Source organism: Rheinheimera tangshanensis (assembly GCF_014645135.1).
Taxonomy (GTDB): domain Bacteria; phylum Pseudomonadota; class Gammaproteobacteria; order Enterobacterales; family Alteromonadaceae; genus Pararheinheimera; species Pararheinheimera tangshanensis.
The window spans coordinates 57,672-173,014 of sequence record NZ_BMLH01000006.1 but is presented as its reverse complement, the minus strand read 5'-3'; the positions used below and the strand labels follow the sequence as shown (position 1 = coordinate 173,014).

Here is a 115,343-nt window from a genome sequence, read left to right as displayed (position 1 = left end):
CAATTGTTACCTACTATTTTAAGCCGCTGTCAAAGCTGGGCTTTAGCTCCCGTCTATGGTGAGCAGATAGAACATTGGTTGCAGGAACACAGCAGCAGACCTGTGCCTGATTTTTTACTGCAGTATGTCGGTGGCGCGCCTTTATTAGCATTGAAGTTATTAGAAAACGACGAAGCGGCAGCAATTTCTGCACAATTGGTTATGCTGAAGAAGTTCGTGTCCGCTCAGCTAGATATGTATGAGCTGTTAGCCCATTTACCTGACACGGAGCAATTGCCTTCAACCTTATTCTGGTTTGTACGGCAGGAGTTGTGGCAGAAAGGCGCGGATATGCAGTTAAAACATCATCAATTATTGCTGTCTTTGCAGCAATGGGGCCGTGACCGTCAGCTGATTTCAGGGCAAAATGCCGCGCTGAATTTATCCGCCTTGCTCGTGCAACTGCGTTCGGCCTTGTTGTAACAGGAGCTACTTGTGGACGAAATCCAACTGGATTTTACTGAGCTAAAAGAGCTGTATCGCTGCTATATGCCATTTCTGAAAAATGGCGGTTTGTTTGTGCGTACTGCGCGGCCCTACCGTATGGGGCATTCGTTATCTTTAGTCGTCACTTTGCCTGACGCGCTTGAACCTCTGCGAGTGACAGGCAAAGTGGCCTGGCTGACACCACAAGGTGCACAAAGCTCGACGCCCGCAGGCATTGGTGTGGCTTTTATCGACGATAAGTTTCAGTTGCAGGATAAAATTGAGAAATTATTAGGAGGTATGCTCGATTCGACCGAGCCTACCTACAGCCTTTAAAGATATAAAGCCACCTTCTGGCTGTTTTTAGTGAATGTTTTGGAGAAGTCTTTTGTTTGTTGATTCACATTGCCACCTCGACCGTCTGGAATGGGACAAATTAGCTCTGACCCTGCCTGAAGTATTACAGCAAGCTGCTACAGCCAAAGTTGAGCATATGTTGTGTGTCTCAGTCAGCCTGAAAGAATTTCCTGCAATGAAACAGCTGGTAGCTGCGTATCCGCAGGTCTCAGTGTCTTGTGGTGAACATCCGCTGCATCAGGAAGATCAAATAGATATCGAACTACTGCGTCGTTATTGCGCTGATCCAGCAGTAGTGGCCGTAGGTGAAACCGGTCTGGACTATTTTTATAGTCCGGACAGCAAAGCCATACAGCAAGAGGCTTTTGCCGCTCATATTGCTGTTGGCCGTGAACTTAAAAAACCTTTGATCGTACATACCCGCGATGCCAGAGCGGACACACTGGATTTATTGCGCTCTGGTGGTGCAGCTGACTGCGGTGGTGTATTGCACTGCTTTACCGAAGACTGGGATACTGCAAAAGCTGCTCTGGATTTAGGTTTTTATATTTCATTATCCGGCATTGTGACCTTTCGTAACGCCGATGAGCTGCGTTCTGTAGCGCGGCACATTCCGGCTGACCGCTTACTCATTGAAACTGACTCGCCTTATTTAGCCCCTGTGCCTTACCGTGGCAAAACTAACCAACCGGCTTATGTCAGCGCAGTGGCTGCTTGTATTGCAGAGCAACGTAATGTCAGTATCGAATTGTTGGCAGAACAAACCTCAGCAAACTTTTATCAGCTATTTCAATCAGTTAAGAAAGCTTAATTGAAGAGAAAAGTAGCCCAGAATCAAGGGATCTATTCTGGGCTTAGGGGAATGGCTCATCTAAATGAGCCGTGCGCTATACGGAACCAAAGAGGACAAACAGATTTACTTACTGGTTTTGAGTGTAGACAAAGCTGTAAAAATTTCCTGCACTGAACTTAGTCTATTAAGTGCTTCAATCCGAAACAGAAGCCCAAACTTATCCTGATCTTATACCGCAGTTATCCCCAAGTTATCCACTCCACCTCAGGCTAAATAAGCTTTTGCAGCAAACTGAAGAGCTTTGTCGTACTATTGCTATAGAAGCTAAAGTTTTAACATATCATTAATGTTAGAAAAAATTAATCTAATAAAAACTGCAAAGTCAGTGTTGGTTTGAAGTTGAGTGGGTTTAGTTCGCTGTAAAAGTAGCTGAAGTTTTTTGGCTAGACTTTTGTCCTGTCGATTGAGGTCAATTTATATGTTATAAACCATCTGGATTTGCGTTTTGCTCCGATGAAGCTGGACTATGTCTAATTTATTTATGTGCAGCTTTGCAGTAGGGTTGGCAGTATCAAGGACGATGTTTACCTATGGATATTTTGACGATCAGCTCAGTGAATCTACTGCTGGGTTTGAGTTTCTTTTTAAGTCTCTTTTTGTATAGCAAAAACAGTACTGAGCTAAAGCATTTTAGGATCTTTAGTCTGGCAGGATTATGCTTAGCCCTCAACTCACTGATTGGTATAGTAAATAATATTGTTACTTTGCCCATTTATTTAATGCCAGCACTGGCAAATGCGGCGACTGTCGGTTTGCATTGTATTGTTTTGCTGGGAGTTCTGACACTCTGTAAGCTGCATTTCAGAGTGATTTGGTTTGCAATACCTGTGCTGCTTTCTTTTAGCCTGAGTTTTTTCGAACCTTTTAAAACAGAGATGGCTATGCGCCTGATCGCAAATTATTTGCTGATCATGATGTTGAATGTGCTAAGTTTCAAAGCGCTCCAGTCTGTGAACAAATCGACGATAGCCTTCACTGTTTTTAAAGCGGTGTTGATATTCAACGTACTGCAACTGTTCAGCAGAGGGCTGCTTTATGTACTGTTTGAATTAGAAATATCGCAGTTGGCTGAGCATCTCATCGTTCATCAGTTTGGCTGGTTTGCTTTTACAATCTATTGTTCTGGCTTATTAGCCAGCTGTTTACTGCTTTTAGTTGAGTCACAACAAAAAGAGCTTGAACGTAAAGCAAACACAGACCCTCTGACTGGTTTATTAAATAGAAATGACCTCAACTCTATTTTAAATAAAGAGATAGGCCGTTGTATTCGTCAGGGTGAAGCGATAACTGTGATGATGTTGGATGTGGATTTCTTTAAGCGCATTAACGATACTTACGGTCACTCAACCGGAGATGTTGCACTACAGCACATTGCAGAGCTACTTCGACAGCATTTTAGAAATTATGATTTGTTGTTCCGTATTGGTGGTGAAGAGTTTCTGGCATGTCTGCCCAATGTCGATGCACCACAAGCCAGGTGCAAACTTGAGCAACTCAGACAAACCTTTCTTCAACAGCCTGTGAAAGCTCAGGAAGAAATCCCAATCACTGTGAGCATGGGTTGGGTATCGACACGACAGAAATTAGACGGAGCCTTGTTGCTAAAAAGAGCGGATGAAGCTTTGTATCAGGCAAAGAAGCTGGGTCGTAATAAAGTACTTGAAGCAGAAGCGTTGTAACGCATGCCTTGTCCACTTTAGCTTAAAGTTGTGCTCTAGCCTTACCCCATCAAACCAATCATTCAGCTTTGAGTGAGGTTCCAGATGAATTCAACCTTTAAAGAGATGCCACAGCTTTACGTGCGTCTTGGGGGATTATTTTATCTGGCTATTATTGCATTAGGGCTTTTTGGTGAGTTGATGGTCAGAGGATCTTTAGTGGTACCGGCCGACGCCACTGCTACAGCGCAGAATATTACCGCTGCACCTACCTTATGGGCTCTTGGCATAGTAGGGGATTTAACTATGCAGCTGTTGGATATTCCCGTTATCGTATTGTTCTATTTGCTGTTTAAGCGAGTCAATGCCGGGTTAAATCTGGCGGCTACTTTTTTTAACCTGATCCAAACAGCGATGTTAGTTGCCAATAAGTTGTTGTTGGTGATCCCTTTGCTGTTGTTGGGTGGAACGGCTGCTGCTTCAGTGTTCTCTTCAGAGCAATTAGCGGCCTGGTCTGCTCTGGCTATTCAGCTGCACGCTTACGGTTTTGGCATAGGGCTGATTTTTTTTGCTTTGGCCTGTCTGCTGCGCGGTTATCTGATCGTCAAGTCTGGCTTTTTCCCTGTTTTTATTGGCGTGATGTTAGCAATAGCGGGTTTATGTTATTTGATTAACAGTCTGGCGTTATTGCTGGCTCCAGAGATGGCTGCACAACTATTCCCCTGGATTATGCTGCCGGTATTAGCAGGTGAACTCACTCTTAGCCTGTGGATGATTATAAAAGGTGTAAACAGGCAGAAGTGGCAGCAAAGCATATAAAGCCCGTCCATAAATCCATACAACTTCCTCTAGTACTTTAGTCTTTATGTCGACATAACATCTCGTTTTAGCTTGACCAAAGCCGATTCTAGGCGTAAAACGTAACCACCTTCCAGTTATTGTCGACAATCTGATGCTTGCTACTGAATTTAAAGAAGCTATTACTGCCGCCGACCGGGTGTTAGTGCAAATTCGCACCGCCATAGTGGAAGGTGACATTCCTGCTGGTACCAAGATCAGTGAGCCAGAACTGGCACGACGCTATGACTTAAGCCGTGCACCGCTGCGTGAGGCCTTAGCGCGTTTAGAGCGGTGTCATTTAATAGAACGTACACCCAATGCTGGTGCCCGTGTGGTCAAACTGTCGATTGAAGGTTTACGTTCTTTGTATCAGCTGCGTGAAGAGCTGGAAGGTTTAGCTTGTCGTTTGGCCGCAGAGCATATGACAGAGCAGGAAATTGCCGAAGTCAGAGCGCTACTTGATCAGCATTTGTCGACACAACGCGTGCGCGAAGGAGAAAGTTACTACCAGGAAGCCGGCGATGTCGACTTTCATTACCGGGTGATTTTGGGCAGTAAAAATCCTTATCTGATTAATATCTTAAGTGACGAGCTGTATTTTCTGGTGCGGATGTACAGAGTGCAGCTTGGCATGAATGGCCCTCGGGTATCGCGGGCTTTTGACGAACATAAAGCTATTATTAACGCCATTGCTAACCGTGATGGCGAACTTGCCGACTTACTGATGCGCCGTCATATCGCCGCATCCAAACGTAATATTGAACAACAGTTACTTCAACAGGGGACTTCACATGGCTAATGTAAAAAGCGCTGGCGCTCTGCTTCGTCAGGCAATTAAAGACAATCATCCGTTACAGCTGGTGGGCACTATTAACGCCTACACCGCCATGATGGCTGAACGTGTGGGTCATAAAGCCTTGTATTTATCAGGTGCTGGTGTGGCCAATGCCTCTTTTGGTTTGCCGGATTTAGGCATGACCTCGCTCAACGATGTCTGTGAAGATATCCGTCGTATTACCGGTGCTACTGAACTGCCTTTGCTGGTGGATGCCGATACAGGCTGGGGCGGCGCTTTTAATATTGCTCGCACTGTGAAAGAAATGACCAAAGCTGGTGCTGCAGGTTTTCATATTGAAGATCAGGTGGCGCAAAAACGTTGTGGTCACAGACCGAACAAAGAAATCGTCTCTTTGGACGAAATGGTTGATCGCGTCAAGGCCTCTGTCGATGCCAGAACAGACGAGAACTTTTTTATTATGGCGCGCACTGATGCCTTGCAACAACAAGGTTTAGACGCCGCCATCGAGCGTGCTTTAGCCTGTGAAGCTGCAGGTGCCGATGCCATTTTTGCTGAAGCTGTGTATACGCTGGAGCAATACCAGGCCTTTACTAAGGTGCTGAAAGTACCAGTGCTTGCCAATATCACCGAGTTTGGCCAAACGCCGCTGTTTAATAAAGCTGAGCTGGCTGGCGTGGGTGTGGATATGGTGCTCTATCCATTAAGTGCCTTTCGTGCAATGAACAAAGCTGCACTGAATGTGTACGAGTCTATTCTGGCCAACGGCGATCAGAAAGCAGTAGTGGACAGCATGCAAACCCGTGCTGAACTTTACGACTTCCTGAACTATCACAGTTATGAGCAAAAGCTAGACTCCTTATTTGCGGCTAAAAAATAAAAACAATAACTACAGCATTCAATAAATCAACAGAACAAATTAAAAACGGAGAGACAAGATGGCGAACGCAAAAGAATTATCAGGCGCAGGCTTACGTGGCCAAATCGCAGGTAAAACCGCTTTATCCACAGTAGGCAAAACAGGTTCAGGCTTGACCTATCGTGGTTACGACGTCAAAGACTTAGCCGCTCACTGTGAATTTGAAGAAGTAGCGCACCTGATTTTAAAAGGCGAGTTACCGAACGAAGCTGAACTGGCTGCGTACAAAAAACGTTTAAAAGCTATGCGTAACCTGCCACAGGCACTCAAAGAAGTGCTGGAACGAATTCCTGCTTCTGCCCATCCTATGGATGTAATGCGCACGGGTTGCTCTATGTTAGGCAACTTAGAAACTGAACAGAGTTTTGCTCAGCAACAGGATGCGACCGACCGGTTACTGGCGATTTTCCCTGGCTTAATTAACTACTGGTATAACTTCAGCCATAAAGGCCAGCGCATTGAGGTGGAAACAGCGGCCGATTCTATTGCCGAGCAGTTCCTCTGGACTTTACATGGTGAAAAACCAACTCAGCTGCATACAGATGTAATGAACTCGTCGCTGATTTTATACGCAGAGCATGAGTTTAATGCGTCTACCTTCACTGCCCGTGTTTGTGCATCGACCTTAAGTGATATGCACTCGTGTATCACTGGCGCTATTGGTTCATTACGTGGCCCTCTGCATGGTGGCGCCAACGAAGCGGCGATGGAACTGATTGAAAAGATGGATAATCCGGATGATGCCGAAACCAAGTTAATGGGCATGCTGGAACGGAAAGAAAAAATCATGGGGTTTGGCCATGCCATTTATGCCGAGTCTGACCCACGTAATGCTGTGATCAAAGAATGGTCAGAAAAGCTGGGTAAAGCTAACGGCAATACCTCCTTGTACGATATTTCTGTGCGCTGTGAAGCGGTAATGTGGCGTGAGAAAAAACTGTTCTGTAACGCCGATTTCTTCCACGCTTCGGCTTACAACTACATGGGTATTCCAACCAAGCTGTTTACGCCTATTTTTGTCTGTTCACGTTTAACAGGCTGGGCTGCGCATGTAATGGAACAACGTGCGGACAACCGTATTATTCGCCCAAGTGCTGAATATACAGGTGTGGAACCACGTAGTGTAACGCCACTATCAAGCCGTTAAGCACAAAAAGCACCCAAACTACAAAAGCCCTTAGTGGGCTTTTGTAGGATCTAAAGTAAACAATTTAACTGAGTGGCCACGCCATGAATTCTAATTACCGTAAACACTTACCAGGCACTAACCTGGATTATTTTGATGCAGAAGCTGCATGCAACGCTATTGAACCTGGCTCTTATGCCAAATTGCCTTATACCTCCCGTGTTCATGCCGAAAACTTAGTGCGCCGCTGCGATCCAGCGACTTTAACTGATTCGTTAAAACAGCTGATTTACCGCAAGCAGGATCTGGATTTTCCATGGTTTCCGGCCCGTGTGGTGTGCCACGACATTTTAGGTCAAACCGCTTTAGTGGATTTAGCTGGCCTGCGTGATGCGATAGCCTTGCAAGGCGGCGATCCGGCCAAAGTAAACCCCGTAGTGCCCACTCAGCTGATTGTCGATCACTCGTTGGCTGTCGAGCATGGTGGTTTTGAAAAAGATGCTTTTGAGAAAAACCGCGCTATTGAAGACAGACGCAACGACGACAGATTCCACTTTATTAACTGGACCAAAAAAGCCTTCAAAAATGTCGATGTAATACCCCCGGGTAACGGCATTATGCACCAGATCAATTTAGAGCGGATGTCGCCAGTTATTCACGCTATAGATGGTGTGGCTTTCCCTGATACCTTAGTCGGTACCGACAGCCATACGCCTCATGTCGATGCGCTGGGTGTTATTGCTATTGGGGTAGGCGGCTTAGAAGCGGAAAGCGTGATGTTAGGCCGTGCCTCCTGGATGCGTCTGCCAGATATTATTGGCGTGGAGCTGACCGGCAAAGCACAGCCCGGCATTATGGCAACCGACATTGTGCTGGCTTTGACTGAGTTTTTACGCAAAGAAAAAGTGGTGTCTGCTTATCTGGAGTTTTTTGGTGAAGGCGCAAGCAGCCTAAGTTTAGGCGACCGCGCTACGATCTCCAATATGACGCCGGAATATGGCGCTACTGCCGCTATGTTCTCTATCGATCAGCAAACTCTGGATTATCTAACCCTGACAGGCCGTGAACCAGCGCAAGTCAAATTGGTGGAAACCTACGCCAAAACTGCAGGTTTATGGTCCGACAGTTTAAAAACAGCAGAATACGAGCGTGTGATTCGTTTTGATTTATCCAGTGTCGGCCGCACTATTGCTGGTCCTTCCAATCCTCATGCCCGAGTATCAACCAGCGATTTAGCCGCTAAAGGCATTAGTGGTGTGGTAGAAAACGAGCCTGGCTTAATGCCGGATGGCGCTGTGATTATTGCTGCTATTACCAGCTGCACCAACACCAGTAACCCACGTAACGTCATAGCGGCTGGCTTATTGGCGCGCAACGCCAAGGCCAAAGGTTTAAGCCGTAAACCCTGGGTGAAAAGCTCCTTAGCGCCTGGTTCGAAAACTGTTGAGCTGTATTTAAAAGAAGCCAATTTATTAGGCGACTTAGAGAGCTTAGGTTTTGGCATAGTGGCTTTTGCCTGTACCACTTGTAACGGGATGAGTGGTGCTTTGGATCCAGTCATCCAAAAAGAGCTGATCGAGCGTGATTTATACGCCACAGCTGTATTGTCTGGCAACCGCAACTTTGATGGCCGTATTCATCCTTATGCCAAGCAGGCGTTCTTAGCTTCTCCTGCGCTTGTGGTGGCTTATGCTATAGCCGGTACTATCCGTTTTGATATTGAAAAAGATGTGCTGGGGCTTGATAAAGATGGTAAGGAAATTCGCTTAAAAGACATTTGGCCAAGCGATGCTGAAATTGATGCTGTGGTTGCAAGCAGCGTCAAACCTGAACAGTTCCGCAAAGTTTATGAGCCTATGTTTGCATTGTCGGTTGATTACGGCGAAAAAATCAGCCCGCTGTACGACTGGCGTGCGCAAAGCACTTATATCCGTCGCCCACCGTATTGGGAAGGCGCACTGGCTGGTGAGCGCACTATGAAGGGCATGAAGGCGCTGGCCGTGCTTGGCGATAACATCACCACAGACCATTTATCACCATCCAATGCCATTATGATGGACAGCGCGGCCGGTGAATACCTGCATAAAATGGGGCTGCCGGAAGAAGATTTTAACTCTTATGCTACTCACCGCGGCGATCACTTAACAGCGCAGCGAGCTACTTTTGCCAACCCTAAGCTGATTAACGAAATGGCAGTGGTGGATGGCAAAGTCAAACAAGGATCGTTAACCCGTATTGAGCCTGAAGGTAAAGTCACCCGGATGTGGGAAGCCATTGAAACTTATATGCAGCGTAAGCAACCTTTGATCATTATTGCTGGTGCTGATTATGGTCAGGGTTCCAGCCGGGACTGGGCGGCCAAAGGCGTGCGGTTAGCAGGTGTTGAAGTCATAGTAGCTGAAGGCTTCGAGCGTATTCACCGTACCAACTTAGTGGGTATGGGGGTATTGCCGCTGGAGTTTAAAGCAGGTGTGAACCGTAAAACCTTAGGGTTGGATGGCACAGAAAGTTATGACGTTTTAGGTGAACGTACACCTCGCACAACTCTGACTTTAGTGGTGACGCGCAAAAATGGTGAAGTGCTGCAGGTGCCAGTAACTTGTCGTTTGGATACAGCGGAAGAAGTGTCTATTTATGAAGCTGGTGGCGTGTTACAGCGTTTTGCCAAAGACTTCCTTGAAGCTAAGGTGTAGGGAAAACTATGAGCTATTTGCCACAAATTAAAATACCGGCCACTTATATCCGTGGTGGCACCAGCAAAGGCGTATTTTTCCGTTTGCAGGATTTGCCGGAGGCAGCACAAACTCCGGGAGCGGCGCGTGATGCGCTGCTGCTGCGGGTGATTGGTAGCCCTGATCCGTACGGTAAACAAATTGACGGTATGGGCGGCGCTACGTCCAGTACCAGCAAAACTGTGATTTTAGCCAAAAGCAGCAAAGCCGATCATGATGTGGATTATCTGTTTGGCCAGGTCTCTATCGATAAAGCTTTTGTTGATTGGAGCGGTAACTGCGGCAATTTATCCGCCGCTGTCGGCTCCTTCGCCATCAGCGCAGGTTTAGTCGATGAGCGCCGTATTCCACAAAACGGCAAAGCTACAGTGCGGATTTGGCAGGCTAATATTGGCAAAACCATTATTGCTCATGTACCGATGATCAACGGCGAAGTACAAGAAAGTGGTGACTTTGAACTGGATGGGGTGACCTTTCCTGCCGCTGAAGTGCAACTGGAATTTATCGACCCTGCCGCCGATGAAGACGGCGAGGGCGGTGGCTCTATGTTCCCGACGGGTAACTTAGTGGATGATTTGGACGTGCTAGGCGTAGGTACATTTAAAGCCACACTGATCAACGCCGGTATTCCAACTATTTTTGTTAACGCCAAAGATATTGGGTACACAGGCACAGAGCTGCAGGACGCCATTAATAGCGATGCCAAAGCTTTGGCTATGTTTGAAACTATCCGCGCTTATGGTGCGGTGAAAATGGGCTTAATTACTCATATAGACGAAGCTAAAACCCGTCAGCATACGCCTAAGATAGCTTTTGTCTCGCCAGCAACAGATTATGTTTCGTCCAGTGGTAAAGCCGTGACTACAGCAGATATAGATTTAGTAGTGCGGGCTTTGTCGATGGGCAAATTGCACCATGCCATGATGGGCACTGCTGCTGTGGCTATAGGCACTGCAGCTGCAATTCCGGGCACTTTAGTCAATCAGGCCGCTGGTGGTGTTAAACGCAAAGCCGTACGTTTCGGTCATCCGTCTGGCACTTTAAGGGTTGGGGCTGAAGCGGCATTGGTAGCTGGCGAGTGGAAAGTCACCAAAGCTATCATGAGCCGCAGTGCCAGGGTATTGATGGAAGGTTGGGTGCGGGTGCCTGCTGAGACGTTTTAATCTCACCTAAATACAAAAACTGATAAGCCGTAACCTAAATTCTAAATTTACGGCTTATAAATACCCTGCCTTGTTGAAAAGGCAGGTTATTCTCTGTAGATTGATTATCGAATTTACGATTTTTTAGGGGAGCCTTAGATGAAGAAGTTAGGTTACAGTCTGTTCGCCGCTTTATGTTTAAGTTCTGCAACGCTGTCTTCTGCAGTGAAAGCTGAAACAGTAGACTACCAGTATCTGACCGTTGCCGGTTATCTGAATTTTTACTTGTTAAATCTCAATGCCTGCGAAGACTATCATCCGGAAATTCGCCAGCAGGCTTATGATGCAGAAAAGCAGCTGTATCCATGGCTGACTAAGTTAGAGCAGAAATTAAAAGGCGCAGACGCTGACAATAAAACCTTGTCCGGTGTAGTGCAAAAACGCCGTGAAGCCTTAAACCTGCAAATCAGTGAAGGTGATTTCACGCTGGATCATTGCAAAGCCATAGTTAAGTTATTAACCGGAGATGGTTTAGATCAGACACTGTTAAAGAGTCTGAACTAAAACTCGATATACTCTGGAGTCTGTTGTCTGAGAAGCCACTTGTCTCTATAAGAGCTGGTGGCATTTTTATTGGTGTATCTGATGGCTATAACCGTTTTATCCGCTGCTGATGTGCCTCAACTTATGCAGGTGCAGCAGAATTGTTACAGCCAGGAACTGGTTGAATCTGCGACTGTGATGGCTGAGCGGATTTCAGTGTTTCATCAAACCTGCTGGGGTTATTTTGTTGACCAGCAAATGGCAGGGTACCTGCTGGCTTATCCTTCGGTGCTTGGCAGTATCACGCCTTTAGCTGCGGCTTTTCCTTTGTATCAAAACACCAACTGTTTGTATCTGCATGATATGGCGATTTCCAGTGAGTTTCGCGGCCAGTCCTTGGCTCCGAAGTTACTGGCTCATGCCAGAGCTGAAGCCAAAGGCATGGGCTTGCAGGCGATGGCTTTGGTTGCTGTGCAGGGTGCTGAAAGCTACTGGGCAAAACAAGGTTTTGTCAAAGTCGTGAATTTAAGTGCGGATCAGCAGGCTATTCTGAAGACTTATTTACCTGAGATAGCCAGTTATATGCTCTGCTCTTTATAAAACCGACTCGTGAAACTCGACTCGTTGAACCCTGACCTCGCAGCCCGGCCCATCCGGACTGCAGCCGTAAATACCAATGCAAATCTCGTCTTTATCTCTGATATGGCTGATATCCAATACTCTCAGTTGCTGCCATTCTTCGCCCAGTAAGGCGAAGATCACAGCGTCCTGCTGTGAAATTTCAACTTTTAAGGTCCAGTTTGTCGCTGGTTTGATGCTTTGGCTGGCCCAGTCTGATTTTCCGTTTTGTGTATTCACTGAGCCCAGCGCTGCCTGGTCTTTTGATAGCCATTCCGCTGAGATTTTTAACCAATTATGGGCATCTTTTCTCAGCATAATACCAGCCTGATCGAACTTGCTATTGGCGTTTACTTGTACTTCAACAAGCAGAGATAACTGCTCAGCAGTACTTTGCCAATAATAGAAATGGCCATTGTCGCGGTAAAAGTGATAATGCGTATGTTGCCAAAAGTCTGTGTGGGCTGCTGTGGTAAATCGTAGCAGTGGCCCGTCCGAATACTGCTTGGGCGGGTTGAACCATTGAGAAGAGTTTGCCATTTTATCTCCTTTGACTAGCAAAGCCGGGTCACAGGCCCGGCTTTTGTTGTTTTGACGCTAGGGTTTTATCTGAGTTAATAATTCAGGTTTTTCATAATTAAAGTTAATCCAGGGATTGGTGCCCAGCGTTTCTGCACCTTGTACAGCGGGCTCCTCATAACGCATCACGAAATGTTCTGGCCCATGCGCATATGCCACAACCAGGCCATAAGGCGCGTCGAAGAAACCGCCATGAGGTACTAAACCCGGATAGCTGATACGCCAGGCGTCACCATCCGCTGGTACATAACCTAAGGTCAGTTTAGCCGTAGTATTGTCAGGTAATACAAAAAACCAGGTCCAGGCGCCACCCGACACTATGGTCATCACTTCATCGATGCCTACCCCATTGTCGGCACTGTTGACATGTAGCTTACCAAACTTTTTCTGCAGATAATGCACCAGTTCCGGTGCCATCGCCTTCATATCGTAGACCTTAGGGTAAGGCGCCACACCTTTTTCTGAGGTGGATAAAAAACCACCTCGTGGAGCTGCAGCCTCGCGGCCCGCTAATTTGATCTGTTCCAGCAGATCACCTCTGTGCAACGCAAAGTGCGCAATCAACTGCTCGCTCTCTTGTTTAGTTAGCGCCCGCTGTTTTGCCTGAGCTATTACAGCTTTTGCCTGTTGTGGTATTGCCACAGTACTGACTCTGACACCAATAGACCTCAATACCTGATTGACCTGCTCCAGGCCTTGAGTTGCCGGTCTGCCATCGCTGTAGGACAAGGTTAATTGTCGGCTGTCAGAGTGAGTTTGTGCTGTGCTTTGAGTCCATGGCAAGCTGGAGAGTAAAGCCACTGCCATTAGTTTGTGCCAAAGGTTCATTCGGAGATCTCCTGATCCAGAAAAATAGAAAACTGCTGTGTTCTGAGTCAGTGTAATTTCTACTAAATTCAATATAAATAGCGGTTTGGTGGATGAATTGTTTACTTATGGTGAACTATGAATGGGTTCTCAGAGCCTGGCTGTTATCCCATACCGAGTGGCTCGCTGAGATTTAGCCTCATATTTGACTATAGTGCAGTAGCATAAAATCGATAAAAGCTCTGACTTTTTGAGATTGCTCTTTGTGATAAGGATAAATGATGTACAGCGAATGCTGTTCTGTCTGCCAATCCGGCAACACCTGTTGCAGCTCACCTTGAGCGAGCGCCTGTTTGACAAAATACTCCGGTAATAATGCTATGCCATGGCCCAGTTTTGCCGTTTGTGCCAAGGCCAAACCGTTATTGACGGTATAACGACTGACTGGTAACTCAACATCTTGTTGTTGCAGTTGTTTTTTAAAACTCCAGCGTCGAGCTGACGAGGATAAACTATAAACCAGACACTGATGTTGGCTCAGATCGGCAGGACTGTGCAAAGGCGGGGATCGTCTCAGATAATCTGCAGAGGCACAAAGCACTCGTTTTATATCGGTCAGTTTACGTGAGCGCAAACTGGAATCCGCCAGTGTCGCACCTCCCCGAACGGCAATATCCACACCTTGCTCCATCAGGTCGATATAGTGATCCGTCATCAACAGCTCTATCGCAAGAGCAGGGTGTTGTTGCATAAATGCACAAATTAGCGGATTGATTTCGACAAGACCTAATGACATAGGTACGCTGATTTTTAAACTACCTTTCAGTGAGTCAGTGGACTCGAGCACAGACAGATCGGCCTGTGCCAGACTGTCCAACACCTGACAGATCTGCTGGTAATAGGATTTGCCCTGATCTGTCACATGCAGTTTTCTAGTAGTTCTTTGGATCAACGGACTTTGCAGGTAGTCTTCCAGCTCATAGATATTTTTACTGACAGCAGCTTTGGATAAATTCAAATCATCGGCTGCCGCTTTAAAACTACCGAGTTCAACCACCCGGCGGAACACAGTCAAAGCTCTAAGTTTATCCATAGATCGCCACCTTACTAGATTTTTTCCAGCAGGTAATTGCCGGATTTTAAGTCGTCCGCCAGCTCTTTTGAGCGTTCCAGAACTATGGCCCAATACCTAAGACGCTGAGTATCTTTGAGTTTATCGAAATCTTTACGGTCCGGAATTTTGCCATAGGGCAAAGACTTCACCCAGGAGCTGGACGGGCATAGCAGGATCATTTTGTCCATCTGCGCTGCTTTGGCACGACGCCAGGGCAGGGATTTATCAAACCAGCCGGGGATCAGGTACGGATAAAAGTGTGGATATAAAATCAAACCTTCCTGCTGATAAGGCAGCGGCAGATGATAGTCCAGCAAACCACCGTCCATGTATAAACCTGCAGGTAAGCCTGCCGGATCTTTGACGGGGTGCATCACCATAGGAATAGAACCTGAAGCCAGTAAACTCGCTTTAAAGTTATCCAGAGTCAGCGGATAAGCCTCATGGGGTACTCGCTGCAGTAAAGTTGGGTTACTGTGGTTTTGCATCACCACTCTTTTATAAAATTTTTGCAGCAAGGCAGGTTTGAGCAGGTTAGCGCCAGCCGCCAGCATTAAACGTCGCAGTTGCGCAGCCTTGCGTTCTGATTTTCGGACTTTTACTTCGCGGGCTGCAATAAAATTCAGTTGCAGCACAGGGTTATTTAATACCTGCACAATAGCATCATCACTCGGAAACACCTGATCCAGCACTGAAGCTGAAGTGGCCGTAATTTCATCAATACTGGCGTTAGCTGAAAAACATAAGCTACTGTAGGCTTTAGCAAAACGTTCTGTGGCAGCAGCAGGGTTTTGCTGTGTGACACAGGCAAAACGCCAGGCGCCAGCCGAACTGCCGACTAAAGATAAAGCTGAGGTTCTGTCCTTAAAAAATTCACCGAATAGATACTGGTCCAAACCAAATAAGCAAAACCATTTAGGGCCACCGCTGGCTCCCACTACCAAATCAATGTCTTGCTGACGTAAACCATATTGCTGTACATGCTCAAAAGCTGTGGCTCCTGCCAGTACTCTTAGTGTCGACTGTGTCACCCGGTTTTTTCCCTCGCATATACCCTTCGTACTTGAAGCCGGAGCTTTGTTGACTGCGAGCTCAAGCCCCAGTCACATAGGTTAACTATGCTCCTGGGGTCTCACGCTCTTGTCGCCTTCCTTCAACTCCAATTACTTTGGATATAGAACTATATAAAATAAAACTTACAAAGATGCAGCGAATAATTGCTGATGCATACGCAGTGCATACTCGTCTGTCATGCCAGATACATAATCACAAATAATGCGCATCTGCGCCTGATCGTTGTCTGCGCTCAGCCAGCGATTTTTTGTATTGGCTGGTAATAAACGTTGTGCTTCTGAACTAAAGGCTTCAAACAAGGAACGGACAATTTGCTGGCCTTTGTATTCGCCTCTTTGCACCTCCGGCGATAAGATCACCGCCTCATAGACGAAGTTCTTCAGCAGTTGCAACAACTGTTGCTGCGGCTCTGGCAGCCGGGCATTGTATCGGATCAATGGGTCTTGAGTGTTCGGCAGCGACTGATACAACTCAATACTGGTGATCAGCAAGTTTACTAGCGCACCAATGGCATCTTTACGAATATGATGTTCGGGTATAAATAATTTTTGGCTGATATGTTTTAACGCGCTGGCAATATCAGCAGGTAGTTTTGCCATTTCAGGCTCGGCCAGACGACGCCAGTGCTCCAGAGTTACAGTGCCTGTCACTATTGCATCTTCCAAATCATGCACACCATAGGCGATATCATCGGCCAGCTCCATAATGGAGGCATCCAAAGATTTATGCAGAGACTTTAAGAAAGGCGCTTTATCCAGTGTTTCGGTGCGCTGAAAAGCTTCACGATCAGCTGTTGATAATGGGCTTAAGATCCAGTCGAGCAAATCACTGTCTGCTGCATAAATAGCTTTGCAGGGTTTAACGGTCAGGCCTTGTTCAACGTGGGCAGGAGCTGGTTGTACTATCGGATACTTTAATAAACCCAACAAAGTACGGCGGCTTAAATTCATACCGCCACTGGCGGTGTAAGGTTCCAGTTTGCCGACAATACGTAAGGTCTGGCCGTTGCCCTCAAAACCTCCAAATTTCTGCATGCAGGCGTTTAGCGCCTTTTCACCGCCGTGGCCAAAAGGAGGGTGACCTAAATCATGCGCCAGACACAAGGCCTCCATCAGGCTGTCTTGCGCCAGTAAGGCACGAAGTAGTGGGTCTTCTTGCTGATAACTTAACTGAGCCACTAACGCTGTGCCTATTTGAGCCGCCTCTAAAGAGTGAGTCAGACGAGTGCGGTAGAAGTCATTCTGGCCTATGCCCATGATTTGAGTTTTCGCCTGCAAGCGGCGAAAAGCAGCAGAGTGCAGAATTCTGGCTCTGTCTCTTTGCCAGGGGGAGCGGTGATCGTTTGGTCTTTGACTCTGTTCGGCAAGACGGCGTTCGGCCCACAGATGCTGCATACAAAATCCTTCTGACACTAGCCTGAAATTTTTACTTTAAATCATTACTTTATGCTACGGCAAAAGCAGGAAAGAGGCGATGCGTATTTTTATAAAAAATACTGGACAAATAAACAGTGGTTGCTATATAAATGTTCAGTATCAAACGCAGGAGGATTTATGGCCGTTATTATTAAATACATTGTTGAGCGCGCTGGAGTAGAAAAAATGATCTTTAGTTCAAAGCCCGAAGCAGACGCCTATGACAGGATGCTGGATATTGCTGATGAACTTTTTGTAATGTTGGGGCAAAGTGAGTTAATCCCTGATGAGCAACAACGTGAAGATCTGGCGCTGTATTTAGCTCAGCAAAAAGAGCTGGTGATCCAAACGCTGAATCAGAAAACCAAACACACTAAAGCATCAGTTGCAGACAAAGATCAGGCCAAAGACAAGGGTAAAGAGCAGGGTACGACAGATGCTGCTAAAACGGCCGTTGTACTAACCGAAGTGACACAAGCAGCAGATGAACTGGCAGCTTAAGTTTTCAGCAGTTGCTTAAGTTTTTCACTCGCTTGTCCCTTTAGTTTTTATTAGAACAGCTAATTAAATAAATCTCTTTGAAAAGGCATAACTATAAATGATTTATGCCTTTTTTGTTGGGGTTGAATAATTGAAAGTGCATAATCAACTGCTTTTACAGCATTTTTATTGGTTTTGTGTATTGTGGGTGAATAGTGAATATGAAAGTAAGCTGAATTAGTTATGATGAGGTTGGTGTTTTTGCATTAGAAAAACTAATGACCAGGCTATAAATTATCTCGTTAGTGGGTTGGTTAAATTTGCAGCATAATAACCACGTTTTCGGATGAACACTTTCTCAGACTTAACGAGGTTGAACATGAACAGTATCAATACAACAGTAGAAAAATCTAACGTGAGCACGACAGAGCGCAGCGTATCTTCTCTGCTGCTGGTGCGTCGGATCAATCAGTTTTTAGCTCAGATAGGTCGCGCGTTGAACTTGAGCGGCGCTGTTTATACGAAATAATAGTTTGAAACTGGGGCAGGCGATGCTGAGCCTGTTACAGAAGAGCTTTTATTGCTGAGTTCTTGTTGTTGATAAACGTAACCCCTTTAACGCGCTTAGATTGCTGCTAAGCGCGTTTTTTTTATGCTGTAACCACCACTTTGGCTCTGTATCATTTTTGTTGCTCATTGGTACCTCTCAACATTCTATCCTCGGTTCTGTCGTAATTTATTTGTCATCGCTGGCTCTTAAGCTACTTTTATGGGAACTCTATTCTTAATTCTTACTCTGTAGTATCTGAAATACAGATTTAAGGCATTGAATTTTTTCATTAAAGCTTAAGGTTTGGATCAGGTAGACTGCTGTTGAGTACCACAGTCTGTGATGACAGAGCACATCAATATAAGCTGACACATGCTCTGAATTCAGGTGTCAGAACAGAGACGATATTGACTGATAACATGCGAGGATGTGCAGGTTCCGATTGCAGAGTTATCGCCATTCGAAGGGAGTAATCCCTCATAACAGCAACAATTGGAGTTACAGATGGATAACAATACCAAGGGCAAATGCCCTGTGATGCACGGCGCTTTGACCAAGTCGGCTGCCGGCGGCACTTCGAATCGCGACTGGTGGCCGAATCAGTTAAATTTAAATATTTTACATCAACATTCTTCTTTGTCTGATCCTATGGATCAGCCTTTTAACTACGCTGAAGCTTTTCAAAAACTTGACCTGGCCCAGGTGAAAAAAGATCTGTATGCCCTGATGACCGATTCACAGGACTGGTGGCCGGCGGATTATGGTCACTATGGCCCGTTATTTATTCGTATGGCCTGGCACAGTGCCGGTACTTACCGCACCAGCGACGGCCGGGGTGGTGCGTCCACAGGTTCACAACGTTTTGCACCGCTCAATAGCTGGCCGGATAACGGCAACCTGGATAAAGCCCGCCGTTTATTATGGCCAATCAAGCAAAAATACGGCAATCAATTGTCCTGGGCCGATTTAATGATACTGGCCGGTAACTGCGCACTGGAATCGATGGGCTTTAAAACCTTCGGTTTTGCAGGCGGCCGTGAGGATATCTGGGCTCCGGAAGAGGATATTTACTGGGGTGTTGAGACCGAGTGGCTGGGCGATAAACGCTACTCTGGCGATCGTGAATTAGAAAATCCGCTCGCGGCAGTGCAAATGGGCCTGATTTACGTCAACCCTGAAGGTCCGAATGGTAATCCTGATCCAGTCGCTTCCGGACGCGATATTCGCGAAACCTTTGCCCGTATGGCGATGAATGATGAAGAAACTGTCGCGTTAGTGGCGGGTGGCCATACCTTTGGTAAGTGCCATGGGGCCGGCGATGCGGCCTTGGTAGGCCCTGAACCTGAAGCTGCACCACTGGAAGAGATGGGGCTGGGTTGGAAAAACGCCTTTGGGACTGGTAAAGGTGTACATACCACAACCAGCGGTATTGAAGGCGCCTGGACTCCAACACCAACCCAATGGGACAACAGCTATTTTGATACCTTATTTGCCTATGACTGGAAACTGGTAAAAAGCCCGGCAGGCGCTCATCAGTGGATCCCAACAGACGAATCAGCAGCCACAGCAGTGCCTGACGCTCATGATCCTTCAGTTCGTCACGCCCCCATGATGACTACCGCGGATTTAGCGTTGAAAATGGACCCGATTTACGAGCCTATTTCACGACGTTTTCATCAGAATCCGCAGGAATTTGCCGATGTGTTTGCCCGGGCCTGGTTCAAATTAACGCACCGTGATATGGGGCCTGTGGCACGTTATTTAGGACCTGAGGTACCGTCGGAAGAGTTAATTTGGCAAGATCCGGTACCAGCGGTCAAACATGAACTGATCAATACTCAGGATATCGCTGCACTGAAAAGTAATATTCTCTCGTCCGGTTTATCTATTTCAGAGCTGGTTTCAGTCGCCTGGGCTTCAGCTTCTACCTTCCGTGGCTCAGATAAACGCGGTGGTGCCAACGGCGCCCGTATTCGTCTGGCACCACAAAAAGATTGGACCGTCAACCAGCCTGCGCAATTAAGCAAAGTACTCTCTGTGCTTGAACAAACTCAAGCCAGTTTCAATCAGCAGTCAGCAAGCCGTAAGGTGTCTCTGGCTGATTTAATTGTACTGGCAGGTTCTGCAGCTATTGAACAGGCCGCAAAAAATGCCGGTGTTGCTATTGAGGTGCCTTTTAGTCCGGGCCGCACTGATGCGACGCAAGAGCAAACTGATGTGGAGTCTTTTGCTGTGCTGGAGCCGGTCGCTGATGGTTTCCGTAACTATGTCAAAGGCCGCTACTCAGTCAAAGCTGAAGAGCTGTTGCTGGATAAAGCTCAGTTACTGACCTTAACTGCGCCACAAATGACAGCTCTGCTCGGTGGTCTGCGGGTGTTAAATATCAATGCAGACAAATCGGCGCATGGGGTTTTCACTAAGCAGGCTGATACATTAAGCACCGACTTTTTTGTCAATCTGTTGGATATGAACACAGTCTGGACTCCGGTCTCTGCAGAAGCCGAAGTGTTTGAAGGCAAAGACCGCAAAACGGGCGCGTTGAAGTGGACCGCCAGCCGGGTTGATCTGGTGTTTGGCTCCAACTCTCAGTTGCGCGCTTTGGCTGAAGTTTATGCCCAGCATGATAACAAGCAGAAGTTTGTCCGCGACTTTGTCACTGCCTGGAATAAAGTGATGAACGCTGACCGTTTTGACTTAAAGTAAAACCAGTCTTTTGGTACTGAGTGAAACAAAGGCAGCTGCTTGTAAACAGCTGCCTTTTTACGTTTTATCAAGGTGGTTTTTAGATAAACTTGTTGAAACTAAATGATTTTACCCTTAGTTTTGAGCCTGCAGAAAAATGGCCTGACGTAGGAAACTATGGACACTTTATTTATTGACGCGAAAAGCGTTACACCTCACAACCTGCGTATTTACGAAGAACTGATTGATATTGAATTGCCGCGAAGCTCAACAGAAACGGTTTTCCCTCAAAAGTCGAATACCTTAAGTTATGCCTTTGAAAAAGATGGGGTATCGCTTGGGTACTACAAAATTCTGTCTGTAAAGCTGTCTGCAACTGACGATTTTGCGGTTTTTACCTTACATAAACAGTAGATATCTGTATTACTGCATTAGCTAACGTTGGGTTGCAAACCTGATTCTCCGTTGCATACACAGCGTTATTTTGAATGAGGTGCTCGTGTGAAGTTTGTTATTGTGATGTTGTTGATGTTCTCCACGACTGTCTATTCAGCTGATGCACATTTTGTACAAGTTGGCGAGTTTAAGCTTGAATACAAGATTGCAGGCGTCGGACCCGAAGTGGTCTTGTTGGAAGCTGGCGCTGGTGGCGGCATGGCAGACTGGCAACCGGTTTTTTTGTCGCTTAGTAAGCTTGCGAAAGTGATTCGTTACTCCAGAGTCGGTGATGGTAAATCAAGCCAAATCAAACGTCATTTTACCTCCATGGATTACGCCAATTTTGCTGCAGAACTGCTTAATCAATTGGCTATTCAAGCTCCGGTCATCTACATGGCCCATTCCTATGGCGGCAGCATAGCCCGCGATTTTGCGTCTGCATATCCGTCAAAAGTAAAAGCTCTGTTGTTGCTTGATCCGTCCTCGGAACACGATGTAGATATCTTACGCGCTATCAATCTTGAGCAAGGCAATAAAGAAATTGCCCAAATAAAGCTAGACGATATGGCGCAGGGGATGTCAAACAACTATCTGGATTTCTGGAGCAAAAGGCCTTTACCTGACTATCCCCAAATCAAAGATATGCCCGTTACAGTTATTGCTTCAGTTAAAAAAATAGCAAAACCCGCTAACCTGTTTTTCACCGACAGAGGCAGGGCTATGTGGGGGGAGCTTTGGCAGAAATGGGCTTTAGACTTTCCTCAAGGGCGTGCAGTGTTAACGGATAAAAGTGGGCATTTTGTTCAGTTTGATGAACCAGAGCTGGTCGCGACAGAGCTTGGATTATTACTGGAAAAACTGCGGGCTAACGAATTGAGCTCCAGCCCAGGCCATCGGAGTCAGTCTTGAGCAACTGCGGGTGTGAATTGATCAACCTAGAGGAATTAAAATGTCTGTTCTAAAAATTATTTCTGCTGTTTTCTTCATAACTTGTGCTCAACTTTGTCTGGCCGCTGTGCCTATCGAACAAGCAAACTGGCAAGCGACTTTCACCAAATTTAATGCCAAAGGTACGCTGGTGATTGCGGATGAGCGGGTAACACCGGCTAAATTACTGGTGTTTAACCCGGAACGCGCCAAACAGCGTATGTCTCCGGCTTCTACTTTTAAAATCCCACACAGCCTGATGGCGTTGGATGCTGGAGTGCTAAAAGATGAATTTCAGCTGTTTCGCTGGGATGGTGTAGAGCGCAGTTTTGCAGGCCACAATCAGGATCAGAATTTACGCTCTGCGATGCGCACCTCAGCGCTTTGGGTGTATGAGATATTTGCTAAACAAATTGGTGAAAAGCGGGCAGCACAATATCTGCAAAAAATGAGTTATGGCAATGCCGATCCTTCTACAGACAAAGGTGCTTATTGGGTTGATGGCAAATTGGCGATTTCGGCTTATGAGCAAGTCGAGTTTGTTAAAAAGCTATATTTGAATCAATTGCCTTTTGCCAAGGAGCATCAGTTGCTGGTGAAAGATATGATGGTCAATGAAGCTGGCAAAGAATGGATCTTAAGAGCAAAAACCGGGTGGGAAGGGCGTTTTGGCTGGTGGGTTGGTTATGTCGAATGGCCAACAGGTCCGGTATTTTTTGCGCTAAATATAGATACGCCAGAACGAATGGCAGATTTATACAAAAGAGAAGCTATAGTGCGGGATATTTTGCAGTCTCTGGGCGCTTTACCTGCAGCAACAGCGAAGCAATGATCTGCGATTTTAAATCGAAGCTGACAAAGGCGACCTTAAAGCCGCCTTTGTCATTACCAGTAAAGCTTCTACTTATCCAGCCTCAATAGGATAGGCGTATTCAGTTAAACCTAAATCCGCCAGTACCTTGTCTAAATGCGCATAAGCTTCTTTTGTCGGGCCAGGATAATCGCCACCTATAGGTACATTACCGACATAACCTATGTCTTTGGTACCTTCTGGTGTGCAGAAAAACGCCGCCAGTACCAAGCTGCGGAAGCGGCCAAAAGCTGTGGCTATGCGTTTAAACTGAACCGGAGTTTCGGCAGTATCAAAGGCTATATCGTCCATAATGGCTTTTTGCTGCGTCTTAGTGAGCGCGACAAAGGTTTTGCTAAAACGCATCTGCGCTTCATCGTCTATCCAGGTCAGAGCCGACAAAATAGTCAGTCTGTCTTGTTGCTGACGCTCGTAAGGCGCGCTAACCCATTCATCGACCACAGCAGGTACATGCACTTCAGAAGCGCTGGGTACGCTGCCTTCACGAGGCAGCAGAATATCTGAAAGCACGGCCACTAAAGTCAGCTGCGCTTGAGTTAAGGTCAAAGGCCATGGCGATTCAGGTGGCAAAATTAAATTCGGATCTTTGCCATAACCCGGTGCTGTAATGGGGGCTAACTTTAACTCTGGCCAATGTTCAGTGGTCGCTTTTGCTGCATCCGCACCTGCATCAGTGGTACTGACGGGCGCACTGTCGCAGCCTGCCAATACTGCAGGCAACAAAGTACTAGCCGCTAATGCCATCATCAGTTTTAACGAATCGCGTCTGGTCATGCCGGATTTGTACTGCATTTGGTGCTGATCTGCTGTGTAGTTTTGATCCTTGGCCATCAGATCGCTCCTTGTTTTAACTGGGACGAAAGCCAGGATGAGTTGCGCATCGCCAGCGTCATAATGGTCAGAGTACAGTTTTTGTGCGGGTTAGACGCAAAGACGCCGCCATCCATCACAAAGAGGTTAGGGCAGTCCCAGCTTTGACCCCATTGGTTAGTGACTGAGTCTTGTGGCGATGCGCCCATACGGGTGGTGCCCACCTCATGAATAATTTCGCCGCCTTTTAAAATGGCTTGCTCTGGGGTTGGTAACTCACCAACATCAGCGCCCATTTGGGCAAAAATAGCTTTAGCGGTTTTCAGGCCATGTTCCACTTGCTTTAATTCATGCTCCGACCATTTCCAGTGAAAACGCGCCACAGGAATACCCCATTTGTCTTTTACTTCAGGGTCTATATCCATATAACAATGCTCGTTAGGTACCATTTCACCCCGTAAGGCAAACCCTATATAAGCACCATAATTCTGTTTGACCTGACGTTTTAAATCGGCGCCATAGCCCTGAACATTGCCAGCTATACCTGAACTGGGTTCGTTAAAACGACCACCAATTTCAAAGTGATAACCGCGTGGGAAATCCAGCTCTTTACGTTCTTGTGCTTTGTGGCCCCACCATGGAATAAACAAATGGTTAGCGGTATGGCCATCTTCGTTATAAATAGGCCGACCTTGTAAGGCTGGCACCATAGCGCCAATGTTGGCGCCTGTGGAGTCCATCAGGTTTTTACCGACCTGACCGCTGGAGTTGGCCAGGCCATTTGGAAAACGGGCCGATTTAGAATTTAACAACAAGCGGGCTGACTCACAGGCACTGGCGGCCAGGATCACTACTTTGGCTTGGAGCTGGTGCACAGTGGAGGTTTTTTTATCGACATAACTAACACCTGTCACTTTGCCATTTTCGTCGGTATCCACAGATTTCACCATAGCGTCGGTGATCACCTGCAAATTGCCAGTGGCTTTGGCCATAGGAATAAGCGACGTAGTGGTCTGAAAGGCTGCGCCAATAGAGCAGCCATGACCACAAGGGGTGGCGTAAAAACAGGCGGCTCTGTTATCCAAAGGACGGGTGAGTACAGCACGGTGCATAGGTGCCACCGGGATACCCAATTTTTTCGCCGCCGCTGCGATCAACAGCTCAGTGATACGGGGTTTTGGTGGCGGTTGTAATATGCCATCGGATGAAGGCGGCATATCGTCCAACCCCGTATTGGTGCCACAAACACCCACTAAAGCTTCAGTTTTATCGTACCAGGGCGCGATATCATCATAGTCAAATGGCCAGTCCGCACCTAAGCCGTCACGGCTTTTGCCTTTAAAATCATGTTCGCTGAAGCGCAATGAATAACGGCCCCAGTGATTGGTGCGACCGCCCAACATACGAGCGCGCCACCATAAAAACTCGGAGCCATCGGCTGCAGTATAAGGCTCGTTGGGCACTTGCCAGCCACCATCGACCGTAGCATCATAAAAACCGAAGTCTTTATCTGAGTTACCAGCCCCCATCAACGGTGCTTCACCGTTGCGTTTAAACATAGGCGTTTCTGTTTTTGGGTCGTAATCCCGTCCGGCTTCGAGCATCAACACTTTATGCCCGGCTTTGGTCAGCTCATAGGCCGCCATGGAACCACCAGCGCCGGACCCAACCACCAGCACCTCAAAGTCAAAATTGTTCATTAGTTCAGCTCTTTAATTTTGATATTTTTGAACCAGACCTTATCGCCATGATCCTGTAAACCTATATGACCCTCTTTGGCTGCAGCAAAACCTGGCCAGCTGGCAAACTTACTTTTCGCGATTAAGCTGTTCCAGTCAGTGCTGCCAATGGTCACTTTTGCCGTTTGCACGTTATTTTGCCAAATGGTTAAAGCCGAATTTTCTAACCTAATTTTAGTGCTGTTCCATTCACCAGCTTTTTTGTGGGAAGCGACAGGAGAGGCAATCATGTCGTACAAGGAACCTGAGAGGTGAGTGTCGAGCTTATTGTCCGGGTGGCGCTCGTTATCCAGAATTTGAATTTCCGGCGCGTGGGAGTAAATGTATTTACCTTTTTCATCAGCAAGAATAAGAATACCGCTGTTGCCGACTTCGGCAATTTTCCAATCCAGCGTCAGCTCAAAGTTTTTGTAACTTTCTTTACTGATTAAGTCGCCACCACCGCCTGCAGTCAGGGTGATAGCGCCATCTTCAATTTGCCATTTCTCATTGACAGTAGGCTGTTTAAAACTGCGCCACTGCGACATATCCTTGCCGTTAAACAATAACTGCCAGCCGTCTGCTTGTTCCTCTGCGGTCAGCTGATTATCAGCTGCAAAAGCTGGTTGGCTTAGCACCGACAGCAGCGCTAATACTGCTAAGGTTTTATTTTTTATCGATAAAATCAAGTTGCTACCCCTGTTATTTGCTGAATGCTCTGACGGCACCATGTTAGGTTTTCAGTTTAGTGTAATCGGTTTCATTGCTGCTCTATAAAACCAAGTAAAGCCATTAGAAAGCAAGCGTTGTTTTTAGTTTTTGAGCTGCAAACCTTGTTGTTTGCGCTGAAGTGTGGCGACGCTATAAGCAGGTAACTGAAAAGTTGATTGGATTCACTGCCTCTTGGATCCTCAGTTAAAGCTGAAGATCCAAGAGTGGGAAGCATAGCAGCCACTGCTGGCTCTTTACTTTTGAAATAGCCGGGCCGTCACTGAACTCAAGCTGCACCTGTTAGGGCTGCCCAAACACAGTGCTTAGAAACTTAATTATGTCATTCAAAGTCGGGGTGGCTAAGTCTTTAAAGCAGCCTTTAGTGTAGTCGTTACAGCCGCTATCGAGAAAGGCATGGCCTTTGCCTTGGTATATTTTAAACTCCACCTGCTGTCCTGTCGCTTTAAGCATACGGACATAACCACTCGCGACTTCAGGCGTGGTGAGATCATCTTCGCTGCCGACTAGTACAAACTGAGGCGGTAGTTTGTAACCAGCCTCCGGCAACAGATAAAGAGGCGATACAGCTTTGTAATACTGTTCATGGCTATCGACACTAATACCGTTACCAAACAAACCACGCGGGCTGGCGTTACCCCATGTCCAGAACGGGTTTTGTGCAGTTTCAAAACCACCTTTTGCACTTTGTAATAAATCAAAGGCGGTATAACTTAAGATCACCGCCTGTACTCTGGCGCCATCAGCAGCTGCAACTTGTTCGGCTGTTTTGCCTTTTGGCAGATAGCTGGGTGTGAACTTCTGGCTTTGTGGCGTAAAACCTTTGGAGTCCAAAGCACGGCCAGTCAGCATCACCATAGAAGCTAAATGACCACCAGCACTATCTCCTGTTATAGCAATTTTTGCCGGGTCGCCGCCGTAGTTTTGAATATGATCTTTCACCCAAAGCACAGCACCCAAAGCATCTTCCACTATTTCGTTGATTGTGGTGCTGTTGTTATTATCGCCAAGCAGCCGGTAGTTCATATTGACCACCACCAGATCGGCATGGCTTGCCATATAGAGCGCCATATCGTTCATTATGCTTTTGGTATTCACCAGCCAGCCGCCGCCATGAAAAATCACCAGCACAGGTAAAGGCTTAGCCGCTTTTTCCGGGCTGTAGATATCAGTCGTCAGCGAAAAGCCTTTTACTTTCACCCACTCAATATCTTTATGTAATTTCACCTCATTGAGTGCCAACACCTGTTGGCTAAAAAGTGAAGCAATAAAAAAGACGATATAAAAAACAGCAACTTGCCCCTTGCGCATAAAAACTCCTGATAAGTGTTTGCTGGCAGCTTGTACCACCAGGTTTTGGTTTGTTCACCCATGCTTTTATAAAAACATGAATTTGTGGTCGATACCAAGGCAATTCGGTGCAACAGGCTTTTGTGCGAAAAAACGTTAAGCGGATAAATAAATTGTGAAAGGGGTAGGTTGCAATCGCCGCGTGCGGCATTGCAACATAATCTGGATAGGATCTAATCAGGTGTTTGCTTTAGCAACTTTTCGAAATGAGTCAGAGAACAAACCATGTTTCTCAGTAAGTTCGTTACAGGCAGCAATAGCTTCAGCATTTTTTTGTAGCCACTCAGCCTGCAGATGTCGACTTATCTCTTGCTCCAGAGCTTTTTCCAAAGTCGCTGACAGGTCGATATTCAGGCGTCTGGCTTCAGCTAACAGCTCGCTGTTTAAACTGAGATTGGTCGATTTTTTTGTAGCTTTTGGGTTGAACCTTATTTTCATAATTGCACCATAACCTTTCAATGCAAATCTCAGTTGTACGTCTGGTCGAATATACAGTGTAACCATAAAGCTGGTACGCTTTGAGCCATTCAACAGTCAGATTTATATGTTGCTGGAGAGGGAAAAACACTCTAATTTAGAAACTTGGAGTAAAACAGCCTAAAAATAACAGGCCAGAGAAAAAGTAATAATTTTTCCGCACGCTTTTGGTCGCAGCTAGTCATAATCAACTGTTAAGAATAAAACCAGTGAGTGCGTGAAGGCATACTATAAATGTTAGATTAATTCGCACATTGAGGTGTACATGGCATCTAATAAAAACCAACATTATGTTCCTCAATGTTACCTTCGACAGTTTGCTGTTGATAACTCAACGTCTGCTATTAATCTGTTTAATATAGACAGAGAAATATTTATTAATTCGGCATCGTTAAAAAAACAGTGTTCTAAAAGTTACTTTTATGGTGATGATCTTGAACTAGAGAGAGCACTTCAACCTATAGAAGGACGCTATGCTGATATCGTTAGAGAAATTACAAGGCCGAATTATCACTTAACCGACGAGCATCGCAAGTTTTTAATATTTTTCTGGCGTTTACAGTATATGAGAACTGAAGCAGCCTCAAGACGTAGTATTGAAATGACAGATGGTATGAGAGAGGTAGCAGGGCTTGAACCTCAAGAATTTAAATTGGAGATGAAAGAAGCAGTCCAGCTGTCTATGAGAAACTTTGTAAAGGCAAGATTTGTAATGAATGATCTGAAGGTCTGCCTGATTAAGAACAAAACCAAAATTGACTTTATAACTTCTGATGATCCTGCGGTTTTAACTAATAAATGGCATTTTCTTGATAAAAGAACCTCCGGGAGTAACTTTGGATTAGGATCTGCTGGAGTAATTATTCTTCTTCCTATAACTCCTAGAATTTTATGTATTGGTTTTGATTCTGATGTTTATAGCATTCCTCACAATAAAGGGTGGGTTGATGTGAAAAGTGAACGTGAGATCGCTATATTTAATGAACATCAGTATCTAAGTAGTCGAGCAAACATCTTTTACCAAGATAAGTATTCACAAGAGCAGATCTTGGCTTCATTTACCCTACTAAAAAATAGGCGACCGAAAGTAAGGCATAAAATCCATTATGCCATCTTAGATGAAAAATTTGATGGGTATAAGAGATTTAAAGTAGTTGATTGGCGTGAAGCGACAAAACATCAAGAATCAATAATTCATACTGAAATGATTAATCCAATTCCATCGGCATGGCCAAATACTATTGAATGGAAGCGAAAAGGTTTTGTATATACTAATGGCTCTGGAGTGGGCTACATACGAGAAAGTGGGATAAATCCAGCAACAGATCATGATTTTGTAAAAGAATGTGCAAGGTAAATTGAATTAGTCTGACAAAGCGCTTTTGTCGGCTACTCCTCGTTTGCAATAACTCGTCTTAAGCGCTTTTTTACTAAGGAAAATTCATGGAAGGTATTGGTTTAATTGACGGGCTTAGTTCAAAAAGCAACTCTATATTTTGGCAACGACACATAGACTACCTGGAAAGCCAGATTGAAGCGCTTGAGGAATACAAGCTTCAGTTTGATTTTGCCCACAATTACTTTGCCTGGCTTTTGATTGCTGCTGAATACACTTTCTATGAAATTCGCCGAAAGGCCGCATTCGACAACAACAACCCTAAATATTTCGATAATGGATATGCCGATCTTGTTAAGTACAGTAAGAATATTTTGTCGGAAAAGTCACATCGTAGTCTTTGCATTATTGAGGCTATGCGAAATATCCTCGTGCACAAAGGCTTTCCAAATACTTATTCAGCAACGAAGTTGCACAAAAAATACGACCGTGATCTTTATACTAACGCGTTGACGATGATGCGTAGCCCAAAGTCTTATCATGAAATTAAAGTTATGAAATCTGAGATTCTTGCTGGGATCGGGCTTATCTCCCTAAAAAGCCTTCACGACTAAAACAGTAATAAAATGCGGATTGTTGTTCTTTTGTGTTTGCAAATCTAACCACCATCCTTCTTCTTCACTGGTGCAGGCACTGGCAAAGTGGTCTTTTGCTTTACTTCTTCAGTCAGCTCATTTAGTAACTCGTCAGCAGGGGCGCGGGTTTCGTCTACTTTTTTATTGGCTTTATCTTTAGCCCACTGTTTGGCTTCTTTTTCTAAAGTAGTTTTGTCTTTGATAGTCGAGGTGGGTTTTTTCTGATTAGCGTCAGCCCGTGCTTTGGCGTCCTCGACGTATTTTTTCGCCGCTTTTAATTCGTCAGCCGATTTGCCGGTGAATTGTTTCACCATGTCGTCTTCGGTCAACATGGCTTCCTGAGTCATTTCGGTAAAACGTTGTCTAGGCTGATTTAATAAATCAGCTTTGCCTGATTCTACCTTTTGCTTAATTTCTTCGACCGGATCCATGGCTTGTTGTTTTAAGTTCTCCTCCAGCGCGTTTTGCACTGAACCACCAGCTAAGCCTGTTTCAACAAAACCAGTTTGCTCTTCCGACAAACCTAAACCCTGGCCAATCTTTCCGGCAGCGACTGCCACTGCCTTTTGTTTTAACTTTTCAGGGTTGGTGTACTCGACCAGCTCTTTTGGCCAACTGGGGGCGATTTTGCCAGCAGCTCCTTCCACCACCTGGTTAAATATTTCAGTTTTGCCACCAGATACTAACAGAATCGCCATTTGGTTATGTTCTGAGTTCCAGACAAAACCGGCTTTTTCGGCTAAATGCGGCAAAGGGGAGTGCTCTGATACGACAAAATACAGTGGGCCTTGTTGCTGAATGGCCGTCGCAGTATTTAACAGGATAACAGCGGTGCGGTAATTGTCTTCACCCATTAACGCTACCATAGGGTCGCGGATCAAGGGGTTTTCAAATAGCTTGACTTCAAGCGGGTTAAAACCAACCAAGGGACGAAATAGCTCGCCTAAAAGCTGTGCCTGTGATGTCATTAATAAAGCCGGGGCAAAACAGCCGGTTAATAACAAACTGCATAACATCACTTTGATTTTTGACCACAACTTCATCTCAGACTCCGCACCCAAAAACAGCATTGATTACTGTGCGCAGGCTAGCAGAAGTCTGATCCGAAACATAGAGAGCTGACTGGCAGCTGAACAAAAAAACTGTCACTGTTGTATTCGACGCTGCAGCTTTGTTGGCTGCACTATTTCGGGCAATGCAGATTTAAAGGGATAGACGGGCGAGTTGCAGGGGCCGTGGCTTGTCCCGGCCCTTCAATGAGAACCGCGGTATCATTAGACGGGCGGGTGCAAGACCCGCCCCTACGGCTCAGAGCTCATAAGCTCTGAGCGTACTGAAATAACGCCTTGAGGATATTCATTTTTTTAACGTCATCGCCTGCTTCATGCGCCAGGTTTTCCAGTGCCAAACCGAATTCTTCAAAAGTTAAATTAGGTTTATCCAGGCCATGCGTGAGCTTATCGCTGCGATAGCGTTGCCAGCGTTGTTGCTCCTGATGGGTTAAGCTTTGTGGGTAGTTGCGGGCACGGTATAAAAACAGCAACTGATTTAATCTGTCTTCGCTAAAAAGCACAGGGTTGGACGCCAGTTGATCAGCACTCATTAAATGCAGCTGTTCCATCCGCTGTTTATCTTCGTTGGAAACAAAACCGTTATAAAGCTGATAATCCGGATTGGTTTCTACACTGTAGTCTGTCGGCAACTGATACAGCTCCATCACCTTAGGCTGAATAGCAGAGCGGTTTTGCCGCAGCCAGTCCAGATGCTTCAGGCAGGCGGCTCTGTCTATGCCCAAATCGGCAGCACGTTGTTCTGACAAGGTTTTAGCAGGGGATAACACAGGGCATTTGTTGATATGAATCAGCTTTAAGCCAAGCCTTTCCTGGTCTTCGTCCAAATCAGCGGTTTTGGTATACAAAAGTTGCTGCAAGGAGGCTAAATCCAGTTCCAACAAAGGTTTAGGATCGGCTTGCAGGTTGTAGCAAATCACGGCGTTTTTATTGGTTGGATGCGGCGCTAAAGGCACTATCCAGCTAACACAACCCTGAATAGCGGGGAAGCGGCCGGACACATGCACCAGCGGCGTTAAATTGACTAAATCAAATAACTTACTGACTTCAGTTTTTTTGCGTAAATCCAGCAGGTACTGAAATAACTTCGGCTGTTTTTCTTTCACCAGTTTGGCAATGGCGATAGTGGCGTACACATCAGACAAAGCGTCGTGTGCGCGTTGGTGCGATAAACCATTGGCTTTAGTTAAATCTTCTAATTTAAAGCTCGGGCTGCCATCGGCTTTTTCTGGCCAGACGATGCCTTCAGGGCGCAGCGCATAACAGGCACGCACTATGTCGATTAAATCCCATCTGCTATTACCGTGCTGCCATTCGCGACCATAAGGCTCATAGAAGTTACGGTACAGGCTGTAACGCGTGACTTCATCATCAAAACGTAAGCTGTTATACCCAAGCACACAGGTATTAGGCTGGCTGAAACGCTCGAGAATACGGCGGCAGAATTCGGTTTCAGGCAAACCTTTTTGATTACAGAGCTGTGGCGTTAAGCCTGTGATCAAAGCCGCTACCGGATGAGGCAAATAATCGTTCGCCAACTGGCAATACCACATATCGGGTTCGCCAATAGGGTTTAAATCTAAATCTGTGCGAATACCACCAAACTGGGCTGGACGGTCTTTTTTCGGATCCGCGCCCCAGGTTTCATAGTCGTAAAAATAGAATGTAGGCTGTGGGTTCAACACCATGAGTCCATAAATGCCAGAGTAAAGAGCGGGCAGTGTAGCACTGGTCGCTAAAGGCGTCGATTGTGGGACCAGGCTTTTTGAAAGCTTGCAAAGGCATGCATTCCTGCTCGACCATACAACAATACATAGTCCCGCTGATGTTAAGCCTCAATATCTGTCGACAGAGACAAGGCTTTATAGTCGTTCAACTCCTGCAAGCGGCGTTGATAGGCCGTGGTTAAATAATCTATAGCGTCAGAGCCTGCTGCATATCGCAGCGGCAGAACATCAGCCTTTGCCAGTTGTACCAGCACTTGACCTAACTTGGCTGGGTCGCCAGCCTGTTGATGGCTGACTTTGTTGTAAGCTTGCTCTAGTGCAGTGGAGTAGTCCTGATAGTCGGCTAGTTTCTCAGTGCCATACTGCACTGAGCTGCTATCGAGAAAGTCAGTGCGAAAGAAACCTGGTTCAACAATAGTCACCTCTATGCCAAAGCCTTTGACTTCAAGCGCCAGAGATTCAGTAAACCCCTCTACCGCAAACTTAGTGGCGCAATAGACAGAAGCCGCATCAAAACCTAAAGCGCCGCCAATAGAGGACAGGTTGAAGATACGGCCACTGCGCTGCGCCCGCATCAGGGGTAATACAGCGCGGGTGACATTCATCAGACCAAATACATTAGTGGCAAACTGACGCTCTACGTCGGCTTGTGGAATTTCCTCGAATACACCTAATTGGCCGTAACCTGCGTTATTGACCAGTACATCAATACGGCCAAAATGGTTGAGAGTCGCTTCTACTGCTTCCAGAGCCTGAGCGATGTCTGTGACATCCAGAGCTAAAGCCAAAGCTTTGTCTGAATCACCAAACTTTTCTCTGAGCTGCTGTAGATTGCGGCCTGTAACCACCACAGAGTCCCCTGAGGCCAATGCCGCTTTTGCAATTTCAGCGCCTATGCCCCGGTTTGCACCTGTGATAAACCAGACTTTTTCTTTTGTTGTTGCTATTGAATGTACATTGAGATCAGACATCACGTTGCTCCTGTGTATTGCTGTGCTAAGCGAGAGTTCGCCATGAATTTAGCTTGGCAGCAGGGCTCTCTTTGGTGGTAGAACAAAACTTGAGTGTCCTTGCCTGTTTCTTCAGAATTGGTAAGGACAGCAGTTTTTGTCACATAAATTTAGCATTCTGCGATTTTTTACTTGTAGCTCAACTGATATAAAGGTAAAAAGTCGGCCCAATTTTTTGCTATAAGCGACAGGACAAATCATGAAAGAGCGTATTGGTTTTATTCATCAGCCGGGCAGTGCTGTCACTGTGGAATTACCTGACTGGGTGGCATCTTTTGTCGACTGGCAGAAAACCTACGTAACGGACGATGAGAAAATGGCCTTAGCTATTGAATTGTCAAAACAAAACGTTGAACGTGGTACGGGCGGCCCTTTTGGTACTGCTATTTTTGATCGCTCGTCAGGCCAGCTGTTAGGGGTAGGGGTCAACCGTGTGGTGCCTTTAACCAATTCCACCTTACATGGTGAAACTGTGGCTATTATGATGGCCGAAAAAGCCTTGGGTACTTTTACTTTGGCAACAGACACTGGCCGTGAGTTATTTACCTCCTGTGAGCCTTGTGCCATGTGTATGGGCGCTGTGCTTTGGAGTGGCGTCAACCGTATGGTTTGTGCTGGTGCTGCTGAAGATGCACGTGCTATCGGTTTTGACGAAGGCCCGGTGTTTGAGCAGTCTTATCAGTATTTAGAAAAAGCCGGTATGGAAGTGGTGCGTCAGTTCAAACGCAGCGACGCCAAAGCTGTGCTGGATTATTACAAAAACTCTGGTGGCCGGATTTACAACGGCCGGGATTAACAGGAAATTGTCATGTTATTTGTTGTGATGCTGGGGGGGAAACACCCAAAAGCGAAAATTGAAGTGCACGATGTGGTCTTTGTTACCGGCAACAGTCTTGAAGACTGCTACCCAGAGTTGCGTCAGCAGTGGTTTGGCACTCTGGCTGGTATGCATATCGATTCCTGGATGCAGGTGGATGGAATCGAAGGCTATCAGGTACGGTTTTCTGAGCAGGCACCTGCAGCAGATGAATTACGGTTATTTTTCATCAACTTAGGTGGCTATACTCCAGGCGCTTTTGGCGAAGATCACCATTACCTGCTGGTAACAGCCCAAGACAAAGCTCAAGCAAAGCAGAAAGGTAAAATGCATCTGCCCAAAAGCTGGGATAAACCTCATACCGATGCCGTGCTGGATGTGGATGACTGTATTGCTATTGATCAGATAGGCGGTCGTTATGTGCGTTTGACTCAAGGCCAGCACAAAGAAACAGTGCATCAGTCGGATTATCTTGTTTTGGGTTAAAGCTGAACCTGAGCTAATCCCGGCTGGGTTTTCTTTAAAGTCACAACATACTTTTCAAAGCGTTCTTGTTCGCTTTTTTCCAGCTTGTTTTGCCGTAGTACACGAGCAGCGTTGCGAGCATAGTTGATGGTTTCGCCTGTTAAACCTGCACTTTTACTCATGGCTTGCAGCAAGTTGAGTGCTATCACCGGATTGGTGGGCATATAGTCGAAGGTTTCGCAAAAAAGCGACACAGCACGGCCATATTGCCCCATCAGATAAGCGTCTGTGGCTTCGGTATTCATTTGTTTGATTTGCTGTTTTAAGCTTTCGTGTTGGTCTTGTTCCAGCTGCAGCATAATACGTTGAGTTTCAGTCAGGAAGTCATCGTCGTATAACATGGTTCGTAACTTGTCGATACAGAGCTGACTGGAGTACAAATCGCCCAGTTCAAAATAGGCTTTGGCAGCGTCCATACAACTGTCGATGCTTAAATCATCCAGAGGGAGATCCTGGATTTGCTGTATCAGTTCACGACCTTCTTTAATCGCACCACGGCAGCTGTGCATCCGGCTGCGTAAAATCACAGTTTCACGTTTCAGCGCCTCAACATTAAAACGTTTATGCAGAGCATCCAGCAGTTTAGCGGCGTTTTGGACTATCACAGCTTTTTCCAGCACGTTAGCGCTTTTAGCCTGATCAACTAAAGCTCGGGCGTGGTTCAGATAATTATCTGCGGTATCGTCAATAGAATGACGGGCACCCTGAACTATTTTTCCGGCAATACGGGCTGCCAGATCGGTGTGGCCTAATATGACACATAGATTACTCAGTGTTTTTTGCCGGCTGATATTTTTCGGCGACAAGGTGGCGGCCTTACTGAGGGTGTCAAAGGCCAGTTGATACCGACCGTGACGCACATATAAACGAGATAACCAATCCAGAGCTTCCACTTTGGTATCGCCAAATTGCGTCAGGTCCACCAGCTCAAGTTCGGTATCTTCCCAACGTTCCAGATAAAAGCAACTCAAAGCATGACCCAAGCGCGCCCAGCTATAGGCTTTTTGTTGTAGTACTTTTTGGTAAAAGGTTTCGGCCTTGTCGTATTCGCCGAGCTTCAACAGTAATTCACCTTTTAAACGCATAGCCTGTAACGCGAAGTCTGGCTTGGTGCGGATCACAATATCGCATTCTCGAGTGGCTTCAACATATTCGTGTTCAAACAGGCGGAAAAATACTTTTCTTAGCTCGAGGCGGTGCTTGATTGCTCTGCATATACGTTCTTCCAGTGCAGGTGCGGTAAAAGGTTTGAGCAGGTAATCGTCTGGCTGTAACTCAATGACACCATGTACGATTTGGCTTTGTGCTTCGGCGCTTATGACAATAAAGCAGCAAAGCGGAGCCAACAGTTGCTGCTTTTTCAACGCTTCAAATAACTGATAACCATCTTTACAGTCACCGAGATTGAAGTCACATAAGATAAAATCGAAGGGCATATCGATGCATTTTTGCATAGCTTCGCCCGCGTCTTTGGCTACGTGAATAGCCTCAAACCCCATTTGTTGTAACATTCCTTTTACGGTGGCCCGGACAGGCGCACAGTCATCAATGACCAAGACTTTTTTGCAACGAAAAAATGACTGGTCCATAGCGGATTAACTCTTTTTCTGCGTTTAACTGCTGCTTTATAGCGATGAAACTACATTCTGCACGCTAAATAGTCAAATTAACTTCGAAAAAAGTGTGTTTATTGTTAACCATTGGTAATGAATGATTTGGCATAAGGATGCAGCGAAAGGCTGATAACCCAGAAAAATTCTGTTTAACTCATTATTTTGTATAGATTCCAGTTTGTATTTATCCGGTGTTGTTCCAGCAAGTTTAACGCTTTTACCCTTGAGTAAATGCCTGAACCGCATAGCTCAGGCTTATGGCATAATAAAACAGTTCTGCAGACAGTTTAAGGTTGTACCGCTTTGTTTAAATTTATGTTTTGTGCTGTATTCTTTGTTTTATCTGCAGTCGCTACAGCCGCACCTGCTAATTTTGACTCTGCAAAAACTATCGCCAGCCGTATTTACGCCCCTGAAAAACAAGAGTTTTATTGTGGTTGTGCCATTCGTTGGCAATCAGGCAAAGGTATTCCTGATTTAAAAGGCTGCGGCTATCAAATTCGTAAAAATGGCCCTCGCGCCAACAGAATTGAATGGGAGCATGTGATGCCTGCTCAGCAATTTGGCTCTCCTTTGGCCTGTTGGAAGCAGGGTGGCCGTGAGCAATGCGGTAAAACAGACGTCTTGTTTAAGCAGATGGAAGCCGATTTATTTAACCTCAAACCCGCTATAGGCGAGGTGAATGGCGACAGAGCGCATTACCGTTTTGCCATGTTGCCAGCGCAGGCACCGCAGTACGGCTCTTGTGAAGTCAAAGTCGATTTTAAAAGTCGTCTGGTGGAGCCTCGTGCTGAAATACGGGGGGATATAGCCCGTATTCATTTTTATATGGCGGATAAATATCAAATCCCTCTGGCCAGAGCGCAACAACAACTTTTTATGGCCTGGCATCAGCAAGATCCTGTTGATGAGACAGAGCGTAAATTACAGCAACGTATTGCGCAGCAAATGGGCCACGCCAATGACTTTGTCACTGGAAAGAAAGTCTGGCAGCTTAATTACAAGGCATCGGGCTTTGGTTTAACCAAAGCAAAAGAAACAGCACTCACTGCGGCTCTGGTCTCAGGGCAAGTAGTAGGCAATAAACGCAGTAAGTTGTATCACTTAAGTCATTGCAGTGGTTATCGTCAGGTGTCAGAGCGCAATCAGCAATGGTTTGACACAGAGCAGCAGGCACTGAATGCGGGCTTTAAGCGGGCAGGAAATTGCAGTGCGGAAGCTTCGATTGGCGCTGAAGATTAAACCCTTATTCTTAACGGATTAACGCAGCACAACTTGCGTCTTTGATAGAGTTCGCGGTACAACCTTGATTACCTACTTAAGTTAACAAATAAAATAATCAGGGTACTTTGTATGCGCCGCACCATGTCTTTTTTAGCTTTAAGCTGCTTTTCTGCGATGGCTTTTGCCAAACAACCTCTTGCTATCGTCATACACGGTGGTGCCGGTACTATCAATAAAAGCCAGATGACCGACGCGCAGGAGCAGGCCTACCACGCCACACTGAAACATGCGGTGGATACCGGTTATGCGGTGCTGGAAAAAGGCGGCAGTAGTGTTGATGCAGTGACAGCCGCAGTGCTGATTATGGAAGACTCTCCGCTGTTTAACGCAGGGAAAGGCGCTGTGTATACCTATGATGAAGGCCATGAACTGGATGCCTCTATTATGCGCGGAGATAATCTGATGGCTGGTGCAGCTTCAGGTTTAAAGCATGTGAAAAACCCGGTGTTGCTGGCCCGCGCTGTGATGGAAAAATCCGAACATGTGATGCTATCCGGTGCTGGCGCTGAGCAATTTGCCAAAGAGCAGGGGCTGCAGTTGGTGGAGAACAGTTATTTCGATACCAGTTTTCGCTATGACGCACTGAAAAAAGCCAAACAAAGTATGCAAAAAGTGCCACATCAGGCAAAAAATTATCGTTTAGAAGCACCATGGCAACCAGAGTGGAATATGGGTACTGTCGGCGCTGTAGCGATAGATAGCAGTGGTTTATTAACCGCAGCCACCTCAACGGGCGGCATGACAGCCAAACGCTATGGCCGTATTGGTGATGCACCTATCATCGGCGCCGGTAACTTCGCCGACAATGCCAGCTGCGCGGTTTCTGCGACAGGTCATGGTGAGTTTTTTATCCGTTACCGGGTTGCTTCAGATATCTGCGCCCGGGTGAAGTATCAGGGCATCAGTGCTGATAAAGCGGCCGATCAGGTGATTCAGCACGAACTGGCAAAAGTAGGGGGCACAGGTGGAGTGATCCTGATTGATCACAAAGGCAAAGTCAGCTGGAGCTTTAATACCGAAGGCATGTACAGAGCAAAAAGATCCGAAGGTGAAGCGGCGGTGACTGAAATTTTTAAACAGAGTTCAGCCAAGTAGCTGATGCTGGTCTACGCTTAAGCTGTTGTAGGTAAACGACAGTTTGAGGGAGCTATGGACTTACTAAAAATATCCGATCATATGAATCGTCACCCCGTGACTTTTACCGAAGAAATGTCAGTCGAGGAAGCAGTGAATAAACTGATCCTCGCTGAGCAACTCGGCGGGCCTGTGATCAATAAAGAGAAGAAGGTGATTGGTTTTGTGTCTGAGCAGGATTGTCTGTCCAGAATGCTATCCGGCACTTACCACTTGCAGCAATCTGCTTCAGTAAAAGATGTGATGCGCACTGAGGTGCTAACGGTAAAGTCATACCACGGCATAGTAGATTTAGCCCAAACCATGTTGCAGGCCAAACCTAAAGTGTATCCGGTGGTGGATGACGATGGTTATCTGCTTGGCGTGATTAGCAGAACTGATGTATTGCGCGCTATTGACCTCGAGCTGCACTCCCATTACAAAGCTGTAAGTTGACGTATTTCCAGTAAAAGCACTGTTTTAAGCGGTGCTTTTACTGGATCTAAAGCCCCTGAACTTGGTAGCATGTCGCCCCTATTTATTGAGGGCCTTGTGTTGACCGACTCTACTGCTAAACCTGCTGTTGCTAGCAATCACCTTACTACGGACGCTGAAATTTCTGTTGCCGCGCTGACCAAAGCCATTGCTAATTCTTTATCCAAAGATCAGCACAGGTTTCGCCAGTCATTACAGAACATTAAAAAGCAGCAGGATGAGAGCAAACAGCAGCAGTTAATGCAGCAATTGTCGGCAAAAATCACCGCCTCTATGCAGCTACGGGCTCAGCGCCAGGCCGCAGTTCCCGCTATTGACTACCCGGCTGAGCTGCCTGTGGTCGGTAAAAAAGACGATATTAAAGCCGCCATTGCCAAACATCAGGTGGTGATTATTGCCGGTGAAACCGGCTCGGGTAAAACCACCCAAATTCCAAAAATCTGTTTAGAGTTAGGTCGTGGTGTCGCCGGTATGATAGGCCATACCCAGCCACGGCGTTTAGCTGCGCGCAGTGTTTCTGCACGTTTAGCTGAAGAGCTAAAATGCCCTGTAGGTCAGCAGGTGGGTTATAAAATCCGTTTTGGCGATCACACTGCGCCCACCACTTTAGTCAAACTGATGACGGACGGTGTGCTTCTGGCTGAAATTCAGCAGGACAGATTTTTAAATCAATACGACACGCTGATCATCGACGAAGCGCACGAACGCAGTTTAAATATCGACTTTTTATTGGGTTACTTAAAGCAGCTATTGCCGCGCCGCCCTGATTTAAAAGTCATTATTACCTCGGCCACCATAGACCCGGAGCGTTTTTCTAAACACTTTTTTGATGCGCCTATTATCGAAGTCTCAGGCCGCACCTTTCCGGTGGAAACCCGCTACAGGCCACTGGCAGAAAACGACGATAAAGACGCCGATCAGCTGCAATCAATTTTTGATGCGGTCGAAGAGCTTTATCGCGAACCACCTGGCGATATTCTGATTTTCTTAAACGGTGAGCGAGAAATTCGCGACACAGCAGATGCGCTGGAAAAACTTAAACTGCCTCATACTGAAATTTTACCTTTGTATGCTCGTTTAAGTGCGGCAGAGCAAAACCGAATTTTTCAAACCGGCGTAGGGCGTCGTATCGTACTCTCGACCAACGTGGCTGAAACCTCGTTAACAGTGCCAGGTATTCGTTATGTGATAGACCCTGGCACAGTGCGGATTTCGCGTTACAGCTACCGCTCAAAAGTGCAACAGCTGCCGATTGAAGCTATCAGTCAGGCTAGCGCCAATCAGCGTAAAGGCCGTTGTGGCCGTGTTGCAGCTGGTATCTGTATCCGCTTGTACAGCGAAGAGGATTTTAACAGCAGACCTGAATTTACCGACCCGGAAATTCTGCGCACCAACTTAGCCTCTGTTATTTTGCAGATGTTGGCCTTGGGTTTAGGCGATATTCAGGCCTTCCCGTTTTTAGAGCGGCCAGACAGTCGTTTTATTAACGACGGTATTAAGCTGCTGGAAGAGCTGGGCGCAGTTAAACCTCAGTCCAACAGTCATAGTTTGCAAATGACCGACTTAGGCCGACAAATCAGTCGTTTACCAGTCGACCCACGTTTAGCGCGTATGGTGTTTGCTGCGACAAAACACAGCTGTTTACAGGAAGTGTTGGTGATTGTCTCGGCCTTGTCGATTCAGGACCCTCGTGAGCGACCTTTGGATAAACAGCAAAAAGCCGATGAGTTACATGGTCGTTTTGCTGATCCTGATTCAGATTTTAGCGCCTGGTTAAAACTTTGGGCTTACTTGCAAGAGAAGCAGGACGAGCTGACCAATAACCAGTTCCGCCGTTTATGTAAACAAGAGCTTTTGAACTACCTTCGCGTGCGCGAATGGCAGGATTTATATGGTCAGTTGAGTCAGATTTGCACTGAGCAGCAGTGGAGCCTGAATTCGCAGGTGGCGTCTTATGAGCAAATCCATAGCGCTTTACTCACAGGTTTATTAGGCCAAATTGGTAGCCGCGACAGCGACGCCGATTATATGGGCCCACGTCAAAGCCGCTTTTTTGTCTTCCCAGGCAGCAGCTTATTTAAACGTAAACCTAAATGGGTGATGGCCGCTGAACTGGTAGAAACCTCCAAACTCTATGCCCGTGCTGTGGCCAAGATTGAGCCTGAATGGATAGAACCCGCGGCTATGCACCTGGTTAGCCGCAGTTACAGCGAACCGCATTGGGAGAAGAAAAAAGGTGCTGTGGTGGCCTATGAGCAGGTGTCTTTGTATGGCCTGATCATTGTGGGTAAACGCCCAGTGCTGTACAGCAAAATAGACCCAGCCACCTGCCATAAAATCTTTATCCGCAGTGCCTTGGTCGAACAAGACTTAGGCCTGAATGAAAGCTTTTTAGCTCATAACCAAAAGCTGATAGAGCAGGTCACTGAGCTGGAAGAAAAAGCCAGACGGCGCGATATTCTGGTCGATGAAGAAACGCTGGCTGATTTTTACGCTGAAAAAATCCCTGTTTGGGCTAATAACAGAGTCGATTTTGCCAAGTGGTGGAAAGAGGCTAAAGCCAAAGACGCAAAGTTATTAAATTTGGATTTAGACCAGCTGTATAAGCGCGATGCCTCTGAAGTCACGGCGGATAAATTCCCAGAGTTCTGGCGTCAGGGCAATTTAACTTTGCCGCTGGATTATCATTTTTCACCGGGCGCGCCGGATGATGGGGTCAGTTTAGTGGTGCCTTTGTCCTTACTGAATCAGCTGGAAGAGCAGGGCTTTGACTGGCTCATTCCGGGCTTGCGGCATGATTTATTAGTGGCGCTGATTAAATGCCTGCCCAAACAATACAGACGCAACTTTGTGCCAGCGCCCAATTACGCCGATGCCCTAATGCAAAGCATTAAACCCGAAGATGGGCCTTTGCTGGATGTGGTCAGCAACAGATTAAAGCGGATGTCCGGTGTGACTATTCCAGACGATGCCTGGGATTTATCCGGCATTGATACCCATCTGAAATTTAACTTTAAGGTGGTAGATGACAAAGGCAACACCTTAAAACAGGGCCGCTCTTTGGCGCTGTTAAAACAAGAGCTGCAAGGCAAAGTACAACAAAGTTTAAGCCAGGTGGCGGAGCGGGGTATAGAGCAGGAGCAATTGACGCAGTGGTCTTTTGGCCAGTTACCACGTGAGTACATCAAAATGCAGGCCGGTTATCAAATCAAGGCTTATCCGGCTTTGGTGGATAATAAAGATTCGGTCGCTATTAAATTATTGGATAACGCCGAACAAGCGGCAGAGCAGAGCAAACTGGGCCTGCGCCGATTGGTACTTTTGAACGTACCATCGCCAGTTAAATACCTGCAGGAATCTTTGCCCAACAAGGCCAAGCTTGGGTTGTACTTTAATCCGTTTGGCAAAGTGCTGGAGCTGATAGATGACTGTATTGCAGCTGGTGTTGATCAACTGATCAGCGAGCAGCCCTGGCCTGAAACCGAAGCAGATTTTACCGCTGTCAAAGAAAAAGTCCGCGCTGAACTGGGGGAAACTGTTTTACGTATTGCACTCAAAGTAGAACAAATTTTAACCCTGGGTCATGAAATTCAGAAAAAGCTCAAAGGTAAAGTTGAGTTAAAGCATGTGCAGGGGCAGGGGGAAATCAAGCAACATCTTGATTCTTTGCTGTTTAAGGGCTTTGTCAGCACACATGGTGCAGTGCGTTTGGACGCGATTTTGCGTTATTTACAGGCACTGCAAAAACGTCAGGAAAAACTGCCGGTGGATCCAAACCGTGACAGACTGATGTCGCACGAATACCAAAAAGCAGAAGAAGCCTACCAGAGCTTGTTGGGTAAGTATGCTGGCCGTGCTATCCCGGAGCCTGTACTGGCCATCCGCTGGATGTTGGAGGAACTTAAGGTGTCCTTATACGCTCAAACTTTGGGAACGCCTTATCCGGTCTCGGTAAAACGAATTTTACTGGCGGTAAGTGAATTGAAGTAAATTTTTTGTCTTTTTTTTGGCAAATTGTTAAACACGCCATACACTTATGGTTAAACGCACAGATGCGTTTGCATGGAGATCTCAAGGATGCAGACAATGGAATTGAAGCAAAAAAAAGTCATGATAGTAGACGACGAAGATTTTATGTACCGTCTGCTGGAGCTGGCTTTATCACCTTTTTATCAATTGTCTTATGCTAAAAGCGGTGTAGAGGCCTTGCAACTGGTGCTGCAACAGCAACCTGATCTGGTGATGATGGATATCTGTATGCCAGGTTTGGATGGCTTGGACACCTGCCGCTTGTTAAAAAATACTCCTGAAACAGGCCATATTCCTATTCTGATGATGTCAGGGCTGGACACGCCGCGCGATGAAGTAATAGCGCTGGATGCAGGAGCTGACGCTTTTGTCAGCAAACCTATCAGCGCCCGCCATATTCAGATGCTGGTTGATGATTTACTCTGTAGCCATTCACACAAATAAGGCTTTACAGCGGCTTATTGCGGATCTATAAAAGAAGCCTACCCCAATAAAGGCAGTAATACAGCTTATGTTAGGCCACAGTGATAAACGTAACTACTACCGTATGATGGTGAATGCTCAGGTGGAATTGATGATCAACGATCCTCAATCGGGCCGTGTGATCAACGCTATTTGCCGTGATTTAAGTGCAACAGGTATGTCGCTTGAAATCGATGAACCTCTTGAAATGGGCATTATGCTTTACATCAAAATGGAGAGCTCCAACCCTAGTATTCCGCCTTTATCTGCTCATGCGAAGGTGATGCGCTGTGCACAGGAGCAGGAGGATTGTTATCAGTTGGGTGTGCAGATTATCGAGCTGAATTAAAAAGAAAATGTTCTGGTAAACAGCAGTTTATTTTTTTATAGTCCATGCCAACACATCTCTTTTAAGGTTGTAGCTTGTTGTGTCAGACATTGCTCCCGTTATATCGCAACAAGCCCATCGACGTGCTGCTTATTTAGTTTCGACACTTTTAGTGCTGGTAGCAGCCGCTGTATTTCCTTTTCTTAGCTTTACCTTGCCGGCTATAGCGCCTTTTTTACCTGCTTATGGCACAGCAGTCATATTACTCGAAGGTATTACGGCTTATTTATTATTGTCGCAGTTTGCCACACGCAGAAACGTATTCCCCGGATTTGTCGCAGCCGCCTATTTGTCGTTAATTCCTTTGGTGATAGTTCAGCTGTTGGTGTTCCCTGGTGTTTTTACACCAACAGGCTTGTTGAATGCAGGCCCACAAAGTGCGGTCTGGATTTGGGTGTTTTGGCACGGGTTATTTCCTGCTCTGATGTTGCTAGCCTGCTTTGCAGAGCGTTTTATCAAAACGGAGCAGGTGAATTATACCGACCTGAAATTCTGGTTGTTTGCTTTTGTTCTGGTTCCATTATGTCTGAGCCTGAGTCTGGCTTTATTTGCCACCTGGGGCAGTCATTTATTGCCTGCACTGATCGCAAGTAATAGTTATCAGCAGTTGCTCCACAGTCCTTATGCCTTGCTAGTCTGGGGAATGAATGCATTAGCTTTGTGTGTCATGTTGATGCGCGCCCGCTGTAATAATGTGCTTTATATCTGGTTAAGTGTTGCGCTACTGGCTAGCTTAATTGATGTCACCCTAACCTTATTTGCCGGCGCTCGTTTTAGCCTGGGGTGGTATGCGGCCAGGATCAGCAGTTGTGTATCGTCAATGGTGTTGCTTGGCGCCTTGCTATGGGAAGTCAACAGGCTTTATATCAGTACACAAAGAGCAAATGAACAACTCTATCAGCAAAGTGTCAGGGATACCTTAACTGGTCTTTTTAACCGTCGTTATCTGGAATCGCAGCTGGCTGTGCATATCGACCATGCCAAAAGATACAACGAGCCTTTATGTCTACTGGTGTTAGATGTTGACCACTTTAAAGCCTTTAATGACCGCTACGGCCATGTAACAGGTGATCAATGTTTGATTGAGGTGGCAAAGCAGTTACAGCAGACTCTGCACAGGCCCGCCGATTTTGTCGCCCGTTTTGGTGGTGAAGAGTTTGTGGTGGTATTACCTTATACCACTACAGAGGGGGGCTTTAAGGTGGCAGAGCAACTACGCCTTCATATTCAGGACGCCCGGTTTGAGCACCAAGGGCAGGTTTTGAGTGTAACCGCCAGTATAGGGTTGGCGAGCTTGCAGCATAATGAGGATACGGCGCAAAGTTTGTTGATAGCCGCGGATAAAGCCTTGTATCAGGCCAAAGCCGCAGGCCGCAATTGTGTGAAGGCTGCAAATGAGCGAGCTGCTAGTTAGCAACACAGCTTAATAAAGCCGCACCATAACCCCATTGCACAGTAAAAATACCGTTTTGCTCCGATAGCTTTTCATTTCTTCCGACATAACTCTGGTCTGGCTGTTGATACATTAAAGAGACCTGATCACCATAATCCGCAATCAGCGTGGCTGGTGTGGTTGGGTAATAACGTAGTGAGATTTCATTAGCAGGATTATTGTCACAGCTAAGCAGAAGTTTTTTACTGGCCGGCATCAGTTCATAACGCGCCTGTAACTCGGCAATACGCTGGATATAAAGCGTTGAAGCACAAGCTTTCTTATCATCTTCTTTCCAGCAATCGGCTTTCCCTTTTACCCAACCACGCTGTTCAGCTTTTAACAAAGGTGGTTTTTCATTAGCGGCTTTTAGCAACGCCTGCTGATACACCTCTGCCAGCTGCTGATCCTGTTTAAGTAGCTTCTGGTCTGAACAAATTAGTTGATCAACAGTACCTAAGTCTTTGGCCTGGCAATTGATTTGGCTGTCTGCTGAGGCCGCCTGAAGTTGGGATGTGGCGAGTAGGGTGGTTATGATAAGTAAAAGTTTCATATTCCTATCCTTTTGAATTTGTTGTGTTAACAGTGTCAGGGAAAGTGAGGAATTTCAAGGTGGCTTGTAGAATAATTCATGAACCTAGCTCATCTTTTGAGATGACTTATTTAAACGCTTTCGCCGTTGGCGAGCCGCTTTCTTTTGCGTCGCCAAAAGAAAGTGGCGCAAAGAAAAGGCGACCCTGGCCGCTGCGAAAGCCCGCTCAAAAACGTGCGTCCAAGGCGACTCGGCAACTCGTTCGTCGCTAACGCTCCTCGCTCAAACACTCCTCGTCTTAAAACCTTGGCCACCCATTTTTGAACGGCTTGCGGCTAAGGGGGTGGGGGCTGTAGTTGGTCTTATTTGTAAGTTGAGCCTTTTGGCTTTACAGCCTAGTTCTGGCTATTGTATTTTTGGAACATGTCATTAGTGTTTTTTTAGTAAAACTAAGGACTCAGCCTTCTGATTTTTATTTGTTCTCAATAGGGAAGTAGTATGAATATTTGGATTCAAAGGATTTGGCGAGCAATATTTGCACTATTTTCATTGTCTATTTTGATGGTCTTGTTCATAGGGTTATATAAATATGTGCACCTACTATTCCCCAAAATAGATTTATGGAAGAAGATGTCGGAGTCTGGTCAGCTTATCGGTAGTATCGCAACTGCGGGTACGCTAATTTGGCTTATCTTGGATAAAAGACGAGACTTAGAAAATCGATATCAAGAGAGGCTTCAATTCAATGTACGAGAGAATTTAAACCAATTAAAGGAAATACTAACCGAGAGGCAATGTTTAAGGCATAAGACCAGAATATCAGTACTTTCTCGCCAGATAAGAATAGACTCGACAGAGTATTTATCTAGAACTGGATACATCGGTGAGAAATACCATCATCCACTTTTGGTCGAGGTTAGTAGCGTTGTACTTGAAGCTATTGGAGAGTTGGATTTAAATAAACTAATCGATTGGAGTGGAGACATTCCGGATTATGACATTAAAGAAATGCTCGAAAGTCTTCAGCCTGATTTATCGACGAAAAAGGTATCGAACATTACGCGTCTAAAAGTTGCAGAGATTTCATGCAAACTAATAAAGAAAGTTGAATCTGACCTCAAAAATAATTCAGAGAACCCACGAATAAAACTAGCGGCTCTTCGTAACCTTTGTTTATTGCTGTCTGAAGTTCTGGCATATACAAACTTCAATTATCAATTCTTTTTGGAACACAGAAAGTTGAAGTTAACGCCAATAGCGTTTGAAAACAATCCCGATGTCTTTGCAGGGGTCGCTAACGACAGTAATTTACCCAATCTAGCCGCATTAATATTAGTTTGTTGCGATGCTAAATTTCGACACAGAATTATTGCGACATCATAAAAAAGCCACCGAAAAGGTGGCTGTTTTACAAATCAAACTAATCCAAAAACCTACTTCACCAGCACCAGACTAAAAGTGGTGGGGACCAGTGGGCTGATGGATTTCAGGCCTGCCAGTTCACGTAGTTTTTCTACGCCAGCGTTTAATTCAAACTTGTTTACGTCCAGCATAATGGGCGCAACAGTAGTAACTACCAATTGGCTGTCTGACACTTTGGTCACTTTTACTTTGGCCGTCAGGCTTTGGGTTTTCGTCAGTAAGGTTAAATCTAAGGCTTGATCAACAACCACGCTGTCACCGGTTTTTAAACCTGCCAGAACTTTGCTGTCGACTTTGCCTTTGGCATTGATCGTGGCGTATTGTTTGGCGGCTAACACGTGTTCCAGAATACGTTCGTTACGAATTGGAATCATAGTGTCAATACTCATGGCTGGAATAGCCACTGCAAAATCACCTGCTTCAGTTAAGCTGCCTGTTAAGTCTTTAAAGCTGTGGGTTTCAGCCACTACTTCATTTTTTACCGAAACAAAATTCAGGCTGGATTGCGAGCTTTTGACAGACCAGTCGGCGGCGGCAGAAAAACTTAAGGCTGCGGCTACTACTAAAGCTAATTTTTTCATCGTCATCGAACACTCCTTAGTGGATGGGCAAAGGCTAGCGCCTCTGCTTAGAATACCTTTTAAAATACCTTACAAACTAAACCTTTCAGATAATGACCTTCAGGGTAGAAGCTGGCAATGGGGTGGTCGCTGGACTGACTGAGTTTCTCGATAAACAAGCAATCTTTGTTCGCATCCAGTGCAGCGTCGGCCACTATTTTCTGAAACAGCATGTCTTCCATTAAGCCAGAGCAGCTGAAGGTCAGTAATAAACCACCTGGTTTGACCAACTGCATAGCGACACGATTGATATCTTTATAACCGCGGGCGGCTTGCATTAACTGGGCTTTGCTGTCGGCAAATTTTGGTGGGTCTAAAATCACCATGTCAAACAACTTGCCTTGCTCTTTGTATTCGCGCAGCAACTTAAATACGTCCTGTTTGACGTTGTTGGACTTGTCCAGTTCAATGTTATTTAAGGCTAAATTGCGTTCTGCGGTTTTTAAGGCTAAATCCGACATATCGACGTTGGTGACATGGGCCGCACCACCTTGTAAGCAGGACAGCGCAAAAGTGCCGGTGTAGCTAAAGCAGTTCAGTACGGTCTTGCCTTTGGCTAAGCGACCTGCAGCAGCACGTGAATCACGTTGGTCCAGATAAAAACCTGTTTTGTGACCATTGACCACGTCCACCAGAATTTTCATGCCGTTTTCTAAAATCACTACTTCGCCGCTATCGCGTGGTAAATGCAACCAGCCAGTGACAGGTTTTAAGCCTTCTTTTTTCCGCACATCCACATCTGAACGCTCAAAAATACTGTAGTCAGGGAAGATTTGCTTTAAGGCTTCGACAATCAACTCGCGGTTGGCATCGGCGCCGGCAGACAACAGCTGACACACCAGCACATCGGCATATAAATCGATAGTGACACCTGGTAAACCATCAGATTCAGCCGCCACAACACGTAAACCATTGGTGTGGTTTAAATCGTACATATCCTGGCGCACAGACCAGGCGCGCTGAATACGGCGGGTGAAAAAGGCCTGATCAATTTGCTCTTTTTCATTAAAAGTCCAGGCGCGTACCCGAATTTGCGAGTCAGCTGAATAAGCTCCACGACACAACCATTTGCCATCGTGGGTCAGTACGTCTACAGTTTCGCCCGACACTGGTTTGCCTTTGACCTGCAGCACCGCTTTAGAAAATACCCAAGGGTGGCGGCGTCTTAAGGATTTTTCGCGTTCGGGTTGTAAAATGATACTGTGAGACATAGGTCAACTCTGTAGATGGGCAAGGGGCGCTATTTTAGTGAAGAGCGCGCAAAAGCTAAAGCAAAACTAGTGCAAAACAAAGAAAAGGATCGGCTAACGTGACGCAAAACTATGTTGTACCCAATCAGATGATCGCTATTGAGGTGATTAACCCAGGTAATCAAAGCCAGTTGCAGCAAACCACAGTGGCTGTCCCAGCGTTAAAAGCCGGGCAGGTGTTGCTGAAAGTCGCAGCTGCCGGCGTCAACAGAGCTGACTTATTGCAGCGCTCCGGACTTTATCCGCCACCAGCAGGGGAGTCGGATATATTAGGTTTAGAGGTCGCTGGCACTGTAGTGGCTGTGGCTGCAGATGTGTCATCAGAATGGCTAGGCGAGGCTGTTTTTGGTTTAGTGCCTGGTGGTGGTTATGCGCAGTATGTGGCGTTGCCAGCTGAGCATTTAATCAAAAAACCTGCGTCTTTAGGCATGAGCGAAGCGGCAGCCTGTGCGGAGGTGTTTTTAACTGCATTTCAGGCGATGCGTGTTGTCGGGAGTTTACCGGATCAAGGGGCCTTGTTAGTGCATGCCGGAGCCAGTGGTGTTGGTACTGCAGCTATTCAGTTAGGTAAAGCTTTGGGTTGTTTTGTTGCTGTCACTGTAGGTTCAGATGACAAAGCCAAAGCGTGTTTAGCCTTAGGCGCTGATGTGGCTGTCAATTATAAAACTCAGGATTTTGTTACTGAATTAAAAGCAGCGCGCCCTCAAGGCTTTGATTTAATTATCGATCCTGTAGCGGGGGACTATATAACCAAAGATATTCAGCTGTTGGCACTGGATGGCCAGATTGTCGTGCTTTCTATGCTCGGTGGCCGTATGACACCAGAGCTGGATTTAGGCCTGATGCTGAAAAAACGCGGCCAGCTTTTATGCTCCACACTTCGAAATCGAACTGACGGCTACAAAGCGGCGTTAATCAGTGATTTTAATCAGCAGTTTGGAATGGCTTTGGCTGAAGGAAAAATAAAAGCTGTACTGGCGCAGAGTATCGACTGGGCTGAAGCGGAGCGGGCGCATCAGTTATTGGCTTCGAATGCTGTGGTAGGAAAACTGGTGCTCACTCTGTTTTGATTTCTTCGTCTGTCATGCTTTAAAAACAACAAACCGGCTTAAGCCGGTTTGTTGTGATCTGATATTTGGTGTTTATCTGCTTCATCCACAGCTTCAACAGTTTCAGTGTTTACAGCAGCTTCTGGTTCCACATCCATACTGCTTAGCTCTTGATCCGCTGTAGGCAGGTCGGCATCCGGATGATGTGGATGCACCATTTGCTCTTGCACCATTTGTTCGTCCACCCGAGGATCTAAAGCCGCGGCTAAAGGCGAAGACACTAAATCGCCGGATGCCATCACATAATCTTGCGACACTTCTTTATCCTGTTGTTTTTGCTGATAATTAACCTGAGTTAAACGTAAAAACAGCAGCAAGGTACAAAGCGCCATAAACCCATACAACATACTGTTGCCGACCAATTGCATAAAGGCTGAGGCAATTAACGGTCCTATACAAGCACCCATACCAAAGGTCAGCAAAATAGTAGCGGATAAAGCCACTCTATGTTCTTGCTCGACATTCTGATTCGCCAGCGCTGTGGCCAGTGGGTACAAGGTAAAAGCCAGAATGCCAAAAGCAAAAGTGAAGATAAGCGCAAAAATGCCACTTAAAGGCAAGATGGCAATACAAAGCACCACGCCACCGAGCAGCACTGTATTGATACGAATTAAACGGCTGCGACGAATTTTGTCGGACAAACGACCCATAGGCCACTGCGCTAATAAGCCTGCAATCACAGTAGTGGCCATATAAGCTGCTACTTGTTCTGTACTGGCGCCGCTATGGGCGATATAAGCTGGGGCCAGACCATAAAAAGAGCCAACTATGACACCAGCCATCGCAATGGTGGTTAGTGACTGTGGCACTTTTTGCCAAAACAGTTTGATTTTAAGTGGTGCTGGTTGTAAAGGCGCAGGGTGAATACGGCGGGTTAAGGCCAGAGGCACAATACAAAGCGCAAAGCACATAGCGACAATCAGCAGAGGTTTTAGGGTTAATTCCGGGTTTAAGCTAATGGCCAATTGGCCCAGCACTAAGCCTAAATACGAGACAATCATATAACTGGCAAAGACTGTGCCGCGGTTTTTGCTGTCAGCTTGCTCATTCAGCCAGCTTTCCAGCACCATATACATGCACATCATGCCCATACCCACCATCAGACGCAGCACCAGCCAGATGGCTAAATCGTCTATTAAGGCATGGCCCAAAGCACTGGCTGTGGTGATGCCGGCACTGGCGACAAAAGCACGGATATGACCGACCCTGGCTATTAAACGGTGTCCAACTTTTGAACCAGCCACCAAACCCAGATAATAAGCCGACATCATGCCGCCTATCCAGATTTGTGCGGCAGAGTCTGCGGCAAGGCGCAAACCTAAATAGGTGGTCAGTACCCCAGAGGCGAGTACCATCAATAAAGTGGCAAAATACAACGAAGAAAACGAACGCAGAATGTTAGACATAAAGCTTCCTGCAAACGGCTACGAAAAAGGGCGGGAGATTTACATCGGACCCGCCCGTATTTTTACTTCACTCTCATACCTGGCGTAGCACCATCATCTGGTGTTAACAGGAAAATATCACTGCCACCAGGGCCTGCGGCCATCACCATACCTTCGGACATGCCAAAACGCATTTTACGTGGCGCTAAGTTCGCCACCATCACCGTCAGACGGCCAATTAACTGCTCTGGCTGATACGCGGATTTAATACCAGCAAACACCTGACGTTGCTCATTGCCTAAATCCAGTTGCAGTTTCACCAGCTTGTCAGCGCCTTCGACATGTTCAGCGTTGATAATACGGGCAACCCGTAAATCCAGCTTAGCAAAGTCATCAATGCTGATGGTTTCACCAATAGGCTCAATAGCGGCGTCTGAAGATACAGCCGCAGGAGCTGCTTTTGTTTCCGCGGCTTTTGGTGCAGCAACAGCAGCTGTAGGTTGTAAGTTTTCTTTTGAGCCTTCGATCATAGCTTCTACCTTGGTCATTTCGACGCGTTGCATCAGAGGCTTAAATACGTTGATGCTGTGATTGGTTAAAGCGGTCTGATAAGTCGACCAGCTTAATTCGTCGTTTAAAAACAGTTCCACTTCTTTGGCCATAGCCGGCAGCACTGGTTTTAAGTAATGCATCAGTACGCGGAACAGGTTAATACCCATAGAACAGACTAAATGCGCTTCGGTTAAGGTCGCTTCATTTTTTGCCAGCACCCAAGGCGCTTTGGCATCTATATACTGGTTGGCTTTATCGGCCAGCGCCATAATTTCGCGGATAGCACGGGCAAATTCACGTTTCTCAAAGCTTTCGGCAATGGTTTCGCCTGCAGCCGTAAATTCAGCTAATAAAGCAGGTTCGGCAATGTCTGCTGTTAACTTGCCATCGAATTTTTTGCTGATAAAGCTGGCGCAGCGGCTGGCGATATTCACCACTTTACCTACTAAGTCTGCATTCACTTTTTGCGCAAAGTCTTCCAGATTTAAGTCTAAATCAGTGATGTTGCTGGTGAGCTTAGACGCAAAGTAATAACGCAGATACTCCGGGTTTAAATGTTCCAGATAAGTACGGGCTTTGATAAAGGTGCCACGAGACTTGGACATTTTGGCGCCGTTGACAGTAACAAAACCGTGCGCATAGACAGAAGTAGGTTTACGGTAACCCGCGCCATCTAACATAGCTGGCCAGAACAAGCTGTGGAAATAGATAATGTCTTTGCCGATAAAGTGGTAAATCTCAGCGTCTGAGTCTTTTTGCCAGAACTGATCAAAGTTCACGCCGGTTTTATCACAGTAGTTTTTAAAGCTGGCTAAGTAGCCGATCGGTGCGTCTAACCAGACGTAGAAAAACTTGCCTGGCGCGCCTGGAATTTCAAAACCAAAATAAGGTGCGTCGCGGCTGATATCCCATTGCTGCAGGCCTTCAGTAAACCATTCCTGCAGTTTGTTCGCCATTTCGTCCTGCAATGAACCACTGCGGGTCCAGTCTTTTAGCATTTGCTCAAAAGCGGGCAGGTCGAAGAAATAGTGTTCGCTGTCTTTGAGCACAGGCGTAGCGCCTGACACCACTGAACGTGGGTTCTTCAGTTCAGTTGGACTGTAGGTTGCGCCGCATGAATCGCAGCTGTCGCCGTTTTGATCCAAAGCACCACATTTAGGGCAGTCACCTTTGACAAAACGGTCCGGCAGGAACATTTGTTTTTCAGGGTCAAACAACTGGCTGATGGTTTTGCGTTTGATATAACCACCCTGGTCCAGCTTGGTATAGATATCGCTGGCAAACTGCTTGTTTTCTTCGCTGTGCGTGCTGTGATAGTTATCAAAACCTATTAAAAATTCAGCAAAGTCTGCCTGATGTTCTTGCGAGGTTTGCGCAATCATCTGCTCTGGTGTGATCCCCAGTTGCTGAGCTTTGAGCATAATAGGGGTGCCATGAGCATCGTCGGCGCAGACGTAATAACACTGATGACCACGGGCTTTTTGGAAACGGGACCAGATATCAGTCTGAATATATTCCAGCATATGACCTAAGTGAATGGGGCCATTGGCATAAGGTAAAGCACTGGTGATCAAAATTTTGCGTTGTGTCATCGATAACTCATAGATATATCACTGAAAAAAGTGGCTTAATGATACAATAGCGCGCGTTAAAGCGCACCAGTTCAACAGCAGCAAAACGCTGAAAAGCTGGTAAAGTGGGCGCAAAAGACAGTTCACAGGAATTGAACCCGTTCAGCAACACAAATTGAGTGAGACGATGTGGTTTAAATGGTTTAAAAAAGCGGCAGAACAGTCATCTTCAGCCGATGGCATGCCAGAACTCTTAGCCAAAACTTTGGCTGAATTTCAAAGCAGTGAATTTCCTATGCCGCTGGATAGCTTGATCCAGCAGGCCAGTTTTAACAGCAAACAAAATAGCCTGAGCTTAACGCTGAAGTTCCCATGGTCCTCTTTGGCTGATGAATTATTACCTGTACTGCAGCAGGTGCAGCCAAATCTGACTCTGGAACTTCGAAGCGAAAACGCCGCAGAACCTGCCTACCGCACTATCAAACAAGTGATTTTGGTGGCGTCTGGCAAAGGTGGTGTGGGTAAAAGCACCACTGCGGTCAATCTGGCGGTGGCATTAGGCTTAGAAGGCGCTAAAACGGGGCTTTTGGATGCGGATATTTATGGCCCGTCTATTCCGACTATGTTGGGTTTAAAAAATGCCAAAGCGGAGTCACCGGACGATAAGCATTTATTGCCTAAACAAGCTGCTGGCATTTATCTGCAGTCGATCGGCTTTTTAGTCGACCCGGAACAAGCCTCGGTCTGGCGTGGCCCTATGGCCAGTCAGGCGTTGCTGCAGCTATTAAACGAAACTTTGTGGCCGGATTTAGATTATTTAATTGTCGATATGCCACCTGGCACAGGCGATATTCAGCTCACTATGTCGCAAAAACTGCCGGTGACCGGAGCTTTAATAGTCACAACACCGCAGGATGTGGCCTTGGCTGATGCACAAAAAGCCATTTCTATGTTTCGCAGCGTGAATATTCCTGTACTTGGACTGGTAGAGAACATGAGTTTTTATCAGTGCAGCCACTGCGGCGAAATCGACGATATTTTTGGTACCAATGGCGGCTTAGAATTAGCTGAACGTTATCAGGTACCAGTGCTGGGGCAGTTACCCTTACAAAAACAAATACGCCAGTCCTGTGATGCCGGAACGCCTTTAGTGCTGAACCCAGCCGAAAGCGGTACTGGTTTTTACCGGGCTATAGCACGACAACTGAGCTTTGCTTTATATTGGAACTCCCAACATCAGCAAGCGCAGCAACCCGACATTATTTTTACGGATGATTAACCATGAGATTGTGTGACCGCGACATTGAAGCCTACATCGAAGCAGGCAAGATCCAAATTACGCCACGGCCAACACCGGATATGATCAGCGGTGTCAGCGTGGATATTCGTTTAGGCCATAAATTCCGTACTTTTCGTGCCTATGCTGCACCTTTTATTGATTTAAGTGGCCCACGTGAAGAAGTGGATTTAGCGCTGAATTCAGTGATGAGCGATGAAATTGTACTGACAGATGACGAAGCCTTTTTCCTGCACCCAGGCGAACTGGCGTTGGCTATTACGCTTGAATCCGTCACTTTGCCTGCTGATATCGTAGGTTGGTTGGATGGCCGTTCTTCATTAGCCCGTTTGGGTTTAATGGTGCATGTAACGGCACACCGTATCGATCCGGGTTGGTCTGGCAATATAGTGCTGGAGTTTTACAACAGTGGTCGTTTACCGCTGGCACTTAGACCCAATATGAAAATTGGTGCGCTGAATTTTGAAACTATGACAGGTGAAGCGGCGCGGCCATACAACAAAAGAGTTGATGCGAAATACCAACAGCAAACAGGTGCGGTGGCAAGCCGTATCAGCCAGGATGATCAGAGCTAAAAAACTGCTTCGTATTTGAAGCTGTGGCGTTGTTAACGGCGTCAATCGCCGCAGAAATGAAAAAGCCCATACAAAAGTGGTATGGGCTGAAGCAATAAAGCAAAAATGAAGCGGGGTAATTATGCAATATATTTGCATAGCTTCGCAACCCGGCTTTTTTAGATTTTTTCATTTTTTTAGCAATTCCTGTCGCATTCACTGAATATTTAGTTAAAAAAAACAGAATTTATCCAAAGAGTTGTCAGGCTAATTCAAACAGCAACCTCAGATTTGATTGCGTACAGGAGTTTTTAATGCAAGCTGCCAGTTTTATCCGTCTTTTTAGCTTGGCTGCTATCTGGGGCTCATCGTTTTTGTTTATGCGTATTGCTGTTGGCAGTTTAGGGCCTGCAGCCTTAATGACGGGCCGGGTGTTGTTTGCGGCGTTGTTTCTGGGGTTGATGGGCTGGTTGTTGAAAAAGCATCAATTGGATTTAAAAAATAATTGGAAGCATTTTTTTATCCTCGGCTTTTTTAACTCAGCTTTACCGTTTTTGTTATTTGCCTATGCAGCGCAAACTTTAACAGCGTCAGTTTTATCTGTAGTCAATGCCACAGCGCCTATCTGGGGGGCTTTGATAGGTATCATGGTGTTCCGGCAAGCTTTAACTTTACGAATTGCAACAGGCTTAGTGCTTGGCATCAGTGGTGTAGCCATATTGGTGGGTTTTGACCCTGTAGTGCTGGAACCCGGAGCTTTAGTGGCCGTGTGTTGTGCGGCAGGCGCTGCTTTTTGTTATGGCATCGCTACTCATTACACACGTTTAGCAAAATCGGTCGCGCCTTACACCAATGCTCACGGCAGTATGTGGACCTCAACCCTGATGCTGGCTCCTGTGATGTTGTTTATGCCGGTACAAACGGATATCAGTCTGAATGTAGCTGCTGCAGTTCTGGCTCTGGGTGTACTTTGTACAGGTGTAGCTTATTTGCTCTATTTCCGTTTAGTTCAGGACGAGGGGGCAACGCCTGCATTAACTGTGACCTTTTTAATTCCAGTCTTTGGCGTATTTTGGGGTCATGTGTTTTTAAACGAGGTTTTAGGCTGGCATACTTTTGTTGGGGTGGCTGTGGTCATTACGGGCACTTCGTTAGTCACAGGTTTTAAACCTTCAGCGCTTTTTAAAGTCAAAGCCTAAACTGTAGCCAGTATTCAGAAGCTGTTCAGACAATACTTGCTATAAACTGATGCAAGCTGGTGATAAATCCATCAGTCGATGAAATTTTTAGAGTGTGGCGTCGGATCTCGCGACACTTTTACCTTTAGATCCGGGTTTTAGCGGCCACAAAAGTGGCAGGAGCTTACAATGCGTGCCCTGATGAAATGCTTACCTTTGCTTTCAGTGGCTTTATTCCCAGCCTTGTTGGTTGCCCCAGTAGCAGCACAACAAACCGCCAGTGCCGGTAGCACTGTGCAAAGTTTTAGTCAGGCTGAGCTGGACGCTATGCTTGCACCCATTGCTTTGTACCCGGATACAGTATTGTCGCATGTGCTGATTGCCTCGACTTACCCGCTGGAAATCATTAAAGCCAATAGGTGGGTGGAAGAACACCCAAACTACAGTGCTGAACAAGCGTTGGAGGAAGTTGAAGACGAAGATTGGGACCCAAGCGTAAAAGCTTTGGTGCCTTTCCCGCAGTTGCTGGAACGTATGAGCGACGATATTGACTGGACTCAGCGCTTAGGCGACGCCTTTTTAGGTCAGGAAGCGCAAGTGATGACCAGTATCCAGACTTTGCGTAATAAAGCTTATGCTTCAGGTAATCTGGATAAGCAAGAACATATTAAAGTGGTCAGGCAAGAAAAAACTATCATCATTGAACCTGCCTCTCCGCAAGTTGTTTATATTCCTTATTACGACCCTTACGTCGTGTACGGACCCTGGTGGTGGCGCAGTTATCAACCTGTTTACTGGCATGTCCCAGTAGGTTATGCCGTACATCGCGGATTTTCCTGGGGTGTGGGTATTCAGATCGCCCCTGGTTTTTATTTCAGCAGTTTCCACTGGCCACGTCGTCAGATTGTGGTGATCGATCATCACCATCATTGGCGCGAACCTTACTACTATCGCAGTCATCAGATTATTCACCATAAGAATTCTCATCATTGGCGTCATAACCCGCACCACAGGCGTGGTGTGAGCTACCACGCGGGTTATCAGCCAACACGTGAGTTCAGTGGTCAGCGCAGTTATCAGAATAGAGAACAGCAAAGAGAATGGGCCGCCCAGACTCGCGAAAACAAAGGTTATGCTCCAGATCGAAAAGTGAATACTCAGAAAGAGCAGCGCTTTGCAGAAAAAGACCGTCAATTTGAACGCAATAAAAAAGGCGATGACCTGATGCGTCGTGCGAAAGAAGAAGGTCCACGCGCTCAGGTGGAGCCGACAAATTCCCGCGAGTTGAAGGACAGGCAGCAGCTGTTGCGTCAGGAGCTGAAAAATAACAAGCGTCAGGAACTCGAGCCAGACCGTATCGTAAGGCAACCAGGAGCAGAAATGATCCGCCCTCAACGCACTTACCAGACCCAAAGGACTGAACAAGCGAAATTTGAGCGTCCTGTGCAACAACCACGAGTGGATACGGTGCGACCAGAGCGGAGTTACCAGACGCCTCGCATTGAACAGCCCAGATTTGAGCAACCTAAAATTGAACGAAGCTATCAGCAACCTCGTGTTGAACAGCCGCGTATCGAACGAAGCTATCAGCAGCCCCGTGTTGAACAGCCGCGTATCGAACGCAGCTATCAACAGCCTCGCGTTGAGTCGCCCAGAGTAGAGCGTAGTTATCAACAACCAAGGGTACAGCAACCCAGGATGGAGCAGCCTCGGTCGCAAAGCAGGGAGATGCGTGGTGGTGAAGGTCGTCGGCAAATCGAATAATAGTCTTTATCAGACTTAAAAAAGGCAGCGTTGGCTGCCTTTTGTATAATTCATCTCTACTTATCACAAGGACAGACGAATGAATGTCATTATAAAAGCTGTAGTTACTGCTTCGACGCTACTGATGGTGGCATTTAGTCCATTCAAAGTCTCAGCGCAATCCCCACTGTTAAAAGAGCAAATTGAATCCATAGTCATTGGAAAAAAAGCCACTGTAGGCGTTGCAGTGTGGGGGCCTGACGATCTGGAACCTTTACTGATTAATCCTTTTGAAAAATTCCCAATGCAAAGTGTATTTAAATTGCATTTAGCTATGTTGGTACTGCATCAGGTTGATCAGGGAAAGTTGGATTTAAATCAGACCGTTATCGTAAACAGGGCTAAGGTTTTACAGAATACCTGGGCTCCGATAATGAAAGCGTATCAGGGAGACGAGTTTAGTGTTCCAGTGCAGCAACTGCTGCAATACTCGCTCTCGCACAGCGATAACGTGGCCTGTGATTTGTTATTTGAACTGGTTGGTGGACCAGCTGCTTTGCATGACTATATCCAGTCTATGGGTATAAAGGAGACCGCTGTGGTCGCAAATGAAGCGCAGATGCACGCCGATGATCAGGTGCAGTATCAAAACTGGACCTCGATGAAGGGGGCCGCAGAGATCCTGAAAAAGTTTGAGCAAAAAACACAGCTGTCTGCATCCTCGCAGGCTTTGCTATGGAAGTGGATGGTCGAAACCACCACAGGACCAGAGCGGTTAAAAGGCTTGTTACCAGCAGATACTGTGGTCGCACATAAAACTGGTTATTCGGGTATCAAAGCCGGAAAAACTGCGGCCACTAATGATATAGGTATCATTCTGTTGCCTGATGGACGGTCGTTGCTGGTTGCAGTTTTTGTAAAAGACTCAGCCGAGTCAACCCGAACCAATGAAGCTATCATTGCGCAAGTTGCTCAGGCTGCGTACCAGTTTGAATTGAAAAAGCTTTCTGCTCTGAGCCCAAATTAACTGACTATCAGCACTATCTAAGCCGCTGGCTCTGGTTGTACACTAAAGTCATGATCTGAAATTGGAGTAGGTTATGCAGTTATTAGGTTCAGTGGCTTCCCCTTTTGTTCGTCGTTTACGTTTAGTACTGGCAGGGCAACCTTATCAGTTTGTAGCGCTTAATATTTTTGAGTCTGAAGGCCGTTCAGTGTTGGTACAACATAATCCGGCACGCAAAGTGCCAGTGTTAGTGGATGGAGAGCAGGTTATTTTTGATTCAGGCGTAATTTATCGTTATTTGGCTTCGAAACTGAAATTAATACCATTGAGCTGGGATCAGGAAAACGGCCTGACCACTATTAATGCCTGTACAGACTCGTTGGTTGAATTACTGCTTTGTAAGCGCTCAGGTTTTGACGTGACTGAAGACAAATTGTTTTTTAATCTGCAGCATGAGCGAATTCAGGCGACGCTAGAGGCACTTGAGCAACAAATCAGGGCAGGGCATTTTGGGCACTGGGACTATCCTAGTATCAGTCTGTTCACTTTAATCGACTGGATATTGTTCCGCGATTTAGTCGACTTAAAACCCTTCCCTGTATTATTACAGTTCAGAAATGAGCATTTAAACCAGCCGATGGTGGCTGAAACCGACCCGCGTTTGAGCTAATAAAAATGGGGTCAGATCACATTGTTAACTGTTAACAATGTGATCTGACCCCAAATTTTTATTCCACACCAATAAAACCGCCGGTTTGATGCGCCCATAATTGAGCGTAAATACCGCCTTTGGCGATCAGTTCCTGATGACTGCCTTGCTCCACAATACGACCTTGATCCAGAACGATCAGCCTGTCCATAGCTGCTATGGTAGATAAACGGTGTGCAATGGCTATAACTGTTTTGCCTATCATTAACTGGGTCAGACTTTGCTGAATAGCTGATTCTACTTCAGAGTCCAGCGCTGAGGTGGCTTCATCCAAAATCAGAATAGGGGCGTTTTTCAGTAAAACCCGTGCTATTGCAATACGTTGACGTTGACCACCAGAAAGTTTGACTCCACGTTCGCCCACCTGAGCGTCGTAGCCACTGTTGCCTTTAGGGTCGGTAAGCTCCTGAATAAAAGCATCGGCTTCGGCTAAACGGGCTGCTTCGATCATTTCCGCTTCGGTAGCGCCAGGACGACCATATAAAATATTTTCCCGCACAGTGCGGTGTAGTAAGGAGGTATCTTGGGTCACCATAGCGATGTGAGCGCGAAGGCTTTCCTGGGATACGGTTTTGATGTCCTGACCGTCTATTAAAATCTTGCCTGAATTGACATCATAAAAACGCAGCAGTAAGTTCACCAAGGTGGATTTACCCGCACCAGAACGGCCGACTAAACCTACTTTTTCACCGGGTTTAATCGACAAGTCCAGACCATCAATCACAGGGCCATGTTCACCTGCTGCTTTGCCGTAGTTAAAGTTCAGTTGCTTAAACTCAATCTGACCTTGTGGCACTTCAAGCGGCTTCGCATCAGCGGTGTCGATGATTTGCTGAGGCTGAGACAAGGTAGCAATACCATCAGCCACAGTACCTATGTTTTCAAACAGTGCACTGACTTCCCACATGATCCACTGTGACATACCATTTAAACGCAGTGCCAGACTGACTGCGATGGCAATAGAGCCTACGGTGACCGCATTCACAGACCAAAGCCATATCGCCAACGTGGCAATAGAGAACACCAACAGATAGTTCAGACCCTGCACACAAATATTGAGCCAGGTAGCCAGTCGCATTTGTCTGTAAACAGGTACCAAGAACAGCTGCATGCTATCGCGGGCGTATTCTGACTCACGAGCCGTGTGTGAAAACAGCTTAATAGTGCTGATATTGGTGTAGCTGTCGACAATACGACCCGTCATTTCTGAACGGGCATCGGCTTGTTCTGTTGCAACTTGTTTCAGCCGTGGCACAAAATAAAACTGCAAGCCGGTGTAAATGACTAACCAGGCAATCATCGGCAGCACGAGACGCCAATCTGCATCGGCGATCAGATACAACATAGAGCCAAAATACACCACCACATACACCATGACATCCAGCAGTTTGGTGGCAGTTTCCCGCACAGCCAAAGCCGTTTGCATCACTTTAGTGGCGATGCGACCAGCGAATTCATTCTGGTAGAAACCTAAACTTTGTTTCAGTAAATAGCGATGCGCCAGCCAGCGGATTGACATAGGGTAGTTACCCAATATGGTCTGGTGGATCAGGGCTGAGTGGAAAAATACCAAACCAGGCAACACCAACAACATCACTATGGCCATAGTGATCAAGGTATCCTGCTCTTCCTGCCAGAAGGTTGCCGGATTCTTCGTTACCAGCCAATCGACTAATTGTCCCATATAACCGAATAAAGATACCTCTAAGGCAGCCAGTAAGGCTGTCGCAATAGACATCAGGATCAGAGGCAACACCATGCCTTGACTGTAATGCAAACAAAATGCAAACAGGCCTTGAGGTGGCTGAGTTGGCTCTTTATCAGGGAAAGGGTTGGTTAAGCGTTCAAAAAAGCCCAGCATAAAATTCCTCAGCAGCAACGAAAAAGGCGATTATTGTACGTCAAAGTTTAAAAAACAGATGTAACTATTTGATGAAAGCTCGGTTTTGAGCGGCCATCTTATTTGATTACCTATGGCTTGTGATTTGCTTTTTTGCTGAACAGAACAGCAGGTTGTTGAAAATAAATACAAAAAAAATCTGAAAAATCCAAAAGATGCTATATCACGTGAACTCAGCAGCTTAGATTTATTTGAGGACCATTAATAGGTAATAACTGGAAAATCTATAACTTAGCTTCTGTTTTGTCAGCTTGCAAAGGACTTTTTGCTTTCTACACTGAAAATACAGAGTACCCGAATCAGGGTGTTGTCTCGTCTTACAGGAGTGTTGAAATGGATGCCAAAGAATTACTGGTCTACATGAAGCAGGCAGAACTGCAAGCTGAGTTAGTCGTTGAGGCTGGTCAGCAACTGGACAGAGCCATCAAACAATTACATGACTGGTCTGAAGATTGGGATTGTCAGCGTCGGGCTTGTGAAGATATGTACGATGCCGTGCATTTAATTCTGATCCATAGCTATCAATTATCCCGGATTTTCTGGCCCGCCAAGTGTTGCGGAGAACTGGGGCTGGATTTGTGTCACAGAGCCATGGCGCTGCGCAGTGAAATAAACCTGCCTGATCTAAACCATCCACTGCGGAATGAGGCGTTATGGCGTCATGCAGATGAGCTGGATCATTCAGTGCGGGATAATACTGCACTGCGTCGTTATCAAGCGCATCATTTAACCGGTTTTAATCAGGTGATCACCTGGATGGATAATGAAGCCATGTTTTGCTGGCTTGAACCTGCCAGTAAAACCTTTGTGTTTCATGCTGAGGAGTTTGCTTTAGCCCACTTACTGGATACTGTGCATCAGGTGCAACAAGATATTCAGAATTTTCTTAACAAGCAGCTTCAACCAAATCGAAATATGGCCAAAGCTGGCGTGTATCACTATGAGAAGCAGTGGGGGGGCATTTAAAATAAGACAAGACAGATCTTGTCCACAGCTTTGTTGTTATGACTACTTATCTAATTTAATAAATCCGTAGGCAGAAATCTCGCTGAGCTTATGTTCCCTGATCTTTTTTGCGACTTCTGCTTGGTAGTCTTCAATGTACAGGTGCAAAAAATCTTTAAACTCTTCATCCAAAGCACGTCTATCCACAGAGTTACCGAACCGTTGCGCTTCGTATGCAAGCAGGCATAATCTATGCGCCCGGATCTCCATATCTGCGGCCACCTGCTTTTCGATAATGTTTAAAGCATCTGACATTCCAATCAACTTCTTGTAGAAAAACAGACTTAACAGTAAAAAGCCAAACGTAACTGCAGACATAACAAAAGTCAGCATTCCTGAAGTTCCTTTCTGTGCTTGACGGCTCCTGATATGGACCATAAAAATATCGCTAAAATTGCTGCGATATTGATAGCTGGTATTCCATATTTGTATATACCACCCAATAGATCAGTGCCAAATATGACTCTGTCTGTGAATCTCGCTACCTGCAGAACAGAGTGCATCAAGATGCTTAAACAAATGAATTGAGTGATTTGTTCAACCGCCCATACGAATTTTCTGTGAATAACCCAGATGATACCAAGCGTCAGTGTTTGACATATCACCCAACTTGGATACCAAAGTAAGCGAGCGAGCTCAGGAGATGTTTCAGATATCCCCATCAGCAAAGGAGCAATCCTGTCTTGAGCTAATCCCGATAAAGTGAGTATCAATATGGTTATTCGTGCAGATTTACTGGCCGACCAGACTAAGGACAGCAGTAGAGATCCTATGCACAACACCCACAAGTACTCAGCAAGAGTTGTAATAAATGTCCCCACAAACTACCTCTTATTTTGGTGGTTCATTACCCCAGCCACCACCTAATGTAGTCAGTGTTGGATTTATTGCTTTAGATCCTTGCTGCTGCTCTGCAGCCAGCTTCGCCTTTGCTTCAGCAGATAAGGTGACAGTGTCTGCAGTAGAGGGTGCTGTTGTAGTGGTGGTTTTAGCCTGAGCAGCAGGAGCAACAGTTTGTGTTGTTGATGTAGCCGCTGTGCCCGGAGTATTTAAGTTGATTTGCATAACTGTTCCTTACCATTGTCACTAAATCAGAAAACAAATGTACACGAACTGTTTATAAAAAATCCAATAATTTTTACAACACAAAAGAATTAATAGCGCTCAGACAGCTGGATGGGCGATATGAATTGTTGAATCCTCGAAAATAGCCCCCTGCATTTTCAACATACCGTCTTTTTATGGACATAAAAAAACCTGCTCTAAAAGCAGGTTAATTAAATGGTCGGTACGAGAGGATTTGAACCTCCGACCCCTTCACCCCCAGCGAAGTGCGCTACCAAGCTGCGCTACGTACCGACGTTGGGCCTTATACTACTGCTTTAACTTATAAATGCAATGCCCGCTGGTTTGACTGCGTTTTTTTTGTTCGCTTTGGCCTGTATCAGCTTAGTTTCCAAGCGCCAGTTCGACCCAATGTTGATAGACGGGGATGGCCAGCAGCACGTTGACCGGAAAAGTAATACCTAATGAGGCCAGCATTGCCAGACCTATATTGGCATCCGGGATACTGGCGCGCACCGCAGCTGGTGCTGCTATGTAAGATGCACTGGCTGCTAATGTAGTTAAAACCAGTAATGAGCCTTGAGGTAAATCCAACAGTAAACCAAAAGCCAGACCTAAAGCGCCCAGGGCAAATGGAGCCAAGGCGGCAAACAGCATCAAGCGCCAATGTTTAATCGGCAATGGGTTACAGACCTTCGCTGTGCACAGCCCCATTTCCAGCAAAAACAGCGCCAGCATAGTTTTAAAACCACCAATCAGTGCAGGAGCTAAAGGCTCCAGCCCTTCAGGTCCATATAAATAACCTATCAGAACACCACCACCTAATAACAGCACACCGCGACTGGTTAGGGCTTCTCGCCAGATATGAGCCTGATTGCCCTGGCCTTTAAGCGCACCATATAAGCCCAGCATAATAACGATGGCAGGGAGTTCCAGCATCACTAAATAGAGGGTAGTTTCGGGGAGCAGTGGCAAACCTGATTTTTCGGCATAAGCCAAAACAACCGCAAAGGTACCGGCGCTGACGGAGCCATAGTGAGCTGCAATACTTACGCTATCTGAGTTAGTGAGTTTGATCAGGTAACGTAATACTGGATAAGCCAGCAGCGGAATTATCAAACCTAAAGCCGCAACGGCTAACAGATCCGGGATCATGCCGCTATGGGCCTGCCCATGCAAAGCCAAGCCGCCTTTGAGCCCCAGGACCAGCATCAGCAGGATGGATAAGGTTTCGTAAATGGACTGAGGAACTTTTAAATCTGACTTTAATAAACCTGCCAGCAGGCCAAAGGCGAAAAATGCGATCACAATATCAGGCATGACTTTACTCCGTAGCTGTTATTGGGTGGCGATTCTGCCTGTCTTTGGGTATATTGGATAATTAATTGTTTGCAACTTTGGTATTGATGATTATCTATGGATGTGCGGCATTTAAGTTTTAGATTATTGCAGGTGTATGTGCAGGTGGTGCGTTTAGCTTCAGTCTCTGCGGCTGCGCGGCTGTTGCATTTAACTCAGCCTACAGTGTCCTTACAGCTAAAAAAATTAGCAGACGAAGTGGGACAGCCTCTGCTCGAATACCGTGAAGGTAAAGTGCACACCACTTATGTTGGCGATGCATTATTTCAGGCGGCGTCTGATGTGCTTAGTCGTTTTGATGACTTTTCCGCCTTATTAGAAGAAGCCAAAGGTGGACGCAGTGGTACTTTAAGCTTAGGCATAGTGACTACCGCAAAATATGTCATGCCGACTATCCTGGGAGCTTTTGACAAAATGAATCCCAAAATTGATGTGACATTAAATGTTGGCAACAGAGCTCATATTTTAAACCGGTTTGCTCATCAGGATGATGACTTGTATCTGTTTAGTCAGCCACCCAGCGGCGAGCAGGTTCAGGCCTGTCGTATTATAAAAAACCCGCTGCAACTGCTGGCGCCTGCGGATCATTGGGCGACTCGTTATTGTGAACAAGGTGGGGAGCTTGATTTTGCTCAGTTAAAAAATGAGCGATTTTTAATGCGGGAACCGGGTTCGGCCACTCGTATGCAGTTTGAATCCTGGTTGAGCAGCCAGGGGGTTGAGCTGTCAAAGACGATGCAAATTGAAAGCAATGAAGCTATCCGACTTAGCGTTGCCAGTGGTCTGGGGCTGGCAGTGTTATCCACTTACACTTTGGCGCAAAGTAATGACCAATTTAAAATACTGAAAGTAAAAGGCTTTCCCTTGAATAGCCATTGGTATCTGGTGGCGAGAAAAGACAAAAGGTTAAGTGCTTCAGCCAGGCGTCTGGTGCAGTTTATTGCACAGCATCTGACAGATTGTATTGAAGCTCAGTGGGTGGTGGAGGATATTGCGGCGTTAGATCAGTATTTTAGCTAAACAGCGGGTAAAAACTTTGCCTTGCGGCTCTTAGCAAGGCATCATTTTGTTTTATGAGTTTTGGAAGTCTGTATGTCTTTATGGATCCCTTTTACATTGCTGGCTGCATTTATGCAGGCGATGCGCAATGCGCTACAAAAACAACTAAGCAAAGATGTGCCTGTGATGGGCGTGACCTTAGCCCGCTTCATTTACGCCGGGCCTTTAGCGCTTTTGTATTTACTCGGACTTTACCAATGGCAGGATTATGCCATTCCACAGTTTAGCCTCTGGTTTGTGTTTTACGTGCTAGCTGCTTCTGCTATGCAAATTCTGGCTACTGCCTTGATGGTGGTGTTGTTTCGGTTAAAAAACTATGCAATAGGGGTGGGTCTTGCCAAAAGCGAGGCTATTCTGGCTGCTATTGTAGGTGTGATGTTTTTTGGTACTTACATCAGCCCTTTAGGCTGGGTTGGAGTTTTTATTGGTGGCATAGCTGTGTTTTTATTAACAGGAGCCACCAGTATTCAATCGTTATCAGTCAAAACTCTGGCCTTAGGTTTAGGCAGTGGTTTGGCCTTTGCATTGACATCCTTGTGGGTCCGAGAGGCCAGCCTGACTCTGGGCTTGCCATTTTTACCTGCAGCGGCCTGGGTGCTGTTTTTTGTGATCACCACTCAAACCATAGTGTTGTTAGTTTATCTTGCGCTGAACGACAAAACGACCTTAGTGAAGTTATGGCAAAGGCCACAACTGACGTTAGCCACCAGTTTCACTAGTTGTTTGGGCTCTTTAGGTTGGTTTACCGCGATGAGTTTACAGGCTGTGGCTTATGTTAAAACGCTGGGGCAGGTGGAAGTGTTATTTACACTGCTGATTTCCGTTTTGGTACTCAAAGAAAAACTCAAACGTCAGGACCTGCTGGGGTTGACTCTGATCGTGCTTGCGGCAGTGCTGGTGATGTGGGCTTAGTTTTGAGTTGATAGGTAAATAAAATGTTTTTTATTTAAGCGGTTTGTCATAAATCTGAGTTAATCTTGTAGTGCTTTGATGGAGAAGCGAAGCAATTCCGGGGGCAGGATGCAGATCCTCAAACAACAACAAGAACTGACAGGATTTATAATGAAACAGATCACAACCTTATCATTGCTCGCTGCAGCGTTATACAGCAGTGCCAGCTTTGCCAATCTGCTGATCACTGAAGTGTTGTACGACGCTCCAAACAATGACAGCACTGAAGAGTTTGTCGAACTTTATAACAACAGCTGTACAGCCATTAATCTGCAAGGCTATAGCCTGCAGGATAACGGCGGCAGCTTTAATTTGTCTGGCACTGTAGCGCCACGCAGCTATTTTCTGGTGGCAAAAAACAGTGCAGCCATGCAAAGCCTGTATGGCAAAACACCAGAGCTAGCTGGTTTAACTCTGGCGTTTGGTAACAGTGGCGATTACGTCAAATTAAAAAATGGCAGCACGGAAGTGGATGCAGTCGGCTGGGAAAATGGCTTGTCCGGCTGGTCCATTAATGCTGTGGATAAATCCATTAGCCGCAATAAAACCACAGACAATAATCTGGCCTCAGATTGGGTGGTGTCTGCCAATTATGGCAACCCTGGCACCGGCGTATTTACTGCAACCTGCAGTGGCGGTGGTGATACCGGAGGTGGCACTCCACCTGTTGTTAACTTGCCCACCTATTACGCAGCCGCAGTTGGCAAATCCGGTAGCGAGCTCAAAGCTGCGCTCAACAGCATTTTACGGGGTCACGTACGCTTAACTTATAGTCAGGTGTGGGATGCGCTTTCCTATACAGATGAAGACCCCAATAATACCAATAACGTGATTCTGCTTTATGCAGGCCGCTCCGAAGCCAAAACCTTCCGCGCCGGCCAGACCAATTCTTTGGATGCCTGGAATCGGGAGCATGTCTGGGCGAAAAGCCATGGTTTTCCCAGTGAAAGCCAATATGCCTATACCGATATCCATCATTTGCGACCTGCCGATGTGTCTATTAATTCCAGCCGGGGCAATAAAGACTTTGATCTGGGCGGCACAGCTTTGACTGAAGCACCGGAAAATAAAACCGACAGCGACAGCTTTGAGCCCCGTAATGCCGTCAAAGGTGACGTGGCCCGTATGATGTTTTATATGGATGTGCGCTACGAAGGCGGCGATGAAACCAGTACGCCAGACCTGATATTACGCAATTTTGCTCCAACTGGCAGTTCAGCGCCAGAGATGGGAAAACTTTGTGTATTGCTGCAATGGCATATCCAGGATCCGGTCGATAGTTTTGAAAGTCGTCGCAACAACCGTATTTACGAATGGCAACAAAACCGCAATCCCTTTATTGATAACCCACAATGGGCTCAATCGATTTATGGCGCAAGTTGTGGTCTTTAACGGGTAGAGTTGCACCAAGCTGCTTTTGCAAGCAAAAGCAGCTTGGAGTGTGTCAGAGGCCGAGCTAGAATGAGCCAACTTAAAAAAGCGTTTAAGCGCTAGTCTATGGAGCATCTATGAAGCCTGAAACTCTGTTGCAGCAACTGCAGCAAAACCCTGACTTTTTAAAACTCACCTTAGCCCATCCCGATTTTTTACCTTTTGTTCGCTATTCACTTCAAAACGGCACACAAATCCAAATCTGGGATACAGGGGTGCTCTATTGTCAGCCCAAGCAGTGTGGCCAGCAGGACATAGTACTCAGCAGCGGCGTGCATGGTAATGAAACTGCACCTATCGAGCTTTGTTCCACACTGTTAAACGACGTATTGGCTGGCAAACTATTGCTGACAGAGCGGGTGCTGTTTTTATTTGGTAACCCAGCGGCGATGAATGCGGGAGTACGGGAGATTCAGGATAATTTAAACCGATTATTCTCTGGTCATCACAGCAAAGAGCCGGGCATACAGAGTGCGGAGCGTGAGCGGGCGAAAAAGCTAGAAGGCTATGTGGTGAAGTTTTATGAAGAGGCTCCGCAAGGTTTACGTGAACGTAAACTATATGATTTGCATACCGCTATTCGTGGCTCACGTTTTGAGAAGTTTGCCGTTTATCCATTTTTACATGGCCAAAACTGGAGTAAACAACAGTTTGAGTTCCTCAATGCTTGTGGTGCCAATACGGTACTTTTGATGCAAGCTCCGGCCAGTACCTTCAGTTATTTTGCCGCCCAAAGCTGCAAGGCGCATGGCTTTACCATCGAACTGGGTAAGGCACGGCCTTTTGGTCAAAACGATATGAGTCGTTTTGCTGAAGCCGCTACTGCTTTAAGAGCTTTGATTTCAGGCAGCGAGCTGAACACAAAGGAGTTTAACGAAGCCGACTTTAACCTCTATGAAGTACGTCGTGCGATCAACAAAACTACCGAAGCCTTTGCACTGCATTTTGCCGACAGTATTGAAAACTTCACCACCTTTGATGTCGGTACTGTGCTGGCCAGTGATGAAGGTGTGGAATACAAGGTAGAAGTGGAAGGTGAAGCTATTATTTTCCCTAATCCTAAAGTGGCCATTGGTCAGCGCGCCATGCTGATGGTAAAACCTGTTTCTGTAGCTGGAAAAGTGAGTTAAGCCTTAGGTTCATGGCATAGCAGAGTACAAAATATCTGACAGCTGGCCCTGCTTTAGTGCATGGACCAGCTGTTTTTATTTGTGCCTCTGGTTGCAATGCAGTTTACGTAAAGGTAAAGTTGCGGCCGAAAAATAGAAGAAAATAGCCATACTGATTAAAACACGTAAAACAAAAAATAATGGTCAGGGCAAACGGGGAAACGCAATTCAGTTACCAAGAGTGGTCACCAAGCCACCACGCGTCTATACCCAAGTATCTTGATGTTGCAGCTAGGCGACAAGGCATTGAGTCCCTAGGAGCATAGTAAACCTATGTGACTGGGGCGAAATGGCGCAGTCAACAACGCTGTAGCTTCAAATACGACGGGTATAATCCTTTGCCACAGTCTGACGGATACAACCAAAAGAGACACCTATGACTAACCCCAATAACGCAACCATCTCTACAGTGCACACAGCTGAGTTTACCAGCGGTCACGCGTTACAAATTCCTACGCTGCGTATCCTGCAGGATGACGGCTCTTTGTACCCAGGAGCTGAAGCTCCAGAGCTTGATAAAGCCACAGCCCTTAAAATGTACGACAGCATGCAGTTTATTCGCATACTGGACGAGCGTATGCTGGCCGCTCAGCGCCAGGGCCGTATCAGTTTTTACATGCAGTGTTTAGGCGAAGAAGCCGCCACTGTTGGCAGCGCTGCTGCGCTGGATGATAAAGACATGATTATGGCGCAGTACCGTGAGCAAGGCGCCTTACGTTATCGTGGTTTTAGTCTGGAACAGTTTATGAATCAGCTGTTTTCCAACGAAAAAGATTTAGGCAAAGGCCGCCAGATGCCAGTGCATTACGGCAGCAAAGACATTTATTACATGACCATTTCCTCACCACTGGGTACACAAATTCCTCAGGCCAGTGGTTATGCGTATGCGCAAAAGTTACGCGGACTGAAAAACACCACCATTTGTTATTTTGGTGAAGGTGCCGCCTCAGAAGGTGACTTCCACGCTGGTTTAAATATGGCAGCTGTGCATAAAGCGCCGGTTATTTTCTTCTGCCGTAACAACGGCTATGCCATTTCAACCCCAGCCAACGAACAGTTTAAAGGCGATGGTATTGCGTGTCGTGGTGTGGGTTATGGCATCAAAGCTATTCGTGTCGACGGTGCTGATATTCTGGCCGTGTACAAAGCCACCCAAATGGCGCGTGACTATGCGCTGGAGCACGAAGAGCCGATTTTAATTGAATCTATCGCTTACCGTTTGGGCGCGCATTCTTCCTCTGATGACCCAAGCGGTTATCGCTCGAAAGAAGAAGAAGAGCTGTGGCGTAAAAACGACCCGATTTCCCGTTTCCGTTTATGGTTGGTGAAACAAGGCTGGCTGGACGAAGAAGCCGATAAAGCGAAATCTGATGCGCTGCGTCAGGAAATTCTGGATGCATTAAAAGTGGCTGAAAAAGTGGCCAAGCCTGGTATCGAGCATCTGATGAGTGATGTGTACGAAACGCCAATTCCACTGTTGAACGAACAATTAGAAGAACTAAAAGCACATATCAGAAAGTACCCGGAAGCTTATCCGGTGACGGCGGGGAGATTTGAATAATGGCTAAGATGAATATGTTGCAGGCGATCAACAACGCCTTAGATTTAGCCATGGCCAAAGACGATGGTGTGGTTTGTTTTGGTGAAGACGTCGGTCACTTTGGTGGTGTATTCCGCGCGACCAGCAAGTTGCAGGAAAAATACGGCAAAGCCCGTTGTTTCAACACGCCTTTAACTGAGCAAGGTATCGCGGGTTTTGCTAACGGTATGGCGGCTCAGGGCATGAAACCTGTGGCTGAAATTCAGTTTGCTGATTACATCTTCCCAGCCTTTGATCAGATTGTGAATGAAACTGCTAAGTTCCGTTACCGCTCAGGCAATGAGTTTAATGTCGGTGGTTTAGTATTCCGCACGCCATACGGTGGTGGTATTGCCGGTGGTCATTACCACAGTCAGTCGCCTGAAGCTTATTTTGCTCATACGCCAGGTTTGAAAATTGTGGTTCCACGCGATCCATCTCAGGCCAAAGGCTTGTTATTAGCAGCCATTAACTGCCCGGATCCGGTGATTTTCTTCGAACCTAAGAAACTGTACCGCGCCTCAGTCGGCGAAGTGTCGGAAGACTATTACGAAATTCCATTAGGCAAAGCCGAAGTGCTGCAACAGGGCAAAGACGTGACTGTGTTAGCCTGGGGCGCACAGATGGAAATTATCCAAAAAGCTGTGGATATGGCACAAGCTGAAGGCATTTCCTGTGAAGTGATTGATCTTCGCAGCATTCAGCCCTGGGATGTCGACACTGTGGCACAATCGGTAATGAAAACCGGCCGTTTAGTGATTAACCATGAAGCGCCATTGACCGGTGGTTTTGCCGCTGAGATTGCATCAACCATTCAGAAAAAATGCTTCCTGCATCTGGAGAGCCCGATTGAACGGGTTTGTGGTTTAGATATTCCGTACCCGCTGGCACTGGAAAAAGAATATGTGCCCGATCATCTGAAAACTTACGAAGCGATAAAACGCTCGGTGAACTTCTAAGGATAGCCAGATGAAAAAAGATTTTATTCTGCCGGATATTGGCGAAGGCATAGTTGAGTGTGAAATCGTGGAATGGCTGGTGAAAGAAGGTGATCGTATCACTGAAGATCAGCCGGTTTGTGATGTGATGACTGACAAAGCTTTAGTGCAAATCCCTGCTGTGTACGACGGTGTGGTGACTAAGCTCTATTACGCCAAAGGCGATATCGCCAAAGTGCATGCGCCTTTGTTTGAAATGGACACAGAAGGCGCTGCGCCTGCTGTTGCAGCTTCATCTGCTCCAGTTCAAACTCCAGCCGCTTTGACCACAGGCAAACAGCTGGAAGACTTTATTCTGCCTGATATAGGCGAAGGTATTGTTGAGTGTGAAATTGTCGAGTGGCTGATCAAAGAAGGTGATGTATTGGCCGAAGACCAGCCCGTCTGCGATGTAATGACCGACAAAGCTTTAGTGCAAATTCCGGCTAAATACGCCGGTAAAGTGGTGAAGCTGTATTACGCCAAAGGTGAAATTGCCAAAGTACATAGCCCGCTGTTTCAGCAGGAAATAGCTGGTACTTCGACTTCTGCTGCGGCTGTTGTTGCAGCGCCAGTTGCTGCCCCGGTTTGTGCTGCGAAAGCAGCCTCTGTTGCTGCGGCTTCAACGGTGGCTCCTGCTGGCAATGGCAAAGCTTTAGCCAGCCCAGCCGTGCGTCGTTTAGCCCGTGAATTAAGCATTGATTTATCTTTAGTACCAGGTTCTGGCGAAAAGGGCCGGGTTTATAAAGACGATGTCAAAGCTTATGCCAATGGTGGTACTGCTTCTGCTGCGGCCAAAGCGGTTGCAGCTCCGGTTAAAGCCGCTGCGACCGCGGCTGTTGTGACCAGTACTGGTGGCAGCCGTGTTGAGCCTATCAAAGGCATTAAAGCAGCGATGGCGCGTCAGATGCAGGATTCGGTCTCGACCATTCCGCATTTTACCTACTGTGAAGAAATTGATTTAACAGAGCTGATTGCACTTCGCAGCCAACTGAAAGATCAATACGCTAAACAGGGTATTAAGCTCACCTTGATGCCATTTTTTATGAAAGCCATGTCGCTGGCTATGAAGCAGTTCCCTATTATGAACAGCCAGGTCAATAGCGACTGCACAGAGCTGACTTATTTTGATGACCACAATATTGGTATAGCGGTCGACTCAAAAGTGGGTTTACTGGTGCCCAATATCAAAGGTTGTCAGAACAAGTCGATCGTACAAATTGCTCAAGAGCTGACCAGGCTGACTGACGCCGCCCGTGAAGGTCGTGTCAGTCCGGTGGAGCTCAAAGGCGGCACTATCACCATCTCCAACATCGGCGCCATTGGTGGCACTGTGGCCACTCCTATTATCAATAAGCCAGAAGTGGCGATAGTAGCGCTGGGTAAAACTCAGTTATTGCCACGTTTTAACGCCAAAGGTGAAGTGGAAGGCCGCTCTCTGATGCAAATCAGCTGGTCTGGCGATCACCGCGTGATAGACGGCGGCACCATAGCCCGTTTCACCAACTTGTGGAAAAGCTATCTGGAACAACCGTCATCCATGTTGCTGTCGATGGTCTAATCCATTGACGAAGCACTGGTCATTGGCTTCGTTCTTTGCTACAAAACCCGGATGATCAGAAGATCCTCCGGGTTTTGTTTTTAAAGGGCGAAAGCACGCAGGCAACAAAGCTGCAGTTTCAAGTACCATTCGGGTTCAGCGGGTTTACCCAAAGTAATTGGAGCTGCAGCGAGGCGACAAGTAATTGAGTCCCCATGAACATAGATCACTATGTGATTGGGGCGAGAGCACGCAGGCAACAAAGCTACAGTTTCAAGTACGAAGGGTAAATATATGGATAAACATCAGCTTCGTAACTTCTATATCCCCGAAGAGCAGTCGGTTTACCTGCTCAACGCCAACGATGCTAAAAAGCTCAAAGACTGGGTGGCGCTTTGTATCTCTGAGTTGGAGAAACTGGGTTACCGACAAATTGAGCTGGTGGGCAAGGGCGCTTATGGTTTTGTTTTTGCCGGCCTTGATCAAAAGCAGCAGGATGTGGTGTTTAAATTCTCCCGCATTAATTTACCGCCTCATATTCAGGAACGATTAGCCGACGAAGGCTATATGTTGTCACAGGCCGCTCATCCAAATGTGCCGCCGTTTTTTACTTATCAGTTGGTAAAAAAGCAGGGCATTTTAATGATGGGCCGCGCCAAAGGTGTGGATCTGGAACACTACAGCCTGAAACAGGGGCGGCTGCCGGTTCGTTTATTGCTGGATATTGCCACTCAGCTCGCCAGCTTATTGCAGGCTTTACGGCAACATAAAAAAGACGGCGAAAGCGCACCTATAGTGCATGGCGATATTAAGCCTTCGAATATTGTTTACGACGAAAGCACCAATCAAATCAGCCTGGTGGATTGGGGGTCATCGGTGTTCGCACAGCTTGACAGCGATGGTCATTACATTGGCAATAACGTAATGCAGCTGATGTCAGCAGACTTGCAAACATCGAATGCCCGACTAGGAGATGTCTATTTTATTGGCCCAGAGCAGCGCGGCGGTGCTTTATCCAGCCCACGCTTTGATGAACAAGGCGTCGCCAGTACCTTGTATGCACTGGCATCCGGCCAGTCCTGTCGTTTTGGCCGTAAAGCGATCCCAGCACGAAGTTTGGGCTTGCCAATGGAATTTGCCACTATGCTCGACAGCATGCTGGCGGATGACCTGCTGTTACGCCAACAAGCCGGTGATTATTTCTTAAAAGCCATGCCGCGACTACATCATCTGGTAACACCAGACTTGCCGCTGTTAAGCACAGAGCCGGTATTACCGGTCTGGATCAGCGATAAAGCGCAGGAGCTGGATACTGTGGTTTATTCATCGCGCAAATCCTTTTTGCGTGAACATAGTGACGAAGAAGGCATCCAGTACATAGACGATGTGCAGCTGGAGCGTTATTACAAAAACTACCTGGAGGGCATGGGCGAGACTGAAAAAGCTTTTGTCGCAGCCGTCAGCCGTTTAGGCCGTTATCCTGTGGTTGGTGGTATTGCTATTCATTGGCAAAGCTCCGGGGTGTATATCGACTCCAGCCTGAATTTGTTTGACGAAAGTCTGTACAAGGCTTTTGCAGTGGCGGTGAATAACGTGGTGCAACTGGCGCGCTCTATCGCCAAAGTCGGTATTTTCAAAGCCTGTTTATTTGATGCCCGTCAGACCATCCATATAGCGCGCGACAGCACAGACCAGCCTTTTGTCGTGCCAGCAGGCACGACGCTTAAATACGAGCTGGGCCAGAGCCAGCTGGACGATCGCAGCGCCCAGCATAGTTATTTTGAAGATGGCAAAGACCCTGATGAGCAACTGGTATTGCCAGACGGTATTATGGATGATTTGGCTGCACTGAATTTAATCCGCCATACGGGTTGCATTATTTTTGAAGTCACGCCTTTGTATATGAAAATACACAACTATTACCGTTTGCTTGAACCTGCTGCTGAAGCGCAGTTTGCGGCTTTGCTGCAAAGTATTCTCTCAAAAGTACCTTTAATCAGTGGTGAAGGGGTTGGTGGTTTTATGAAACTTCCACACAAAGATACCCGACATTTCAGTCACCAGAGTCAGCAGGAACTTTGTTATTATCCTGCCAATCCTATGAATTACCGTAAGAATTAGTTTCGGAGAATAAAATGCGTGTTGTTGTGCTGTTGTTGTTTATCCTGGCGGCTAAAGTTCAGGCTGCTGATCCTCATAGTTTCAGCAACTTTGCTTTGGTGAGTCATCCGCAACTTAGCTTAGATTTAACAGCTGATTTTGATAAACAGCAACTCTCAGGTTTTGTTGAGCTGCAACTGGACTGGCATCATCCTGATGTGCGCGAGCTGATTTTAGATAGTCGCGACCTGAGTATTGAAAACGTCATGGGGCAATCAGCTAATGGCAAGTGGGTGAAGCTGAGCCACAGCTTTGGGGATAAGTCATCCACTCATGGCCAGGCGCTACGGATTGAATTTCCAGAGCAATTTCCTAAGGTGCGGATTTATTACCATACCAGCCCACAAGCCTCAGGTTTGCAGTGGCTGACTAAAGAGCAAACCAGCGAAAAGCAGCAGCCGTTTATGTACAGTCAGTCGCAGTCTATTCATGCCCGCAGTTGGATCCCGTTGCAAGACACGCCAGCGGTGCGGCTGAATTATCAGGCCCGTATTCATACGCCCAAAGAATTACTGGCCGTGATGGGTGCGGATAACAGTGCCAATACCGACAAAGACGGCGATTATTTTTTCCGTATGCCGCAGGCTATTCCGGCTTATCTGATAGCGCTGGCGATAGGGGACTTAGAATTTAAAGCCATGTCAGAGCGTACAGGGGTTTACGCCGAAAAAGTCTGGCTGGATAAAGCAGTCGCTGAGTTTTCTGATACAGAGCAGATGATGCAGGTCGCAAGCTCGCTGTATGGCGACTATCCCTGGGGTCGTTATGACTTACTGATTTTACCGGCCAGTTTTCCTTTTGGTGGTATGGAAAATCCACGTTTATCTTTTATTACGCCCACGGTGATTGCAGGGGACAAAAGCCTGGTTAGTCTCATAGCGCATGAGCTGGCGCATTCCTGGTCAGGCAATTTAGTCACCAATGCAAGCTGGCACGAACTGTGGCTGAATGAGGGGTTTACCAACTATGTAGAGAACCGCATTATGGAGCAGGTGTACGGGCCTGAACGTGCTTTGTTGGAGCGTCAGCTGTCGGTCCAGGATTTGGAAAACGATCTGGACCAGCTTGACCCAAAAGATACTTTATTAGTCACCGACTACACAGGACGAGACCCAGACGATGCTTTTACTCAGGTGCCTTATGTCAAAGGCATGTTATTCCTTCAGTTTTTAGAGCAAAGAGTGGGGCGCGCTGCTTTTGATCCTTTTTTAAAAAACTATTTTCAGACCTTTGCCTTTCAAACTATGGATACGGAAAAGTTCCTGCGCTATCTGCGTAAGACTTTGCTGAACGATCCGGACATTGTATCTATGGGCGAAATACTGGAATGGCTGTATCAACCGGCATTAGCCAGCACTTTTGTAGCGCCGGTATCTGACGCCTTTGCACAGGTAGACCAACAAAGGGCGTTATGGCAAAAAAGCGGCAAGTTGACTGATTTACAGACAAACAGCTGGACTATTCACCATTGGTTACATTTTATCGGCCAATTGGCTGCTACTGTCGATATTGCCCAGTTACAACAGCTGGATCAGGGCTTTGGTTTAAGCCAAAGTCAGAATGCGGAAGTGGCTGCAGCCTGGTTTAAAGTGGCGCTGGCAAAAAATTACACACAAGCTCAACCAGCGCTGCAGCAGTTTTTGGTCAGGGTAGGACGGCGTAAGTTTGTGGTGCCTTTGTATCAGCAGTTAAGTCAAAGCCCGGAAACTCTGGGCTGGGCCAAAGCTGTTTATCAGCAAGCCCGGGCCGGCTATCATCCTCTAACTCAGTCTGCTGTTGATAAGGTACTGAAGTTTAATTAGTTTTTAAGTAGCCGTTCAGCCAAGAGGCGTACACTCCGTGATATCTGTTTATAAAAGGATTAAAAAATGAAAGCAAAAGTAGTCGCCTTGTTGGTTTGTAGTCTGAGTTTTGTTGCTTTAGCCGATACGGCCGCAGTTAAAACTGTCACTGTATCCGGCTCTGCTGTGATGCAAGCCAAACCAGATGCAGTGCGTTTGAGCATGCAAATTCAGCAGACTTCTGAGAAAGTTACGGATGCCAAACAAAAGGTGGATGAGCAAGTAGCTGCGTTAACCAAAGCTCTGCGTAAGCTGGGGGTGAAGGAAGAGCAACTGAACAATGCGCCTTTGCGTATTCAACCGGATTATCAGCATGATCCAGAGCGCAAGTTGCCCCAGCGCTATCTGGTCAGTCGTGACATCACTGTGTCATTAAATGATTTGTCCCTGTACAGCACAGTGCTACAACAAGCGGCTGATTTAGGGGTAACTCAAATGAATCAGGCTGAATTTTTAGTCAGTGAGTCCGATGAACTGTATCAAAAAGCGCTGCAACAGGCGTTTGAACATGCCAAAACCAAGGCTGCTTTGTTAGCAAAAGCGAACGGTTTAAAACTGGGTTCTGCCCAAAAAATCAATGAACAAGGGTACGCGCCGGCTCCTGTGATGAAGATGGCTCGTGCTATGGCCGATGGCGCTGAAGTCAGCTTTGGTCAGACCGATATCAGAGCAGAAGTGTCGGTTGAGTTTGAAATGAACAGTTATTGATGATTTATTGAACAAAAGTGGCTAAATCTTTTTGTGGCAGAGGTTTAAATTTCGCGACAAAACAAGTAATGTAGGGACCTTCGTAGTTATGGTAGAACCTATATTTCATGCGTGAGCAAAAATCAGAATTTTATCAGCTGCTGCAACAGCAAGCTCTGTCTCTGATCGAAGACGAAACAGACCTGATTGCCAATATGGCAAACCTCAGTGCGTTGCTCTTTAATGAAATGCCTGATCTGAATTGGTCAGGCTTTTATATTTTAAGAGATGACGTTTTGGTTTTAGGACCTTTTCAGGGCAAAGTGGCTTGTGTGCGTATTCCTGTAGGCAAAGGTGTCTGCGGTACAGCAGTAGCCACTGGAGAAATCCAGTTGGTCAAAGATGTCCATGAGTTTCCGGGCCATATTGCCTGCGATGCCGCCAGTAACTCAGAAATTGTTTTACCTGTGCGTCATAATGGCAAGATCATTGCTGTACTGGATATTGATAGCCCAAGTCTGGCTCGTTTTGATGTAGACGATCAACAAGGTTTAGCCGGGCTGGTTCAGTTATTTGAACAGCATTTGGCACGGACTTTATGAAAGATTTAGTCAATATTCAGGACTATTTATTCCAGGTCGCCGATGTGGGCGACTGGGAAGGTGAAGAAGAGATCGTCGCCGATCGGATCAACGCCATTTACCACGCCGTCTGGCGCCGTTTGCCGGATGATCTTTCAGCAGATGAAATAGACCATTTACTTATCGCGATTTGGAACGAGCTACGAGGTAGTTTAGTTTTGTTAGAAGCAGATGAAGATGAACTGGTCGATTGGGCTATCTGCTACGTTAATAACCAATTAGAAGAAGGCATTACTTTAGACGATGCCGCTGATGAAGAAGAGTAATTTTGCATGACAACCCCAACTGAACAAATCCAAGCTCAACCTGCAGGCAAAGATGTGAAACAAATCCTCGCCGAACTTAGCGAGAAGTTTCCACTGTGTTTTAGCCAAAGCGGTGAAGCTAAACCTCTGAAAATCGGTATTTTTCAGGACTTAGCACAGCGGTTGTCTGAAGAAGATGGCATTAGCAAAACCCAAATTCGTCATGCGTTGCGTCTATACACATCCAGTTGGCGTTATCTGGCAGGTGTCAAAGTGGGTGTCGCCCGTGTTGACCTGGATGGTCAGGCCGGTGATCTGATTGATGAACAACAAGCTGCGCATGCGGCTGAAACGTTAGAGCAAAGCAAAGCCAAAGCAGCTGAAGTGCGCAAAGCCAAAGCGGCGGCAGAACGAGCTAAGCATAAAGAACAGCAAAAAGATCAAGCTAAAGCGGCACCTTCTGACAAAGCTGCTTACAAAAAGTCTCCAACAAATAAGGCCTCAGTCGCCGCAAAAGCAGCCAAACTGAACTCTAAGCCTCAAACCACAGAAAAAGTAGTGCAAGAGCAAGCGGTTGAACTTATTGCGTTAAATACAGCCACATTAAAAGTTGGCAGTGTGGTGCAGTTAAAAGTAGGGTTAAAACCTGTGCCTGCAACTGTACTTGAAGTAGTTAAAAATGATGTTGTGGTGCAGCTTGCCTCAGGTATGGTGATCAAAACCCAAGGGGATAAGCTGTTCCAGGCTTAACAGAGATGAGTGTTCAATGAAAAAAATTTCCAGCTTAGCGGCATTTTTTCTGGTGATCGGCAGTGGTGTGATAGCTGCGCCGCTTATTTCTCCTGTGCCCAATCTGGCGCAGGAACCGCAACATGCAACGGCCAGTAAACGAATTACCAATTTCTTTACCCGGGAGCACTATTTAGGCTTGCGTATTGACGACGAGTTGTCGTCAAAAGTTTTTGACCGCTATTTAAAAAGTCTGGATTTTTTCCGTAATGTTTTGTTGAAATCAGACGTCGACAGCTTTGAGCAGTACCGCAACGAATTTGATAATGGTTTGGCGAAAGGTCAGTTTGACTTTGCTTATCAAATGTTCAACTTGAGCATGACACGCCGATTAGAACGTTACGATTATGCTATTAGCTTGCTGGATAAACCTTTTGATTTTACTAAACAAGACAGCTACGAATTTGAACGCGAAGACGCGCCATGGGCGGCTGATGTTGCGCAGTTAAATGAGCTGTGGCGCCAGAAAGTGAAATTTGATGCGCTGAATCTGAAACTGGCGGGTAAAACAGCAGAAGAAACCACTAAACTGCTGAAAAAACGCTACGAAAACGCGAAAAAACGTTTATTACAAACTGAGAGTGAAGACGTTTTCCAAATCGTGATGAATTCTTATGCCCGCAGTATTGAAGCTCATACGTCTTATTTGTCGCCTCGCAACGCTGAACGTTTCCAGCAGGAAATGAACCTGTCCCTGGAAGGCATTGGCGCAGTGCTGCAGAGTGATGATGATTTTACCGTCATCATGAGTCTGGTGCCCGGTGGCCCTGCGGATATGACCAAAAAGATCAAACCCAAAGACAAGATTATTGGTGTCGCACAGGGGGATGAGGAATTTGTTGATGTAGTCGGCTGGCGTTTAGATGATGTCGTTGACCTGATCAAAGGTCCAAAAGGCTCGACTGTGCGTCTGCAGGTATTGGTAGGTGGCGATGCGTCCAAAGGCGTGCCAACTCAGATTTCTATAGTGCGGGATAAAATCCGTCTAGAGGACCGGGCTGCCAAAGCCGAGGTACTGGAGCCTAAACTTAGTCCGCTGGGTAAAAAAATTGGCGTGATTAATATTCCAAGTTTTTACAACAACCTGACAGAAGATGTAAAAAAAGAAATTGCCAGCTTAAAACAACAGAATGTCGACGGAATTATCGTTGACTTACGTGGCAACGGTGGTGGTTCACTACCTGAAGCTGTGTCTTTAACAGGTTTATTTATTGATAAAGGCCCTGTAGTACAGATCCGTGAAGCGGGTAATCGTATTGGCATTAGTCAGGATCAGGACGGTAGTGTGTTTTATGATGGTCCACTGACTGTGATGGTAGATCGTTATAGTGCCTCAGCCTCTGAGATATTCGCTGCTGCGATGCAAGACTACGGCCGGGCCTTAATTGTAGGTGAGCATACCTTTGGTAAAGGCACAGTGCAGCAGCACCGAGGTTTAGGCCGCGTCTATGACATGTTCGAAGAATCATTGGGCTCAGTGCAGTTTACTATTGCCAAGTTCTACCGTATCGATGGTGGCAGTACTCAGCATAAAGGGGTGATCCCTGATATTTTGTTCCCTTCGCCGATAGAACCGGGTGAGTGGGGTGAGAGTAAAGAAGAAAATGCTCTGCCTTGGGATAGTATTCCAGCGGCGCAGTACACTGCATCAGACGAGATTAAAAAAGCTCTGCCTGTGCTACAGAAAAAACATCAGGAACGTTTTAGTAAAGAAACTGAATACAAGTATCTGATGGATGATATCGCTCTGTACAATAAAGAAAAAGATGAAAAAACCATTTCATTAAATGAGCAGGAACGCCTGAAGAAAAAAGATGAAAATACTGCCCGTGATTTAAAACGAGTCAACGAGCGTTTAGCACGATTGAAGTTGCCAGCGGTGAAAAACCTGGATGACTTACCTGAAGTGTTAGAAAAATTGGATCCGTTGCTTGAAGAGACGGCTCAGATCACAGCAGATATGTTAAGTCTGGGGCATCTGGCAAAACGCGCAGAATAAACGAAGCCAAGGGGTCAGAGCCAATGAATCGCACAAGCGGTCATTGGCTCTGACCCCTTTTTATAACAACAGAATTGGTGTTAACCAATCGAGAAGAGAACAATTCCATGGAACTACAAACCACACCGCGCCAGATCAAGGCACCTAGCTTTTTGGATGCCAGCATTCCGCTTGTTGTACTGGTATTTTTATTGAGTCTCTCCGTGTTTTTATATGGTAGCGATTCATCTTATGGTGCCAACCAAATTGCGTTATTTGTGGCAGCCTTTGTTGGCGTGGTGATAGGGTTAAAAAATGGCTATGGCTGGGCTGAGATAGAGCAGGCGATGGTCAAAGGTATTTCGTTGTCCTTGGGGGCGTTGCTGATACTTTTTTCGGTGGGAGCTTTAATAGGTACCTGGTTACTGGCTGGCACTGTGCCTTCATTGATTTATTACGGTCTGCAGCTATTGGATCCGTCCTGGTTTTATGCGGCCAGCTGTTTGCTTTGCGCTGTGGTTGCTCTCAGTATTGGTAGTAGCTGGACCACGGCCGCCACTATAGGTGTCGCGCTGATTGGTGTGGCTTCCGGGCTTGGGATGTCTCCGGCTGTTACGGCTGGGGCTATAGTCTCTGGTGCCTATTTTGGTGATAAAATGTCACCTGTCAGTGAAACAACGAATCTTGCTCCTGCTGTTGCTGGCTCAAATTTATTCGATCACATCCGGCATATGACCTGGACTACTATCCCAAGTTTGGTGATGGCGCTTATTATTTTTGCTGTGATGGGATTTAACGCCGATGCTGCGGCGGACGATTCTCAAATCCGGGCAATCAGCGACGCCTTACAGCAGCACTTTTCTATCAGTCCTCTGATGTTAGTGCCTTTATTGGTGTTGATGGCTATGGCCGTTAAAAAAGTTCCGGCATTTCCTACTGTATTTATCGGTGCTTTGTTAGGCGGCATTTGGGCTGTGTTATTCCAGCCGGAACTGGTTGCTAAAATGGCTGATCCGCAGCTAAACGGCGTGCTTGCCACCTTAAAAGTGGTATGGACTACCTTGCATGGTGGTTTTGTCATTGAAACTCAAAATGCAGAATTAGATAAACTGCTAAACGGTGGTGGTATGGTAAAAATGCTCAACACCTGCTGGTTAATTTTTTCTGCCATGATGTTTGGTGCTGTGCTGGAGCATATAGGTTTATTGCGTAAATTTGTCGAAGCTATTTTGCATAAAGCCCATAGCACTGGTTCGTTAATTACCAGCACTATCGCCACTTGTATCGCGACTAATATTTTGACTGCAGATCAGTATATGTCGATAGTGATGCCGGGTCGGATGTTTAAAGAAGAATACGAACGTCGTGGTTTAGCTCCGGTGAATTTATCCCGCACTTTAGAAGACGGCGGCACTATCACCAGTCCGCTGATCCCATGGAATACCTGTGGTGCTTATATGCATGGGGTGCTCAATGTCAATCCGCTGGATTATGCGATGTATGCGTTTTTTAATTTGATTAACCCGGTACTGGCGGTAATTTATGCCTACATGGGCATCAAAGTATTAAAACTAACACCACCGGACACGCCAATCACAGCGGCCGTTCAGGGTAAATAATAAAAAAAGGCCAGTTGTTAACTGGCCTTGTTGTTTTCAGATATTAAAAGAGAATTTTGTGATGAGTCAGATATCGAACCGTCAGGCAAAAAAACTAAGTGACTACAAAGCCCCAGAATTTACTATTACCGACGTGGAGCTTAGTTTCGAATTAAATCCGGAAGCGACGGTGCTGACCGCCGTTTATCAGGTGGCATCAATAAGTGACAAAGCAGGTACGCTAATTCTGGATGGACAAGAGCTGAAGTTATTAGCTGTTTCTGTGGATGGCCAGTTATTGCATGCAGATGCCTATCAGGTCACGCCTGAGCAACTGATCTTGCCTGGTATACCAGCCAAAGCACAACTTGAGCTTAAGATTGAACTCAATCCAAAAGCCAATACAGCGCTGGAAGGTTTGTATCTGTCCAATGGCGCTTATTGCACTCAGTGCGAAGCTGAAGGTTTTCGCCGAATCAGTTACTACCTCGACAGACCCGATGTATTGGCCCGTTTTACCACTCATATTATCGCCGACGATAAGGCTTATCCTGCGCTGTTAAGTAACGGCAATCTGGTCAGTTCCACAGTGCTGGCGGATGGCCGTCGTCATGTCACCTGGGTCGATCCATTTCCAAAACCAAGCTATTTATTTGCCTTGGTGGCAGGGGACTTTGATTGTTTAAGAGGGAGTTATACCACAAGCTCTGGCCGTGAGGTGGCGCTGGAGTTTTATGTTGATAAAGGCAATAAAGACCGGGCACAGTTTGCGTTGGAGTCGTTAAAACGCGCCATGTTGTGGGACGAACAGACCTTTGGTCTGGAGTATGACCTGGATATTTACATGGTGGTGGCTGTCGACTTTTTTAATATGGGCGCGATGGAAAATAAAGGCTTAAATGTCTTTAACAGCAAATACGTACTGGCCGATCAGGCCTCAGCCACAGACACTGACTTTTTTAATATCGAATCTATTATTGGTCACGAGTACTTCCACAACTGGACAGGCAACAGAGTCACTTGTCGCGACTGGTTTCAGCTGAGTTTAAAAGAAGGCTTGACGGTATTTCGCGATCAGCAATTCAGCGCTGATATGGGATCAGCGACTTTAAACCGTATCGATGCGGTGAAAACCATTCGTACCGCGCAGTTTGCTGAAGATGCCGGTCCTATGGCGCATCCGATCCGACCACAACAAGTACTGGAAATGAATAATTTTTATACCGTCACAGTCTATGACAAAGGTGCTGAGGTTATTCGTATGTTGCATACCTTACTGGGACAGGACGGTTTTAGAAAAGGTATGGATTTGTACTTTAAACGCTATGATGGTCAAGCCGTGACCTGTGATGACTTTGTCAATGCAATGCAGGATGCCAATGGCCGTGATTTAAGCCTGTTCAGGCGCTGGTATCAACAATCTGGCACACCAGAGTTAAAAATCTACAGCCAGTTTGATGCGAAAAAACGTGAATTTAAACTGCTGATGCAACAGCACACTCCGGCCACTGCCGATCAGGAGGAAAAACAGCCTCTGTTGCTACCTGTGCGGGTTGAGTTGCTTTGTGATGGAATAAGTCAGTCTTATCTGCTCGAAATGACGGAAGCTCAGCAGGAGTTTAGTTTTGCGGTCAGCCAAAAACCAGTACCTGTGCTTTTAGCTGATTTTTCGGCGCCAGTGAAATTACAGTACCAGTACAGTATGGATGAGCTGTTGCAAATAGCCCGCGATGCGAAAGATGGTGTGGCGCGCTGGGATGCGATACAGCAGTTGTGGCAAAGTCAGGTGAAAGCTGCTATCGAAGCTAAAGACGTGGGGACAACCTATCAGTTACCGGCTGCCTTACTTGAGTTTTATCGACAGCTATTAATTCAGCCCCTGGATGATTTAGCTTTTACCGCTGAGTTATTGACAGTACCAGCTTATGACATGGTGGCAGAGCAGTTCGAGGAGATACCAGTACAGGAGTTAGTATGGGTATTACAGAGCTTCGTGCAACAACTGGCGGAAGAATTAGCGGATCAGTGGCATAACTGTTATCAGTCATTGCGTATTGAAGCCTATCAGTATCAAGAGCAACAGGTTGCCAAGCGCGCTTTACGATCGGTCTGTCTACATTACCTGGCCTTTATTGCCGGCAAAGACGATTTATTAACCCAGCAATACCAGCATAGCGACAATATGACCGATCAGTTAGCTGTCTTGCGTGCTTGTCGAAGCGCAGCTCACCCATTATTTGCCTCACTGATGCATGATTTTGAGCAGCGCTGGCGTGATGATGTATTAGTTTTGGATAAATGGTTTAACCTCAGTGCCTCTTATCCTACATCTTCTGTTTTTGTGACTTTGGAGCAGTTGACTGCCCACCCACAATTCAGTTGGCAAAATCCGAATCGGGTACGAGCTGTGTTTGGTGCTTTTTATCAGCAAAATCCGGCGATGTTCCATGCAGAAGACGGCAGAGGTTATCAGGTATTGGCTGATGTAGTGTTGAAAATGGATGCAATTAATCCTCAGGTTGCATCCCGTTTAGTGACACCTTTATTGTCATGGAAACGCTATCAACCTGTTCGTCAACAGCAGTTAAAAGCTGTGTTACAGACTATGCTGAGCAAAGAGCTGAGCAATGATTTGTATGAAAAAGTGAGCAAGAGTTTAAGCTGATGCGGCAGTATAAATTCAGACTGGTGCTTGATGTAGAGCAATGTCTGGCTTTTTATCAGGGCCTGTATACCGATGTGGTGGTACAGGCTGAAAATGGCCAGACAGTGCAATTGCCTCTGCGTCATTTTCGGCCTTACATTAGCCATGCCGGAGTCAATGCACGCTTTGTATTAACCTTGACCGATCAGGGTAAGTTCCAGACTTTAGAGAAAATAAATTAGAGTTATTACTTAAAACGGCAACTTAAAACAAAACAAGCAAATTCTCCTACTTTAGCTATTATTTTCATTTAGTTAGGTGATCTTCATTCAACTGGTCAAACCGGAACAGGTATCAGCAGGAGCATTCCACAGGGAGAAAGGGAAAAAACTGAATAAAAATCAACAGATTTGACTGATCGCAAGCCTTGCGCCCCGATCAAAATGATGTAATGATTTCTTCGATACAAGCTGACCTCCGAGCAGTTGGTTGGCTCAAAATAAAAAATAACAAAATACCTGCAGGGACAGGGGGGGAGATAACGAATGAATACTAAGCCAGGTGCCTTCGTCAGAAGTACTTTAGCTCTGGGTGTTGCTTCTGCACTATTGGCCTTGTCGGCCACCAGTGCTCAGGCCGCTACTTTTAATTTTGATGACGTAGAAGTAGTGTTTGACTCTACGTTCTCCTACGGTGCCAGTTGGCGGGCGGAAGACCGTGACTGGGATACCATCAGTAAGGTCAACCATCCGCGTTTTGACTGGACTAATTACAGCGCCTTTACCAATCCAATTTATACAGGTTCTCAGATTTGGTCTCAGCCAGGTGCTTATTCCAGCAACGGTGATGCAGGCAACCTGAATTACGACCAAGGTGATGTATTCTCGGAAGTTTTCCGTGGTACGCACGAATTATCTATCGCCAAAGATGACATCGGCTTTTTTGGTCGCTTCACTTATTTCTATGATTCAGCCTTAATGGACCATGAGGTGGCTTACACCAATCCTTTGTCCAAAAACAGAGTTGACCCTTGTGCTGACGACGAAGCGAAGGAACTAGCCTGTCGTGATATCCGTGTACTGGATGCTTATGTCTATGGCAACTTCGCTTTAAACGATGGCGCTAACCCTCTGTCTATCCGGGTAGGTAATCAGGTACTAAGCTGGGGTGAAAGCACTTTTATCCAGCACGGTATCAATATTACGCCAATCGATGTCGGTGTAGCCCGTAGTCCTGGTGCTGAATTAAAAGAAGCATATATTCCGGTAGGTATGGCTTGGGCCTCTTTAGGCGTTACTGAGAACTTAACGGCTGAAGTGTTTTATCAGTACGATTGGAAAAATAGCTATCTACCAGTGCCAGGTTCTTATTTTTCTACCAATGATTTTGCTGGCGAAGGTGGATACAACCAGAATATTCAATTAGGTTTTGCCGGTAACCCGGACATTGATCTGGATTTCTTAGTGTCTGAAATGAACCTACTGTCGCAAAATGCCCCAGCTTTATTGGCTGCCCTGACTAATCCGGCGTCAACTGCTGCACAACGCGCAGCTGCTGTGAATGCTATGCTGGCGTATTCCACTAAAGTCACCTTAAGACCTCAAGGTGCTGCAGGTGAAATTGAGCCAGAAGACGGTGGTCAGTATGGTATCAAGCTGGAGTATTTTTCTCCTGAACTGAACGACACTGAATTTGCGGTGTACCACATGAATTACCATAGCCGTACTCCGCTGATTTCGGGTATCGCCTCTGATTTTCGTCTAGGTGTGGATGCCAATGGTCAGCCTCTGGGAGTGATCCAGTCTTTGGCTTACCTGGCTGCAAACCAGGGAAATATCAATAAAGAAAACATCAATGAGCTGGATGTGTTCTCCAAAGGTTTAATTCAGTATCCGGAAGATATTAAGCTTTATGGTTTTAGCTTCAACACCACTGTAGAGGGTACCTCTGTTGCGGGTGAATTGTCTTACCGTCAGGACGAACCACTGCAAATTGATGATGTGGAAATTCTGTATGCCGGTATGCCAGAGCAGTTAGCTATTGCTGGTTTACGTCCTGAATTGGAAGGGATCAGTCAGATTGGTCGTTACGACGGTCTTAAAGTTGGTCCGGGCCAATTTGCTCAGGGTTATATTCTGTCTGACACTACGCAAGCTCAGATCACTGTGACTCACTTGTTTGGCCCAATGTGGATTGCAGATAACTTTTCTATGTTAGCTGAAGTGGGTGGTATCAAAATTAATGATATGCCAGATCAATCTGTATTACGTCTAAATGGTCCTAATACAGATCGTAGCGGTGGTCCTTTGTTGGGCACGATCAACAATGGCCCATTGGTGAATAAAGACGGTGTACATACAGCCTTATCCAATGGTGCTGAAACCAACCCATTCCCGACCGCATCAGCCTGGGGTTACCGTTTATTAGCAAAAGCAGATTTCAACGACGTGTTCGCTGGTATCAATATGTCGCATCGTGTGGTGTTTTCACATGACGTGAACGGTATTACACCAGATCCATTGTTTATGTTCTCTAAGGACAAAAAGTCTGTAGGTTACACTGTGGCTTTTGATTATCTGAACCGCTGGTCTTCTGAGTTTTCTTATAACGCCTTTTGGGGTGGTGTAGGCACAACCAACAATACAGCTGACCGTGATTTTGTATCTTTTAACATTAAATACTCTATTTAAGGGACGAGGCGAGAACCATTATGAAAAAACTCACCCTGATTGCATCCACTATTGCGCTAGTTGTTAGCTGTGGTGCTATTGCGAAGTTAACCCCGGATCAGGTTGCCCGTTTGGGTGCTGATTTGACGCCGCTCGGCGCGGAAAAAGCCGGTAATGCCGATGGTAGTATTCCAGCGTGGGAAGGTGGTATCCAGTCTGCTCCAGCTGGTTACAAGCCAGGTGATCACCACCCTGATCCGTTTGCTGGCGATAAAGTACTATTTACTATTGATAAGTCCAATCTGGCGCAATACAAAAATATGCTAAGTCCTGGTCAGATCAAGCTGTTTGAAGCTTATCCGGACAGCTACAAAATGAATGTGTATCAGACTCGTCGTACTGCGTCTTACCCACAGTATGTCTATGATGCGACAAAGAAAATTGCAGGAAGTGCTGAGCTGGTTGAAGGCGGTAACGGTATTGTCAATGCAGCCATTGGTATCCCGTTTCCAATTCCTTCGAACGGTCTGGAAGCCATTTGGAACCACACCTTACGCTTTCGTGGTGTAGCGGCCAGCCGCAACGGTGGCCAGGTTGCACCTACAGCGTCAGGCGATTATGTGACTATCGGCTTTGATGAACAAATTATGTTCAAATATTCAGCGCCTGATGCCACTGTGGATGCGTTACAAAAAGAAAACATTCTGTTCCGTTTTAAGCAGGCTGTCACCACTCCAGCTCGTCTGGCCGGTACTGCGCTGTTAGTGCATGAAACCATGGATCAGGTGAAAACACCTCGTCAGGCGTGGACTTACAATACAGGTCAACGTCGTGTACGTCGTGCGCCTAACGTCGCTTATGATGCTCCGGGTACAGCCTCTGATGGTCTGCGTACTACAGATGACTTTGATATGTTTAACGGTTCACCAAACCGTTATGACTGGAAGTTAGTGGGTAAGCAAGAGCTGTTTATCCCTTACAACAGTTATAAATTACATAGCAAAGATGTGAAATATGCTGATCTGATCAAACCAGGGCACATTAATCCTGACTATGTACGCTGGGAAAAACACCGCGTCTGGGTGGTAGAAGCCAATCTGAAAAGCGGTACCAGCCATGTCTATGGCAAGCGTGTGTTCTTTATTGATGAAGATAGCTGGCAAATTCATGTAGCTGACCTGTATGACAACAGAGGCGAGTTATATCGTGTTGCTGTAGCTCACGGTCTGAACTACTACGAAGTACCAACACACTGGAGTACGCTGGAAGTTTTCCACGATCTGAATACCCGTCGTTATATTGCGATCGGTTTAGACAACGAAGACAAAATGTATGACTTCTCTGTGCCGTTAACAGACAACGACTTTACACCTGCGGCTTTACGCCGTGAAGGTACCCGTTAAGCTGTAGACATCTAATAAACGGTTGGCTTGATGCCAACCGTTTTTGTTTTTAAATTGAAGCTGAGTGAAAACTCTAATGATGGTTAAACTTTTATCTTCTGTCGCAGCTCTGCTGCTGACAACTCATATTCAGGCAGAGTCAGCCGTTGCGCCGACGCCATCTTATTTGATGCCTTTGGCGGAAAAAGCTGTACTGACAGATTTAATTCAGGTGAACGATCAGCTATATGTTGCAGTAGGTGATCGAGGCCATTTGCTGTTAAGTAAAGACAGCACAAGCTGGACACAAGTGCAAACCCCAGTGCAAAGCCTGTTTACCTCAGTGTATTTTTCGGATGAAAAACACGGTTGGGCAGTAGGGCATGATGCCACTATCATTGCCACACAAGACGGCGGGCAAAGCTGGCAGTTACAGCAATTCAAACCTGAAACCGATAAGCCGCTGTTTGACATTTTGTTTGCTGATGCCAATAACGGCATAGCGCTTGGTGCTTATGGTATGTTTTACCGCACTACAGACGGTGGTAAAACCTGGCTGGATGAATTTCATCTGGAGTTGGTGGGCAGCGAAGATCAGGAGTATTTAAAAGAGTTGCAGGAGTCAGACCCTGAGGCTTATCTAGACGAAAGATCTTCGGTACTGCCACATTTCAACCGTATTTATCAGCACAATAATGTGTTGTATCTGATTGGTGAAGCAGGTTTTTTTGCTACCAGTACAGATTTTGGCAAAAGCTGGACTCGTCATCCGGAATTTTATAACGGTTCTTTATTTGGTTTGACGATGACGCCAAAAAATAGCCTGATTGCCGTAGGTTTACGTGGTCATGTGTTCAGAAGCACAGATTTAGGCCAAAGCTGGCAGCAGATACAACTGGCTCAAACCGCAACATTGAATAGCGTACTGACAGACTCTGCAGGGCATCTTTACCTGACAGGGAATGCCGGTACTTTATTAGTCAGTCAGGACGATGGCGTCAGCTTTAGTGCAATGCCAACACAAGACAGTAAAGCCATTTTGAATGCCGTCGCAGTCAAGGATCAGCTGGTATTAGTGACCGAAGCTGGAATTCGAACCTTAGCAATCAAGAAGCCGGAATAACATGAGTCTGAATCGAATAGTAACCAGCTGTGAGACGGTGTTATTCCGTCATCGTATCGCTGTCATCGTACTTTTTGTACTCGCTACTTTGTTTTTATTATTCAAAGCCAGCCAAATTAAACTGGATGCGGCTTTTACAAAAAATATCCCGCTGCAGCATGAATATATGCAAACCTATATGCAGCACGCCAAAGATTTTGGGGGAGCCAATAATATTTTGGTATCGGTTTGTGATGCCAAAGGCGATATTTTTAACCCGGATTTTTTTGCATCTTTTAAGAAAATTCATGATCAGATTTATTACCTGCCTGGTGTAGACCGCAGTCTGGTGAAATCTCTGTACAGCCCCAGCACCCGTTTTGTTGAAGTGGTCGAAGATGGTTTTGCTGGTGGTCCGGTGATCCCGGCCGACTTTGCCCCAACAGCTGAAGGTTTGGCTGTAGTTAAATCTAACGTGGAAAAAGCGGGTATTGTAGGCCGCATGGTGGCTGACGATTTCAGCTGTGCCATGGTGACAGCACAATTGTTAGAGGTCGATCCTGATACCCAACAGAAACTCGACACCATTAAATTTGCCGCCGAACTTGAGCAGCAGGTACGTGGCCAATATCAGAATGAAAACCTGACCGTCCATATAATCGGTTTTGCCAAGATGGTCGGTGATGTGGCAGACGGAGCTAAAGGTGTATTGGCTTTTTTTGCTGTCGCTATCGTCATTACCGCCATAATGGTTTATCTGTTCAGCGGTTCTGTGATGCTGACTTTGTTACCTATCGCCTGTTCTCTGATTGCGGTGATCTGGCAGATGGGCATGCTGACCGTATTGGGTTTTGGTATCGACCCCATGTCTATTCTGGTGCCATTTCTGGTCTTTGCGATAGGCGTCAGCCATGGTGTCCAGATGATCAATGCGACAGGTAAAAATGTAGCTTTGGGTATGGATGCTAAAACTGCGGCTCAGGCAAGCTTCCGTAAGCTATTGATCCCCGGTGGTATTGCTCTTTTGTCTGATACTGTGGGTTTTATCACACTGTTGATTATTGAGATTGGAGTGATCCGTGAGCTTGCCATTACCGCCAGTTTAGGTGTGGGTATCATTATCCTGACCAACCTGATTTTATTGCCAGTGCTGATGTCTTATGTGAAATTCAGCGACAAGTACAAGCAGAAGGTTCAGACACCACACCCACGTATTGAGAAGTTCTGGTATAACTTGTCAGCTTTTGCGACTCCTAAGTATGCTGTGGTTATTTTAATAGCGACAGCGGCGTTATTTGCTTTAGGGTGGCAACAAAGTGCTTACCTGAAAATTGGTGATTTACATCCGGGTGCGCCGGCCCTGCATGAAGACTCTGTGTATAACCAGGATACTTTTCTGATCACAGACCGTTATGCTATTTCTGTCGATTACATCAATGTGATGGTGGAAACTCCAGCCAATGGTTGTACTTTCCACGATGTGATGAACCGAATTGACCAGTTCCAGTGGCAAATGGAGAACGTACCTGGTGTGCAGTCTGCCGTGTCGCTGGCCTCTGTGTCTAAATCTATCAACGCAGCCTTTAATGAAGGCAATGTCAAATGGAAAGTACTACCGCGTACCACAGAAAGCTTAGTGCAAGCATCTAGCAGAGTAGAAACCAGCACAGGTTTACTCAATAGTGACTGCTCTGTGATGCCGGTGATTCTGTTCTTAAACGACCACAAAGCTGAGACTATTGAAACTGTGGTGGCTGCTGCGAAAAAGGCGGGTGCAGAACTCAGCACGGATGAAGTGAAGTTTAAATTAGCTTCTGGTCCTGTGGGTGTAATGGCGGCGACTAACGAAGCAGTGGACGCAGCCCAAACCCCTATGATGTGGTATGTCTATGGTGCAGTGATAGTGCTGTGTTTGATCAGCTTCCGTTCCATCAAAGCCACAGTGGCTGTGATAGTGCCGCTTTATGTGGTGTCTATTCTGGCGACTGCCTTGATGACTAAACTGGAAATTGGTTTAACCGTATCGACTTTACCTGTGATAGCGCTTGGGGTTGGCATAGGGGTCGACTATGGTATTTATATTCTGTCGAACATGACGCAATTACTGCGTGATGGAACCCCGCTGCGTCAGGCGTATTTCACTGCGTTAAAAGAGACGGGGAGTGCGGTGTTATTTACAGGTATCACGCTAGCTATAGGCGTCAGCACCTGGGTGTTCTCAGCACTGAAGTTCCAGGTCGATATGGGCATACTGCTGACCTTTATGTTTTTAGTAAATATGCTCGGTGCTATTTTGGTGTTACCCGCACTGGCGGCCTTTTTCTGGCGAAAAAACAACTAGTCGCTATTTATGTAAATAACTGCATGTTTAAACAAGAAAATGGCCGTAAGGCCATTTTCTATTTACAGCGGGTGAATAACTTGTCAAATCATCGATCTCCCTTCTGGTACAACCAGTGACAAAGACATAAATAAAGCTCGAAAAGCCCGCCAATACTCAATAAACTTCGCACCTGACACGCTCTGTATGTAAGTAAACCAAGTCTTTGCAGACAAAGGTTTCAAAAAAGGATACAAAAATGGCACTGATAGACGGTCAACCTTCTGTACTACTACAAAATGTAAGTAAGCTTATTCGTTCTAAAGTCAAAGATCAGGTCGAACTGGTCGAAAAATTTGCCCACACTCTGTATGGCAATATGTCCCACGAAGATTTGTTTGGCCGCAACGACAGCGATTTATATGGCGCTGCCCTTAGCTTATGGCAAAGCTTTAATGGGCATACCGATGCTAAGGCCTTAATTCGCGTATTTAACCCAGAGATCGCTAAACACGGTTGGGAATCTAAACACACTATTGTTGAAATAGTGGTAAAAGACAGCCCGTTTTTAGTCGACTCAGTCCGGATGGCATTAAGCCGCCAATCTATTACCGCCCATCTGTTATTGCATTACCCACTGCAAACGCTCCGTAACGATAAAAACGACATCACGGACTTTTTTAAGCTGGGTACTGTGGAGCAAGCCAGTACGGAACAAACCGTGTTCCATATCGAAATTGACCGCATGACGGATAAAGCTGCAGTAGAGGCCTTAACCTCTGAATTGCAATCTGTGATGGAAGATGTGTCTTTGGCTGTGCAGGACTGGAAACCAACCCGGGCTAAACTGCTGCAGGTTATTGCTGACTTACCAAAACAAGCAGGGTCTATCAATTCAACTGAATTGGAGCAAGCCACAGAATTTTTAAACTGGATGGCTAAAGATAACTTCACTTTGTTGGGTTATCGTGAGTACCGCATCAAAGCGGTAGAAGGCGATCATAAAATTGAAGGGGTGAACGACAGCGCTTTAGGTTTAATGCGCCGTTCTACCTCGCGCGATTTAATGTTATCTGATTTACCTGAACAGGCGCGCAAGCAGGCATTAAGTTCGTCGTTGCTGATCCTGACCAAAACTAATAATAAATCCCGTGTGCATCGTCCGGCTTATATCGACTATGTCGGTATTAAACGTTTTGACGACAAAGGCCATGTGATCGGTGAAGACCGCTTTATTGGTTTGTACTCCTCTTCGTTGTACAACAACAGTGCGGCTGATATTCCATTGCTGAAAACCAAGTTAGCTAAAGTGATGGCAAAATCTGGTTTTGCCCACGGTACTCATGCCTACAAAGCCCTATTAAATATTCTGGAAACTTACCCACGGGATGAGTTAATTCAGGCCACGACAGATGAGCTGCTGGATGTATCAACTGGCGTACTGCAAATGCAGGAACGTGATATGACCCGTCTGTTCGTGCGCAAAGACGCCTTTGGACGTTTTGTCTCTGCTATGGTCTATGTGCCGCGTGAACGCTACAACACTCAGCTGCGTAAAGATACGCAACAGATTTTAGCTCAGTCGCTGGGCAGCACTGAAGCTGTGGAATTTACCACTTACTTCTCTGAATCTGTGTTGGCTCGTACCCATTATTTCGTTCGTATCAACGATAACAATATCGAGTTTAATGTGAAAGAAATTGAACGTAATCTAGTAGAAGCGGCCCGCACCTGGGAAGATAAGCTGGAAGCTGCGCTGGTTGGCCATTATGGCGAAGCCCGTGGCCGTGAGTTGGCCCGCAAGTATTTAACGGCTTTCCCTTCATCGTACAAAGATGAAATGTTACCTAACGATGCGCTGGTCGACATTGAAAAGATTGAATCACTGAACGATGAACATCGCCTGGACATGCTGTTTTATCGTCCGCAGGAAGACCGCAACGATAGCAAAGCGGTGCGTTTAAACCTGTTCCATAAAGATCATCCGATTTATCTATCCGATGTGCTGCCAATACTGGAAAACTTCGGTTTACGTGTGATTGGTGAAACCCCTTATGCCGTGCGTTGCCCTGATGGTTCTGTCAGCTGGATCTTAAACTTCGCGATGGAAGTTAACGGCACTATGCCAGCTGACTTTGAACAGGCTCAGCTGTCATTTCAGGACTCTTTTGCCAAAGTATGGAAAGGCGATCTGGAAGACGATGGTTTTAACCGTTTAATTTTAGGCGCTGGTTTAACAGGCCGCGAAGCTTCGTTATTACGTGCTTTTGCTAAATATAAACGCCAAATCGGCGGGACTTTCAGTCAGGCTTACGTTGAATCGACTTTTGGTCGTTATCCGCTATTGGCGAATCTGCTGGTGAAACTCTTTAATGCCAAGTTTGCATTGGAGAACACCAATCAGGCCGATGCTGAGACTCTGCATACAGAAATCCTGGCGCAACTGGAAAACGTAGCGAACCTGGATGATGACCGTATTATCCGTCGTTTCCTCGCTATCATTCAGGCCATTGTGCGCACCAACTACTTCCAGCAAGCGGAAGATGGCAGCGACAAACCTTATATTTCCTTTAAAGTGCGTCCGGCTATGATCCCGGATATGCCGCTGCCACTGCCTTTCTTCGAAATTTTTGTGTATTCACCTAAAGTAGAAGGGGTGCATTTACGTTTCGGTAAAGTGGCACGGGGTGGTCTGCGTTGGTCCGATCGTCGTGAAGATTTCCGCACCGAAGTTCTGGGGCTGGTGAAAGCACAACAAGTGAAAAACACGGTGATCGTGCCTGTGGGCGCCAAAGGTGGTTTCGTTTGTAAGAAGCTGCCAGAAACCGGTGGTCGTGAAGCCTGGTTAAACGAAGGTAAAGCTTGTTACCGCACTTTTATCCGCGGTTTACTGGATGTGACTGATAATATTTTGCAAGGCCAGATTGTGCCACCAAAACAAGTGGTGCGTTTAGACGAAGATGACCCGTATCTGGTGGTGGCTGCTGATAAAGGCACGGCGACTTTCTCTGATATTGCCAACAGCATTTCACTGGAATACAACCACTGGTTGGGTGATGCTTTTGCTTCAGGTGGTTCAAACGGTTATGACCATAAAGGCATGGGGATCACTGCCCGTGGCGGTTGGGAGTCAGTGAAACGTCACTTCCGTGAAGTAGGCATTGACTGTCAGACCACAGATTTCACCTGTGTCGGTATAGGCGATATGGCCGGTGATGTGTTTGGTAACGGCATGCTGTTATCCAAACATATTCGTCTGCAGGTTGCATTCAACCACATGCATATTTTTGTTGACCCGAATCCGGATGCAGCTAAGACCTTTGTTGAACGTGAGCGTATGTTTAATCTGCCCACCTCAACCTGGGATGACTTTGATAAGTCACTGATCTCAGAGGGCGGTGGTGTATTCCTGCGTAGTGCGAAATCGATCAAACTGACAGCACAAATGCAGCAGATGTTAGGCACTAATGCAGTCAGCCTGACACCTAACGAATTTATTCGTGCGGCTCTGATGATGGATGTGGATCTGATCTGGAACGGTGGTATCGGCACGTACGTCAAAGCCACAGATGAAACTCATGCAGAAGTCGGTGACCGTGGTTCTGAAGCTTTGCGTGTTAACGGTAAAGACGTTAAAGCTAAAATCATAGGTGAGGGTGGTAACTTAGGTACTACTCAACGTGGCCGTATTGAATATGCAGCCAACGGTGGCCGCATCAACACCGACTTTATCGATAACGTCGGTGGTGTGGACTGTTCAGATAACGAAGTGAACATCAAAATTCTGTTAAACGCCCTGGTTGCCAGCGGTGATATGACGCTGAAGCAGCGTAACGAGCTGTTAGCGGCTATGACCAGTGATGTGGCAGATATAGTAATCAACGATTGTTACCGCCAGACCCAAAGTATTTCTGTCTCTTCTGTGCTGGGCGCAGAACAGATGAAGGAATACACCCGCTTTATTCATTCGCTGGAAAAAGACGGTAAGTTAAACCGCGAACTGGAGTTTTTACCTTCAGATGACGCCTTGGCTGAACGTACAGCTAAAGGTCAGGGGTTAACCCGTCCTGAGCTTGCCATTCTGACCGCTTATGGCAAGATGGTGATGAAAGAGTGGCTGGTGTTGCCTGAAATTTATGAAAACAGTTACTTTAAACGTCATCTGTTTACAGCTTTCCCGAAAGTGCTGCAACAAAGTTATGCCAAAGAGATGGAAACTCACCCGTTAAAGGCTGAGATCATTGCCACCAAACTGGCTAACCTTATTGTCAACGACATGGGCGCTAACTTCGCCCAGCGTATGATGGAAGAAACAGGTTCTTCTATTGCTGAAGTGGCGGTGTGTTACACCATAGCCCGCGATCTGTTTGATGTGGAGACGGTATGGAACAAGCTGGAAGAGTTGGATAACGTGATCCCTGCAGAGCTGCAGATCAAGTTATTCCACCAGTTGCGCCGCACTATGCGCCGTACGACACGCTGGTTCTTACGTCATCGTAACAAGGCGCTGGATATTCAGCAGACGATAGATTTCTTCAAACCTGCTTTTGTTGAAATCAGCAATAACCTGCAAAAATTACTGGCTCCGGGCGAAGCTGAACAACTTGCCGCCAATGAGCAAAGCTTCATTGAACAAGGCGTACCTGCAGATGTCGCTCGTTATTTGGCTCAGCTGAGTACCTGCTTCTCTGTGATGGATATTGCTCAGGTGGCAGATGCAGAGAAAAACTCTCTGCTGTTAACAGCGGAAATTTACTTCAAATTGGGCGATCGGTTAGATCTGCACTGGTTCCTGGAGCAAATTACTCAACAACCGGTAGCGAACCATTGGCAGGCGCTGGCTCGTGCTTCGTACCGTGAAGAGCTGGATTGGCAACAACGTGCCTTGTCTGCAGTGGTCGTTCGTGGTTGTGGTGGTGCTTGTGATGCAGAAGCGGTCATCGGCAGCTGGATCACTGAGCATGAGCCGGTACTGGCGCGCTGGCGTCAAATGCTGGCTGAGTTCAAAACCACGAAGAGCCATGAGTTTGCCAAATTCTCAGTGGCATTGCGTGAGTTGATGTTACTCAGTCATCACTGTGACCCTGTGAAATAATTCAGCTTCCAGCTAGAATACACCGGCTCTGAAAAGAGCCGGTGCTTTTTTATGCTCTGCTATCCTGCAGAGCACCCTTCGGGCCAGCTAAAGCTGTTAAAAATCGTTCCAGACGATTTTTTGCAGAGAGTTTCTAACTATTCATTATTAAAAGCAGGTTGTTATGTTCTATTCACTGGCGCGTTCTTTGATGTTTTGTACTGATGCTGAGTTTTCACATCACCTGGCCCTTGGCAGCTTAAAGCATTTGAAAAATACCCCGGCATCCTTGCTGTGGCGCCAGGATTTACCGAAAAAGCCAGTGACTGTTGCAGGTATTCATTTTGATAATCCTGTGGGTTTGGCGGCGGGTTTAGATAAAAACGCTGATTGCATTGATGCTTTTGGTCAGATGGGTTTTGGTTTTATTGAAGTAGGTACTGTTACGCCACGTCCTCAGGCTGGAAATGATAAACCCCGCTTATTCCGTTTACCTGAAGCGAGCGCCATTATTAATCGTATGGGTTTTAATAATAAAGGCGTGGATTACCTGGTGGAGAACGTTAAAAAGTCCAGCTACAAAGGCGTGCTGGGTATCAATATCGGCAAAAACAAAGACACACCGAACGAGCAGGGTAAAGACGATTACATTGAATGTATGCGTAAGGTGTATGCGCATGCCAGTTACATTACAGTAAATATTTCCTCACCCAATACACCGGGTTTGCGGGACCTGCAATTTGGCGATGCCTTATTTGATTTGCTGCAGGCGGTAAAAAACGAGCAATTGGATCTGCAGGCACAGCAAGATAAATATGTGCCAGTTTTTGTCAAAATTGCGCCTGATATGGACGAAGTAGCAGTGCAGCAAGTGGCGGAAACTTTGCTGCGTAGCAAAATGGATGGTGTCATAGCCACCAACACCACTCTGGATAAAAGTGCGGTGCAACATCTGAAATATGGCAATGAAATGGGTGGTTTGAGTGGATTGCCTGTGCAACAAAAAAGTACCGAAATTATTCGGCAGTTCCGTGCAGCTCTTGGTCCAAAGATGCCAATTATTGGGGTCGGTGGCATAGACTCTGCCAAAGCAGCACAGGATAAAATGGATGCTGGTGCCAATCTGGTCCAGATCTATTCCAACTTTATTTATCAGGGCCCAAGCTTGATCAAAGAGATCGTCGAGAGCCTGAAATAACTCATATGCCGATCAATTTTGGATCCCTGATATTTAGTCCAAAATAATCTTTAACAGGGCTTACAAACAGGTGTAGAAAGGCAACATCTTGAATTCATAAGGATTGATTATGTTGTCTTTATGCCCTGACTGGTGCTGGCAGTATTGCGACGAGCAAGACCGTTTGCTGTTACAGTTATCAAACAGCCATCATATTCAAACTGCCTTCAGTGCCAAAGAGCTGCTGTCAAAACCAGAACAGCAAAGTTTGTGTATGGAGCAAGCTCAGCTGTTGATGGATTTTGCCGAAGCACTGGAAGGTCTATTGCCTGACAGTGAGCTACTGACAGTCGCAGCGCGCGCTGTTGCTGCTTTAAATTTTGTCAAAGCTCCGGTACAAAAAAGTCACCTGTTTAATTTCTCCAGCATAGAATGCAGTAGCCACTTAATGAGTATCGCCAAACTAGAGGGTTTAAGCCGTGCAAAAGTGCTGCTAGTTGCGAAAGCCGATCCTATGGTGGATTGTCTGTTGCTGGAGCCTATGGAGCTATTAAATGGTAAGCAATTATCGGCCGGTCAGTTAGTGCGGGTGCAACAAAACCGCCTGATGCCGCTGCAATTTGCACCACTTTATGCCCTGACTGCTTGATGTAAAGAAAATTGCATAATAAATAAACAACTCTCAAGAGATCGGGCCAGATTAGACTGGTGATCCTTCAGGCAACAGGTAGAATAGGGCACATTTTCAAGCTGGGATTTAAAAGCTGTGCCAAATCAAACGGATCCGTTCAAGGATATTCGCCCTTATTTTGACCATGAAGTACCGGATGCGATTCGTCGTTTATTAGACGACGCCGATTTTTTGCATGCCATTTTAAATTACCGCCTGGCCAGCTGGCCTAAAACTATCCGCTATTTGTTTACCCCTGTACTGCGTTGGTTACTGGCGCGTAAAGCCAAAGGTTTGCGCACCGTGTCTGATGTGCAGCATATGGTGGCGGACTTTTTGCAGCAAAGTCTGCACAACAGCTCTGCTGGCGTCAGCGTCAGTGGTCTTGAACATCTGGATCCAAAACAATCCTATTTATTTATCTCGAATCACAGAGATATCGCTATGGATCCGGCGCTGGTCAATTGGTGTTTACATCAAAAAGGCATGGACACTGTACGTATTGCTATTGGCGATAACCTGCTGAAAATGCCTTGTGCTACAGAACTGATGAAGCTTAATAAAAGTTTTATCGTCAAACGTTCGATCAAAGCCCCACGCGAGATGCTCAAAGCCTTGGGGCATTTGTCGGCGTATATCAAAGACTCACTCGAAACAGGCCATTCGATCTGGATAGCGCAAAAAGAGGGCCGGGCTAAAGATGGCCTTGATCAAACCGATGAAGCTATCTTAAAAATGTTTTATATCGAAGGGAAAAAACGGGGTCTGGATTTTGCGACTTATATGCAGTCGCTAAATATTGTGCCAGTGTGTTTATCCTATGAATTTGACCCGCTGGATCGGGCTAAAGCCAACGAGCTGCATCAATTAGCAAGTACAGGTGAATACAAAAAGTCGGAGATGGAAGATATCCAAAGCATAGTGCAGGGCATAGTGGGCCAAAAAGGCCGGGTGCATGTGCATTTTGGTGAAGCTATTCAGACCACTTTCCAGGACCCTCAAATGCTAGCGGCGGAAATAGATCGGCAGATCTGGGCTGGCTATCGTTTATATCCGGTCAATTATTTAGCAGCGCAAATGGATATGGAGCTGGACCCTGGAGAAGAAGGCCTGTGGTATCAAACCAAAATGGCGTCTTTGCCTGAAGAGCTACGCCCTTATGTAGAGCAAATGTATGCGGCACCAGCGCTGAAACAACAGCAGACCTTAGCTCAGCAAGAACAGCAGTCTACACAACATAAGGAGCTGGAAGATGGCACGGCATATCAGTTATAAATACAAAGGGGAGTGGAAAAAAATTCCATTCAGCTACGACAAATACGCCGATAGCTTCGAAGCTGTAGCTGCAGCCGAAGGCATAGACTTAACCGCATTTCGCAAGATGGAGCAGCAAGTGGCGATGACAGCCAAAGGCACAGGTGCGCTCAAAGACTATCGCAAAAACGCTTTTGTAAAGATGGGTTTTAGCGAAATTCTGCTGCTGCGGGATGATCAGGAACCTTTTAATCTCTGAGTCTATGGCTCTTTAGGGTGTCATCAGCAGTTGCTCTCACTCACACTTCTTACCACAACGGATAATCTTTGTACCTGCCGCTAACCCTTGGGCCTTAAACCAGCCTTGCGGCATCTCCAAAGCGCCTATTACTGGCCCTAGTGAAGCTTTGCCTTTTTCATCGTAAGGATACAAAAACTGTACCGGCTCTATAGTCCAGTCAGCTTTGATATAGGCTATATCTAAGGGCACTTTGGTGTTACGCATCCAGAACGACAGCACTCGGGCTTCATCGTACACGAATAACATGCCGTTTTCTGCGCTATCGCGATACATCAGACCACGGGCGCGCTGTTCTGGGGTCAGAGCCAGTTCGGTTTGAAATTGAACGTGTCCTACTTTGATCCATTCTTTTTCGAAATTGATCTGTTCAATGGTCTCAACAGCAGTAACAGAAAAACTCAAAGCAAGAAGTGCAGATAGCAAATAATTCATAACTCAGTGACCACAAAGAATAAAGCCTGAAGACTAACGGAATTCTCAGTAAAAAAAAAGGGTGACCCAAAGGCCACCCTGATTATTCTTCGCTGTAAAATTACAGTGCAGCTAAAGCCTGTTTAGGCTCAACAAATGGCAGGTTCAAAGCGTCTGCAACGTGTTTGTTTACCACATGACCATTGATCACGTTTAAACCATTTAACAGGTGCGCATCGTCCAGCAGTGCCTGTTTGTAGCCTTTGTTGGCTAAACGGATGATAAATGGCAGAGTGGCGTTGTTCAGTGCAAAAGTAGACGTCAGTGGTACTGCGCCTGGCATGTTGGCCACGCAGTAGTGCACAACGTCATCCACAATGTAGGTTGGATCAGCGTGAGTGGTGGCTTTAGACGTCTCGACACAACCGCCTTGGTCAATCGCCACGTCAACAATGGCTGAACCTGGCTTCATACGTTTGATATGATCTGCAGTCACCAGCTTAGGAGCTGCAGCACCTGGAATTAACACACCACCAATAACTAAGTCAGCAGATAACACATGTTTTTCCAGCGCATCGACAGTGGAGTACACAGTTTTCACTGCGCCATTGAACTGAGCATCGATACGACGTAATACGTCTACGCTGCGGTCCAGAACGACTACATCAGCACCCATACCAACAGCCATCTGAGCTGCGTTGGTACCGACCATGCCGCCACCGATAATCACGACTTTGGCAGGTTCAACACCAGGCACGCCGCCTAATAACATACCGCGACCAGCGCATGATTTCTCTAAAGCACGGGCACCAGCCTGAATAGACATGCGGCCAGCCACTTCAGACATAGGCGCTAATAAAGGCAAGCCACCGCGGTTGTCTGTCACTGTTTCGTACGCGATACAAATAGCTTTTGATTTGATCAGGTCTTCAGTTTGTGGCAGATCCGGTGCTAAGTGCAGGTAAGTGAACAGAATTTGGCCTTCACGCAGCATAGCGCGTTCAACAGCCTGAGGCTCTTTTACTTTGACAATCATCTCTGCTTTAGCGAAGACTTCAGCAGCAGTAGTTAATACTGTGGCACCAGCAGCCTGATAGGCATCGTCACCAAAACCAATGCCGCTACCTGCATTGTGTTCAACAAAAACAGTGTGACCAAGAGCTGTCAGCTCACGCACGCTGGCAGGGGTCATACCGACGCGGTATTCGTGGTTTTTAATCTCTTTAGGTACGCCAATAATCATGATATTCCGCCTGTGTAGGGTTGGGTAAAATTTTTGCCTAGTATAGTTACTGATTTGTAGTTTTACCTGTTGTTTTTTTGATGAATCACAGTTATAAATCCTGCTATAAATTGAAATGTGAAATTTTTATCTGCTATGTACGAAACCAGTAAAAGTGTTAAAAAACTAGACCGAATTGACCGCAAAATCCTGACTGAACTACAGCACGACGGTCGTATTGCCAATGTTGAATTGGCGAAAAGGGTAGGGCTCAGTGCCACTCCTTGTCTGGAGCGGGTGCGTAAACTGGAGGCCGAGGGTTATATACTGGGCTACACAGCGCAGGTTGACCCAAATAAAGTAGGTTCCGCGTTACTGGTTTTTGTGGAGATTACTTTAAGTAAAACCTCACCTGAAGATTTTGATGAGTTCAGTAAAGCTGTGCAGAAGCTGCATGAAATACAGGAATGTCATTTAGTCTCCGGCAGTTTCGACTTTTTATTGAAAACCCGGGTGGCCAATATGGCCGCTTATCGCGAGTTGTTAGGGGAAACCTTATTACGTTTACCCAGCGTACGCGAAAGCCGGACTTACGTGGTGATGGAAGAAGTGAAACAAACGACCTTTGTGGCGGTCAATTGATGGATGTGTTCTTACATAGAGCATAGTTGTCCCTATGTGACTGGGGCGAGCCTCTTTTATTAAAGTCAGGCAGTCAACGACGCTATGGCAGCAAGGACGAAGGGGTTTTGTACAGCCAGTGTTCAGGCATTAAAGTTTATACAGACTTTTGTCGCTGAAGATATGGTCAATAAGGTTATGGCTTCAGGTTATGCGGCTATAAAGGGGTGCATCAGAGTTGTCTCTCTGGTATCTTAACTAGGTAGAATTCTTAGAATAAATGGGACTTGTTGTGTTGAGTGAAGCCAGACGGTTGCGAGCCAAACTATTGTTTTCTTTAAACGGAATGCAGCGCTTATCTGAAGTGGGATTAATCCTCAGCTTTGGATTTGCTGCCTTTATGTTATTGGCTTTAATGTCATTCGACCCGGCTGATCCAAGTTGGTCTCAGGCAGGTTACCAAACCGTTGTTCACAATTATGCTGGTCCCAAAGGTGCCTGGATTGCCGATATTCTGTTATTTACTTTTGGCTGGATTGCTTATTTAGTGCCGCCATTGGTGGCTTTTGCCGGTTATTTGTTAACCCGCCGCGCTAAAGCCTTAATGGAGATGGATTACCTTATTTTGGGGTTGCGTCTGATTGGTTTGGTTTTAACCATTCTTTGTGCCAGTGCTATTAGCAGCATTAATTTTAATGATATTTTCTATTTTTCATCCGGTGGTGTAGTGGGCGATGTGGTTGCCTCTATGCTGATGCCAAACTTTAATTTCATCGGCACCATTTTACTGCTGCTGTGCGGTTTATCTACTGGCTTAACTCTGGCGACAGGCATTTCCTGGGTCACAGTAGCGGATGAGTTGGGGGCCTTAACTGTGCGCGCCTTGATAGCTTTGTATCAGGCACCAACCCGTTTAGGCCAGTATCTGGCAGAACGTTCTGCAACCAAAGCTTCATCTCCTCTGTCTTTTCAGACTGAATCCACTGTGCCTGTACAACGCCGGGAACCAGAAATTGCAGTCGATACAACAGCAACAAGGTTGAACCTTGCTGCGACAGACTCAGAGCCAGCGCCAGAAGTGATCCGCTTAAATTCTGGTCGTGATGAGGTTGTACAGTCTGCTTTTATCGCGCCTGAAGAAGAGCAAATTCCGTTACCCGAGATTGAGGAGGTTCAAACGCAACAAAGCCGTGCGTACTTCCAGCCGAATGACCGGGTCGAGCCTTTACCTTTTGCGCCTTTGGATGAAAAAACTGAAGCTGTGGCTTTTGTTAGTGTCGATACCCTGGCTGATGATGACTTAACGTTCTCCGCTGTGGATGATGGTTATTACCCAGAGCAGCTGCAGCATCTGGAACAGAGTTTTGCCGAGGTCGAACGGCAGGTCGTAGTCGCGCCCGTGGTAATAGAAGAAGACGAGGAGGATGACACTCCTGTTGCTGCATCATTCAGCCCGGATGATTTACCTTCGTTAGCTTTATTAGACAGACCCGATAAAGCTACGAATCCTATAGATCCAGCCGATTTGGAGCGGGTGTCCCGGTTAGTGGAAACCAAGTTGTTGGATTTTGGCGTGGAAGCCAAAGTCGTGGCTGTATTGCCAGGCCCCGTTGTCACTCGGTTTGAGCTGGATTTAGCTCCTGGTGTCAAGGTCAGTAAGATCACCGGTTTATCCAAAGACTTAGCCCGTTCATTATCTGCTATCAGCGTGCGGGTAGTAGAGGTTATTCCTGGTAAATCCTATATAGGTTTAGAGCTGCCGAACCAGTTCCGTGAAATAGTGCGTTTATCGGAAGTGATAGGTGATGAAGTTTTTATCCAATCAAAATCACCTTTAACTATGGTGCTCGGTAAAGACATTGCAGGTAAATCTGTAGTGGCCGATTTAGGCCGTATGCCGCACTTGCTGGTCGCGGGTACCACGGGTTCTGGTAAGTCGGTGGGCGTCAACGTGATGATTTGTAGTTTGCTGTATAAATCCACGCCTGAAGATGTGCGCTTTTTAATGATCGACCCGAAGATGCTGGAATTGTCAGTCTATGAAGGTATCCCACATTTGCTGACGGAAGTCGTTACCGACATGAAAGAGGCGGCCAATGGCCTGCGCTGGTGTGTTGGCGAAATGGAACGGCGTTACAAACTAATGTCGGCCCTTGGGGTGCGTAACTTAAAAGGTTATAACCAAAAGATTCAGGATGCTATCGCCGCTGGCACCCCCATTCGTGACCCGATTTGGAAGCCAAGCGATAATATGATGACGATGCCGCCAGAGCTTGAGAAGTTGCCTTCTATCGTGGTCGTGATCGACGAATTCGCTGACATGATGATGATTGTCGGTAAAAAAGTCGAAGAGCTGATTGCCCGCATCGCACAAAAAGCCCGGGCTGCTGGTATTCACCTGATTTTAGCGACTCAGCGCCCGTCTGTGGATGTGATCACAGGCTTGATTAAAGCCAATATTCCAACCCGCATGGCGTTTCAGGTGTCATCGAAAATTGACTCCAGAACTATATTGGATCAGCAAGGTGCTGAGAGTTTGTTAGGTCAGGGCGATATGTTGTATCTGCCGCCAGGCTCTGGTGTACCCACCCGGGTGCATGGCGCTTTTGTCGATGACCACGAAGTGCATGCTGTAGTATCTGACTGGAAACGTCGTGGTAAACCTAACTATATTTCTGAGATCTTAAACGGCGAGCCGACGGAAGACAGCCTGCTACCGGGCGAGACGATGGAAGGCGATGAAGGAGAGTCTGATCCGCTGTTTGATCAGGCTGTGGCTTTTGTTACAGAAAGCCGTAAAGCTTCGGTTTCAGGTGTACAAAGACGCTTCCGTATTGGCTATAATCGCGCCGCCCGTTTAGTCGAACAAATGGAAATGAGTGGTATTGTCAGTGGTGCAGGCCATAACGGTAACCGTGAAGTGTTAGCGCCTCCACCTCCTAAAGTATTTTAACTAAGGTGTATATGAAGAAAAACTTCGGAAAAAAAGCTGTGGCTTTAGTTTTGTCTCTGGCGCTGCCAACCTTTATGGCTGTAGCGGATCAGGCCGAGGCCTTGCAGAAAAAATTAGCGCGCTTATCCAGCTTTCAGGCCAGCTTTGATCAAACCGTCGTTGATGCCAGCAATAAGCTTATTCAGCAAGGCGAGGGCATGTTATCGCTGAAACAGCCCTCTTTGTTCCGTTTTGAGACTCAGACCCCAGAGCCAAACCTGTTTATTGGTGATGGCAAAACTCTGTGGTTTTATGCCGAATTACTGGACCAGGTCAGCATTTATGATGCCAAAGAGCAGGTACAGAAAACTCCGTTTGTACTTTTGACCTCCCACGATCCTAAGTTGTGGGCTCAATATAGTGTGACAGGTGCTGATGAGCAGTTTGATATCACACCAAAAGACCCAGGCAATGCAGTAAAAAAACTGAGCCTGAGATTTGCAGGTTTAGCCTTATCAAAAATGATCGTCATCGACAGTAATGGCCAAAACAGCACCTTTGATTTTAATCTGGTGCAATACAACACACCTCTGGCTTCAGAACTGTTTCAGTTTACCATTCCGGCCACAGCGGAAGTGGATGATCAACGCGTCAAGTGAATAACCTCGGCTTTGAATTCCATGACGATATCAGGCCTCTGGCTGCACTGCTGAGGCCAACAAAGCTATCGGACTATGTTGGGCAACAACAAGTGTTGGGGCCTGGCACACCGCTGCGTAAAGCAATAGAAGCCGGGCGTATTTCCTCACTCATTTTATGGGGGCCTCCGGGCACAGGCAAAACGACCTTGGCGGAATTAATTGCCATTTATGCCAAAGCAGCTATCGCGCGTTTATCTGCTGTAACCGCTGGCGTTAAAGAAATACGTGAAGAAATTCAGGCGGCCAAGCAACGCTTAGCGCAAAATCAGCGCACTTTGTTATTTGTTGATGAAGTGCACCGCTTTAACAAAGCCCAGCAAGATGCATTTTTACCCCATATTGAAGATGGCACCATTATTTTTATTGGTGCAACCACAGAAAATCCTGCCTTTGCTCTGAATAACGCCATGTTATCCCGCGCCCGTGTCTGCATTTTAAAAAAGCTGACGGCAGAGGACCTGGCTTGCGTCATAGCACGCGCTGTGGCGCATTATCAGCAGTCTGGCCAAGAGGTCCAAATCAGCCCTGACGCTCAATCTTTATTGCTGCAACTGGCAGATGGCGATGCCAGGCGCCTGTTAAACCTGTTTGAGCAGGCCGTAGAAACAGCGCAGCAGGGCGCTACAAAGACTGAACTGACAGCTGATTTATTCCGGCAGTTAGTACCAAGGCAATTGCCGGGTTTTGATCAGCAGGGCGATATTTTTTACGATTTAATTTCTGCCTTTCATAAATCGGTGCGTGGCTCCAACCCGGACGCCGCTTTGTATTGGTACTGCCGTATTTTAGAAGGCGGTGGTGATCCTTTGTATGTGGCACGTCGTCTGTTGGCGATAGCCAGCGAAGACATAGGCAATGCTGATCCACGCGCTTTAACCATTGGTTTGGATGCCTGGGATACTTTTGCCCGTGTTGGCCCTGCCGAAGGGGAACGGGCTATAGCTCAGGCTGCGGTCTATATGGCGTTAGCGCCAAAATCCAATGCGGTGTATAGCGCTTTTAACCAGATGCGGCAGTATGTGCAGCAAACCCCATCCTTTGAAGTGCCGGATCATTTGCGTAACGCGCCAACAGCGCTGGCGAAACAACAAGGTTTTGGTAAAGGGTATCGTTACGCGCACAACGAGCCCGGCGCTTATGCCGCAGGCGAAGTGTATTTACCCGCTGAAATGGCCGGAATGAAGTTTTATCAGCCGTCTGAGCGCGGTTTAGAGAAACAGTTGCAAGACAAAATGGCCTATTTAGCCATGCTGGACCAACAAGCAAAAGGACAGAGCTGATGCAGGCATATCTGGCAGTGGCTATTGGCGGAGCTTTAGGGGCCTGTTGCCGTTTTGGTTTAGGCGAATTTATCCTGCATCTTTGTGGTAAATCATTCCCTTTTGCTACGTTGCTGGTTAATATTCTCGGGTCTTTTGTATTAGGTCTGCTTTATGGCCTGTTTTTAGCCGAACATTTGACGGTTAACCCGTGGAAGACTCTGATCGGCGTAGGTTTTTTAGGTGCCTTTACTACCTTTTCGACGTTTTCACTCGACACTGTTTTACTGCTGCAACAAGGCGAACTGGTGAAAGCCGGCCTGAATGTTGTGCTGAACGTGCTGGTTTGTTTAACACTCGCCTGGCTGGGTTTAAAGCTGGGCTCAATGAAGTAGTCACTATGTTAGATGCAAAATTTTTAAGAGCCGAATTAGCTCAGACTGCCCAACGTTTGGCAGATCGTGGTTTTCAGTTAGATGTTGCTGCGCTTGAGCAACTGGAAGAGCAGCGCCGTGCGCTGCAAATGGCGACTCAGGATTTACAGAACTCTCGTAATACCAAATCCAAAGCCATAGGCCAGGCTAAAGCCCGTGGTGAAGACATCACGCCATTGTTAGCGGAAGTGGATGGTTTAGGTGCAGAGCTGGAAGAAGCCAAACAAAAACTAGATGCGGTATTAGCGCAGTGGGATGTTATTGTCAGCGCTATCCCAAACCTGCCACATGAATCCGTGCCAGCCGGTAAAGATGAAACCGGTAACGTGGTCGTGCGTCAGTGGGGCGAACCTAAGTCTTTTGATTTTGACGCAAAAGATCATGTGGCGTTAGGCGAGGCTTTGGATAAAGGTCTGGATTTTGAAAATGCTGTCAAAATTGCGGGTTCTCGTTTTGTGGTGATGCGTGGCCAAATTGCCCGTCTGCACCGCGCTTTAGCGCAATTTATGCTGGACTTGCACACAGAGCAGCACGGCTATACCGAATTGTATGTACCTTATCTGGTGAATGCTGCATCCTTATATGGCACAGGCCAGTTGCCAAAGTTTGGTGCCGATTTATTCCATACCAAACCTGCGACAGAAGAAGGCGTTGGCATGTCGTTGATCCCAACGGCTGAAGTGCCGGTGACTAACTTAGCCCGTGATTGTATTTTTGAGCTGTCTGAACTACCACAAAAATACACTGCTCATACACCATGCTTTCGCAGCGAAGCGGGCTCTTACGGCCGTGATACCCGGGGTTTAATTCGCCAGCACCAATTTGATAAAGTGGAATTAGTGCAGTTAGTACATCCGGAACAATCCTTTGCTGCGCTGGAAGAGTTAACAGGTCATGCCGAAAAAGTACTGCAGCTGTTAGGTTTACCGTACCGCACTATGCTGCTGTGCACCGGTGATATGGGCTTTGGTTCTACCAAAACCTATGATTTGGAAGTCTGGTTACCGGCGCAAAATACTTACCGTGAAATTTCTTCCTGCTCAAATATGGGAGATTTCCAGGCCCGTCGTATGCAGGCACGCTTCCGTCCGGGCGAAGGCAAAAAGCCTGAACTGCTGCATACCTTAAACGGTTCTGGTTTAGCCGTCGGTCGCACCTTGGTTGCTATTTTGGAAAATTATCAGCAAGCTGATGGTTCTATTCAGATCCCGACTGTATTGCAGTCTTATATGGGCGGCAAAACAGAGATCCGCTGTTAATCTGAACTTGGTATTGTGATGATAAGGAGCAGTTTTTCTGCTCCTTTAACCTGGTAAATCTAATGTCGCTCATCAAAGAACAACAAGAAAGCTCAAAAAAGACTGCTATCCCACGTCATGTAGTAGTGCGTAAAACCCGCAAAAGCCCCATCAAGGTGATGCTACGTTGGATGTATTGGCTGGTATTGATAGGTGTGATCGCTATCGTAGTGATGACCAGCTTTGAAGCAGGCATGTCTATGTATAAAGCGGGTCAATAGAGCCGCTTTATCGTTTTGTTACAAACACTTCGCTGGTTTTGGTAAACCGGCTATGCGAGTGGCTTGTTTAGCTGGCCCTTCAGGGAATAATAGAAACAGATACTTGCTATTACCTTTGTCCGCTCCCAGTTTTTCTCCCATGCTTTTGACCAATAAACGTATCGCTGGCGATGTTTGGTATTCCTGATAAAAAGCACGGACAAAATTCACCACCTCCCAATGCGCGTCGGTCATCTGGATCTGTTCTAAGCGGGCAAACTCTTCCGCCAGTTGTGGTGTCCATAAAGTCAAGTCAGCCAGATAACCATGTTTATCCAGTGGGTAGCTTTGGTTATTTAAAATCAGTTCGTTCATTAGAATTGTTGCTTCGCTTGTAGCACTAAATCCAGCCATTGGCTGTCGCTAAGTGCGGTAAAAGGTTCGGAGATAGGTATACCGCGCACAGCGGCGTCATGTGCTAAACAATAAACAGGACAGGGCAGGTTGCTTAGCAGGCCTGTTGTCATTAAATACACGCCTTCCTGCCTTAATAACACTCTATCTTCAGCACCTACAAGATGCAGTGTATCAGGCAACCGGTTGTTGATTAAATCAAAAAGTCTCATATCAGCCCTTAATCACATGCTGCTGCGTATTAAGTAACTGGTTGAGCTCTGAGCTCTCCAGCGGCTTAGCGTTCAGTACAAGCTCAGAGGCATGTAACTGACGCTGCTTTAACGATTCCGAGCAGATATAGACATGGTCGATATCATAAAGCTCAAACAGCTTAAAGCTGCGTCTGAAATCTTTGACCTGCAACTCTGCACTATCATTGGCTTTGACCAGTTGATAGACCGCATCGCCACTAAAAACTACACTCACCTGATGCTCTACCGCAGCCAAAGCAAATATTAAATCCAGACTTTCACGTGCAGCTATGCCGTGCAGAGGTAATTGGGTCACTAACACTGCTATTTTCATGAAAACTGCACCAGTTTATCCACGTGAGCTAAACGCATGGCAAACTCAGCCAAACCTGCTGTTGTATAGCCATCTGCCGGCTTTACCTGATTGGAGCACACACCACGTTTTTCAGCTGCAGTGGTACAAAACAGCAAAGGGATCTGATGCGCCTGACAAAATTGCTGCAGTTTGAGTGATAGGTTGGGTTCGTCTGAAGGTAAATCAATCAGTGCTGAAGCTGCGCCTACTGCATCGCGGTATAAAAACACCGAATCCACTGTGTGACTGGCCTCAACAGCCTGCTGCATAAAACGCAAGGCGCTGACAAAACTCTGCCCTTGTAACACCGGGCCTTCAATCAGAACGGCAAAACTGGTCATCTGTCTACCTTTCGCATCATCATTATTCTAAATAACCCTTTACCCGAGTATATATAGCCAAAGTAATTGGAGTTGCAGGGAGGCGACCAGTGATCGAGACCCCAAGAGCATAGTTGTCCTATGTGCAATTGGATTGAAGCGATAGTTCGCCGTTCACCTCAACCATCATACGCCACAAACTACTGGGGCGAGAGCACGCAGTCAACAAAGCTGCAGCTTCAAGTACGAAGGCTATAAAAAAGCCCCGCAACATTGGCGGGGCATTTTAATCGAACATCAGCTTATCTCAAGCCTTAATTAGTCATCACTGCCCATGATACCCAGTAACTGCAGTAAAGAGGTGAACAGGTTGAAGATGTTCAGGTACAAGCCGACTGTAGCGCGGATATAGTTGGTTTCACCGCCGTTAATAATACGGCTGGTATCAAACAAAATTAAACCAGACATGATCATCACTACAGCGGCGTTAATGGCCAGGTGCAGCGCAGGGATCTGGAAGAAGATATTCGCCAGACCAGCCACAATCACCACAATCAAACCTACAAACAGGAAGTTACCCATAAAGCTGAAATCTTTACGTGAACTTAATGCGTAAGCTGAAAGTGAAAAGAACACTACAGCGGTTAAACCAAGAGCTTGCATAATCAGTTCAGGGCCATTGGCTGTTGCAGCAAAACGGTTCAGCATAGGACCGATAGACGCACCTAAACAGCCCGTTAAAGCGAATACCCAGAAAATGCCGCTGGCACTGTCTGCTTTTTTCTGTACCACAAAAATTAAGCCGAAGGCGACCAGTGTTAACACCAGAGCCACGCCAAAACCGAAATTCATCGCCATGGCAACACCTGCTGTCACTGCGCTGAATGCTAAGGTCATCGCCAGCAGGAAGTAGGTATTGCGCAATACTTTGTTGACTTCGACGCTATGGCCTATATGGCCAGTCTGAGTGCTTTGGTTGTAGGACATTGCTGTTCTCTCCATTGAGTAGTTACTTTTCTGACTTTATCTTACTTGGGAAGTTCCAAAAGTACCAGTAGTTATCTTTGTAAAACAATTCAATCATTTAGCTTGTTTTATCAAAGTTTAAAAAAATGCTTTTCTTTCCTAACCGATCTGATTATTATACGCGGCGCTGGAGGGGTGGCAGAGCGGTTTAATGCACCGGTCTTGAAAACCGGCGAAGGTTAATAGCCTTCCGAGAGTTCGAATCTCTCCCCCTCCGCCATTATTCCCAGAACCCGTATCAGTGAACACTTATACGGGTTTATTTTTTTGTCAGATCTGAACTCAGTCAAACAAGACATAAAAAAAGCCGCACAAGGCGGCTTCTCTCTGCTTTACAGCTATTAATTCACCGCAGTACAACTCATGCAGACTGAGTAGATACCTTTAGGATCATTAAATTGTTCCATCACTTTAAA

At 46.4% G+C, this 115,343-nt stretch carries 101 protein-coding genes and 2 tRNA genes (2 of these 103 cut by a window edge); 71 read left to right on the top strand and 32 right to left on the bottom strand.

What is annotated here, in order from left to right; translation table 11 throughout:
* From holB to IEW88_RS12715, 12 genes are all read left to right on the top strand, one after another.
* Positions 1 to 462: the 3' portion of a DNA polymerase III subunit delta' gene (gene holB, locus IEW88_RS12770; protein ID WP_147904290.1), read on the top strand. The gene continues 444 nt to the left of window position 1, outside the view; 462 of the gene's 906 nt are visible here — the last part of the coding sequence; its start codon lies beyond the left edge, outside the window; its stop codon occupies positions 460 to 462.
* 12 nt (positions 463 to 474) lie between these two features.
* Complete coding sequence (locus IEW88_RS12765; RefSeq protein ID WP_053422801.1) at positions 475 to 801, top strand: PilZ domain-containing protein; 327 nt, start codon at positions 475 to 477, stop codon at positions 799 to 801.
* Between the two features lie 52 nt (positions 802 to 853).
* Positions 854 to 1,633 (top strand): TatD family hydrolase, encoded by a 780-nt coding sequence (locus tag IEW88_RS12760; RefSeq protein ID WP_147904289.1) that lies wholly within the window; start codon positions 854 to 856, stop codon positions 1,631 to 1,633.
* 572 nt (positions 1,634 to 2,205) lie between these two features.
* The gene (locus tag IEW88_RS12755; RefSeq protein WP_147904288.1) at positions 2,206 to 3,354 is read left to right on the top strand and encodes a GGDEF domain-containing protein; all 1,149 of its coding nucleotides are present in this window, start codon (positions 2,206 to 2,208) and stop codon (positions 3,352 to 3,354) included.
* Positions 3,355 to 3,438: 84 nt separating this feature from the next.
* Positions 3,439 to 4,152 carry a DUF4386 domain-containing protein gene (locus IEW88_RS12750; RefSeq protein WP_147904287.1) on the top strand — a complete coding sequence of 238 codons (714 nt, stop codon included), beginning with the start codon at positions 3,439 to 3,441 and terminating at the stop codon, positions 4,150 to 4,152.
* 133 nt (positions 4,153 to 4,285) lie between these two features.
* Complete coding sequence (locus IEW88_RS12745; protein ID WP_147904286.1) at positions 4,286 to 4,972, top strand: GntR family transcriptional regulator; 687 nt, start codon at positions 4,286 to 4,288, stop codon at positions 4,970 to 4,972.
* Positions 4,965 to 5,849 (top strand): methylisocitrate lyase, encoded by an 885-nt coding sequence (gene prpB / locus IEW88_RS12740; RefSeq protein WP_147904285.1) that lies wholly within the window; start codon positions 4,965 to 4,967, stop codon positions 5,847 to 5,849. Before IEW88_RS12745 ends, prpB begins: the two co-directional genes overlap by 8 nt.
* Positions 5,850 to 5,907: 58 nt before the next feature.
* Positions 5,908 to 7,035, top strand: a complete 1,128-nt coding sequence (prpC, locus tag IEW88_RS12735) for a bifunctional 2-methylcitrate synthase/citrate synthase (protein WP_147904284.1) — start codon at positions 5,908 to 5,910, stop codon at positions 7,033 to 7,035.
* Positions 7,036 to 7,118: 83 nt separating this feature from the next.
* Positions 7,119 to 9,707: a Fe/S-dependent 2-methylisocitrate dehydratase AcnD gene (acnD, locus tag IEW88_RS12730; protein WP_147904283.1), complete on the top strand. Its 2,589-nt coding sequence runs from the start codon at positions 7,119 to 7,121 to the stop codon at positions 9,705 to 9,707.
* A gap of 8 nt (positions 9,708 to 9,715) precedes the next feature.
* On the top strand, positions 9,716 to 10,909 hold the full coding sequence (gene prpF, locus IEW88_RS12725; protein ID WP_147904282.1) for a 2-methylaconitate cis-trans isomerase PrpF: 1,194 nt from the start codon (positions 9,716 to 9,718) through the stop codon (positions 10,907 to 10,909).
* Positions 10,910 to 11,047: 138 nt separating this feature from the next.
* Entirely contained in the window at positions 11,048 to 11,452 is a 405-nt protein-coding gene (locus tag IEW88_RS12720) for a hypothetical protein (protein WP_053422810.1), read from the top strand.
* 81 nt (positions 11,453 to 11,533) lie between these two features.
* Entirely contained in the window at positions 11,534 to 12,031 is a 498-nt protein-coding gene (locus IEW88_RS12715; protein ID WP_147904281.1) for a GNAT family N-acetyltransferase, read from the top strand.
* Here the strand turns inward: IEW88_RS12715 and IEW88_RS12710 are convergent.
* The 5 genes from IEW88_RS12710 to IEW88_RS12690 all read right to left on the bottom strand — a co-directional run bounded on the left by IEW88_RS12710 (position 12,026) and on the right by IEW88_RS12690 (position 17,017).
* The gene (locus IEW88_RS12710; protein ID WP_147904280.1) at positions 12,026 to 12,589 is read right to left on the bottom strand and encodes a DUF1349 domain-containing protein; all 564 of its coding nucleotides are present in this window, start codon (positions 12,587 to 12,589) and stop codon (positions 12,026 to 12,028) included. The two genes, IEW88_RS12715 and IEW88_RS12710, sit on opposite strands and share 6 nt — an antisense overlap.
* 57 nt (positions 12,590 to 12,646) lie before the next feature.
* Positions 12,647 to 13,456 (bottom strand): hypothetical protein, encoded by an 810-nt coding sequence (locus IEW88_RS12705; RefSeq protein WP_147904279.1) that lies wholly within the window; start codon positions 13,454 to 13,456, stop codon positions 12,647 to 12,649.
* Between the two features lie 178 nt (positions 13,457 to 13,634).
* Complete coding sequence (locus tag IEW88_RS12700) at positions 13,635 to 14,528, bottom strand: LysR family transcriptional regulator (RefSeq protein WP_147904278.1); 894 nt, start codon at positions 14,526 to 14,528, stop codon at positions 13,635 to 13,637.
* Between the two features lie 14 nt (positions 14,529 to 14,542).
* A complete protein-coding gene (locus IEW88_RS12695) occupies positions 14,543 to 15,580 on the bottom strand; it encodes a patatin-like phospholipase family protein (RefSeq protein ID WP_147904277.1) in 1,038 nt (345 codons plus the stop codon).
* Positions 15,581 to 15,745: 165 nt separating this feature from the next.
* On the bottom strand, positions 15,746 to 17,017 hold the full coding sequence (locus IEW88_RS12690) for an anti-phage deoxyguanosine triphosphatase (RefSeq protein ID WP_147904276.1): 1,272 nt from the start codon (positions 17,015 to 17,017) through the stop codon (positions 15,746 to 15,748).
* Between the two features lie 159 nt (positions 17,018 to 17,176).
* On the opposite strand from IEW88_RS12690, the gene IEW88_RS12685 reads away from it, so the two are divergent.
* The 5 genes from IEW88_RS12685 (at position 17,177) to blaOXA (ending at position 22,947) form a co-directional block, all read left to right on the top strand.
* Entirely contained in the window at positions 17,177 to 17,539 is a 363-nt protein-coding gene (locus IEW88_RS12685) for a YebG family protein (protein ID WP_147904275.1), read from the top strand.
* A gap of 1,033 nt (positions 17,540 to 18,572) precedes the next feature.
* Positions 18,573 to 20,771 (top strand): catalase/peroxidase HPI, encoded by a 2,199-nt coding sequence (gene katG, locus IEW88_RS12680; RefSeq protein ID WP_147904274.1) that lies wholly within the window; start codon positions 18,573 to 18,575, stop codon positions 20,769 to 20,771.
* Between the two features lie 156 nt (positions 20,772 to 20,927).
* Positions 20,928 to 21,164 carry a hypothetical protein gene (locus IEW88_RS12675; RefSeq protein ID WP_147904273.1) on the top strand — a complete coding sequence of 79 codons (237 nt, stop codon included), beginning with the start codon at positions 20,928 to 20,930 and terminating at the stop codon, positions 21,162 to 21,164.
* A gap of 87 nt (positions 21,165 to 21,251) precedes the next feature.
* A complete protein-coding gene (locus IEW88_RS12670) occupies positions 21,252 to 22,097 on the top strand; it encodes an alpha/beta fold hydrolase (RefSeq protein WP_221411416.1) in 846 nt (281 codons plus the stop codon).
* Positions 22,098 to 22,137: 40 nt separating this feature from the next.
* A complete protein-coding gene (blaOXA, locus tag IEW88_RS12665; RefSeq protein WP_147904272.1) occupies positions 22,138 to 22,947 on the top strand; it encodes a class D beta-lactamase in 810 nt (269 codons plus the stop codon).
* 72 nt (positions 22,948 to 23,019) lie between these two features.
* Here blaOXA and IEW88_RS12660 read toward each other — a convergent pair whose 3' ends face one another.
* From IEW88_RS12660 to IEW88_RS12640, 5 genes are all read right to left on the bottom strand, one after another.
* Complete coding sequence (locus IEW88_RS12660; protein WP_221411415.1) at positions 23,020 to 23,817, bottom strand: gluconate 2-dehydrogenase subunit 3 family protein; 798 nt, start codon at positions 23,815 to 23,817, stop codon at positions 23,020 to 23,022.
* The gene (locus IEW88_RS12655; RefSeq protein WP_147904271.1) at positions 23,817 to 25,496 is read right to left on the bottom strand and encodes a GMC family oxidoreductase; all 1,680 of its coding nucleotides are present in this window, start codon (positions 25,494 to 25,496) and stop codon (positions 23,817 to 23,819) included. Before IEW88_RS12655 ends, IEW88_RS12660 begins: the two co-directional genes overlap by 1 nt.
* The gene (locus IEW88_RS12650) at positions 25,496 to 26,203 is read right to left on the bottom strand and encodes a 3-keto-disaccharide hydrolase (protein ID WP_221411414.1); all 708 of its coding nucleotides are present in this window, start codon (positions 26,201 to 26,203) and stop codon (positions 25,496 to 25,498) included. Before IEW88_RS12650 ends, IEW88_RS12655 begins: the two co-directional genes overlap by 1 nt.
* 322 nt (positions 26,204 to 26,525) lie before the next feature.
* Positions 26,526 to 27,554: an alpha/beta hydrolase gene (locus IEW88_RS12645; RefSeq protein ID WP_147904269.1), complete on the bottom strand. Its 1,029-nt coding sequence runs from the start codon at positions 27,552 to 27,554 to the stop codon at positions 26,526 to 26,528.
* 216 nt (positions 27,555 to 27,770) lie between these two features.
* A complete protein-coding gene (locus tag IEW88_RS12640; protein WP_229670474.1) occupies positions 27,771 to 28,052 on the bottom strand; it encodes a type II toxin-antitoxin system CcdA family antitoxin in 282 nt (93 codons plus the stop codon).
* 283 nt (positions 28,053 to 28,335) lie between these two features.
* On the opposite strand from IEW88_RS12640, the gene IEW88_RS12635 reads away from it, so the two are divergent.
* The gene (locus IEW88_RS12635; RefSeq protein ID WP_147904268.1) at positions 28,336 to 29,427 is read left to right on the top strand and encodes a DUF4238 domain-containing protein; all 1,092 of its coding nucleotides are present in this window, start codon (positions 28,336 to 28,338) and stop codon (positions 29,425 to 29,427) included.
* Between the two features lie 86 nt (positions 29,428 to 29,513).
* Positions 29,514 to 30,020 (top strand): hypothetical protein, encoded by a 507-nt coding sequence (locus IEW88_RS12630; protein ID WP_147904267.1) that lies wholly within the window; start codon positions 29,514 to 29,516, stop codon positions 30,018 to 30,020.
* A gap of 44 nt (positions 30,021 to 30,064) precedes the next feature.
* Here the strand turns inward: IEW88_RS12630 and IEW88_RS12625 are convergent, their stop codons facing one another.
* The 3 genes from IEW88_RS12625 to IEW88_RS12615 form a co-directional block, all read right to left on the bottom strand.
* The gene (locus tag IEW88_RS12625; protein WP_147904266.1) at positions 30,065 to 31,084 is read right to left on the bottom strand and encodes a hypothetical protein; all 1,020 of its coding nucleotides are present in this window, start codon (positions 31,082 to 31,084) and stop codon (positions 30,065 to 30,067) included.
* A 272-nt stretch (positions 31,085 to 31,356) separates the two neighbouring features.
* Positions 31,357 to 32,796 (bottom strand): exodeoxyribonuclease I, encoded by a 1,440-nt coding sequence (gene sbcB, locus IEW88_RS12620; protein ID WP_229670472.1) that lies wholly within the window; start codon positions 32,794 to 32,796, stop codon positions 31,357 to 31,359.
* Positions 32,797 to 32,939: 143 nt separating this feature from the next.
* Positions 32,940 to 33,809 carry an oxidoreductase gene (locus tag IEW88_RS12615; RefSeq protein ID WP_147904264.1) on the bottom strand — a complete coding sequence of 290 codons (870 nt, stop codon included), beginning with the start codon at positions 33,807 to 33,809 and terminating at the stop codon, positions 32,940 to 32,942.
* A 238-nt stretch (positions 33,810 to 34,047) separates the two neighbouring features.
* On the opposite strand from IEW88_RS12615, the gene IEW88_RS12610 reads away from it, so the two are divergent.
* The gene (locus tag IEW88_RS12610; protein ID WP_147904263.1) at positions 34,048 to 34,644 is read left to right on the top strand and encodes a nucleoside deaminase; all 597 of its coding nucleotides are present in this window, start codon (positions 34,048 to 34,050) and stop codon (positions 34,642 to 34,644) included.
* A gap of 12 nt (positions 34,645 to 34,656) precedes the next feature.
* Complete coding sequence (locus IEW88_RS12605; RefSeq protein WP_147904262.1) at positions 34,657 to 35,151, top strand: DUF1543 domain-containing protein; 495 nt, start codon at positions 34,657 to 34,659, stop codon at positions 35,149 to 35,151.
* Here IEW88_RS12605 and IEW88_RS12600 read toward each other — a convergent pair.
* Complete coding sequence (locus IEW88_RS12600) at positions 35,148 to 36,779, bottom strand: response regulator (protein WP_147904261.1); 1,632 nt, start codon at positions 36,777 to 36,779, stop codon at positions 35,148 to 35,150. The two genes, IEW88_RS12605 and IEW88_RS12600, sit on opposite strands and share 4 nt — an antisense overlap.
* A gap of 327 nt (positions 36,780 to 37,106) precedes the next feature.
* Between IEW88_RS12600 and IEW88_RS12595 the strand changes: the two genes are divergently transcribed.
* The 7 genes from IEW88_RS12595 to IEW88_RS12565 all read left to right on the top strand — a co-directional run bounded on the left by IEW88_RS12595 (position 37,107) and on the right by IEW88_RS12565 (position 45,988).
* A complete protein-coding gene (locus IEW88_RS12595; protein WP_229670471.1) occupies positions 37,107 to 38,045 on the top strand; it encodes an endonuclease in 939 nt (312 codons plus the stop codon).
* 111 nt (positions 38,046 to 38,156) lie between these two features.
* On the top strand, positions 38,157 to 39,182 hold the full coding sequence (locus tag IEW88_RS12590) for an isoaspartyl peptidase/L-asparaginase family protein (protein ID WP_147904260.1): 1,026 nt from the start codon (positions 38,157 to 38,159) through the stop codon (positions 39,180 to 39,182).
* A 54-nt stretch (positions 39,183 to 39,236) separates the two neighbouring features.
* The gene (locus IEW88_RS12585) at positions 39,237 to 39,656 is read left to right on the top strand and encodes a CBS domain-containing protein (RefSeq protein ID WP_147904259.1); all 420 of its coding nucleotides are present in this window, start codon (positions 39,237 to 39,239) and stop codon (positions 39,654 to 39,656) included.
* Between the two features lie 96 nt (positions 39,657 to 39,752).
* The gene (gene hrpA / locus IEW88_RS12580) at positions 39,753 to 43,685 is read left to right on the top strand and encodes an ATP-dependent RNA helicase HrpA (RefSeq protein ID WP_221411413.1); all 3,933 of its coding nucleotides are present in this window, start codon (positions 39,753 to 39,755) and stop codon (positions 43,683 to 43,685) included.
* 96 nt (positions 43,686 to 43,781) lie between these two features.
* Entirely contained in the window at positions 43,782 to 44,168 is a 387-nt protein-coding gene (locus tag IEW88_RS12575) for a response regulator (RefSeq protein ID WP_229670469.1), read from the top strand.
* Between the two features lie 67 nt (positions 44,169 to 44,235).
* Positions 44,236 to 44,535 (top strand): PilZ domain-containing protein, encoded by a 300-nt coding sequence (locus tag IEW88_RS12570; protein WP_053423463.1) that lies wholly within the window; start codon positions 44,236 to 44,238, stop codon positions 44,533 to 44,535.
* A 79-nt stretch (positions 44,536 to 44,614) separates the two neighbouring features.
* Positions 44,615 to 45,988, top strand: a complete 1,374-nt coding sequence (locus IEW88_RS12565) for a sensor domain-containing diguanylate cyclase (protein ID WP_147904258.1) — start codon at positions 44,615 to 44,617, stop codon at positions 45,986 to 45,988.
* On the opposite strand, the gene IEW88_RS12560 is transcribed toward IEW88_RS12565, so the two are convergent.
* Positions 45,981 to 46,559, bottom strand: a complete 579-nt coding sequence (locus tag IEW88_RS12560) for a lysozyme inhibitor LprI family protein (RefSeq protein ID WP_147904257.1) — start codon at positions 46,557 to 46,559, stop codon at positions 45,981 to 45,983. The two genes, IEW88_RS12565 and IEW88_RS12560, sit on opposite strands and share 8 nt — an antisense overlap.
* Before the next feature lie 477 nt (positions 46,560 to 47,036).
* Between IEW88_RS12560 and IEW88_RS12555 the strand changes: the two genes are divergently transcribed.
* On the top strand, positions 47,037 to 47,921 hold the full coding sequence (locus tag IEW88_RS12555) for a hypothetical protein (protein WP_147904256.1): 885 nt from the start codon (positions 47,037 to 47,039) through the stop codon (positions 47,919 to 47,921).
* Between the two features lie 50 nt (positions 47,922 to 47,971).
* Here the strand turns inward: IEW88_RS12555 and IEW88_RS12550 are convergent, their stop codons facing one another.
* Together IEW88_RS12550 and IEW88_RS12545 are read right to left on the bottom strand one after the other, a co-directional pair.
* Positions 47,972 to 48,547 carry a YceI family protein gene (locus IEW88_RS12550; RefSeq protein WP_147904255.1) on the bottom strand — a complete coding sequence of 192 codons (576 nt, stop codon included), beginning with the start codon at positions 48,545 to 48,547 and terminating at the stop codon, positions 47,972 to 47,974.
* A 53-nt stretch (positions 48,548 to 48,600) separates the two neighbouring features.
* Entirely contained in the window at positions 48,601 to 49,791 is a 1,191-nt protein-coding gene (locus IEW88_RS12545) for a class I SAM-dependent rRNA methyltransferase (RefSeq protein WP_147904254.1), read from the bottom strand.
* Between the two features lie 98 nt (positions 49,792 to 49,889).
* Between IEW88_RS12545 and IEW88_RS12540 the strand changes: the two genes are divergently transcribed.
* Complete coding sequence (locus IEW88_RS12540; protein WP_229670467.1) at positions 49,890 to 50,900, top strand: NAD(P)H-quinone oxidoreductase; 1,011 nt, start codon at positions 49,890 to 49,892, stop codon at positions 50,898 to 50,900.
* 38 nt (positions 50,901 to 50,938) lie between these two features.
* On the opposite strand, the gene IEW88_RS12535 is transcribed toward IEW88_RS12540, so the two are convergent.
* Positions 50,939 to 52,345, bottom strand: a complete 1,407-nt coding sequence (locus tag IEW88_RS12535; protein WP_147904253.1) for an MFS transporter — start codon at positions 52,343 to 52,345, stop codon at positions 50,939 to 50,941.
* Between the two features lie 62 nt (positions 52,346 to 52,407).
* Positions 52,408 to 54,468, bottom strand: a complete 2,061-nt coding sequence (gene metG, locus IEW88_RS12530) for a methionine--tRNA ligase (RefSeq protein WP_147904252.1) — start codon at positions 54,466 to 54,468, stop codon at positions 52,408 to 52,410.
* A 166-nt stretch (positions 54,469 to 54,634) separates the two neighbouring features.
* On the opposite strand from metG, the gene apbC reads away from it, so the two are divergent.
* The 6 genes from apbC to IEW88_RS12500 all read left to right on the top strand — a co-directional run bounded on the left by apbC (position 54,635) and on the right by IEW88_RS12500 (position 60,895).
* The gene (gene apbC, locus IEW88_RS12525) at positions 54,635 to 55,726 is read left to right on the top strand and encodes an iron-sulfur cluster carrier protein ApbC (protein WP_147904251.1); all 1,092 of its coding nucleotides are present in this window, start codon (positions 54,635 to 54,637) and stop codon (positions 55,724 to 55,726) included.
* A gap of 2 nt (positions 55,727 to 55,728) precedes the next feature.
* Positions 55,729 to 56,319 carry a dCTP deaminase gene (gene dcd / locus IEW88_RS12520; protein WP_053423470.1) on the top strand — a complete coding sequence of 197 codons (591 nt, stop codon included), beginning with the start codon at positions 55,729 to 55,731 and terminating at the stop codon, positions 56,317 to 56,319.
* 293 nt (positions 56,320 to 56,612) lie between these two features.
* Entirely contained in the window at positions 56,613 to 57,497 is an 885-nt protein-coding gene (locus IEW88_RS12515; protein ID WP_147904250.1) for a DMT family transporter, read from the top strand.
* Between the two features lie 168 nt (positions 57,498 to 57,665).
* Positions 57,666 to 59,240 (top strand): DUF3300 domain-containing protein, encoded by a 1,575-nt coding sequence (locus IEW88_RS12510; RefSeq protein ID WP_147904249.1) that lies wholly within the window; start codon positions 57,666 to 57,668, stop codon positions 59,238 to 59,240.
* 79 nt (positions 59,241 to 59,319) lie between these two features.
* Positions 59,320 to 60,246 (top strand): PER family extended-spectrum class A beta-lactamase, encoded by a 927-nt coding sequence (gene blaPER, locus IEW88_RS12505; protein ID WP_147904248.1) that lies wholly within the window; start codon positions 59,320 to 59,322, stop codon positions 60,244 to 60,246.
* 73 nt (positions 60,247 to 60,319) lie between these two features.
* Positions 60,320 to 60,895 carry a glutathione S-transferase family protein gene (locus IEW88_RS12500; protein ID WP_147904247.1) on the top strand — a complete coding sequence of 192 codons (576 nt, stop codon included), beginning with the start codon at positions 60,320 to 60,322 and terminating at the stop codon, positions 60,893 to 60,895.
* Positions 60,896 to 60,953: 58 nt separating this feature from the next.
* Here IEW88_RS12500 and IEW88_RS12495 read toward each other — a convergent pair whose 3' ends face one another.
* Positions 60,954 to 62,795 (bottom strand): ABC transporter ATP-binding protein, encoded by a 1,842-nt coding sequence (locus tag IEW88_RS12495; RefSeq protein ID WP_147904246.1) that lies wholly within the window; start codon positions 62,793 to 62,795, stop codon positions 60,954 to 60,956.
* Positions 62,796 to 63,167: 372 nt separating this feature from the next.
* Between IEW88_RS12495 and IEW88_RS12490 the strand changes: the two genes are divergently transcribed.
* The gene (locus tag IEW88_RS12490; RefSeq protein WP_147904245.1) at positions 63,168 to 63,800 is read left to right on the top strand and encodes a hypothetical protein; all 633 of its coding nucleotides are present in this window, start codon (positions 63,168 to 63,170) and stop codon (positions 63,798 to 63,800) included.
* A gap of 42 nt (positions 63,801 to 63,842) precedes the next feature.
* Here the strand turns inward: IEW88_RS12490 and IEW88_RS12485 are convergent, their stop codons facing one another.
* From IEW88_RS12485 to IEW88_RS12470, 4 genes are all read right to left on the bottom strand, one after another.
* The gene (locus IEW88_RS12485) at positions 63,843 to 64,172 is read right to left on the bottom strand and encodes a hypothetical protein (protein ID WP_147904244.1); all 330 of its coding nucleotides are present in this window, start codon (positions 64,170 to 64,172) and stop codon (positions 63,843 to 63,845) included.
* Positions 64,173 to 64,670: 498 nt separating this feature from the next.
* Positions 64,671 to 64,904 (bottom strand): hypothetical protein, encoded by a 234-nt coding sequence (locus IEW88_RS12480; RefSeq protein WP_147904243.1) that lies wholly within the window; start codon positions 64,902 to 64,904, stop codon positions 64,671 to 64,673.
* A gap of 217 nt (positions 64,905 to 65,121) precedes the next feature.
* Positions 65,122 to 65,198, bottom strand: a tRNA-Pro gene (locus IEW88_RS12475).
* A 90-nt stretch (positions 65,199 to 65,288) separates the two neighbouring features.
* Positions 65,289 to 66,224, bottom strand: coding sequence for a sodium-dependent bicarbonate transport family permease (locus IEW88_RS12470; RefSeq protein WP_053423481.1), 936 nt, complete (start codon positions 66,222 to 66,224; stop codon positions 65,289 to 65,291).
* Positions 66,225 to 66,320: 96 nt separating this feature from the next.
* Here IEW88_RS12470 and IEW88_RS12465 point away from each other — a divergent pair, with 96 nt between their 5' ends.
* The 26 genes from IEW88_RS12465 (at position 66,321) to IEW88_RS12340 (ending at position 103,459) form a co-directional block, all read left to right on the top strand.
* Positions 66,321 to 67,283, top strand: coding sequence for a LysR family transcriptional regulator (locus IEW88_RS12465; protein WP_147904242.1), 963 nt, complete (start codon positions 66,321 to 66,323; stop codon positions 67,281 to 67,283).
* A 72-nt stretch (positions 67,284 to 67,355) separates the two neighbouring features.
* Complete coding sequence (locus IEW88_RS12460) at positions 67,356 to 68,234, top strand: EamA family transporter (protein ID WP_147904241.1); 879 nt, start codon at positions 67,356 to 67,358, stop codon at positions 68,232 to 68,234.
* A gap of 150 nt (positions 68,235 to 68,384) precedes the next feature.
* Positions 68,385 to 69,665 (top strand): endonuclease, encoded by a 1,281-nt coding sequence (locus IEW88_RS12455; protein WP_147904240.1) that lies wholly within the window; start codon positions 68,385 to 68,387, stop codon positions 69,663 to 69,665.
* A 116-nt stretch (positions 69,666 to 69,781) separates the two neighbouring features.
* Complete coding sequence (astE, locus tag IEW88_RS12450; protein WP_147904239.1) at positions 69,782 to 70,834, top strand: succinylglutamate desuccinylase; 1,053 nt, start codon at positions 69,782 to 69,784, stop codon at positions 70,832 to 70,834.
* 415 nt (positions 70,835 to 71,249) lie between these two features.
* Positions 71,250 to 72,434, top strand: coding sequence for a thiamine pyrophosphate-dependent dehydrogenase E1 component subunit alpha (locus IEW88_RS12445; RefSeq protein WP_147904238.1), 1,185 nt, complete (start codon positions 71,250 to 71,252; stop codon positions 72,432 to 72,434).
* Entirely contained in the window at positions 72,434 to 73,411 is a 978-nt protein-coding gene (locus tag IEW88_RS12440) for an alpha-ketoacid dehydrogenase subunit beta (RefSeq protein ID WP_147904237.1), read from the top strand. Before IEW88_RS12445 ends, IEW88_RS12440 begins: the two co-directional genes overlap by 1 nt.
* Before the next feature lie 10 nt (positions 73,412 to 73,421).
* Complete coding sequence (locus tag IEW88_RS12435) at positions 73,422 to 74,990, top strand: dihydrolipoyllysine-residue acetyltransferase (protein ID WP_147904236.1); 1,569 nt, start codon at positions 73,422 to 73,424, stop codon at positions 74,988 to 74,990.
* 273 nt (positions 74,991 to 75,263) lie between these two features.
* On the top strand, positions 75,264 to 77,090 hold the full coding sequence (locus tag IEW88_RS12430) for a protein kinase domain-containing protein (protein ID WP_147904235.1): 1,827 nt from the start codon (positions 75,264 to 75,266) through the stop codon (positions 77,088 to 77,090).
* Positions 77,091 to 77,104: 14 nt separating this feature from the next.
* Complete coding sequence (locus tag IEW88_RS12425; protein WP_147904234.1) at positions 77,105 to 78,931, top strand: M1 family metallopeptidase; 1,827 nt, start codon at positions 77,105 to 77,107, stop codon at positions 78,929 to 78,931.
* A 66-nt stretch (positions 78,932 to 78,997) separates the two neighbouring features.
* On the top strand, positions 78,998 to 79,678 hold the full coding sequence (locus tag IEW88_RS12420; protein ID WP_147904233.1) for an SIMPL domain-containing protein: 681 nt from the start codon (positions 78,998 to 79,000) through the stop codon (positions 79,676 to 79,678).
* Positions 79,679 to 79,785: 107 nt separating this feature from the next.
* On the top strand, positions 79,786 to 80,259 hold the full coding sequence (gene msrC, locus IEW88_RS12415; RefSeq protein ID WP_053423491.1) for a free L-methionine (R)-S-oxide reductase MsrC: 474 nt from the start codon (positions 79,786 to 79,788) through the stop codon (positions 80,257 to 80,259).
* Positions 80,256 to 80,564, top strand: a complete 309-nt coding sequence (locus IEW88_RS12410; protein ID WP_053423492.1) for a hypothetical protein — start codon at positions 80,256 to 80,258, stop codon at positions 80,562 to 80,564. Before msrC ends, IEW88_RS12410 begins: the two co-directional genes overlap by 4 nt.
* A gap of 6 nt (positions 80,565 to 80,570) precedes the next feature.
* A complete protein-coding gene (gene proQ, locus IEW88_RS12405) occupies positions 80,571 to 81,293 on the top strand; it encodes an RNA chaperone ProQ (protein WP_053423493.1) in 723 nt (240 codons plus the stop codon).
* Between the two features lie 16 nt (positions 81,294 to 81,309).
* The gene (gene prc / locus IEW88_RS12400; RefSeq protein ID WP_053423494.1) at positions 81,310 to 83,331 is read left to right on the top strand and encodes a carboxy terminal-processing peptidase; all 2,022 of its coding nucleotides are present in this window, start codon (positions 81,310 to 81,312) and stop codon (positions 83,329 to 83,331) included.
* Between the two features lie 107 nt (positions 83,332 to 83,438).
* Entirely contained in the window at positions 83,439 to 84,929 is a 1,491-nt protein-coding gene (gene nhaC / locus IEW88_RS12395) for a Na+/H+ antiporter NhaC (protein ID WP_147904232.1), read from the top strand.
* A gap of 61 nt (positions 84,930 to 84,990) precedes the next feature.
* Positions 84,991 to 87,573, top strand: a complete 2,583-nt coding sequence (gene pepN / locus IEW88_RS12390; protein ID WP_147904231.1) for an aminopeptidase N — start codon at positions 84,991 to 84,993, stop codon at positions 87,571 to 87,573.
* Positions 87,573 to 87,794: a DUF2835 family protein gene (locus IEW88_RS12385; protein WP_147904230.1), complete on the top strand. Its 222-nt coding sequence runs from the start codon at positions 87,573 to 87,575 to the stop codon at positions 87,792 to 87,794. Before pepN ends, IEW88_RS12385 begins: the two co-directional genes overlap by 1 nt.
* Positions 87,795 to 88,097: 303 nt before the next feature.
* The gene (locus IEW88_RS12380) at positions 88,098 to 90,242 is read left to right on the top strand and encodes a DUF1302 domain-containing protein (protein WP_147904229.1); all 2,145 of its coding nucleotides are present in this window, start codon (positions 88,098 to 88,100) and stop codon (positions 90,240 to 90,242) included.
* Between the two features lie 20 nt (positions 90,243 to 90,262).
* On the top strand, positions 90,263 to 91,624 hold the full coding sequence (locus tag IEW88_RS12375; RefSeq protein WP_053423499.1) for a DUF1329 domain-containing protein: 1,362 nt from the start codon (positions 90,263 to 90,265) through the stop codon (positions 91,622 to 91,624).
* Positions 91,625 to 91,700: 76 nt separating this feature from the next.
* On the top strand, positions 91,701 to 92,726 hold the full coding sequence (locus IEW88_RS12370; RefSeq protein ID WP_147904228.1) for a WD40/YVTN/BNR-like repeat-containing protein: 1,026 nt from the start codon (positions 91,701 to 91,703) through the stop codon (positions 92,724 to 92,726).
* Position 92,727: 1 nt separating this feature from the next.
* Positions 92,728 to 95,046 (top strand): efflux RND transporter permease subunit, encoded by a 2,319-nt coding sequence (locus IEW88_RS12365; RefSeq protein WP_147904227.1) that lies wholly within the window; start codon positions 92,728 to 92,730, stop codon positions 95,044 to 95,046.
* 238 nt (positions 95,047 to 95,284) lie between these two features.
* On the top strand, positions 95,285 to 100,120 hold the full coding sequence (locus IEW88_RS12360; RefSeq protein WP_147904226.1) for an NAD-glutamate dehydrogenase: 4,836 nt from the start codon (positions 95,285 to 95,287) through the stop codon (positions 100,118 to 100,120).
* A gap of 163 nt (positions 100,121 to 100,283) precedes the next feature.
* Positions 100,284 to 101,297: a quinone-dependent dihydroorotate dehydrogenase gene (gene pyrD / locus IEW88_RS12355; protein ID WP_147904225.1), complete on the top strand. Its 1,014-nt coding sequence runs from the start codon at positions 100,284 to 100,286 to the stop codon at positions 101,295 to 101,297.
* 109 nt (positions 101,298 to 101,406) lie between these two features.
* Positions 101,407 to 101,925, top strand: a complete 519-nt coding sequence (locus IEW88_RS12350) for a cell division protein ZapC domain-containing protein (protein WP_147904224.1) — start codon at positions 101,407 to 101,409, stop codon at positions 101,923 to 101,925.
* Positions 101,926 to 102,042: 117 nt separating this feature from the next.
* Positions 102,043 to 103,221: a 1-acyl-sn-glycerol-3-phosphate acyltransferase gene (locus tag IEW88_RS12345; protein ID WP_147904223.1), complete on the top strand. Its 1,179-nt coding sequence runs from the start codon at positions 102,043 to 102,045 to the stop codon at positions 103,219 to 103,221.
* On the top strand, positions 103,199 to 103,459 hold the full coding sequence (locus tag IEW88_RS12340) for a DUF2960 domain-containing protein (protein ID WP_127023124.1): 261 nt from the start codon (positions 103,199 to 103,201) through the stop codon (positions 103,457 to 103,459). Before IEW88_RS12345 ends, IEW88_RS12340 begins: the two co-directional genes overlap by 23 nt.
* Before the next feature lie 36 nt (positions 103,460 to 103,495).
* On the opposite strand, the gene IEW88_RS12335 is transcribed toward IEW88_RS12340, so the two are convergent.
* Positions 103,496 to 103,933: a DUF192 domain-containing protein gene (locus IEW88_RS12335; RefSeq protein ID WP_147904222.1), complete on the bottom strand. Its 438-nt coding sequence runs from the start codon at positions 103,931 to 103,933 to the stop codon at positions 103,496 to 103,498.
* 100 nt (positions 103,934 to 104,033) lie between these two features.
* Positions 104,034 to 105,155, bottom strand: a complete 1,122-nt coding sequence (gene ald, locus IEW88_RS12330) for an alanine dehydrogenase (RefSeq protein ID WP_147904221.1) — start codon at positions 105,153 to 105,155, stop codon at positions 104,034 to 104,036.
* Positions 105,156 to 105,290: 135 nt separating this feature from the next.
* On the opposite strand from ald, the gene lrp reads away from it, so the two are divergent.
* The 7 genes from lrp (at position 105,291) to IEW88_RS12295 (ending at position 112,600) form a co-directional block, all read left to right on the top strand.
* The gene (gene lrp / locus IEW88_RS12325) at positions 105,291 to 105,776 is read left to right on the top strand and encodes a leucine-responsive transcriptional regulator Lrp (protein ID WP_046521198.1); all 486 of its coding nucleotides are present in this window, start codon (positions 105,291 to 105,293) and stop codon (positions 105,774 to 105,776) included.
* A 271-nt stretch (positions 105,777 to 106,047) separates the two neighbouring features.
* Positions 106,048 to 108,708, top strand: coding sequence for a DNA translocase FtsK (locus tag IEW88_RS12320; protein ID WP_221411422.1), 2,661 nt, complete (start codon positions 106,048 to 106,050; stop codon positions 108,706 to 108,708).
* An 11-nt stretch (positions 108,709 to 108,719) separates the two neighbouring features.
* Positions 108,720 to 109,346, top strand: coding sequence for an outer membrane lipoprotein periplasmic chaperone LolA (gene lolA, locus IEW88_RS12315; RefSeq protein WP_053423510.1), 627 nt, complete (start codon positions 108,720 to 108,722; stop codon positions 109,344 to 109,346).
* Positions 109,343 to 110,668 carry a replication-associated recombination protein A gene (locus tag IEW88_RS12310; RefSeq protein WP_147904219.1) on the top strand — a complete coding sequence of 442 codons (1,326 nt, stop codon included), beginning with the start codon at positions 109,343 to 109,345 and terminating at the stop codon, positions 110,666 to 110,668. Before lolA ends, IEW88_RS12310 begins: the two co-directional genes overlap by 4 nt.
* The gene (gene crcB, locus IEW88_RS12305) at positions 110,668 to 111,042 is read left to right on the top strand and encodes a fluoride efflux transporter CrcB (RefSeq protein WP_053423512.1); all 375 of its coding nucleotides are present in this window, start codon (positions 110,668 to 110,670) and stop codon (positions 111,040 to 111,042) included. Before IEW88_RS12310 ends, crcB begins: the two co-directional genes overlap by 1 nt.
* 5 nt (positions 111,043 to 111,047) lie before the next feature.
* Entirely contained in the window at positions 111,048 to 112,340 is a 1,293-nt protein-coding gene (gene serS, locus IEW88_RS12300) for a serine--tRNA ligase (RefSeq protein ID WP_147904218.1), read from the top strand.
* 62 nt (positions 112,341 to 112,402) lie between these two features.
* Complete coding sequence (locus IEW88_RS12295; protein ID WP_053423514.1) at positions 112,403 to 112,600, top strand: hypothetical protein; 198 nt, start codon at positions 112,403 to 112,405, stop codon at positions 112,598 to 112,600.
* Between the two features lie 18 nt (positions 112,601 to 112,618).
* Here the strand turns inward: IEW88_RS12295 and IEW88_RS12290 are convergent, their stop codons facing one another.
* The 5 genes from IEW88_RS12290 to IEW88_RS12270 all read right to left on the bottom strand — a co-directional run bounded on the left by IEW88_RS12290 (position 112,619) and on the right by IEW88_RS12270 (position 114,888).
* Positions 112,619 to 112,954, bottom strand: a complete 336-nt coding sequence (locus IEW88_RS12290) for a TusE/DsrC/DsvC family sulfur relay protein (protein WP_147904217.1) — start codon at positions 112,952 to 112,954, stop codon at positions 112,619 to 112,621.
* Entirely contained in the window at positions 112,954 to 113,205 is a 252-nt protein-coding gene (locus IEW88_RS12285; RefSeq protein ID WP_147904216.1) for a DsrH/TusB family sulfur metabolism protein, read from the bottom strand. The genes IEW88_RS12290 and IEW88_RS12285 overlap by 1 nt, the downstream gene beginning before the upstream one ends.
* A 1-nt stretch (position 113,206) precedes the next feature.
* Complete coding sequence (gene tusC / locus IEW88_RS12280; RefSeq protein WP_147904215.1) at positions 113,207 to 113,560, bottom strand: sulfurtransferase complex subunit TusC; 354 nt, start codon at positions 113,558 to 113,560, stop codon at positions 113,207 to 113,209.
* Entirely contained in the window at positions 113,557 to 113,922 is a 366-nt protein-coding gene (tusD, locus tag IEW88_RS12275) for a sulfurtransferase complex subunit TusD (protein WP_147904214.1), read from the bottom strand. Before tusD ends, tusC begins: the two co-directional genes overlap by 4 nt.
* A gap of 297 nt (positions 113,923 to 114,219) precedes the next feature.
* Complete coding sequence (locus tag IEW88_RS12270) at positions 114,220 to 114,888, bottom strand: Bax inhibitor-1/YccA family protein (RefSeq protein ID WP_147904213.1); 669 nt, start codon at positions 114,886 to 114,888, stop codon at positions 114,220 to 114,222.
* Positions 114,889 to 115,056: 168 nt separating this feature from the next.
* On the opposite strand from IEW88_RS12270, the gene IEW88_RS12265 reads away from it, so the two are divergent.
* Positions 115,057 to 115,147, top strand: a tRNA-Ser gene (locus IEW88_RS12265).
* Between the two features lie 121 nt (positions 115,148 to 115,268).
* On the opposite strand, the gene sppA is transcribed toward IEW88_RS12265, so the two are convergent.
* Positions 115,269 to 115,343 carry the 3' end of a signal peptide peptidase SppA gene (gene sppA / locus IEW88_RS12260; RefSeq protein ID WP_147904212.1) on the bottom strand. 1,809 nt of this gene lie beyond the right edge of the window, so 75 of the gene's 1,884 nt are visible here — the last part of the coding sequence; its start codon lies off the right edge, out of view — the gene reads right to left on this strand; its stop codon occupies positions 115,269 to 115,271.

Bases quoted from the DNA above. Each gene is read 5' to 3' on its own strand.
- IEW88_RS12710 (WP_147904280.1), bottom strand. From the start codon at position 12,589: ATGGCAAACTCTTCTCAATGGTTCAACCCGCCCAAGCAGTATTCGGAC.
- proQ (WP_053423493.1), top strand. From the start codon at position 80,571: ATGACAACCCCAACTGAACAAATCCAAGCTCAACCTGCAGGCAAAGAT.
- IEW88_RS12655 (WP_147904271.1), bottom strand. From the start codon at position 25,496: ATGAACAATTTTGACTTTGAGGTGCTGGTGGTTGGGTCCGGCGCTGGT.
- IEW88_RS12660 (WP_221411415.1), bottom strand. From the start codon at position 23,817: ATGGCCAAGGATCAAAACTACACAGCAGATCAGCACCAAATGCAGTAC.
- IEW88_RS12485 (WP_147904244.1), bottom strand. From the start codon at position 64,172: ATGCTGACTTTTGTTATGTCTGCAGTTACGTTTGGCTTTTTACTGTTA.
- prpF (WP_147904282.1), top strand. From the start codon at position 9,716: ATGAGCTATTTGCCACAAATTAAAATACCGGCCACTTATATCCGTGGT.
- IEW88_RS12465 (WP_147904242.1), top strand. From the start codon at position 66,321: ATGGATGTGCGGCATTTAAGTTTTAGATTATTGCAGGTGTATGTGCAG.
- katG (WP_147904274.1), top strand. From the start codon at position 18,573: ATGGATAACAATACCAAGGGCAAATGCCCTGTGATGCACGGCGCTTTG.
- IEW88_RS12365 (WP_147904227.1), top strand. From the start codon at position 92,728: ATGAGTCTGAATCGAATAGTAACCAGCTGTGAGACGGTGTTATTCCGT.
- ald (WP_147904221.1), bottom strand. From the start codon at position 105,155: ATGATTATTGGCGTACCTAAAGAGATTAAAAACCACGAATACCGCGTC.
- IEW88_RS12420 (WP_147904233.1), top strand. From the start codon at position 78,998: ATGAAAGCAAAAGTAGTCGCCTTGTTGGTTTGTAGTCTGAGTTTTGTT.
- prpB (WP_147904285.1), top strand. From the start codon at position 4,965: ATGGCTAATGTAAAAAGCGCTGGCGCTCTGCTTCGTCAGGCAATTAAA.
- IEW88_RS12560 (WP_147904257.1), bottom strand. From the start codon at position 46,559: ATGAAACTTTTACTTATCATAACCACCCTACTCGCCACATCCCAACTT.
- IEW88_RS12380 (WP_147904229.1), top strand. From the start codon at position 88,098: ATGAATACTAAGCCAGGTGCCTTCGTCAGAAGTACTTTAGCTCTGGGT.
- IEW88_RS12490 (WP_147904245.1), top strand. From the start codon at position 63,168: ATGGATGCCAAAGAATTACTGGTCTACATGAAGCAGGCAGAACTGCAA.
- IEW88_RS12685 (WP_147904275.1), top strand. From the start codon at position 17,177: ATGGCCGTTATTATTAAATACATTGTTGAGCGCGCTGGAGTAGAAAAA.
- IEW88_RS12335 (WP_147904222.1), bottom strand. From the start codon at position 103,933: ATGAATTATTTGCTATCTGCACTTCTTGCTTTGAGTTTTTCTGTTACT.
- IEW88_RS12675 (WP_147904273.1), top strand. From the start codon at position 20,928: ATGGACACTTTATTTATTGACGCGAAAAGCGTTACACCTCACAACCTG.
- msrC (WP_053423491.1), top strand. From the start codon at position 79,786: ATGCGTGAGCAAAAATCAGAATTTTATCAGCTGCTGCAACAGCAAGCT.
- IEW88_RS12570 (WP_053423463.1), top strand. From the start codon at position 44,236: ATGTTAGGCCACAGTGATAAACGTAACTACTACCGTATGATGGTGAAT.
- IEW88_RS12545 (WP_147904254.1), bottom strand. From the start codon at position 49,791: ATGTCTCACAGTATCATTTTACAACCCGAACGCGAAAAATCCTTAAGA.
- blaOXA (WP_147904272.1), top strand. From the start codon at position 22,138: ATGTCTGTTCTAAAAATTATTTCTGCTGTTTTCTTCATAACTTGTGCT.
- IEW88_RS12705 (WP_147904279.1), bottom strand. From the start codon at position 13,456: ATGAACCTTTGGCACAAACTAATGGCAGTGGCTTTACTCTCCAGCTTG.
- IEW88_RS12750 (WP_147904287.1), top strand. From the start codon at position 3,439: ATGAATTCAACCTTTAAAGAGATGCCACAGCTTTACGTGCGTCTTGGG.
- IEW88_RS12495 (WP_147904246.1), bottom strand. From the start codon at position 62,795: ATGCTGGGCTTTTTTGAACGCTTAACCAACCCTTTCCCTGATAAAGAG.
- IEW88_RS12575 (WP_229670469.1), top strand. From the start codon at position 43,782: ATGGAATTGAAGCAAAAAAAAGTCATGATAGTAGACGACGAAGATTTT.
- IEW88_RS12755 (WP_147904288.1), top strand. From the start codon at position 2,206: ATGGATATTTTGACGATCAGCTCAGTGAATCTACTGCTGGGTTTGAGT.
- IEW88_RS12690 (WP_147904276.1), bottom strand. From the start codon at position 17,017: ATGCAGCATCTGTGGGCCGAACGCCGTCTTGCCGAACAGAGTCAAAGA.
- IEW88_RS12460 (WP_147904241.1), top strand. From the start codon at position 67,356: ATGTCTTTATGGATCCCTTTTACATTGCTGGCTGCATTTATGCAGGCG.
- IEW88_RS12605 (WP_147904262.1), top strand. From the start codon at position 34,657: ATGTTATTTGTTGTGATGCTGGGGGGGAAACACCCAAAAGCGAAAATT.
- IEW88_RS12715 (WP_147904281.1), top strand. From the start codon at position 11,534: ATGGCTATAACCGTTTTATCCGCTGCTGATGTGCCTCAACTTATGCAG.
- metG (WP_147904252.1), bottom strand. From the start codon at position 54,468: ATGACACAACGCAAAATTTTGATCACCAGTGCTTTACCTTATGCCAAT.
- IEW88_RS12645 (WP_147904269.1), bottom strand. From the start codon at position 27,554: ATGCGCAAGGGGCAAGTTGCTGTTTTTTATATCGTCTTTTTTATTGCT.
- IEW88_RS12455 (WP_147904240.1), top strand. From the start codon at position 68,385: ATGAAACAGATCACAACCTTATCATTGCTCGCTGCAGCGTTATACAGC.
- IEW88_RS12535 (WP_147904253.1), bottom strand. From the start codon at position 52,345: ATGTCTAACATTCTGCGTTCGTTTTCTTCGTTGTATTTTGCCACTTTA.
- IEW88_RS12440 (WP_147904237.1), top strand. From the start codon at position 72,434: ATGGCTAAGATGAATATGTTGCAGGCGATCAACAACGCCTTAGATTTA.
- IEW88_RS12295 (WP_053423514.1), top strand. From the start codon at position 112,403: ATGTCGCTCATCAAAGAACAACAAGAAAGCTCAAAAAAGACTGCTATC.
- lolA (WP_053423510.1), top strand. From the start codon at position 108,720: ATGAAGAAAAACTTCGGAAAAAAAGCTGTGGCTTTAGTTTTGTCTCTG.
- IEW88_RS12270 (WP_147904213.1), bottom strand. From the start codon at position 114,888: ATGTCCTACAACCAAAGCACTCAGACTGGCCATATAGGCCATAGCGTC.
- IEW88_RS12515 (WP_147904250.1), top strand. From the start codon at position 56,613: ATGCAAGCTGCCAGTTTTATCCGTCTTTTTAGCTTGGCTGCTATCTGG.
- dcd (WP_053423470.1), top strand. From the start codon at position 55,729: ATGAGATTGTGTGACCGCGACATTGAAGCCTACATCGAAGCAGGCAAG.
- IEW88_RS12350 (WP_147904224.1), top strand. From the start codon at position 101,407: ATGTTGTCTTTATGCCCTGACTGGTGCTGGCAGTATTGCGACGAGCAA.
- IEW88_RS12385 (WP_147904230.1), top strand. From the start codon at position 87,573: ATGCGGCAGTATAAATTCAGACTGGTGCTTGATGTAGAGCAATGTCTG.
- prpC (WP_147904284.1), top strand. From the start codon at position 5,908: ATGGCGAACGCAAAAGAATTATCAGGCGCAGGCTTACGTGGCCAAATC.
- IEW88_RS12340 (WP_127023124.1), top strand. From the start codon at position 103,199: ATGGCACGGCATATCAGTTATAAATACAAAGGGGAGTGGAAAAAAATT.
- IEW88_RS12610 (WP_147904263.1), top strand. From the start codon at position 34,048: ATGAAAGAGCGTATTGGTTTTATTCATCAGCCGGGCAGTGCTGTCACT.
- IEW88_RS12745 (WP_147904286.1), top strand. From the start codon at position 4,286: ATGCTTGCTACTGAATTTAAAGAAGCTATTACTGCCGCCGACCGGGTG.
- IEW88_RS12635 (WP_147904268.1), top strand. From the start codon at position 28,336: ATGGCATCTAATAAAAACCAACATTATGTTCCTCAATGTTACCTTCGA.
- crcB (WP_053423512.1), top strand. From the start codon at position 110,668: ATGCAGGCATATCTGGCAGTGGCTATTGGCGGAGCTTTAGGGGCCTGT.
- IEW88_RS12630 (WP_147904267.1), top strand. From the start codon at position 29,514: ATGGAAGGTATTGGTTTAATTGACGGGCTTAGTTCAAAAAGCAACTCT.
- lrp (WP_046521198.1), top strand. From the start codon at position 105,291: ATGTACGAAACCAGTAAAAGTGTTAAAAAACTAGACCGAATTGACCGC.
- IEW88_RS12430 (WP_147904235.1), top strand. From the start codon at position 75,264: ATGGATAAACATCAGCTTCGTAACTTCTATATCCCCGAAGAGCAGTCG.
- IEW88_RS12585 (WP_147904259.1), top strand. From the start codon at position 39,237: ATGGACTTACTAAAAATATCCGATCATATGAATCGTCACCCCGTGACT.
- IEW88_RS12285 (WP_147904216.1), bottom strand. From the start codon at position 113,205: ATGAGACTTTTTGATTTAATCAACAACCGGTTGCCTGATACACTGCAT.
- pyrD (WP_147904225.1), top strand. From the start codon at position 100,284: ATGTTCTATTCACTGGCGCGTTCTTTGATGTTTTGTACTGATGCTGAG.
- IEW88_RS12600 (WP_147904261.1), bottom strand. From the start codon at position 36,779: ATGGACCAGTCATTTTTTCGTTGCAAAAAAGTCTTGGTCATTGATGAC.
- IEW88_RS12550 (WP_147904255.1), bottom strand. From the start codon at position 48,547: ATGACGATGAAAAAATTAGCTTTAGTAGTAGCCGCAGCCTTAAGTTTT.
- IEW88_RS12470 (WP_053423481.1), bottom strand. From the start codon at position 66,224: ATGCCTGATATTGTGATCGCATTTTTCGCCTTTGGCCTGCTGGCAGGT.
- IEW88_RS12445 (WP_147904238.1), top strand. From the start codon at position 71,250: ATGACTAACCCCAATAACGCAACCATCTCTACAGTGCACACAGCTGAG.
- IEW88_RS12590 (WP_147904260.1), top strand. From the start codon at position 38,157: ATGCGCCGCACCATGTCTTTTTTAGCTTTAAGCTGCTTTTCTGCGATG.
- tusD (WP_147904214.1), bottom strand. From the start codon at position 113,922: ATGACCAGTTTTGCCGTTCTGATTGAAGGCCCGGTGTTACAAGGGCAG.
- IEW88_RS12375 (WP_053423499.1), top strand. From the start codon at position 90,263: ATGAAAAAACTCACCCTGATTGCATCCACTATTGCGCTAGTTGTTAGC.
- IEW88_RS12555 (WP_147904256.1), top strand. From the start codon at position 47,037: ATGAATATTTGGATTCAAAGGATTTGGCGAGCAATATTTGCACTATTT.
- pepN (WP_147904231.1), top strand. From the start codon at position 84,991: ATGAGTCAGATATCGAACCGTCAGGCAAAAAAACTAAGTGACTACAAA.
- IEW88_RS12370 (WP_147904228.1), top strand. From the start codon at position 91,701: ATGATGGTTAAACTTTTATCTTCTGTCGCAGCTCTGCTGCTGACAACT.
- apbC (WP_147904251.1), top strand. From the start codon at position 54,635: ATGTGGTTTAAATGGTTTAAAAAAGCGGCAGAACAGTCATCTTCAGCC.
- prc (WP_053423494.1), top strand. From the start codon at position 81,310: ATGAAAAAAATTTCCAGCTTAGCGGCATTTTTTCTGGTGATCGGCAGT.
- IEW88_RS12290 (WP_147904217.1), bottom strand. From the start codon at position 112,954: ATGAACGAACTGATTTTAAATAACCAAAGCTACCCACTGGATAAACAT.
- IEW88_RS12360 (WP_147904226.1), top strand. From the start codon at position 95,285: ATGGCACTGATAGACGGTCAACCTTCTGTACTACTACAAAATGTAAGT.
- IEW88_RS12615 (WP_147904264.1), bottom strand. From the start codon at position 33,809: ATGTCTGATCTCAATGTACATTCAATAGCAACAACAAAAGAAAAAGTC.
- nhaC (WP_147904232.1), top strand. From the start codon at position 83,439: ATGGAACTACAAACCACACCGCGCCAGATCAAGGCACCTAGCTTTTTG.
- astE (WP_147904239.1), top strand. From the start codon at position 69,782: ATGAAGCCTGAAACTCTGTTGCAGCAACTGCAGCAAAACCCTGACTTT.
- tusC (WP_147904215.1), bottom strand. From the start codon at position 113,560: ATGAAAATAGCAGTGTTAGTGACCCAATTACCTCTGCACGGCATAGCT.
- IEW88_RS12510 (WP_147904249.1), top strand. From the start codon at position 57,666: ATGCGTGCCCTGATGAAATGCTTACCTTTGCTTTCAGTGGCTTTATTC.
- IEW88_RS12410 (WP_053423492.1), top strand. From the start codon at position 80,256: ATGAAAGATTTAGTCAATATTCAGGACTATTTATTCCAGGTCGCCGAT.
- IEW88_RS12625 (WP_147904266.1), bottom strand. From the start codon at position 31,084: ATGAAGTTGTGGTCAAAAATCAAAGTGATGTTATGCAGTTTGTTATTA.
- IEW88_RS12435 (WP_147904236.1), top strand. From the start codon at position 73,422: ATGAAAAAAGATTTTATTCTGCCGGATATTGGCGAAGGCATAGTTGAG.
- blaPER (WP_147904248.1), top strand. From the start codon at position 59,320: ATGAATGTCATTATAAAAGCTGTAGTTACTGCTTCGACGCTACTGATG.
- IEW88_RS12425 (WP_147904234.1), top strand. From the start codon at position 77,105: ATGCGTGTTGTTGTGCTGTTGTTGTTTATCCTGGCGGCTAAAGTTCAG.
- IEW88_RS12700 (WP_147904278.1), bottom strand. From the start codon at position 14,528: ATGGATAAACTTAGAGCTTTGACTGTGTTCCGCCGGGTGGTTGAACTC.
- acnD (WP_147904283.1), top strand. From the start codon at position 7,119: ATGAATTCTAATTACCGTAAACACTTACCAGGCACTAACCTGGATTAT.
- IEW88_RS12720 (WP_053422810.1), top strand. From the start codon at position 11,048: ATGAAGAAGTTAGGTTACAGTCTGTTCGCCGCTTTATGTTTAAGTTCT.
- IEW88_RS12500 (WP_147904247.1), top strand. From the start codon at position 60,320: ATGCAGTTATTAGGTTCAGTGGCTTCCCCTTTTGTTCGTCGTTTACGT.
- serS (WP_147904218.1), top strand. From the start codon at position 111,048: ATGTTAGATGCAAAATTTTTAAGAGCCGAATTAGCTCAGACTGCCCAA.
- IEW88_RS12480 (WP_147904243.1), bottom strand. From the start codon at position 64,904: ATGCAAATCAACTTAAATACTCCGGGCACAGCGGCTACATCAACAACA.